Genomic DNA, 113,363 nt, shown 5'->3' on the forward strand with positions numbered 1-113,363 from the left:
GCCGTACGCGATCGCCGCGAGGATCAACGCCGGGAACCGGAAGGACATGATGATCATGTACTTGCGCACTCGGGCTTTGTGCTGTTCTTCGACGGACTTCTGCGCTTCGGTGATCAGTACGGGATTGTCGGGAGTCCCGGCCTCGTCGGACCTGCCGAACGCGCCATTTCGTGCCATGACTCCACTGTTCCACTCTCGGCCGACAATTGCACACGACCCGTAGGTCGCACCGCTGTGACGGAGACGGCATTATTGGAGGGGTGAGCACTCAAACCAAGGAACGTCCCGACGTCTCCACCGACGAAACGACCGACGACGACACCCCGAAGTTCTTCCACTACGTGAAGAAGAACAAGATCGCCGAGAGCGCCGTCATGGGCACCCATGTCGTCGCGCTTTGCGGTGAGGTGTTTCCCGTGACGAAGTCCGCCAAGCCCGGATCACCGGTGTGCCCGGACTGCAAGAAGATTTACGAAGGACTCCGTAAGGGCGACTGACCTCGGGTCACGCGAGCGGCAGTACTTCCAGAGCTCGGCGGATCGACAGCCTCGACGCAGTCGGACGCCGGGCTCTTCGCGTCTGTGTCCGGCTTACGGCAAGGATCTTGGTCGTTGCAGGAGTTCCGGCGCGACTCCGTTTGATTGCTCGCCGTTTGATTGCCCTCCGTTTGTCTGCTGCGCGGCCGTCCGTACGAGGGAACCGTGGCCGGATCCGCTTTGTCGCCCGAGATGCGGATCGGGCTGGTGGCCAGGTGCCAGGTCAGGTTGGCGACCGGGCCCGTGGCGTCGTCGGTGCTCTGAGAGGCGAGCCACTCTCGCATCTGCTCCATCCGGGTGGCACGAGCCGGCCAGAATTCCTGCACCGTCGCGTTGAACTCGGCGCCGAGCACGACGGCAAAACCGAGGAAGAAGGTGAAGAGCAGAAATGCGATCGGCGTTGCCAGCGCGCCGTACGTGTAGCCGGTGCTGGTGACAAATCCCAGGTACCAGCGCAATCCGGTGCTGGCGGCCATGAAGAACACACCGGCGACCAGCGCGCCGGCGAGGAGTCGATGCCACGGCAGCGACTTCGGCAGAGCGACCTTGTAGAGCGTCGTGAGGCCGATGATCACGAGCAGGCCGACCGCGGGGTAGTAGAAGGTGTCGACCAGATTCGATCCCACTTCGTACCAGGAGGCGGGCAGTGCTCGCCCCACGAGCGTCGGTCCGAGAGCTACCAACGGCAGGATGAACACCGCCATCACCAGGAACATGACGTAGAGCAGCAGAGCGAAGATGCGCTGCCAGATGGGATTGCGCGCATCTTGCTGACCGTGTGCTTCCACGATCGAGTCGACGAACGTACTGATCGCCGACGATCCCGCCCACAGGGAGAGCAGGAAGCCGACCGAGATGATTTCCGGTCGTCCGCGCTGCAGGACGTCGGTGACGGTCGGACGGATGATCTGGTCGACGACGCTTTCGCTGAAGATCGTCCCGCTGAACGTGACGATCTTGGATTCGATGATCTCGACGGTGTTCGGTCCGAACCATCCACCGATGTAGCCGATCATTCCGAGAAGGCCGAGCAGCAGGGGAGCCAGTGACAGCGTTTGCCAGAACGCGGCCGTAGCCGCCTTTCCGAAGATGGAATCGTCCCAGGCCTTGCTCAGCGTGCGACCGATCAACTGCCCGGTGCGGCGTAGCGGATGCCATCTGCGGTGGTGCAGATCACTTCCGCTCGACTTCTCGCCTCGCACTTCACTCATGATGTCTCCAGCATCCCTGACGACACACCCGGTTGCCCAACCATGGCGCCGACGTGTCGCACATTTCTGAGACAATTCGCGTGCAGGTCGGCAGGATGCGAGAGCAGTGAAAGCTCGCCGGCCGGAGTGAGAACGGCCATGAGTACGCGCTTCGAGTGCGGCTTTCGTCGGTGGCGGCGGCTAGGCTCGTCGCCGGACATTGATGAAAATTCGAGGAGCGCGAGACAACAGTGCGATTCCAGTGGAGGCGCGGCCTATGACGTCTGAGACCGTGGCAGCCGAACTCGGCAATTCGACCGAACCCGCCGGAGCCCAATCCGCGGGAACCCAGCCTGGCGCCCCTACCGGTTCCCTTCGTGCATGGCAGCGCCGTGCACTGACCAAATACCTTTCCAGCAGTCCCCGTGACTTCCTGGCGGTCGCAACGCCAGGAGCAGGTAAGACCACCTTCGCTCTGCGAGTAGCTTCGGAATTGCTCCGCGACCGGACGGTCGACCAGATCACCGTCGTCGCTCCGACCGAGCACCTCAAGCACCAGTGGGCCGAGTCCGCTCAGCGCTCCGGCCTGGCATTGGACTCGCGGTTCTCCAACTCGACCGGCCAGACCTCGCGTGACTATCACGGAGTCGTGCTGACCTACGCCCAGGTTGCTTCGCACCCGTCGAAGCACCGTGTGCGCACCGAAGGCCGCAAGACGCTGGTAATCCTCGACGAGATCCACCACGGCGGCGACGCGAAAAGCTGGGGCGACGCCATTCGTGAGGCTTTCGGCGACGCGACCAGGCGGCTCGCGCTGACCGGAACCCCGTTCCGCAGTGACGACAGCGCCATTCCTTTTGTCGAATACGAGCCGGACAAGGAAGGTCTGCTCCGCTCGAAAGCCGATCACTCCTACGGATATTCGGATGCGCTCAAGGATGGCGTGGTTCGACCCGTCGTGTTTCTCGCCTACTCGGGCGAAGCGCGGTGGCGCAACAACGCGGGTGAGGAATTCACCGCCAGGCTCGGCGAGCCGCTGAGCGCCGAGCAGACGACTCGGGCCTGGCGGACGGCCTTGGACCCTGCCGGGGACTGGATTCCTGCCGTGCTGCACGCAGCAGACACCCGTTTGGCGCAGCTGCGCAGTACCGGTATGCCCGATGCGGGTGGACTTGTCATCGCGACCGACCAGACAGTGGCCCGCGAGTATGCGAAGGCGCTCGCCGCGATCACCGGCGAACAGCCGGCCGTCGTGCTGTCCGACGACCCCACCGCTTCCAAGCGAATCGCCGAATTCGGTGCAAGCGACCAGAAATGGATGGTCGCGGTCCGGATGGTGTCCGAGGGCGTCGACGTTCCCCGACTGGCTGTCGGTGTGTACGCGACAAGCGCGTCGACCCCGCTGTACTTCGCTCAGGCGATCGGGCGCTTCGTGCGTTCGCGTCGCAAGGGCGAGACTGCCAGCGTCTTCCTGCCTTCGGTACCGGTGCTCCTCGACCTTGCCGCACAGCTCGAGGCTCAGCGGGATCACGTACTCGGGAAGCCGCATCGTGAGAAGGACGGCCTCGAAGACGACCTGCTCGCCGATGCGAACAAGCAGAAGGACGAACTGGGCGAGGAGGAGAAGGCGTTCACGTCCCTGGGTGCCGACGCCGAGCTCGACCAGGTGATCTACGACGGATCATCCTTCGGTACCGCGACATTCGCCGGAACTGACGAGGAAGCCGACTATCTCGGACTCCCCGGCCTACTCGACGCCGATCAGATGCGGGCGCTGCTGCGTCAACGTCAGCAGACGCAGGTCGAGGCCAACTCGGCCAAGGCCGCCGCCCCGCAACCCACTGCGGCAGTGGTATCCGATCGAGCGGCGACGGCAGATCAACTCGGTGCGCTCCGCAAGGAGTTGAACGGGTTGGTGGCGATGAACGTTCACCGCACCGGTAAGCCCCACGGCATCATTCACGCGGAACTGCGCCGGGTGTGCGGCGGCCCGCCGACGGCCATCGCGACCGTCGATCAGCTGACCGAGCGCATCGCGATCCTACGCAGCTGGTAGCAGCTGATACCGGCCCCAGAACGGCAGAACGGGCGATCACAGTGATTGTGATCGCCCGTTCTGGCGTTCATGGCGCGCCTCGTGAAGAGGCCACCCCCGGCTGACAGGTCAGATTGCGGGTTCGCTTTCGGAGACGACGGCATTCATCTCGCGAAGTCGATCCGCGTGTTCGGTTGCGTGGTGTCCGCAGAAGAGAAGCTCGCCGCCGGTGGGAAGCACGGCGCGTACGCGTGCTCCGGCACCGCACCGGTCGCACCGGTCGGCAGCGGTCAACTGTGGGCTGGTCAGTGTTCCGGGCATGACTCCTCCGTACTGGCTTTGCGGCATTCGGGCCGCGTGCCTGGGGCCTGGTCCGCCGCGTCGGAATGGCGCGGTAGATCCACTCTTACAGACGTTTGGGGTTTACGGGTTGTTCCCGAACCCGTTTCTTAGTGTTGTGTCTCACTGGAAATGCGCTGGGCAGGCATTCTTCGGTGAAGATTGTTCGCTGACAGCTGATTCGAATCGTCGACGTCAGCCCGATATTCTGGGCTGATGAACCCGGGACGCGAACCACGTATCGACGAGAGCGTCGAGTTGCTCCACATGTGCACGCGCGAGGAATGGGCGCGGGCACAACAGTTCGGTGAACGCATCCCCGACGGATTCGAGGCCGAGGGATTTGTTCACATGTCGACGCCGGCGCAGGTTCATCTCCCGGCGAATCGGATCTTCGCCGGCCGCGACGACATTGTCCTTCTCGCGATCGATCCGGCCTTGCTCGGTGGTCAGGTGAAGTACGAACCCGGTGTTCCCTCGGACCCGGAATCGATGCGTTTCCCGCATCTGTACGCCCCGATTCCGGTCGCTGCCGTCACCGCTGTCGTCGAGTATTTTCCGGACGAGAACGGCGTATTTCCGCCGGTTCGGTAGGTCACCGGTACGCCCGCCGCAAACGGCGCCAAGCGGATTACGGCCCTCACGCGATGCAGGTCGCCGATCGGCGCTACCGTTGGTATATGAACGTAGAAGTCACCCCACTACCGGGGATCGGGACGCGCAAGGATTTTGTTCTGTCTTCCGGTCGTCGCGTGGGTGTCGTCACCCATCGGGACGGTCATACCGATCTCATCGTGTCCAAGGCAGACGACCCTGACGCGTGTGCTGCCTCGCTGCCTCTGACCACCGAGGAAGCGGCAGCGCTCAGCAATCTCCTGGGTGCCCCACAGCTCGTTGCCCAGCTCGAAGAAGAGCACCGCGACCTTCCGGGAATTCGAACCAAACAGCTCTACATCAAGGACGGCTCGCGCTACGACGGGCAGACCCTCGGGGACACCGGCATGCGCACGCGTACCGGAGTCTCCATCGTCGCCGTCATGCGCGCAGGACAGGTGAGCCCGTCCCCGAACCCCGACTTCACCTTCACCGGGGGAGATCTTCTCGTCGCAGTCGGAACGCCGGACGGTTTGGCCGCAGCGGCAAAAATCTTGGCCAACGGCTGACTGGCGCGTGGACACAACCACCCTTGCACTGATCGAACTCGGCGCGGTCTTCTTCGCGCTCGGACTGCTCGGACGGCTGGCTGCTCGCGTCGGGATGTCGCCGATCCCGTTCTACCTGATCGGCGGCCTGTGCTTCGGGCAGGGCGGTTTCATCCAGCTCGGGGACATCGGCGAGTTCTCTCATCTGGCCAGTGAGATCGGGATCGTCCTGCTCTTGTTGCTGTTGGGGCTCGAATACACCGCGGCCGAACTCGTGACCGGTCTCAAACGCTCGCGAGTAGCGGGCATCGTCGACATCGTTCTCAACGCGACTCCCGGCGCGGTCGTCGGCTTGATTCTCGGCTGGGGCATTGTGGGGGCGACGGTCATGGCCGGCGTCACCTACATCTCGTCTTCGGGCATCATCGCCAAGGTGCTCAGCGACCTGGGGCGCCTCGGTAACCGCGAAACGCCGGTCGTCCTGTCGATTCTGGTGTTCGAAGATCTGGCAATGGCGCTGTACTTGCCGATTCTGACCGCAATGCTCGCGGGCGTCAGCTTCTTGGGTGGACTCGAAGCGGTCGGCATCTCGTTGTTGGTCATCACCGTGGTTCTGGTTGTGGCACTGCGATACGGAAGGTACGTTTCGGCGCTCCTCGACAGCCCGGACAGTGAGACGCTGCTGCTCAAACTGCTCGGTGCCGCGCTGTTGGTTGCCGGTATCAGCTCGGCGATGCAGGTGTCGGCCGCTGTGGGTGCGTTCCTCCTCGGAATCGCGATCTCCGGTTCGACCGCACACAACGCCAGTCGCGTGCTCGAGCCACTGCGGGATCTGTTCGCCGCGATGTTCTTCGTGGTGTTCGGTCTCAACACCGATCCCAGTTCCATTCCGCCGGTCCTCGGGTGGGCCGCGATCCTGGCCGTCGTCACCGCGATCACGAAGCTGATCACCGGGGCGTGGGCAGCCAGACGTCAGGGTGTCGCGCGAATGGGCCAGGCGCGCGCCGGTGCTGCTCTGATCGCCCGCGGTGAGTTCTCCATCATCATCGCCGGGCTCGCAGTGTCCGCCGGTGCGGTCGACGCCGAATTGGCGGCATTGGCAACGGCTTACGTACTCCTGATGGCGGTGATCGGTCCGGTGGCGGCAAGAGTTATCGAACCGGTTGCCTCGTTGTACATCAAGGTTCGTACGAAGTCCTGATTGCGGTCCTATTCTGTCCGGATGTCGAACAGAATTGCCCGCCCGGCCGCGACACTCCTGTGTGCGGCGATCCTCGCGTGTGTTCCGGTCCCGGCACTCGCCGGTGGAATTCCCGCACTCGAACAGGCCGGACCCGCAGCTGCGCAGGCTACCGCGGACCGATCGCTGCACCTCGAGGGAGCGTCGAACGCGCGGGACATCGGCGGCTACGTCACCGAGGACGGGCACACGGTTCGGTGGGGGAAAGTGTTTCGCTCGAACGCCCTCGACAAGCTGACACCGTCGGATCTGTCGTCGTTGAGCGAACGCGGAGTGGAATCGGTGGACGACTTCCGCACCGTCGTCGAACGTACGCTCTCGCAGGACCGCATTCCGGAGGGGGCACGAAGCAACTGGTTCGACGTCATCGGAACCAATCCGGCCAACCTCCCGGCTCTGGTGGACATGCCCACGATGTACGCGTTGATGGTGACCGATCCGGGGGCGAGCCGCGCATTCCGCGACGCTCTCGCGAACGTCGCGAACACCGACGGGGCAGTCCTCTACCACTGCTCGGCGGGCAAGGACCGGACCGGCTGGATGACCGCAGTACTCCTGACACTCCTCGGCGTGAGCCGCACGGACGTGAACGCCGACTACATGCTCAGCAACCAGTACCTCACCGGACCTCGAACGGGGAGCGCGTTCATCGACGGCGTCGAACAGTCTTGGCTGGACACGTCTTTCGCCACGGTGGATCGGGCGTACGGCAACTTCGACAACTACGTCCGGGACGGCTTGCACTTGAGTGAGGGCGATATCGCACAACTCAGGGACACACTCTTGGTCTGAGGCGGGGCGCGCAAAAGAGCCGTTCTCCGGAAACCCGGAGAACGGCTCTTTTCTCTTGACTGGTGTGACTAGTCGAGGTAGTCGCGCAGAACCTGCGAACGCGACGGGTGGCGCAGTTTCGACATCGTCTTCGATTCGATCTGGCGGATACGCTCACGCGTGACGCCGTAGACCTGTCCGATTTCGTCTAAAGTCCTCGGCTGACCGTCGGTGAGGCCGAAGCGCAGGCGAACCACGCCTGCTTCGCGCTCGGACAGCGTCTCGAGGACCGACTGCAGCTGATCCTGCAGCAAGGTGAACGAGACGGCGTCGACTGCGACAACAGCTTCGGAGTCTTCGATGAAGTCACCGAGTTGGCTGTCGCCCTCGTCGCCGATGGTCTGGTCGAGCGAGATGGGCTCACGCGCGTACTGCTGGATTTCCAGCACCTTCTCCGGCGTGATGTCCATTTCCTTGGCGAGTTCCTCGGGCGTGGGCTCGCGGCCCAGGTCCTGGAGCAGCTCACGCTGGATACGGCCGAGCTTGTTGATGACCTCGACCATGTGCACCGGGATACGGATGGTGCGGGCCTGGTCGGCCATGGCGCGGGTAATGGCCTGACGGATCCACCACGTGGCGTAGGTCGAGAACTTGTAGCCCTTGGTGTAGTCGAACTTCTCGACTGCACGGATCAGGCCCAGGTTGCCTTCCTGGATGAGGTCGAGGAAGGCCATGCCGCGGCCCGTGTATCGCTTTGCGAGCGAGACGACGAGTCGGAGGTTGGCTTCGAGGAGGTGGTTCTTGGCGCGGTTTCCGTCGCGGCAGATCCAGCTCATGTCACGTCGCTGAGCCGCAGGCAGCTTCTCGCCCTTGTCGGCAAGATCCTGCATGATCTGGACGGCGTAGAGGCCGGCCTCGATGCGCTTGGCCAGTTCGACTTCCTCTTCGGCGTTGAGGAGTGCGACCTTGCCGATCTGCTTGAGGTAGGCGCGAACCGAGTCGGCGGACGCCGTCAGTTCGGCGTCCTTGCGTGCCTGACGGAGGGCCTCGGACTCTTCTTCGTCCCAGACGAAGTCGCCGGAAGCCTTGTCCTTCTCGGACGGTTCCGCAGCGGTTTCTTCGTCTTCGCCGACTGCTACGACCTCGACGACATCGGACTCGACCTCGGCAAGGTCGCCGTCCGTGATGTCGATGTCTTCCAACTCGACATCGCCGTCTTCGGCGTCAGGATCGCCTGCCTTCTTGGGGCTGGCCTTCTTTGCTGCTGCCTTCTTGGCGGGAGCTTTCTTGGCCGGAGCCTTCTTTGCTGCTGCCTTCTTGGCGGGGGCCTTTTTCGCCGGAGCCTTCTTGGCTGCCGGAGCGGTGACGGTGGCCGCCTCCACGGCTGGAGATTGTGGCTCTGACTCTGATGGAGAATCAGCAGTCTGACGTGTATCGGTGGCTGCCACGTACGCCCTTTCGTGACGGTGTCGTGCGGCGTCACGCCAGAGTGGTGATCCGGCGGAGAGGTCAATGGTTGTTGGCCGGCGCGCAGCCGGACTTCACCATTGTAACGACTCTCAGGAAACTCTTACGTCACGGCGGGCCGTAACAGGTAGATTTTCCGCTTTTCACGTGCGGGTTTTCTCATCCGGCGACGGGCGCCGGCCTGGTCAGTCCGACCGACGCGAGCGCAGCTCCGGCAATTCCTGCAGTGTTGAGAAGCGTGGCAGGGACGACCTTCGTGCGGTTGGTCAGATGCGGAATCCACTTCTCGTGCTTGCGGCTGATACCGCCGCCGGCGATGAAGAGGTCGGGCCAGAGCAGGTTCTCGAAGGTGGTCAGAACTCGCGAGACCTCGACGGCCCACTCCTTGTAGCTCCAGTCCTTCTTTTCCTTCACCGACGACGCCGCTCGGTGCTCGGCTTCCTTGCCGTCGACTTCGAGGTGACCGAACTCCGTGTTGGGCAACAGAACTCCGTTGTGCAGCACGGCCGATCCGATTCCGGTACCGAAGGTCAACAAGATCACGACGCCGGAGGTATCCTTGCCCGCTCCGAACGAGTCCTCGGCGATTCCGGCAGCGTCGGCGTCGTTGAGGACGGTGACCTCGCGCCCACCCAGTGCCTTGCCGAAGAGTGCTGCCGCGTCTGTGTCGATCCACGACTTGTCGATGTTCGCGGCACTGCGCGCGACGCCGGCGGTCACAACCGCGGGCAAGGTGATGCCGACCGGACCGGTCCACTTGGCCTGCTCGACGATTTCGGCGACAGTGCCCGCGATCGCGTCGGGCGTCGAAGGCTGCGGGGTCAGGATCTTGATGCGGTCACCGATCATTTCCCCGGTGCTCAGGTCGATCGTGCCGCCCTTGACGCCGCTGCCGCCGACATCGATCCCGAAACCTGTGGTTGTCATCGTCCTGCGCTCCTGAGTGTCGAATTCGAGGTCACGATCTACCGCTGCAAACACTAACCCGAACGGGCACCCGGGCGCGTGCTCTCGAACCTGTCCGACTCGAGGCGTTCGAGTGGTGCCCCTCGGTGCAGATGTGTTGCGATGGTCCGGTGCGCCCTTCAGAAAGAACGTTGCCCGACTTTTCCGCCGATTCGCTGGACCCCGCACAATTGCGGGCAGTTGCCGTAGCCGTCGCCGAACGCGCGGCCGAACACGTCCGCTTGCGTCGGCCCGAGGTATTCGGCCTGGTGGGTTCCGGTGCCGCCGAAGGTGGTTCGGTTGCTGCGAAGAGCACGCCCACCGATCCCGTCACGGTGGTCGATACCGAAACCGAACAGGTGATTCGCGACCTTCTGGCGCAACTGCGGCCTGCAGATTCGATCTTAGGTGAGGAAGGTGGGGGAGACACCGACGATGCCGCGGGAGTTCGATGGGTTGTCGACCCCATCGACGGCACCGTGAATTTTCTCTACGGAATCCCCGCGTTCGCCATCTCGGTGGCCGTACAGATCGACGGGGTCTCGGTAGCCGGCGCTGTCGTCGACGTGTCGTTGGAAACCACGTACGCCGCGCATCGGGGCGGCGGCGCAAGCATGTCCACAGCCGACGGCGTCGTCAGTGAACTGCAGGCCAACGCGGTGACCGAACTGTCAATGGCGCTGTTGGCCACCGGCTTCGGATACGGAGCGGATCGCCGGAAGGTGCAGGGCACGTTGATCGGGCAGATCCTGCCGCAGGTCCGAGACATCCGACGTATCGGTTCGGCTGCGTTGGATCTGTGCATGGTTGCCACCGGCCGGGTCGACGCTCACTTCGAGCACGGACTGAGTCCGTGGGACTGGGCAGCGGGCTCTCTGATCGCTTCCGAAGCGGGCGCCGTGATCAGCGTCCCGTCGCCCAATTCCACTTCGGCCGACGGCTATGTCGTCTACGCCGTGGCTCCGGCGATCGCGGATCAGTTCGCGCAGATGCTCAGCGCGAGTGGCGCGGATCAGCCGATTCCGAGCTGAGGTCGAACCAAGATTTGTCAGCAGCGCGCGGTGCGGGCTGCTTTGAGCAGTGCGATGTCCATCGGGGCGACTTCGGCGTTCGCGGGCTGCTCGGCCAGAGCGTGCAGGATCGCGGTGGCGTCGGTGTTGGGCGTCAGGGCGCCCTTGTTGTAGGTGCCCAGAGCCAAGTCGACGGTGTCGTCGCCGCGGCCGTCCTGGACCAGTTCGGCACAGGGGGCGACCAGCCACACGGAACTGGCGGCCGCGAGGCCGTTCGCTCCGAAGCGGATCTGACCCTGGCACTCCATGTTCTGGTCGACGTAGACGGGGTCGTTTCCGACCTGGACGTCCGGCGCGCTGGCGAAGCCGAACTCGCTCAGTTGCGCTGCCACCTGGGCGGCCTGCCCGTGCTCACCGTTGGCGTTGAACACGCGAACCTTGGTGGCGGCCAGGGGAGCGGGATCGACGTCGAGCAGCTTCGACCGGTCCACGACGGTTCCCAGCGGTAGCGGCGCCGCTGCCGAAGGATCGGAGGAAGGCTGCGGAAGATTGCACGCCACGGTGTCACTGACTTCTGCCTCGGCGCTCAGGATTCGGACCCACAAGACACTGCCGATCAATGCGAGTACCGCGAACACGGCGATCACCGGCCACGCGCGCCGACGGCGGAACGGACGTCCCTGGTCGTCGGTAGAGCTGCCTTCGGTGATCAGAGAAACCACGGTATCCCTCGACTTTCTTGACGAAACTTGTACTTCGCCATCGGGCCGAGCGGCGCCGGCATGACGTTCGGTGCCTACCTTAGAGGGCGTGGGTGACGACACAGCCGAAGCGCGGCTCGACGCGTCGAGCTGTGGTCGACTACCGGGCTGTTTCTACCCGGATTCGGCCCGAAAACATCGCCGAAAGGTCACAGCTTGCTCTTGCCTTGGTGACAATTCGTAGTCATTTTTCGGAAATTTCCGATTCGGTTACTACTTTCGTGCTCGCGTCGGCTACTGTCTGGCGGCCCAGGTCGTTCAACTGGGCATCGGCAGGACGCCGAAATGACAACCAAATGAGGCGCAGATCACGTTCTCGGAAGGAACTTCCGGGCACTAATTCCAGTCCTGCAGCGTTATGCAGCGACAGGGAATGATCTGGATGCCACGGCGGTTTCCATGCGCATCAAGGATCTACCGGATTCTCGGCGCACACGGGACCGGGATACACGAAGAGGATGGGGTAGACGAGATGGCAACTGACTACGACGCACCGAGGCGTACAGAGTCCGACGAGGTTTCGGAGGACTCGCTCGAAGAGCTGAAGGCGCGACGCAACGAAGCGCAGTCAGCCGTCGTCGACATCGACGAGACGGACACCGCGGAGTCCTTCGAGCTGCCGGGTGCCGACCTTTCCGGCGAGGAACTCTCGGTTCGAGTGGTTCCGAAGCAGGCAGACGAGTTCACGTGTTCGAGCTGCTTCCTGGTCCATCACCGCAGCCGCCTGGCCAGTGATGCCAACGGACAGCTCGTATGCATGGACTGCGCTGCCTGATCTCCCTTCCCGGTGGTCGACCCGTCAGCTCGAGGGTCGACCAAGGGTCGGGGAGTACTGCTTTGCTGTGACCGCGCTGGTCAGCGATCCAGCGCAGCCAGCAGATCAGCGGGACGACGTGTGCTCACGAGCCAGTACGGCGTGGGATCCTCCGGGTCGTCGAGCACGATCAACACCATTGTCTTGACCCATGGGCGATGTTGGACGAACGCCGACGGATCGAGTTGGCGCCCCATCGCCGCGCTCTTCGCGGATGCCGGCACTGCTGCCGCCCGTGAAATCAGTTCGACCGGCAGGTGGGCTCTACCCACGTGCAGTTCTTTCACCCCTGCTGTCTCCACCACCTCGACGCGCATCCGGCTGAGCCAGAATGCCGCCCAGATCGGGATGGGGAGCAGTACGACGTACGCCAGGTACGAAAGAAGCCCTGGGCGGCCCATGTGGACTTCGGCCGCGAGGAGTCCGGCTACGGCCAGTCCGGCGATCCACCACCAGATCGGCACCCACAGGCGCTCGGAGTACAGCGTCGTGGACGGGGGCGTTGTGGTGGCGACGTCAGGTCGAGATGTTTCGGGCACCTGTCAAGGATAGTCCGTCGCTACGAGTAGTCTTGGCCCACGTGAGCGACCATCTCTCCATCGCCTTGAAGCGACTGGATCCAGACCTGCCCGTTCCACAGCGTGCGCATCCCGGAGATGCGGGTGTGGATCTGTGCTCCACCAGCGACGTCACCATCGAACCCGGCCACCGAACACTGGTCGGAACGGGGATTGCGATCGCTCTGCCGGTGGGCACCGTCGGGTTGATCCATCCGCGTTCCGGACTCGCCGCCAAATCGGGACTGTCGATCGTGAATGCGCCCGGAACCGTGGACGCGGGATACCGGGGCGAGCTCAAGGTCTGCTTGATCAATCTCGATCCGGCCACAGCCATCGACATCCGCCGCGGTGACCGAATCGCTCAGCTCGTAGTTCAACGAGTCGAACTCCCGATCTTCGAGGAAGTCGAGTCGCTGGACGACACGACCAGAGGGACCGGAGGCTACGGTTCCAGCGGCGGTCACGCGATACTCGATACCGATGCGCCTGGCGCGGTAGTCGGAGAGGGAGTCTGAATCATGTTCGGACGCAAGAAGAAGACAGACGTCGACGAGGAACCCACCAGCTTCTTCGGTGACGAGAACGACGAGTCGGTGGAGATCGACGAGGTCGAAGAAGACTTCGACGACGGCGCCGGTGACGAATTCGGCGAGGCCGCCGGTGACGAATTCGGCGACGAGTCCGAGGGCCCCTACGACATCACGGAGATCGATTCCGACGATCCGACGGCAGGCCGTGACGGTCAGCGTCTTGATCTCGGATCCGTTCTGGTGCCGATGCCGACCGGCGGACAGTTGCAGGTCGAGATGGCGCCGAACGGTTCGCCGCAGGCCGTACATCTGGTCACCGAGCACGGCCGCATCACCGTTGCCGCCTACGCCGCCCCGAAATCGCCCGGTCAGTGGCGTGAGGTCGTTGCCGAGCTCGCACAGTCGCTTCGCGACGACAATTCCGCGGTGAGCGTGGAGAACGGTCCGTGGGGCCGTGAACTGGCTGCCGTGACGGCCAACATGGACTTGCGGTTCATCGGCGTCGACGGTCCGCGGTGGATGGTGCGTTGCGTGGTCGCAGGTCCGAGTGGATCCACCGCCGCAAACGCCCCTTTGGTGGCAATCGCACGGGACATCTTGCGCGACACCGTCGTCAACCGAGGATCAGAGCCGCATCCGGTGCGGACACCACTGCCCGTCGTGCTCCCACAGGTACTTGCCGAGCAGTTGGCGGCCGCGCACGAGCAGCAGTTGGCGGCAGCGCAGCAGCAACAGGTCGCAGCCCAACAGCAGCAGTCAGCTCCTCCTGCTCCGCCGGCACCTCCGGCGCGGCCGACCCCGCCGCCGCGTAGCGGCGAATCCGGTTCTGCCATGCAGCAATTGGGTCAGTAACAGAGTTCTTCAGGGTTTCTGTCAAGCGCTCGCGGTGGTATCGGAATCGATCCCCGCGAGCGCTTTGATGCAGGTGGACCCGAGAACCGCAGGGTCGCGCCCGATCATGTCGAGCGTCGTCGCGGCGACTGCGCCGCGGGGGAGTGCATCCGCCCAGGCCTGCGCCACCGCCGCCGGATGAACCGGGTCGTCCACTGCCGAAGCGATGCCGACCGGAACGCTCACCGCCCGTAACGCGCTCTCGCTGAGCGAGTGGTACGATGCCGCCTCGTCGAGCGCGGCCGGGAGATCGGGCCACTGCGAGCGCCAGGAGCGCTCGAGTTCGGCTCCGAGCCACGCCGGACTCGACGCGAGCATCGCCGCGATCACCGCCTCCAGACCTTCGGACCGCAGTTGCCCTGCGGTGAACCTCGCGCTCGCCGCTGCGGGTGCGTCGTCCGCCGACCCGATCCAGGCCGGAAGCGCTGCCAACACACTCACTGTTCGATCGGGGTTGGCGGCGGCCCACTGGAGCGCCACGGCTGCCCCGATCGAGACGCCTCCGACGATGATTCGGCCGTGCGTGTCCGCGGCTCTGTCCATCGCGTCCAGATAGCCGTCCACGACACGCCGAGGGTCCGGTTCAATTGCGACGATGCGCACACCCAGAGCCGCTAGCGGCGCCCGGAATGCGCGGTCTGCGAAGTGGGCGTCAGAGCCTGTACCTGGGAGAACGACGGCCACGGTCGCCGATTCTGAGTTCTGCATCTTTTGATCTTGCCCGGTGCCCCCGAGGCGCGGACTGACCGGTGTGGTTACACGCTCGTAATGGGTCTACAGTGGCGATCACACAGCCCTTCACGTGACGCGAAACCCTTGCGTCACACATGTTCGCAGGAGCGCGCAATGGCACCCGCCGCCGCAGGATATTTTCGTCGACTGACCCAGCGTCTGACCGAGGACGTCGACCAGTTGGACGCCCAGGAAATGGCCGAGTCCAACAAGGCTTCCGGAGGTCAGAAGGCCTGCGATTGTCGTCGCGGTGAAGAGGTCACGATGGTGGGCCGACTCCGTAGCGTCGACGCGTGTCCCAAGTCGGGAAATGCCAGCATCGAGGCCGAGTTCTTCGACGGCACCGAAGTGATCAATCTCGTCTGGATCGGGCGTCGCCGGATCCCGGGAATCGAGACAGGTAAGACCCTGCTTATCCGCGGTCGTGTGGGTGAGCGTGACGGTCGCAAGGCGATCTTCAACCCTTACTACGAACTGCGCGGCGAATAGGCGCGTTTCCCGCATTTACCGTGCAACTCGGTGACTGTGGCACCCTCGACAGGTGACTGAAACACAACAGCGATCGGTAATCGACCAACTCGGCGGGCTGAGTGGTCTGATCTATTCGTCTTTGCCGATTCTGATTTTTGTCCCGGTCAACAGCATCTGGAACCTCACCGCGGCAATCTGGGCCGCGTTGGGTGTCGCCGTCGCGATCGCGGCCTGGCGCCTCTTTCGCAAGGATTCCCTCCAACCCGCCATTTCCGGGTTTCTCGGAGTCGGAGTTTCCGCGTTCATTGCCTATCGCACCGGCGACGCCAAAGGATATTTCCTCTTCGGTATCTACACGAGCCTCGCCTACGGCGCAGTCTTCCTGATTTCCATCCTCGTTCGCTGGCCCCTCGTCGGCATCATCTGGGGCTACCTCAACGGGCACGGCAACCTTTGGCGCAAGCATCGCTCTGCCGTCCGCCTCTACGACATCGCGACGGCTGCATGGGCTCTGGTCTTCGGTGCGCGCTATCTCGTTCAGTCACAGCTCTACGACACCGATCACACCGGATGGCTCGCAGTCGCCCGCATCGGCATGGGGTGGCCACTGACGGGTCTGGTCCTGCTGGTGACCATCTGGGCCGTGCGCAGGGCCGATCGGATCGTCGAGCCGGAACCGGTTGTGGGGCCTGAAAGCAACGAGCCCACCGCAACGGACACGGGGTCCGAAGAGGTGGGCTCGGTGAATCTGACGAAGCTACGCGAAGACCGCGATCTCAGCTGATCAGGTCCTGGTACTCAGGGTGCTTGTCGAGGAACTTCACGACGTACGGGCACACCGGGTGAACCGTGAGGCCGCGAGCTCGTAGGTCGTCCAGAGCCTGGCGAACGAGAACCCCGGCCAGCCCGAAACCTTCGAAGGCAGGGTAGATCTCGGTGTGGTTGAACGAGACGACGTCACCGGAGGTGGTGTAGTCCTCGATCCCGGCAAGGTCGCCGTCGGCATGGATCTCGTAACGGCTCTGGCCCGGATTGTCGGTGACTACGGTGTTTTCGGGTGCTTGTGCCATGTGATTCCCTTTCGTCGTCGGTGTGTTCTCGTCGGTTGTGTTCTCGTCGGTCAATTCTCCAGGCGGAGTGCAACGCGCAACTGATCCTCGGCGTCGACGGCCGCAACGAAGAGCAGTTCGTCCCCGCCTTCGATGGGATCGTCCATCTGCGGAACGATCACGCGGCCGCCACGCAAGATGGTGACCAGTGCGCAGTCTCGCGGTAATTCGAGTTTCTTGACGGCCTTACCGGCGAGAGGTGTGTTGTCGGGCAACGTGATCTCGACGAGGTTGGCCTGTCCCTGCCGCAGTGTCATCAGTTTGACCAGGTCACCGACGGAGACGGCCTCTTCGACGAGCGAAGCGAGCATCCGCGGTGTCGAGACGGCGACGTCGACGCCCCACGACTCGTCGAAGAGCCATTCGTTGCGGGGATCGTTGACGCGGGCGACAACTCGGCGAACTCCGAACTCGGTTTTCGCGAGCAGACTGAGGACCAGGTTTGCCTTGTCGTCTCCGGTCGCGGCAATCACGACCTCGTACGACTCCATCGACGCGTCCTCTAGTCGGCTGAGTTCGCAGGCGTCCGCGTGTACCCACTTCGCCTCGGGTACCGACTCCGGTTCGATGTGATCGAGTTTGCGTTCGATCAGCATGACGTCATGCGAGCTTCGAATCAGCTCTCGCGCAATGGAGCGGCCTACGGCGCCGGCTCCGGCGATGGCGACCTTCATCGAGAACTTCCAATCACGGTGTAGTGCAACACAGTCGCAGGTTTGTTGTGAGGGACGGCGTTCGGATCAGTCATCTGCAGCCTCCCTCAGTCGTCACTCGGCGGCGGGTTGCCGGCCAGTGCGATCGCCTCGGCGACGGTCCCCGACACGGCGGCGATGTAGACCTGATCGTCGGCCTGGATGACGGTCTTGCGGTCGGGGAGAATGCCGGTCCCGAAGCGGATGATGAAGGCGACTCTCGAACTGGTCGCGCCCTCGAGGAGTGCGATCGGCTTGCCCGCCCAATCCTCGTGCAGGGCAAGTTCGGTGATGGCAACAGTGCCCGAAGGATCGCGCCACTTCGCTGTCTGACTTTCCTTGGTCAGCGTGTGCAGGAAACGATCGGTCGACCACGGCACGGTGGCGACGGTGGGAATGCCGAGCCGCTCGTAGACGGCGGCACGCTTGGCATCGTAGATACGTGCGACGACGCGTTCGACGCCGAAAGTCTCGCGTGCGACGCGTGCTGCGATGATGTTGGAATTGTCTCCCGAGGACACCGCGGCAAAGGCGTCGGCGCGCTCGATGCCAGCCCGGACCAGCACGTCACGGTCGAACCCCATTCCCAGAACCTTGGTTCCCGGGAAGTCGAGATCGAGACGCAGAAACGCACTCTGATCGCGGTCGATGACGGCGACCTCGTGTCCGATCCTGGTCAGAGACGCGGCGAGGGACGAACCCACCCGACCGCACCCCATGATGACGACATACACGCCCTACTCCGTTCATGGACCCTCGTGGCGCGATTGCACGCCGAATCGAACGGTACAGCCCCTCACGGGAAGAGCAAGTAGAACGGTCGCCTGCGTGCCGGTTGTCACGACAAAAGGTGAAGTTGAGGCGCTGATGACTCCGAATCGGGTGCGACGGCTTACGCTTTGCACGTGTCTAAGCTCTCGACCGCTACCAAGCGGCTCCTGCTCGGTCGGCCGTTCCGAAGCGACAAACTCGGGCACACGCTGCTACCCAAGCGAATTGCACTACCGGTCTTCGCGTCCGACGCGATGTCGTCCGTCGCGTATGCCCCCGAAGAAATCTTCCTGGTCCTCTCCGTCGCCGGAATTTCCGCGTACGCGTACACGCCCTGGATCGGATTGTCCGTGGCCATCGTCATGGCTGTGGTGGTGGCGAGTTACCGCCAGAACGTGCACGCTTACCCGTCCGGTGGTGGCGACTACGAGGTCGCAACGGTCAACCTGGGCCCGACCGCCGGTCTGACCGTCGGTAGCGCGCTGATGGTCGACTACGTGCTTACGGTCGCGGTGTCGATTTCGTCTGCGGCGTCGAACATCGGCTCGGCTTTGCCGTTCGTCGCGCAGCACAAGGTGTTGTTCGCGGTCGCGGCGATCGTGTTGCTGACGGCGGTCAACCTTCGCGGTATCCGTGAATCCGGCACGGCGTTCGCAATTCCGACGTATGCATTCATCGTCGGTATGTTCCTGATGCTCGGGTGGGGATTCTTCCGGATCTACGTCCTCGGTGAGGATGTGCACGCGGAATCGTCGTCGTTCACGCTGAACGCCGAGGACTCGCATCTGTACGGAATTGCCTTCGCGTTCTTGATCGCCCGCGCATTTTCCTCTGGTTGTGCCGCACTGACCGGCGTCGAGGCCATCAGCAACGGCGTACCGGCGTTCCAGAAGCCGAAGTCGCGCAACGCTGCCACTACCTTGCTGCTGCTCGGGTCGATCGCCATCGTCTTGCTGATGGGCATCATCATCCTGGCTCAGAAGATCGGCATCGTCTACGCACACAATCCGCAGGAACAGCTGGTCGGAGCGCCCGAGGGGTACCACCAGAAGACCCTGATCGCGCAGATCGCCGAAGCCGTGTTCAGTGGTTTCCCGATCGGATTCTTCTTCATGGCGATCGTGACGGCACTGATCTTGGTTCTGGCCGCGAACACCGCCTTCAACGGATTCCCGGTACTCGGGTCGATCCTGGCGCAGGACCGGTACCTACCGCGCCAGCTGCACACACGCGGCGACCGACTGGCCTTCAGCAACGGAATCCTCTTCCTGTCCGGCGCCGCCATCGCATTCGTCGTGGTGTTCGGCGCCGAGGTCACCAAGCTCATCCAGCTGTACATCGTCGGCGTCTTCGTCTCGTTCGTGCTCAGTCAGACGGGCATGATCAAGCACTGGACTCGGCATCTGAAGTCCGAGACCGACAAGTCACAGCGGGCCCGCATGCAGCGCTCGCGAGTGATCAATTCGATCGGTCTGGCCATGACCGCCACCGTCTTGATCATCGTTCTGATCACCAAGTTCGCGGCCGGCGCGTGGATCGCCATCGTCGCGATGATTGCGATCTTCATCGTGATGAAGATGATCCGCAAGCACTACGACAGCGTCGCCGCCGAACTCGAGGAGCAGGAGTGGGACGGCGTGCTGCCCAGTCGCACGCACTCGATCGTGCTCGTCTCGAAGCTGCACATGCCGACCATGCGAGCTCTCGCCTACGCACGAGCCACGCGACCGGACACCCTCGAAGCCATCACGGTCAACGTGGACGAGCCCGACACGCGTGCACTCGTGCGTGAGTGGGAGAAGAGCGACGTGACGGTTCCGCTCAAGGTGATCGAGTCGCCGTACCGCGAAATCACCAAGCCGGTTCTCGACTACGTCAAGCGTGTACGACGCGATGCTCCGCGTGACGTCGTCACCGTGTTCATCCCCGAGTACGTCGTCGGACACTGGTGGGAGCAGATCCTGCACAACCAGAGTGCGCTCCGCCTCAAGAGTCGCCTGCTCTTCCAGCCCGGCGTGATGGTGACGAGCGTTCCGTGGCAGCTGAGTTCGTCGGCAAAGGCGAAGCCACTCGACATCGAGAAGACCGCAGGTGCGACGCGTCGCGGTTACGACACCGGCGAAAAATGATCGGCGGCGAAAAATGATCGGCAACATCGAAATGGCAGGCGTAGTTCGTTGAGTGAGAATTGGACCGGGCAGAGCTTCGAGGTCGATCTGGGCAACCCCGGCCACGGCGGGTTCGTCGTCGCCCGCCACGAGGGGCGCGTCGTCTTCGTCCGTCACGGTTTGCCGGGGGAGCGGGCGCTCGTCCGGGTGACCGAGGACAAAGGTGGATCCTTCTGCCGCGCCGACGCTATTTCCGTTCTCGACGCATCTCCGCATCGCATCGATCCGACCTGCCCGATCTCCGGGCCGGGCGGGGCAGGCTGCTGCGACTACTCGCATGCGGACCTGAGCGTCCAACGTGAGATGAAGACCTCGGTCGTGCGGGAACAGCTTCTGCGACTCGCTCGCGTCGAATCCGACGTCGAGGTGGAGGAGCTGCCCGGAACCGGAGACGGAACGGGCTGGCGCACGCGAGTCCGGTTGGCGGTGGACGGGCACGGTGTCGCGGGATACCACGCGTACCGCAGCAACCGGATCGTCACCGATCTGCAGTGCACCCAGATCGATCAGAGCGCGTACGACGGTCTGGGCGGCCCGCAATGGCAGCCGGGCAGTGAGCTGCAAGTCGTTCTCGACGCTGCCGGTGAGCGGCACGTCGTGGAAATCGCCGCTCCCGCGGTGTCCAAGACGGGTCGACGGACTCCTGGCCGCCGGGGGGCGATGGCACGCCGAGCGGCAAGCGGCGGTCCACGAAAGACCCGCGTCGCCATCGGGTCGGAGACGGTGATCGAGCGCGTCGGGAATCGCGAATGGGCGTTGTCTGCGACCGGTTTCTGGCAGGCACATCGCGGCGCTGCGGCCGCGTACTCACAGGTGGTCGGAGAGTGGGCCGGAGCCGCTGCCGACGACACGGCCTGGGATCTCTACGGCGGCGTCGGCGTCTTCGCAGCTGTGCTCGCCGACCTTGTCGGTCCGTCCGGGGTCGTGGAGTCAGTCGAATCTTCGGCGCGCGCGGTTGCTGACGGGCGGGCAGCGCTCTCGGATCTCGGTCAGGTCCGCTTCCACAGTGCCCGGGTCGAGAACGTTCTCGCGGATCTGGAGCGTTCGCCTGCCGTCATCGTGCTGGATCCACCACGGGCGGGGGCGGGCCGTCCGGTGGTGGAAGCGCTCGCCGCAACGGGCGTCGAACGGATCGTCCACATCGGGTGCGACCCGGCGTCGTTCGGCCGCGATATCGGTCTCTACCTGGAGCAGGGCTTCGCAGTCGGCGGACTTCGGGCGTTCGACGCCTTCCCACAGACTCACCACATGGAGTGCATCGCGCTGCTCGAACGCTGACGCGTGGCGAAATCTTTCCCTTTTTCGGTGTGACGCTTCTCGCGTTCCCAACAGTTGCTTGCATTACGCAACTAATCGTATAGTTTCGTTCTGCAAGTAGTTTTCCGTTTTCAAGTCAGGGCTCGTTCGGGCCACTCGAATTCAGGGGTAGGCAATGTCGGTACAGCCGGAGACGGCCCAGGCGCTCGTCGACACGATCTTCATGTTCGGGAGATCGCTACGAGCCGCGGTCACCACCGGTGCAGACAGCCTGCTGCCGCCCGCGCTGGTCAGCGTGTTGTTCATGCTGGCAGTGCGCGGGGAGTGCCGACAGAACGAATTGGCCGTCGATCTGTGTGTCAGTCAATCGTCGCTCAGTCGGCAAATGTCTGACCTGGTCGACGCGGGATATGTCGAGAGAAATCCCGATCCGGCTGACAAACGGGCGTTCCGAATCCGAGTATCGGAAGAGGGACACGACGTTTTACGGAAAACCACGCAGCGGCGTGCGGCGCGTTTGCGCAACATGCTCGAAGACTGGAGCCAGGAAGAGGCCATGGCCGCAGTGACATCGCTTCAACGTCTCAACGAGACGTTCGGCGCATCGAATCGGCAGGCCTCACCGGCAGCTTCGCACACGGGCGTAGAAAGTATTGGGAGATAAGGCACATGGCAGCAACAGTTGGAGAAACCCGGGCAAGTACCGGAGGTGACGGATCGCCCCGCGAAGCGGGCGCGATGACTCACCGCGAAATCCTCGAAGCACTCACCGGACTCATCGCAGCGCTGTTCACCGCGCTGCTCAGCAGCACCATCGTTTCGACCGCGCTTCCCACGATCATCGGCGAACTGCACGGAACGCAGACGCAGTACGCGTGGATCATCACCACGGCGCTGCTCGCCACTGCGGCATCGACGCCGATCTGGGGCAAGCTGGCCGACCTCTACAACAAGAAGGTCCTGGTCCAGACCGCGATCGTCATCTTCGTGATCGGCTCGGTCATCGCCGGCGCCGCACACAACGTTCCTTTGCTGCTCGGTGCTCGCGTCATCCAGGGCATCGGTATGGGCGGCCTGACCGCTCTCGTCGTAGCCATCATCGGCACGATCATCCCGCCGCGTGATCGCGGTCGTTACTCCGGATATATGGGTGCGGCCATGGCCGTCTCGATGTCCGGCGGACCGATCCTCGGCGGCGTCCTCGTGGACACTGCCGGCTGGCGCTGGTGCTTCTACGTGTGCGTTCCGTTGGCAGTCATCGCACTGTTCCTGCTTCAGCGCACCCTGCACGTCGAGACCGTGAAGAAGGACAACGTCTCCATCGACTGGATGGGCGCCACCCTGCTCACCGCCGGTGTCAGCGTCCTCCTGATCTGGGTTTCGTTTGCCGGCCAGGACGACTACTACGCCTGGTTCTCGAAAGAGTCGGCCTACTTCGTCATCGGTGGTCTGGCCCTGCTCGGCCTGACGATGTTCGTCGAATCCAAGGTCAAGGACCCCATTCTGCCGATCAAGATCATCACCGAGCGCACCACTGCTCTCGCGATCATCGCTTCGATTGCCGTGGGTGTCGGCCTCTTCGGTGCAACGACCTTCCTGACGCAGTACTTCCAGACCGCACGTGGATTCGATCCCACCGAAGCCGGATTGCTCACCATCCCGATGGTGGCAGGCATGCTCGTCGCGTCCGTCGGCTCGGGACAGCTGATCACGAAGTTCGGTCAGTGGAAGCCCTTCATCGTCGCCGGCGCTGTTCTCCTGCTGGTCGGGTTCGGTCTGCTGTCGACGATCGACCACGCCACCAGCCTCTGGACCATCGGAATCTTCATCGCCATCGTCGGTCTGGGAACCGGCATGTTGATGCAGAACATCGTGCTTGCGGTGCAGAACACGGTCAGCGTCGAGAACATCGGCGCGGCCAGCAGTATCGTGGCGTTCTTCCGAACCTTCGGCGGCGCGATCGGCGTTTCGGTGCTCGGTTCGATTCTCGCGACCCGCGTCAAGACACTGACAGTCGATTCGGTCTCCACCTTGCCGCCCGAGCAGCAGGCGGTAGCCGGAAAGAGCCTGCAGGACGGACTCGACCTGAGCAACATGCCTGACTTCGTCTCGCAGATCGTTCGGTTCGCTTACGGCGACGCAACAGGACGGATCTTCCTGGTCGCAGCCGTCGTCGCGGTGGTCACGCTCGTTTCGGTCATCTTCATCCCGAACCGTCCGCTACGCACCACGATCGACATCGCGACTCCCGATGCAGAGCAGAAGTTCGAGGAAGAGCGCGAAGAGAAGAACCTCACTCGCTGATCCTCACACCCGGCTGATCTTTCTTCAGGCCGCGTCTTCTGAAAGTTCGCTCACGCCATAGCCCATCGAACGCGGACCGAGATCGATTCCTCGATCTCTCCGCGTTCGACGGGTATCGGGGCCGAATCCGCTTTCATCGCCGCGACACGTCCGCGCATCGGCACGACCTGGTCGAAGTCCTCGAGCACCTCGAGGACTTCGACCAGATCTTTGTCTGCCAGGTCTGCGAACTGCCTCGCCTTCGATTCGGCTGCCGTCCATGCCAACTCGCGTGCCTTTGTCGCCAGGTCGCTGCGGTCGTCGAGATCGAACTCCAGTCCGTCGAGTCGGATGGCATCGCCGCCCGCGGATACACACGCCGCGATGACGGCGGCGGGGGAGTTCGCTGCGTCCGGTTCCAATTCACGCAGTACGACTCGAAAAGTTGTCGATGCGGTGAAACCTGTTGTCTCCTGCCGACCTCCGTCACTCCAATGGATTTGTGGATGCACGCTCAGTCCGGCGGTGGTGAGGTCTGCTCCGTGTACACCGCGCGCGTGCAGGGTCTCGGTCAGAGCAGTGGACAGGCGGGCGACGGCATCGAATGCGTCGGAAACGGCTGTCTGCGTCACCGATACTCCGATCGTCAACCGCACGATGTCGGGAACAGCTGTTGCAGTGGCGGTTCCGGTCACCGTGACAGTGGACGGCTCCGAGGTGAGGGCGGTGGTCGGCATGTGTACGTCCTATCCGATTCGTCCGGCGGAGATGACACTCCGCAACATCAGGTCCAATTGCTCGTAGGCACCCGCCGCAAGTCGTTCGAGAAGCGCAAGTTTCAGTTCGGGCGCCTGCGCGGTCAGTTCTGCATATCGCTCCGGTGTCAGTACGGCCACGGTGACCGTCGAATCGGCGCGAATGTCGTTGAGGAAGGGGGTGTCGAGGAACATCGTCATCTCGCCGAACGTCATTCCGGCCGAAAGCGTCGTGATGCGGTGCTCGACGCCGTGTGCGTCGGTGAACATGGTGCTGACCTGGCCGCTGAGAATCAGATAGAACCCCGAGGCCGAATTACCTCGGCGGGCGATCTTCTCGCCGCGGGCATAGGTTCGCGTCTCCAACTCTGCCGAGAATCCCTCGATCTGTGCCGCGGACAGAGCATCGAGAACGGGATGGTCCTCGATCGAGATCGTCGACGCCTGTCGATCGGCTTCGCAGTGCACCGCAAGCAACGTGTCTTCGCACCACTGCATCGCGGAATCGAGGTCCGCAAAAACGCGGCCACTTCTTCTGGCGGGGTCGACGCTCGAACTCCGTTGTCCCAGTAGTCCTTGCGGATCGACGACCGCCACCGCACAGGCTTGTTCGGCCAGTTGGACTTGCAGCGCAGTGATCATGCGCACCGCGACGTCGCTGGCGTCGTCGACGCGGCGCACGTCGATGACGACAACTTCGAGGCCCTCGTCCACCGAGCCGATTTCGCGCACCGCCGATTCGGCACCGGTGAAGAGGAGATCGCCGTGCAGTTCGTAGACCCGGCTGCGCTTGCCGACGTCGTCGAGCACGGCCTGTTCGGTGGGGGTGCGTCGCACTCGCGACGGCGCTTCGATGACGCTGTACCGGGCGCGGATCGAAGAGCGTGACGCCCGCGTCACGTGGAGGAAGTGCAGTTCGAGTTCCTTCGACAGCGCCCGGGCAGCGGCAACCCCGCGAACACTGTTTCCGTGAACGTCGAGTCTGGGGGAGTACACCGCGATGCCGATCTGGCCGGGCAGAACGGCCAGGACCCCGCCGCCGACGCCGCTCTTGGCCGGCAATCCGACCTCTACCAGCCACTTGCCGGCGCCGTCGTACATTCCGCAGGTAGCCATGACGCTGAGGACCTGCTCGACGCCAGCGGGAGCCAGCGCGCGCTCGTGGGTGAGCGGATTGACACCGTTGTTCGCCATCGTCGCAGCCATCAGACTCAGATCGCGGCAGGTCACGTCGATCGAGCACTGACGGAAGTACAGGTCGACGGCCTCGTCGGGATTGCCGGTGATGACGTCGAAGGATCGCAGCATGTGGCCGATGGCGCGATTGCGGTGGCCGGTACGGGCTTCCGAGGTGTACACCGATTCGTTGAAGGCCAGGTCGCGGCCTGCATATCGCGAGTACGCGGAGCGAATGCGTTCGAAGCGGGCCTCGGGATTCGGGCCGGCGACCAGTGACGCAGCGGTGATCGCTCCGGCATTGATCATGGGGTTTCGCGGACGTTCGGTGAGCGGGTCGAGGCTGATTTCGTTGAACGGCTCGCCGGACGGTTCGACGTCGATCTTTGCGGCAACCGTCTCACTCCCACGATCGGCGAGCGCCAGGGCGTAGGTGAACGGTTTCGAAATCGACTGAATGGTGAACGGGATTCGTGAGTCGCCGATCTCGTACACGTAGCCGTCGACTGTGGCGATGCAGATTCCGAACGAATCGGGGGCGACGGCCGCGAGTTCGGGGATGTAGTCGGCCAACTCGCCCTCGTCGAGTGATCGGACTTCGTCGAATACTCGCGCTATCAGGTCGTCGACCACAGTTCCCATACGTCGACCTTAAGCTGACATGGCGGTCGTTTTGTGGAACAAGAGTCGCCGAGTCGATTGCGACCGATCCCATTTGTCTGTGATTGCGATCACGAGCGATCCGCGGGATTTCGCTGTTACGCGAAGTCACACCGGAATCGGGCCGAGTCCGCGTGTCGGTTCGCCGGAACGCTCCGTAGACTGGCAGCACTGTCGCGAAGACAGCCGCGGCGCGCACCGGTGCAGCTGTGAAGCACGGAGGGAGCGATCTCGTTGGGTGTTCTTGCCCGCATTCAGGGTCCTGACGATCTACGTCAGTTGAGCCACGCCGAGATGACGGAGTTGGCCGACGAGATTCGTGAGTTCCTCGTGCTGAAGGTCGCTGCGTCTGGTGGTCACCTCGGGCCCAACTTGGGTGTCGTGGAATTGACCCTCGCATTGCACCGAATTTTCGACTCGCCGCAGGACGCGATCATTTTCGACACGGGCCATCAGGCCTATGTTCACAAGATCCTGACCGGTCGTCAGGATCAGTTCGACACGCTGCGCAAGCAGGGCGGACTGTCGGGATATCCGTGCCGCGCCGAGAGCGAACACGACTGGGTCGAGTCCTCTCATGCTTCCGCCGCGTTGTCCTATGCCGACGGCCTCGCGAAGGCCTTCGCGCTGACGGGTCAGAATCGCCACGTTGTTGCCGTCGTCGGTGACGGCGCCCTGACCGGCGGAATGTGTTGGGAAGCGCTCAACAACATCGCAGCCGGCAAAGATCGTTCGGTGGTGATCGTCGTCAACGACAACGGTCGCTCGTACGCACCGACCATCGGCGGCCTTGCCGACCATCTCTCGGCACTGCGCACCGCACCGAGTTACGAGCGCGCCCTCGACAGTGGCCGACGCATGGTCAAGAAGTTGCCCTGGGTCGGGCGTACTGCATACTCCGTCCTGCATGGGATGAAGGCCGGTCTCAAGGACGCGGTCAGTCCTCAGGTGATGTTCACCGATCTCGGTATCAAGTACCTCGGACCGGTCGACGGTCACGACGAAGCTGCCATGGAATCGGCGTTGCGCAGGGCGAAGGCCTACGGCGGACCCGTGATCGTTCACGCCGTCACCCGCAAGGGCAACGGTTACGCACACGCGGAAAACGACGTGGCCGATCAGATGCATGCCACCGGCGTCATCGATCCCGTCACCGGTCGCGGCACCAAGTCGTCAGCGCCGGACTGGACGTCGGTCTTCTCGGCCGCACTGATCGAGCAGGCTTCGCGTCGTGAGGACATCGTCGCCATCACTGCGGCCATGGCCGGCCCCACCGGGCTCGCGGCATTCGGTGAGAAGTTCCCCGACCGCATGTTCGACGTCGGAATCGCCGAGCAGCACGCGATGACCTCGGCCGCCGGCCTTGCATTGGGCGGACTGCACCCCGTGGTCGCTATCTACTCGACCTTCCTCAATCGAGCGTTCGACCAGTTGTTGATGGACGTCGCACTGCTCAAGCAACCGGTGACAATCGTGCTCGACCGCGCCGGTGTTACCGGAGTGGACGGCGCCAGCCACAACGGCGTCTGGGATCTTTCGCTGCTCGGAATCATCCCCGGGATTCGCGTCGCGGCACCGCGTGACGCCGACACACTGCGTGAAGAACTGGACGAAGCACTCCTCGTCGACGACGGACCAACTGTTGTTCGCTTCCCGAAGGGCGCTGTACCCGAAGCTATTCCGGCAGTGAAGCGACTCGACGGAATGGTCGACGTTCTCAAGGTCAGCGAGGGCGAGCGCGGCGACGTGCTGCTCGTCGCGGTGGGTCCGTTTGCCTCCTTGGCGCTCGAGATCGCCGATCGACTCGACAAGCAGGGCATCTCGGTTGCCGTCGTTGATCCGCGTTGGGTTCTGCCGGTCGCGGATTCGCTGGTGAAGATGGCGGACAAGTACGCGCTCGTTGTCACCATCGAGGACGGCGGCCTACACGGCGGTATCGGTTCGACGGTCTCCGCTGCGATGCGCGCCGCCGGAGTTCACACCTCGTGCCGCGACATGGGCGTTCCCCAGCAGTTCCTCGATCATGCCAGCCGCGAGGCCATCCACAAGGAGCTTGGCCTGACGGCTCAGGACCTCTCCCGCAAGATCACCGGCTGGGTGGCAGGAATGGGCAGTGTCGGAGTCCACGTCCAGGAGGACGCGTCTTCGGCCTCGGCTCAGGGGGAAGTCGCACAAGGCTGACAGGTCGTCTACCGACAAATCTCGAAAAGCGGTGGCCCTCGGATCAATCCGAGGGCCACCGCTTTTCGGTGTGAAGGTGTGAAACCGGGAGAGCGCTATTGCACGGATTCGAGTGTGCTGCCTCGCGTTTCCTTCACGAACCTCAGGACGACGAACAGCGACAGTAGCGCCATGACTGCGTATCCGGCGTATGTGTACGACAGATTCCAATCGGCGAGTGCCGGGAACGTCCAGGACACCAGGAAGTTCGCGACCCAGTTGGTGGCGGTGGCGATTCCGACTGCAGCGGCGCGTACCCGGTTCGGGAACATTTCGGAGATCAGTACCCACACCACGGGACCCCAGGACAAAGCGAAGAAGAAGACGAACGCGTTGGCTCCGATGAGTGCGATCGTGGCGTTGGCGCCGGAAAGCGTCGCTACGGATTCACCGATCTCGTTCTTCGTCACTGTTGCCGAATGGAAACAGAATGCTGCGGTGCCCAGCGAGATGGCCATACCGACAGAGCCGACCAGGAGCAGTGGCTTCCGCCCGACGCGATCGATGACGGCGATGGCGACAAACGTACCGACGATGTTGACCAAGGCGCTCACGACGCTGATGAGCAGCGAGCGATCGGCTCCGAAACCAACCGCCTGCCACAGGGTGCTCGAGTAGTAGAAGATCACGTTGATGCCGACCAGCTGCTGCAGTGCGGCGAGTGCGATGCCGACCCAGACCAGATGGGATACGCCGAGCCGCTTCGAGAAGAGCTGACGCACCGTGGTTTTGGCCTGTTTCTCCGTCAGTGATTCGCGGATCTCGTTCATGCGCACGGTGACGGCGTCGTGATCTCCACCTTCGAGATCGGAGATGATCTTGCGCGCACGATCGTCCTTGCCCTGCGCCACCAGGAATCGTGGAGACTCCGGAATCGTGGTTGTCATGATCAGGTACAGGACTGCGGGAACGGCCTCGAGCATCAGCATCCACTGCCAGGCTTCGAGACCCGCGATCTGATTGCGATCGCCACCGGCCGCGGCTTGAAGTGCGTAGTTGACCAACTGCGATACAGCGATTCCGAGAACGATCGCCAACTGGTACATCGAACCGAGGCGACCGCGTATCGCGGCGGGGGAGATCTCCGCGATGTACGCCGGGGCGATGACGGACGCGAAGCCCACTGCCAGGCCGCCAACCACTCGCCAGAAGGTGAGGTCGTAGACGCTGAACGGAATTGCGGAACCGACGGCGCCGATGATGAACAGCACCGCGGCTATCTGCATGACGCGGATGCGGCCGAGGCGATCTGCGAGTGTGCCTGCGATCCAGGCGCCGAGTGCTGCGCCGAGCAGGGTCAGTGAGACCGTGAGCCCGGTGCCCGAGGCGCCGATGTCGTACTTGTCTCGGATCGCACCGACTGCCCCGTTGATGACGGCGGTGTCGTATCCGAACAGAAAACCACCGAGCGCGGCGGCGCCGGCGAAGAGCACTGCATGTCCGACGTCGGCGCGAGTAGCGCCGGATCCACCGCCGGCGGCGGTTCCGCTGAATGCCATTCCTGCCCCCTCAAAAGGCCCTACGGTCGACACCCCGATGCGTCGATCCATCCGCGAGCACTCTGCACGCTACGCCCACCGGGGCAGATTTGGCGGGGACTCACGCGCCGTTATCCAGCTGAGTCCATTCCGTGGTCGAATCAACCGGTCGCAGAGATGAAGTATTGATTACAGTGGTCATGCAAACAATAAGATCGATGCAGGTGAGGGCGGTTTACTTGCCCGTGAGACGCTCGGCTTTTGTCGCGATGTCCTCGAGATCCTTGGCCATGAATTTCCGGGTCACCCGCGCGCCCAATCGACCGAATACTGCTGTGAAGATCTTCGAGATGCGTGAGGTGGATTCGGATTCACCGGAGAAATACATCTCGAGGATCGTGCCTGTGGCGTCAGGCTTCAGAGTGAACCCACTCGTGTAGTTCATGCCGTGGGAGTTGGCTTTGACGACCGTGCGGGTGAGAGCCTCGACCTCGGTGACCCACATGTCCTCGGTTGCTTCCTTGCCCATCATCTTCCGCGTTTCACGCCACTTGGTGCCGACGGCGTATCCCTCTCCGGCAAGACGTTCGATCCGGATCACGCCGGAAAGGGTGTCGGCAGCATTGTCGAGGTCCGTGAGGACCTGCCACACGGTATCGACCGGTGCGTTGACGTCTCTGGTCACGGAGATCGAAAGTTCAGCCATGCAGGTGAGCATAAAGACCGTGACCGACACTGCATCTTTTCTAGGCCGAGGCGCGCTTTGCGGCTTCGCTCAACGTCGGTGTGATCTGGCCGAGGACCCACGGCGTGCTGAGGACGTTGACGTTGCTCAGTCCGCCGATGACGCGGGTGTCGCTGAGGAAGGCGGTAGATCCGCGCTTGACCGCGTCGAGCCCGCCGACTGCAGGGATGCCGGAAGGATCGCCGGAGCCGTCGGTGAAGCCGACGATCACATCGGCGTCGATGTCGGCGATGTTCTCGTAGGAGATCGTCTTGAAGAAGGTTCCGCCTGCGTTGTCCGCCGCGAGCTTCTCGACGCCGGGCGCATTGACGAATCCGAGTTCCGTCAGCACCTGGACACGCGGATCGGTGGGCAGGTAGACGTTGATGTTGCTCGAATCGGTGTCGAAGTTGACCACTGCCAGCGTCTTTCCGGCGAACTCCGGGTGGGCTGCGGCGGTATCGGCGAGAGTTGCGTCGAGGCCGTCGACGAGCTTGTCGGCCTCTTCGCTCTTACCGACGGCCTTGCCGACGATTCGGGTCTGGTCCTGCCAGGTCGTCTGCCACGCTGCGCCGGGGTAGGCAGCCGTCGGTGCGATCTTGCTCAGCTGGTTGTAGACGGACTCCTCGAAGCCCTCGTACGGCGCCAGGATCGCGTCCGGTGTCAATGACGCAATGGTCTCGACCGGCGGCTCGCCGCTCGCCGGCATGTCGAAGAGTGCGGTCTTGTCCGCGTCGAAGTAGTCCTGCGCCCACGGCATGACGCCGTTGTCGTCCGCGCCGTAGGTGTACTTGGGCTGGCCGACCGGAGTGAGATCGAGTGCGTACAGGATGTCTTGTGCGTTCCAGCCGAGGGTGACGAGCCGTTCGGGCTTGGATTCGATCGTCGTCGTGCCGAAGGTGTTCGCGATACTGACGGGGAATCCGTCCGTACCTTGTGATGCTGTCGAGGTGTCCGAATCAGAGGAGCACGAGACGAGGGTGGTGACTGCAATCGCAGCTGCACCGAGGGCGGCGAGGCCCCGAACAGAAGTTTTCATGAAGGGCAGCCTAACCTACTGCTATTTGGCGGCCAAACGAAACCGTTCGTGCCGTTTATGTAGGTAGGACTCAGATGTGCACTGCGTTTCGTCGCCCGGAATTTCGGTGCGCGATACTTTCCTCGTGCGATCACAGCAGAAGATTCTCAGCGCCGCCCTAGGCCTGATCGAAGGCGGTGGGTTCGAAGCTGTGAATATCGCTGCGGTGGCCACGGCGGCGGGCGTCTCACGTCAGACCGTCTACTCGAACTTCGGAACGCGCGAAGAGGTTGTCTCCCAGGCGATGGGCGGCCTTGCGATCGAGGTCCTCGGGGAGATCACGGCGCAGGTGGAGTCGGTTGCCACTGCGTGTGAGTATGTCGTGGAATTCATCGTTGCCGCGCGCACAGCGGTTCGCGCCCACCCGGTTCTGGCGACGCTGCTGCTTGCCGAGCGGGGAAACCCCGTCTTCGACCTCGAAATGATGAGTCGAGCAATACCTTTCGCTCGTCAGATGCTCGCTCCCATGGTCGAGCGTGGTCTCGCCACGGAGGCAGAGTTGGACGAGACGGTGGAAATCGCCGTGCGCCTGGGGCTTTCGGTTGTTGCTTTCGACAGTGAATTCGTCCATTCCGACGACTCCCTGCGGGCCTTTCTCGGGCGATGGCTTGGACCCGCGATGCGGTCGACCTCGTAGATCGTCGTTGCCGTCAATACCTTGACACTTCATTGCAAGAGTGTCTAGTTTTGGCGTGCCCGGAATTCTCTGGCGACATTCTTCGAGGGAGCACCAGTCATGTCCGGAGTCAAACGTAGATCGTTCTTGGCCGGCACGGCCGCCGTGGGAGTTGCAATGATGGCGCCACGCACTGCCAAGGCCGCAACCGGGATTCCGCTGACACGTGAAGAGCACCGCGTCGTGGTAATCGGCTCAGGTTTCGGGGGCGGCGTGACGGCTCTTCGCTTGGCTGAGGCCGGAGTTCCGGTCACCCTGCTGGAGAGAGGGATTCGGTGGCAGACGGGGCCGAATGCCGAAACTTTTCCGCATCCCGCACGTCCGGACAAGCGCATCCTCTGGCATCAGTCCAACCCGACCCTGTTCGGTAGGCCGGCGATCTTCGAGCCCTATGCAGGTTTGCTGGAGACAGTGACCGGTGAGAACATGACAGCGATCTGCGCTGCCGGTGTGGGCGGCGGATCGCTTGTGTACCAAGGGATGACGCTGCAGCCGGAAGCAGCGGTGTTCAACGCGCATTTCCCGGAAGAACTCGACTATGCACGAATGGACCGCGTCCACTACCCGCGGGTGGCACGGATGCTGCAACTGGAAACTGCACCCGAAGAACTGATCTCCAGTCCGAACTACGAGGCGGCACGCGTCTTCGCGCGCAACGCAACGCGTTCCGGTCTTCCGGTGTCGAAAATTCCGATGCCGATCGACTGGAACTTCGCGTTGGCCGAACTTCGGGGTGAGATGAAGCCGTCGTACACCAACGGTGACGGCGCACTCGGGGTCAACAACGGTGGCAAGCATTCGGTGGACGTCACCTACATTGCCGCTGCCGAAGCGACCGGATTGGTGAACGTGGAGACCTTGCACCAGGTCACCGACGTCGAACGGGCAGCTGACGGGCGGTGGCGCGTGTACGTGGACCGGACCGATATTGCCGGCACGGTTCTCGAGAACAAGATCTTGACGACGGATGCGCTCGTGATGGCTGCCGGCAGCATGAACACCACCAAACTCCTGGTCCGCGCCGCGGCAACGGGGCGGATCACCGACCTGCCGGACGAGCTCGGCGCGGGGTGGGGGACCAATGCCGACCGGATCTACATCTGGTCGGATCTCGCCGAGAACTTCGGTGCCACCCAGGGCGGGCCTGTTGTCTACGGCAGCCGAAACTGGGAGGACCCGCACAACGCGTTCACCGTCATACAGGCGTCGTTCCCGCCGGTGGCGTTCGACGCTCGCAGTACGGTGATGGTCGGATTCGGTGTGAGCCGCGACCGCGGTCGGTTCGTGTACGACTCGGCGCGGGGTGAGGCGGTGCTCCGTTGGCCGAAGGACGGGGATTCGGCGATCCAGCAAGGCCACATCGGGCCGGCGGCCCACCGGATCGCGGCAGGCGGTCTACTCACTGACACGAACGCGATACTGCCGTCCACGTGGCATCCCCTCGGCGGTGCCTGCATGAACTCGGTGTGCGACCTCGACGGTCGAGTTCTCGGCCAGCGGGGGTTGTACGTGCTCGACGGTGCTCTGCTGCCGGGCAACTCCGCCGCGTGCAATCCATCGATGACCATCGCCGCAGTGGCGGAGCGCGCGCTCGAGAACATCGTGAAAGACGATGTGGGAAAACTCTTCTGAGCCTGCACAAACGTCACGGACGGCGTACCCGAGGGCACGCCGTCCGTGACGGGTCTATCGACTTTCTCAGACGCTGGCAACACCGGGCGCGAGGAAGCGCTTGCCGTTGACAGCCTCGGAGGTACCGGTGCGGTCCAGGTACGGCGTGATGCCGCCGTTCCAGAATCCGAATCCGCCGCCGAGCAGCAGGCAGAGGTCGATGTCCTCGGCCGCCGCTACGACGCCCTCGTCGAGCATGATCTGAATTTCCTCGGCGAACGCGCGACGTGTGCGCTCGAGGACCTCTTCCGAAGTGGACGCCTTGTCACCCTGCGGCCACAGTGCGGCGACCTCGGGGTCGACGGCCTGACCGTTCTCGCCCCAGGTCCACACGCCGGGCTTGCGGGCCTCGACGAGTGCTTCGAGTCCGGGTGAGCTCTTGAACCGGTCCGGGTACGACTCCTGCAGGGTCTCGCCGGTGTGCAGTGCCACGGCGGGTCCGACGAGGGCCAGCAGCGTGAACGGCGACATCGGCATACCGAGTTCGGCGATGGCATTGTCTGCGACGTCGAAGGGGGTGCCTTCGTCGACGGCGGACATGACCTCACCCAAGGTGCGGGTGACGAGGCGGTTGAAGACGAATCCGGCCTTGTCGCCGCAGAGGACGGCAGACTTCTTCAGCGACTTCGCGGTGGCGAAAGCCGTTGCGAGAGTAGCGTCGTCGGTCTTTTCGCCCTTGATGATCTCGAGGAGGGGAAGAACGGCCACCGGGTTGAAGAAGTGGAAGCCCACCACACGCTCGGGGTGCTCGAGCCCGGACGCCATCTCCGTGATGGAGAGCGAGGAGGTGTTGGTCGCGAGGATGGTCTCGGGAGCGATGAACTGCTCGAGTTCCGCGAAGACCTTCTTCTTGACGTCCATGTTCTCGAAGACGGCTTCGATGACGAAGTCGGTCTTGGCGAACGCGGCCTTGTCGAGCGAGCCGGAAACGAGTGCCTTGAGGCGGTTCGCGGCGTCGGGGGACAGGCGTCCCTTGCCCTGGAGCTTCTCGATCTCGGTGTGGACGTAGCCGACACCCTTGTCGATGCGCTCCTGGTCGATGTCGGTCAGGATGACCGGCACCTTGAGCTGGCGGACGAAGAGCAGCGCGAGCTGGCTGGCCATGAGGCCGGCACCGACGATGCCGACGCCGCTGACCTTACGAGCGAGTGAGCGATCGGGTGCTCCGGCGGGACGCTTGGCGCGCTTGTTCACCAGATCGAAGGCGTACAGACCAGCCCGGAGCTCGTCCGTCAGCAGAAGATCGGCAAGAGCCTCGTCCTCGGCCGCGAAGCCCTTGTCGAGCGAAGCGGCATCGGTGATGTCGGTGCTGCGAGCCAGTTCGAGCAGCTCGACGGCCTTGACGGCGCCGGGTGCATTGCCCTTGGTCTTGCCGTCGACGATCGCCTTCGCGCGGGCGATCGCGTCGTCCCAGCCCTGGCCACGATCGATCTCCGGGCGAGCGGGGGTGACGGTGCCGGCGAGGACCTGCGACGCCCAGGCGAGGGACTGCTCGATGAAGTCGGCGGAGTCGAGAACGACGTCGACGACGCCGAGTTCGAGTGCCTTCTTGGGGGAGAGCACCTTGTTCTGGTTCAGCGAGTTCTCGATCACCACGGTGACTGCGTTGGACGGGCCGACCAGGTTGGGGAGCAGCTGCGTTCCGCCCCAACCGGGGACCAGACCGAGGAATGCTTCCGGAAGCCCCAGCGCGCCCGCGTTGGCGGCAACCGTGCGGTAGTGGCTGTGCAGGCCTACTTCGAGGCCGCCGCCCAGGGCGACGCCGTTGATGAAGGCGAACGTGGGAACGGCGGACTCACGGAGGCGTCGGAACACCTTGTGGCCCAAGCGGCCCAGCTCGAGCCCCTGCTCACGCGAGGTGATCGCGGGAACACCCTTGAGGTCCGCGCCGGCGGCGAAGATGAAGGGCTTGCCGGTGACCGCGACGGCTACCGGGTTGGCGGCAAAGGCTTCGTCGAGGGCAGCGTCGAATGCTGCGAGTCCGCCGGGACCGAAGGACGACGGCTTGGTGTGGTCGAAGCCGTTGTCGAGGGTGATCAGTGCAAACGGGCCCTCGATACCGGGAACCGAGATGATCTTGGTGTAGGCGTTCGTGACGACCTCGTCGGCGAATGCTGTTGCAATATCAGACATTTAGTTGACTCCTGCCTGGTAGTCAGCGTGGTTCGGGTTCTCCCAGATGACGGTGCCGCCCATGCCGAGGCCGATGCACATGGTGGTCAAGCCGTAGCGCACGTCGGGGCGTGTCGCGAACTGGCGGGAGAGCTGCGTCATCAGGCGAACGCCCGAGGAAGCGAGGGGGTGGCCACACGCGATGGCGCCGCCCCACTGGTTGACGCGCGGGTCGTCGTCGGCGATTCCGTAGTGCTCGAGGAACGCGAGGACCTGAACGGCGAACGCCTCGTTGATCTCGAAGAGTCCGATGTCCTCGATCTTCAGGCCGGTACGGGCCAGGAGCTTCTCCGTGGCGGGAACCGGGCCGATGCCCATGACGGCGGGGTCGACGCCCTGGTAGGCGAACCCGACCATGCGCATGCCGACCGGCAGGCCGAGCTCTGCTGCGGTGTCCTCACCGGCGAGCAGGGCGGCGGTGGCGCCGTCGTTGAGTCCGGCGGCGTTACCGGCGGTGATGCGTCCGGCCGGGCGGAACGGCGTCTTGAGCTTCGCGAGATCTTCGACGGTGGTTCCGGGGCGCGGCGGCTCGTCCTCGGTGGCCAGACCCCAGCCCGCGGAACTGCGAGTGGCGACGGGGACCAAGGTGTCGGCGATGAAGCCGGCCTTCTTGGCAGCCTCGTACTTGTTCTGGCTGTTGACGGCGTAGGCATCCGTGCGTTCCTTGGTGATGGTCGGGAACCGGTCGTGCAGGTTCTCGGCAGTGTTACCCATCACGAGGGCGCTCGGATCGACCAGGCGGTCGGCGAGGAAACGCGGGTTGGGGTCTGCGCCCTCACCCATCGGGTGGTGACCCATGTGCTCGACTCCACCGGCGATCACGACGTCGTACTGGCCGAAGCCGATACCCGACGCGGTGGTGGTGACGGCCGTCATCGCGCCGGCACACATGCGGTCGATGGCGAATCCGGGAACGGTTTCGGGGAGACCGGCGAGGATCGCAGCGGTACGGCCGATGGTCAGGCCCTGGTCACCGGTCTGCGTCGTGGCTGCGACGGCCACTTCGTCGATCCGCGCGGGATCGAGCTGCGGGTTACGACGAAGCAGCTCACGAATCGCCTTGACGACGAGATCGTCTGCGCGCGTGTCGGCGTACATGCCTTTCGGGCCGGCCTTGCCGAACGGGGTGCGAATGCCGTCGACGAAGACGACGTTGCGTTGGTTGTTTGTGGATGGAGCCACGCGAATTCCTCCTGATGGAGCTGCCCACCGCACCGAAGGGCGGTGAGACGTTGGTTCGGCGATCACGGCCAGGCGTCCGGCCTCGTATCGAGCGTACTACTGCCCATTACTGACCGGTAACTTAACGTGCCGAATTGCTCCAACCTCACACCGGGGTCAGGTCAGGATTCAAGCTCTTCCACTTCGGGCTCGGCCGGGACCACGGAGTTCAGTGCCTCGGCGAGGACGGGAACCGTCAAAGTGCGTTGCCAGCCACGTGCGCCACCGGAAGTGAGCTTGGTCTCGATTGCACTCTCGACTTCGGCGATGTCCGAGTCGGGTTCCAATTTCCAGTCCCAGCACAGGCGCCTGACCAGGTCGGGTTGGAGCAGGTTTTCCACCGGTACCGAAACCTCTTTGCTCAGGTCCGACAGTGCTGCGCGCGCCGCCGTCAACCGGTCGGCAGCGGCTGGATCCTGTCGAGCCCAGCGACCGGCGGCGGGGGGCCCGACGATCGGCGGGGTCTTCGGCGGAAGCTCACTGTCGGGGAGCCTGCGCGCCGCTTCGAGTGCATCCATCCAAATACGCGAATAACGGCGTTGACGTGGTCCTCCGAAGACGGGAAGGGAGCGGAGCGCGTCCAACGACTGAGGGTCTTTGAGAGCGGCATCGATGATCGCGGAGTCGGGAAGTACCCGGCTCGGCGACACGTCGCGTTTGCGTGCGAGATCCTCACGGGCCTGCCACAGTGCCCGCACCGCCGCCAACTGACGGGTGGTCTTGAGTGAGGTGATGTGCGACGTACGACGCCAACGGTCGGGCTTGGGTTTGGGCGGGCCGGCCAGCCGGATGTACTCGAACTCTTCCTTCGCCCACTCGAGCTTGCCTTGGGATTCGAGTTCGGCCTCCATCGCGTCGCGCAGCTCGAGAAGCACTTCGACGTCGAGGGCGGCGTAGTTCAACCAGGCCTCCGGCAGTGGGCGCGTCGACCAGTCGGCAGCGCCGTGACCCTTGCGCAGTTCCACCCGCAGGGTTCGTTCGACTATCGCGGCCAGTCCGACTCGCTCGAAGCCCGCCAGTCGTCCGGCCAGTTCGGTGTCGAAGAGTTCTGCTGGTGTCAGGCCCAATTCGGCGAGGCCGGGGAGATCTTGATCCGCCGAGTGCAGAACCCATTGCAACGGGTTGATCGCCTCGGCCAACGGCTGTAGATCTTGCGCCGTCGGAATCGGATCGAGCAGGAACGATCCTGCGCCCTCGCGTCGGAGCTGGATCAGGTACGCCCGTGCCGAATAGCGGAATCCGGATGCCCGCTCGGCGTCGACGGCGAGCGGGCCGTGGCCGGAAGCCAGCGCGGCTGCGGCGGCTGCGACGCCGGCGGCAGTGGTGATGACTTCCGGAACTCCGTCACGAGGTACGAGCAGCGGAACTACGTCGGAGGTGGGCTCGGTCGCATCATCGGTGACTTCGGACATGGTCACTGACTCTACGTCGCAGTGGGGACAGTGGTTGTCACCTCAGCCTCGAACAGTTCGTCGAGAGCTGCCCCGAAACCTTGCGCGAGCTGGTCCAATTCGGGTGCCAGATCAGAGCAACTGACGATGCCGACGTCGAGTTTTCCGTCGAGCGACATCACCGTCACGTTGAGGCCCGCCCCGTGAAAGATCGGACCGAGCGGGAACATTCCTTTGATCTGCGCGCCCAGGAAATAGAGCGGGACCGGCGGCCCTGGCACGTTGGAGACCACCAGGTTGGACACGACGGGGTGACGTTCGGCAAGTTTGAGTGACGAGTACACGCGCATTGCAGCGCCGAACACTGCCGGCGATGCGAACTGCGACCAGTCTTGAAGCATGCTCGCCCCCAGTGCTTCGTTGTGGTTCTTCGAAGTGGCGTTGTAATCGCTGATCGCGTGCAGGCGTTCGACCGGATCGGCGATCTGGGTGCCGAGTTGCGTGAACATGCCCGAGATCTGGTTCGTACCCGGCCGATCGGATTTGCCGTGGACCGACACCGGCACCATGGCGACGAGGGAATCCTCCGGCAGCTCGTCCCGTTCTTCCAGATACTTACGCAACGCTCCGGCGCAGAGCGCGAGAACCACGTCGTTGACCTTCACGCCGTGACGGTCTTTGACGGCTTTGACCTTCGCGAGGTCGAGCTGGCTGAACGCGACGTTGCGGTGACCGGTGATAGCGCCGTTGAACGAGGTCCGCGGCGCGGTGAACGGCGCAGGCATGGCTTCACCCTTCCGTGCGCGCGTCACCCACTTGGGGAGCATGGCGATTCCGCCGGGAACCAATCGGGCAATTCGTGCGGGCCGTGCGATCACGGCCATGAGCCCACCGATCGCGATGTCCAGCGTTCCCGCGTCGCCCGCACCCTGAGCGTCGGGGTCCACCAGGGCCGGTGAATCCGGTTCGAGGCTGCACAGCTGAGCGAGGATGTTTGCGCCGGTTATGCCGTCAGCGGCGCTGTGATGGATCTTCGACATGACCGCGATCTGTCCGTCGGCGAGTCCCTCGATGACCCACATCTCCCACAGCGGACGCGACCGATCCAATGGCTGGCTGGCGATGTGCCCGGCAAGTTCCGCCAGTTCCGCGTGGGTGCCCGGCGCGGGGACCGAGGTCCGATGACAATGCCGCTCGATGTCGAAATCGTGATCGTCGACCCACACCGGGTAGTCGAGATTGAGGCGCGAATCCTTGAGTTTGCGCCGGAAGGTCGGCATGGTGGCCATCCGCGAGTCCAACTCGCGAAGCAGCTTCCGATAGTCGTAACCGCCCGGGATGGTCGTGGGGTCGAGCAGGACAAGTCCACAAACGTGCAATAGCTGGGTCGGTGTTTCCAAGTAGAGGAAGGTCGCGTCGAGTCCGCTGAGACGTTGCATGACTCATTTTAGAACAGGTTCTAGTATTTTTCCGGTGGAATGCTCAAACGAGTAGCGGAGTCAGTCGTTCTGCCGCGACAGCGTGGTTATCCCGGCGGGAGGAAGCCCCGCGGCATAGGCGAGAACTTCACAGAAAGCCTCGACGTGGTGAGCCAGTTCGGACGAAGTTGCAGTCCAGGACGCTCGTAGTTCGAGCTGATGGGCTCGGGGCGGCCCGGCAATGTCGCCGTAACGCACCGATGTCGTGGCCGTGACCGTACCGCCCAGGGCGACAAAAGGTTCCGGCCCCGCCTCCAATGCGTCCACCAGCCAACTCCAGGCTACTTCGGGAAGGAGTGGATCCGCGGCGACGGCTTCGTCGAGATCGGCCTGGATGTAGGCGACCAACCGCATGGTGCCGTTCCACGCCTCGTCGCCGTCCGGATCGAACAGCAGGATGAGGCGGCCGAAAGCGTCACCTTCGGATTGCTCTGCCACGACGTCGGAGTCCGGATGCAGTACCTCCGCCCCCACGGCGTGGCTGTACGGAGCGAGACGCTGCGGCGGACGGATGGGACCGACCTCTATCTCGGGCCGAACCCGCGCAGCGGTCATCGCCTCCACGGCGGCACGGAACTCGGCCGGGTCGGCTGTCGATCCGGATGTCGTCACAGGTCAGGACGTTAGTCGGGGATGCGGGCGGGTAGGTGGAGGCGCGCCGACCGAGTGTGGCTCGGGTGTGGGGGTGCTCACGAACCGCTCGGGTGTCCGATCCGGAGTGTGGGACATGGCAGCATTGAGTCGATCGAAGACACACGTTGGCGGAGAGCGCGAGGACTGATGAGCGGGTTGGACAACATGAATTCAGGCACCACCGGGTCGGCGGAATACAGCGCTCGGCGAGTTTTGCCCGACGCACCGTTGCTTGCCGCGGCGACCGGACGCACTCCGAGCCGACGGCCGGTGTGGTTCATGCGCCAGGCCGGGCGTTCGCTGCCGGAGTACCGCGAGATCCGCGCGGGGATCGGCATGTTGGAATCATGTTTCGATCCGGCGCTGGTCTGTGAGATCACGATGCAGCCGGTGCGCCGTCACGACGTGGACGCGGCAATCCTGTTCTCGGACATCGTTGTTCCGCTCAAAGCCGCGGGAATCGATCTCGACATCGTTGCCGGTGTCGGACCGGTGGTTGCCAATCCGGTTCGCTCCGTCGCCGACGTCGCAGCACTGCCGCGTCTGGTCCCCGAAGAGGTAGGCGCAATCGCGCAGGCCGTTCGGCTTCTCACCACCGAGTTGGGCTCGACTCCGCTGATCGGTTTTGCCGGAGCGCCGTTCACGTTGGCGTCGTATCTGGTCGAGGGCGGTCCGAGCCGGAACCACGAGAAGACCAAAGCGCTCATGCACTCCGACCCGAAGACCTGGCACGCGTTGCTCGGAAGCTTGGCAGACACCACGATCTGCTTCCTGCAAGCGCAGCTCAAGGCAGGTGTCGACGCGGTCCAGTTGTTCGACTCGTGGGCCGGCGCACTTTCGCTGGCCGACTACCGGGAATTTGTTCTCCCGCATTCCGAGCGCGTATTCGCCGAGGTTGCCGCTGCCGGCGTTCCGCGCATCCACTTCGGTGTCGGAACCGGTGAACTCCTCGGCGCGATGGGGGAGGCCGGCGCCGACGTCGTGGGTGTCGACTGGCGGATCCCGCTCGACGTCGCGGCAGGTCGTGTCGGTCCGGGCAAGGCACTGCAGGGCAACCTCGATCCCGCGGTCCTGTTCGCCGGACCCGAGGTGATCGATCGCGAAGTACGACGGATCGCCGCCGAAGGGGATCGCGCGATTGAAGCCGGTGCCATCGGCCACATCTTCAATCTCGGCCACGGAGTTCTTCCCGACACCGATCCCACGGCGATCACCGCGGCGGTGGAGCTGGTGCACTCGCTGTGACGACCACTCGGCCGTCGGTCGCGGTGATCGGAGGCGGAATCTCCGGTCTGGTTGCCGCGTACCGGCTTCGGCGCAGTCTGGGTTCCGATGCCGACATCACGGTCGTCGACGACTCACCGCGACTGGGCGGGAAGCTGCGAACAGTTGATCTGGGCGGCGGACCGATCGACATCGGTGCCGAGGCGTTCATCGCCCGTCGACCCGAGGTTCCCGCGCTTCTCGCCGAGCTGGGATTGACCGATCAGATCGTCTATCCCGCGGGGTTGAGCCCGTTGATCTGGTCTCAGGGATCACTGAATCGGTTGCCCACCGGAACCCTGATGGGAATTCCGGCGTCGGCGGAGTCGGTGCGAGATCTTGTCGACGAGCAGACTCTGGCGCGCATAGCGGCCGAGCCGGCTTTCCCGTTCGAGTGGACCCGCGGTTCCGATTGCAGTGTTGCCGAACTGGTTTCGCAGCGATTCGGTGATCAGGTGGTCAGCCGGTCGGTGGATCCGCTTCTGGGCGGGGTGTACTCGGGGCTGGCGGAGACCATCGGCGTCCGCGCAGCATTACCGACACTCGCTGCGGCGCTCGATGCCGGGGCTCAAAGCCTCACGGATGCAGTCGCGGCTGCGTTGCCGACCCCTGCACCCGGACCGGTGTTCGGAGCGCTCAGGGACGGTTACGGCGTCCTGCTCGATGCGCTACGGGAGGCCGCCGACGCGACTTTCGTCCGCGGAGAGGCCTCGGGGTTACGCCGGGACGGGACGGGTTGGAACGTCGATCCGCTCGGCAGCGTCGACGCGGTCATTCTGGCGGTCCCGGCGCCGCGTGCAGCGACGCTGTTGGCCGGAGTTGATCCGAAGATCGCGAGGATCACTGCGCGGATCGAACTGGCGTCGTCCGCGGTGGTGGCGCTCCGGCTGTCCAGGCAGGTCGATCTTCCGCAGAATTCGGGGATTCTTGTTGCCACCGACGCCGACCTGACCGCCAAGGCGTTCACGTTGTCGAGTCGAAAATGGACACACCTCGCTGATCGCGGCGAGCATCTCGTTCGGGTGTCGTTCGGCCGATTCGGTGCATCGGAGATCGTCGACCGGCCGGATGGGGAACTGATCGAACTCGCGCGGGCCGATCTCGGGGTCGTGACCGGAATCACCGAGGAGCCGGGAGCAAGCTTCGTCCAGCGGTGGCACGGCGGTCTTCCCCAGTACGCCCCAGGTCACACGGAAATCGTGGCTGAAATCGAGTCCGAGATGACACAGTTCGACGGTCTCGAAGTGGCCGGGTCATGGCTGCACGGCGTCGGGGTTCCGGCGTGTGTCGCAGTCGGCACGACGGCGGCTACACGGATATTCGAGCGAGTGGCACGATAGACCCATGGCACGCCTTGATTTCGACAAACTGAACTCTGAAATCCGTTACCTCATGTTCTCCGTGTTCCAGGTGGAACCCGGTGTGCTGGGCGATGATCGGGAAGCTGCGGTCAAGGACGCCCGCTTGTTCTTCGAGGGTCTCGAAGACAAGGGCGTCGTGGTTCGCGGCATCTACGACGTCGCCGGCTTGCGCGCCGACGCGGACTTCATGATCTGGACCCACGCGGCCAGCATCGAGGAGCTGCAGGCCGCGTACGCGGATTTCCGTCGCACCACGGTCCTCGGACAGGCGAGTGCCCCGATCTGGAGCAACTCGGCGGTGCACCGCCCCGCGGAGTTCAACAAGAGCCACGTGCCCTCCTTCATCGCGGGTGAGGATCCGGGCGACTACATCTGCGTCTACCCGTTCGTCCGCTCGTACGAGTGGTACCTGCTCCCCGACGAGGAGCGTCGCAAGATGCTCGCCGATCACGGTATGGCTGCTCGTTCGTACAAGGACGTTCGCGCCAACACGGTCCCGTCTTTCGCTCTGGGGGACTACGAGTGGATTCTTGCGTTCGAAGCGCCGGAGCTCATCCGTATCGTCGATCTGATGCGTGATCTGCGTGCCACCGAAGCTCGCTTGCACGTTCGCGAAGAGGTGCCGTTCTTCACCGGGCCGCGCGTGGACATCGAGAAGCTGGTCCTTTCCCTTCCCTGACCTACTTCGAAAGTAGTCTCCGTGACAACTGCACCGAACCGGCGTCGTCAACACATGTCCCATTGGGGAATGTTCACCGCCGAGTCGGTCGCCGGCGAGGTGACCGCAGTACATCCGTACGAGGGTGATTCAAATCCTTCGCCGATGCTCGGGAACCTCGCCGGTTCGGTGCGCAGTCGAGCTCGCGTTGCGGGCCCGGCGGTGCGCCGAGGTTGGCTCGAGAACGGGCCGGGTCCCAGCGACCAACGTGGAGCCGACGAATTCGTCTCGGTCTCCTGGGACGAGCTGACAGAACTGCTCTCGCGCGAGTTGCGTCGTGTGGTCGACACACATGGAAACAACGCGATCTTCGGTGGCTCGTACGGTTGGGCCAGCGCCGGTCGATTCCATCACGCGCAGAGCCAAGTTCACCGATTTCTGAATCAGCTGGGCGGATACACCAAGTCGGTCCACAGCTACTCGCTCGGCGCCACCGGCGTCATCATGCCGCGTGTGGTCGGAACGCACTGGAAGTTGTTCGCGCGCTCCACGTCGTGGGACGTCATCGCGGAGCATTCCGATCTCCTCGTCTCGTTCGGGGGAGTGCCGATCAAGAACACCGGCGTCAATGCCGGTGGTACGAGCGATCATCCGACGCTCGGGGCGCTCAACGCATTTCGGGCCCGCGGCGGAAAGATCGTCTCGTTCAGTCCGTTGCGTGACGACGTCGATGGCGACTGCGAGTGGATCGCACCCGTTCCGGGCACCGACGTGGCGATCATGCTCGCACTGGCATTTGTTCTGGCGTCGGAGAACCTTCACGATCGCGAATTCCTGAACCGCTTCTGCGTCGGCTACGAACGCTTCGAGGACTATCTGCTCGGACGGACGGACGGAGTCCCGAAGGATCCCCGCTGGGCGCAGGAGATCTCCGGAGTTTCTGCCGAGTTCATCACCGACCTAGCTCGGAGAATGGCGTCGGGCCGGACGCTGGTGACCGTCACGTGGTCGTTGCAACGCATCAAACATGGTGAGCAGGCCCCGTGGATGGGCGTGACACTTGCAGCGATGCTCGGCCAGTTCGGGCTCCCGGGTGGCGGTTTCGGGCACGGCTACGGTTCGATGAACGAGCCCGGTCTGGCCCCGGTCCCGTATCCGTTGCCGACATTTTCCCAAGGTCTGAATCCGGTGTCGGATTTCATACCGGTAGCCGCGATTTCCGATCTGCTGCTCTCGCCCGGGGAGGAGTTCGACTACGACGGCCGACGCCTGATCTATCCCGACATCCGGTTGGTCTACTGGGCCGGTGGCAATCCCTTCCATCACCATCAGGATCTCCCGCGGCTGCGACGCGCGTTTGCACGGCCGGACACGATCGTCGTTCACGATCCGTACTGGACGCCGATGGCTCGCAGCGCCGACATCGTTGTCCCGTCGACCACCTCGCTCGAACGAAATGACCTGAGCTGCACTCGAAACGACCCGCTTCTGGTCGCGATGCAGCAGGTCGTTCCACCTTTCGAGAACTCGCGTGACGATTACGACACGTTTGCCGATCTGGCTTCTGCGCTCGGATTCGGGAAACAGTTCACCGAGGGGCGATCCTCGCAGGAGTGGATCGAGCATCTGTACGGTCAATGGCGGCCGTTTGTCGATGCAGACGGCGGCAACACACCGACGTTCGAGGATTTCTGGGCAGACGGGCACTACCGGATGCGAACCGAAGACAACCTCGTGCTCTTCGGCGACTTCCGTGAGGATCCCGAGAAGTATCCGCTCTCGACTCCCAGTGGGAAGATCGAGATCTTCTCCGAGACCATCGAGTCCTTCGGCTACGACGACTGCGCCGGCCATCCACGCTGGTACGAGCCCGACGAGTGGTTGGGTGGCCCGCGTGCCTCGCAGTTCCCGCTTCACCTGATCGCCAACCAGCCCAAGTCGCGGCTGCACAGCCAACTCGATCACGGCGCTGCGAGCCAGGCGTCGAAGATTCAGGGACGCGAGCCGATTCGTATGCACCCCGATGCAGCGGCAGCGCGCGGCGTGTCGGGTGGTGACGTGGTGCGCGTGTTCAACGATCGCGGGGCGTGCCTTGCTGGTGTGATCGTCGATTCGGATTTGCGGAGCGATGTCGTCCAGCTGTCCACCGGTGCGTGGTACGACCCGCTCGATCCTGCCGATCCCGACGCCATGTGTGTGCACGGAAATCCCAACGTTCTGACACCGGACATCGGTACGTCCTCGCTCTCGCACGGCTGCACCGGCCAGCACGTTCTGGTGCAGATCGAGAAATTCGACGGGGCCCTGCCGCCGGTCAAGGCGTTCGATCCGCCGGTGCTTCGTTCGCGCTGACGGAACCGATCGGCCACCTCTCGCGTCGAACCTCGTGAGCGCCTGAATCAGGTGTCACGATCTATCGAAGGTGGGGGCCATCGTGAGTGCAGCGGATGTTGGTTCGATGCGGGGGCAAGTCGAAGTTCTTCGGGCCCAGATCGATTCGATGCAGGACGTTCTGTTGGAGCGAACGCGATCGCTGGCGGACTTGCAGGAGAGGATCGCTCGATCCAGGGCGAGCGCGCGTTCGAGTGACGGCTGCGTGGAAATCGTCGTGGACGCTTCGGGGGCAATTGTGGGAGTTACCCTCTCTGGGAGTTCTTACGGCAAGCATTCGCCGGCAGCGTTGGGGAATCTGATCCTGGCTACGGCCACCTCTGCGGCAGAAGACATGCGCCGACAGGTTGCCGAGATGACGAAGCCGTTCACGGATGCGGCCAGAATCGACTTGCCGGACCTGGTCCCGGGTGTGCTCGGATTGCGCGAGATTCTCGAGCCTCGCCCGAGTTCCACACCGGTCACCGGCGACGAACACTGGGACCGCACCGTTCTGAGGAGCTCCGGCAATGTCTGAACTGGGTGTGGACGTGGCCGCGATGAAGAGTGCTGCACCAGCCTTCGCAGTGGTCGCTGCCGATCTCGACGAGGCTCGGAGCGCTCTCGACGCAGTGGTCGCCGCCGAAGAGGGTTGCTGGGGAGGTGACCAGTTCGGAACCACATTCTCGGGCGCATATCTTCCCGGTTCGGCGTCAGCGGTTGGTGGGATGTCGCTGGTCGCGGGCGCGATGCGCGAATTGACCGCCACGCTGATCGAGATCGCCGATCGTTTCGAATCGATCGACTCCTCGCTCGCCGACGACATGGCGGGTGGGCTCTGATGGGACTCGAGATTCCGGGCTGGTTACAGGCGGTTGCGTCGGTCGCGGTAGGCAGCGACTGGCCGCAAGGAGACGAAACGGCACTGTGGCGATTAGGTGATGCCTGGTCAGGTGCGGCTGATCAAATCGAGGCTTCGGCTGCTGCCGGTGGTTACGGATTGCAGGCCGTACTGGCATCGATCGACGGTCAAGCCGGCGACTCGTTGTCTCGGTATTGGTCGGAGGCCGGCGGAGTTGCGGAGGTCTTCGAGCGGTTGTCCTCTGCTGCAGCCGAACTGGGCCAGTCGTGCACCGATACAGGCACGGACATCGAGTACACCAAACTGTCGATCCTCGCGGCGCTGAGCGCACTGGCGCTCGAGATTGCCGCCATGGTGGCGGCCGCTGTCCCGACGTTGGGTGTCAGTACCGCCGGGGTCGTGGCGGCTGAGGTGGCAACAACCCTCACGGTCCGGATGTTGTTGCAGCAATTGTTGATACGAGTGATCGAGGCTGCGGCAGTGGAAGCTGCGGCAGCCGTCTTCTCCGGTCTCGCCATTCAACTGGGCCAGATGTCGATGGATCACCGCCAGTCGATCGACGGTGGCAAGGTCGTGACCGAAGGGCGCGACGGCTTCATCAAGGGGCTCGCGAACGCAGGATTGAAGACGACGCCGGATCGTGTCGGGCCGGACCCGAACCCGCTTCCGACCGGTTCGAGGTTGCAGGAGATCGCGCGAGGCGCCTTCGACGACGCGGTCTCGGGAGCGTCCGCTGCGATCGTGACGAAGGAGGTCACGGGCGGCGACGCCTCACTGACGGACATCACTTCCGGCGCGATCGGGGGTGGGATCGGTTCCGTCAAAGACGGTCTTGTCGCTCGCAACGAGGACCTGAATGCGGCCGGTCTGAGCCCGACTGCGCTGAACTGGGACTTCTGAGTGAGCGCGCGCGACGCCTTGGTCATCGCGACGGTTGTCATCGGTGCCTGCGTCGGTTCAGCGGTCCTGCTCTTGTTGTACTCACACGGCGTGCTTCTGAGTGTGGTGAACATCGTCGGCGCGGTTTTGGTGCTCGGATCGATCGGACTCTTGATTCTCGTCCTCGGTGCAAAGGGAAAAGAGGGTTAGAGCTATCGAGGTCTGACCTGGTCCGTCCACACGCGGCCGTCGAACCAGCGAACGAAACGTGGGTCCATCGCGTCGGGATACCAACCCTGCACGATTTGTTCGGCGGCCGGTGTAGTCCTCGCGCTCGACGAACGCACCAAGACCAGGACCAACGCCACTATTCCGACGGCGACCACGATGAACACGAAGAATACGATTAGCCAGTGCATCGGCTGCATAGCTCCCATGGGCTCAGTATCGCGCCAACTCACCGATTCGTTGCATGTCGAGTGGCACAACACGACTCACGGGAGCTTTCGACCTGGCTACTGAGCGGGCTTGAGAACCAGCGAGATCGAGTTGATGCAGTATCGCTGATCGGTCGGCGTCGGGTATCCCTCACCCTCGAATACGTGGCCCAGGTGGCTGTGGCACTTCTTGCAGATGACCTCGACGCGGCGCATCCCGAGTGAGCTGTCTTCCTTCAGGATCACGGCATCCGAATCCGCCGGATCGAAGAAGGACGGCCACCCGCAGTGTGATTCGAACTTCTCGGTGCTGCGGAACAGTTCGGCTCCGCACGCCCGGCAGGAGTAAACACCTTCCGTCGTGGTGTCGGTGTACTCGCCGACGAAGGGGCGTTCGGTGCCGGCTTGGCGCAGAACCGCGAACTCCTCCGGACTCAGCTTTTCACGCCACTCGCTCTCGGTGTACGTGACCTCAGGTGTGCTGTCGATGCCATCGTGTGAAGAACTCATGCCTCCACGCTAATGCTTTGTCACCGTTTCGGCTTCGCCGGCAGGTGAGACGGCTGGGAGCGGGGGATCGAGGAGGTAGGCGGGATCGATTCCGCGATCCAAGCGGCCTTCGCGACGCGCGACCAGATACCGGTAGCCGAGGACACAGAAGATCACGATCAGCAGAAGGCTCCAGCCGAGGGTGCTCTTGGTGTATTCGGCGGCCCGGCCGAAGGTCGGCCAGCGGTTCGACCACCAGCTGTCGAAAGTCATGAAGCCGTAGACGGCGAGCCAGGCCGGCCAGTTCCGCATGACCGAGTTCTTGAGCACCACGGACATCAGGAGCGGGAGCAGCATCATCGAGTAGTACATCTGGCCGAGTGAGGGCAGCAGGAACGATGCGGTCATGATCACACCGGTTGCGGTGGTGAGGAAGAAGAGTTCGTCGTTGCGGTAGTAGCGGTACAGAAGCCACAGAGAGACGGCGACCATGGCGGCCAACACGACGCGCAGCAGCAGGATCAACCATTCAGGCAGACCGAAGTAGGCGCCGTTTCCGACAATCGAACTGTTGAAGTAGTCACGCGATTCGAGAAGGTACGGCACGGTGCGGCGGACGAAGTCCATCGGATCCGACGCCAGTGGCCACGCCACGACGGTGAGAATGAACGGGATGCCCAGGGCGGTGACGAACACCTTCCACTGGCCGCGAACGAGTGGCAGCAGGAGCAGCGGCGCGAGAGTGGGTTTCACTGCGATGGTGAGTCCGATCGCGGCGCCGGCCCACAGATCCTTCTTGCGCATCAGCAGCAGGAGGAAAGCAATTTCGCCGAGCAGCACGAGCCCGTTGATGTTGGTGAACACCAATGTGTTGGTGACCGTCTCCGACATGAAAGCGCCGAGCACGAGAATCGGCGCGGCAATGGAACTGATCGTCAGGTCGAACAGGCGCAAGAGCAGGTAGAGGGCCACGAGGACGGCGACGGCATTGACACCGATGAACAGCCACCGCGAACGCTCGGGATCGAGGATGGCCAGGGGCGCCATCAACAACGAACCCGATGGTGGGTACAGGTAATGGGGGTCTACCGAGTTGAAATCTGCGGTGTAGACGTCACGCCCGTTCCAGAACGCCAGCGCGGCGTTGTAGACCGGTCGGAAGTCATCGGTGATGGCGCCGTTGACTGCTGTGACGATGACACGATTGAGCACTGTCATCACGGCGATCGGCCACAAAACGAAGTTGACGACTTGTTGGGTTGTCCGCCCGGTACGCGGCTCGAGCTGTCGAAGGAACACTTCGGCACGGTACACCGGAGCAGGGTGTGATCGGGGGATGCACCCCTTTTCGGTCGTGGTGGACAAGCGCCCGAGTCAGGCCGGGCACACGCTTCCGTTGCTGGGCAGGGAAGCGTCGCTGAGGTAGAGGCGCATCGCCTGTTGAGCGCACGTGGATTGCGCCGCAGGATGACCCGCACCCTGCCAGTCCAGGGTTGCGAAGCGCGACCCTGCATTGGTCACGACGCCGGTAACGGTCGAGAGTCCGGAGTTCCCGACGGCCGGGTCGCCCTGACCGCTCAGCACGAGGACTGGGGGCTTCACCTGGTTGGGCAGGGGAGAGTTGGCGGTCGACGGCCAGCTGGCGCATGCGAGCAAACCGAGCGCGGCTTCTCGACCGAATACCGGATAGTTGGTGCCCCACGTGTCCGCCAGTTCGCGGACACGCCCGATCCCCGGCCACTGCATACCGTCGGTGCACCGTCCGATGAACTGACCGTCGCCGTCCACCTCGTTCTCCGCCCGGGCGGCGCGCTCTCGAATCGGCGAAGCATTTCCGGTACCGAGCGCGGTCAGAGCGTCGGCGAGTGAGCGGGTCTCTTGCTCACGATTGGTTCCGGCGGTCCACAGACTCGCCGAAATCGCATTCGACACTGCTGCGGCGGACAGTGGTTGGAATTCGTCGGCCCGAGCGCGTTCCATCAAGTCGGTGACCGCTTTTTTCGGATCCGGTCCGAGCGAGCACCCCAGCGCCACGCATCGCTGAGCGAACGCGGTCAATGCCGCTTCCTCGCCCTGCACGCGGCTCTCGGCTTCGGTGGCAGCGTCAGTGGCCACAGGAGCGGGAGAATCGAGGATCAATCTCGCGAGGTTGTTCGGGTGGGCTGCCGCATAGCTCAGCGCGATGTCCGAGCCGGACCCTGCCGACCACAGAGCGATGGTCTCGACGCCCCACCGTGTGCGCAAGGCGTCGATGTCCTCGGCTGCGGAGTCGGCGCCGAACTTCAGTTCTTGGGGGTCGAGGTAGTCCGTGCAGGCAATGGTTGCGTCGTGACCGAGGGCCGCGACCGCATCGGCGGCGTCACCGGTGGTGTCCGAGTCGAATTGGCCCAGATCGTGAAGTCCGCGCCGAATCTCCGGCGTCATGCAGTCGATTGCGGTGGACCTGTCGATTCCGCGGCGATCGAGGGCAACCACGGGATGTTCGGCGAGAACCGTGGTCAAGCCGGATGCGGCGAGCATGGCGAGCGAGTTTCCCGACGAACGATCGGTGCCGGACGTGAATACGATCGGGTATGCGTCGGCAGGCGTCGACGACGTACGAGCGCGGGTCAACCCGGCCGTGAAGTTGCCGTCGATGGCGCCGGTCACATCGATGGGGGCACTGAATTCTGCGCATTCGAGGATGACTCCGGCGCTCGACGCTGCGAGAGCCTGGTCGGCGAGTGACGTGCCGGTGCAGTCTCGCCACGGTAGGTCGTCGGTCGGGACGCCAGGGACAGCCGGCGGCGCATCGGGCGACGGGCCCTCGCTCTGCGCAGGGCTGCCGTCGGTGCGGCCTTCGACTGCCACGGCGGGCCGAAGCGACGGTCCGGCGCCGCACGCACAACACGTCGCGAGGACGACGGCCATCAAAGCAACTCTGCGCATGCCGACCAGAGTGCCAGGTTCACCGACGTGGCTGCTGACGAACCCATCGAGTGAGGATCGTGCCGTCCGAATCGCCGAGAATGTGCGCGGGACGCATGGCTGTGGGCATTGCGTTGGGGGAGAGTGAGATTCGGCCGACTTTGCTGCCCACCAGTTGAGGCGACGTGGTGATGCAGAGTTCGTCGACGGCATTGTCCTCGATCAACTGCCCGAAAAGTGACGGTCCGCCCTCGCACAGCACGCGACGGAGCTTGCGAACCGACAAGGCCCTGTCGATGTCGCCGCTGCTGACGTTCGGCGAGTCCGTCACCTCCACCTGCGCTCCGGCAGATCTCAGCGCCGAAACTGCCGCGGAGTCCGCGTCGCGACCGACAACAAGGATCGGTGGAACTTCGGTATCGCGAAGGAGTCGGCTTTCGGGGTCGATCGACGCGTGCGCCGAGACGACCAGGATCGGTGGCACCGGAGCAAGGCCGCCGGCCGTGCGTCGGGCCCGGGCTGCGTCCGAGATCTGCACACCGCCGTAGTTCTCGGCTCGCGCTGTGCCTGCGCCGACCACGACGACGTCACAGAGTTCGCGCAGGATCCCGAATACCGACTTGTCTGCAGGTGTGCCCAGTCCGCCGCTCACTCCGTCGACGGAGACACACCCGTCGATGCTGGAAACGAAGTTCACACGTATCCAGGGTTGCGAGAGATTCTCCGGATAGGCGTACAGGCTGCGGAGTTCGTCTTCGTGGCCTGGTGTGAAGTAGGTCGCAATATCCATACGGTGCACATGAGAGATCACATCACGTAGATACCCTTGACGGATGCATGAACGTCTTGTCGATCGCAGCCCGGTGGTACCCGCCGATCAACTGGTAGCTCAAATGGTGCCTCCCGCAATGTTCGACGAGGTGAGTTTTGCGTCCTACATTCCTGATCCGAAGGAACCGAGCCAGGCAGCTGCCGTTGCCAAGGCCGAGGAATTCTCCAAGCGCGTCACCAAGATCCGTAGTGGTGGACGCCGTGGATTGTTCGGCAAGAAGACCCAGGCGACCGGCGCCGGCCTGTACCTCGACGGTGGATTCGGTGTCGGTAAGACGCACTTGCTGGCATCGATCTTCCACAGCGTTCCGTCGCCGAAGGCGTTCGGAACCTTCGTCGAGCTGACACACGTCGTCGGCGCTCTCGGCTTCAACAAGGCAGTCGAAGCGCTCGCCGACCACAGCGTTCTCTGCATCGACGAATTCGAGCTCGACGATCCGGGCGACACCATGCTCGTCTCCCGCCTCCTCTCGGAGCTTTCCGCGCGCGGCGTGTCCATCGTCGCGACGTCGAACACGCTTCCCGGCCAGCTCGGTGAGGGTCGCTTCGCCGCGCAGGACTTCCTGCGCGAGATCAAGAAGCTCGGCTCGATCTTCGAGACGATTCGCGTCGACGGCCCCGATTACCGTCACCGTGACCTTCCGCCCGCGCCGGAGCCCATCTCGTCGGAGGAATTGGTTTCTCGGGCCGACGCCATCGACGGTGCCACGCTCGACAACTTCGACGAGCTGTGCAAGCACCTCAGCACCCTGCACCCGTCGCGGTACAACAAGCTGGTCGAGGGCGTGAAGGCCGTCTTCATCGACGGCGTCCACCCCGCAACGGATCAGTCGGTTGCACTGCGCATCGTGGTTCTCGCCGACCGCTTGTACGACGCGAGTATCCCGGTCACCGTCTCCGGCGCACGCCTCGACGAGATCTTCACTCCCGAGATGCTCGCCGGTGGGTACAAGAAGAAGTACCTGCGCGCGACCTCGCGTCTGCTCGCACTTTCTCGTTTCGAGGTCGCGGCCGGCTGATCGGCACGCCCGTCAGCTGACGGGGCGCTCCATCACGAAATCGTGGTGGAGTTGTGCGCCCACGAGGAAAGTCTTCGTGCCGACCTGGGTGAAACCGTGCTTGGCGTAGAACTTCTGGGCACGCAGATTCTCCTGATTGACACCAAGCCAGATCCCGGCACTTCCGCTGCGTCGTGCGTGGTCGACGACGGCGTCCATCAAGGATGCTGCCGCGCCGGTCCCGTGGTTACCCGGAAGCACGTACAACTTGCTCAGTTCTGTCGTCGGGCGAAGAGTCACAGCAGCTTTGACGTCCGGGTCGGAGGGCTCGTCGTCGACAAGCATCGCGTAGCCGACGATCGAACCGTCGCGAATGACCTTGAGAACGGTTCGCGTCGGATCGGTCAGGTACTCGGAGAACTTGTCGACGGAGAGAACGTTGTCGATGAAGGCGCTGATGTCGTCGTCCGACGCGTCCGGCGGACACGCCAATGGAAATGTCACCGCTGCCACGTCGGCGATTGCTTCGGAATCCCAGATTCCGGCCCGGTCAACGGTGATCGTCACGTCAGCTTCTACCTCTCGCGCACACAATTCGGTCGATCAAGTACACCACTTTCCAGGGGCGCACTGCTCAAGCGGCGTTCTCGGTGACCGGACTCGTGGCTCGTTTCGGCGCGAACGCGGGAGCAAGAACTATCAAGATCGCGCAGAACGCCAGCGGAATCAGGAACCCGATCCGAAGGTCACTGAAGGCAGCGACTGCGCCGACGATGCCACCACCGACCACGGTGCCGACGTAGTTGAAGAGGTTGATGCGTGCGATCACCGCGTCGACCTGATCCGGGGGCGCCATCCGGCCGGCGGCGCTGAAGCAGATCGGAGCGATCACCGGTACCCCGAGCCCGACGATGAGGAAACCGGCGATGGCAACGGCGGGAGATTGCGCGAGCACAACGACTGTCATACCGACTACGCCGATGAGAGAGCCGATCCGCACGACGGTGGTCTCACCGAACTTCCCGACCCAGTAGTCGCCGGTCAGTCGTGCGATCAGTGCGGCGATTTGGTACGCCGCCACGGACAGGGCAGCGGTCCCGGCGTCGGCGAGCAGTTCGTCCTTGACATAGAGAGTCGACCAGTTTCCGACGCTGAAGTCGACCGCGTAGAACAAAGCCATCGCGACGCCGAGGAGGATGAAGGCGCGGGTAGGGACGGTGAACTTCGCGGTGCTCGTGATGTTGGCATCGGCAACCGGAGACTCGGACCGATCCAGCAGTTGCGGGCCGAAGGCCAGAAGCATCAGTCCGACAACAACTCCCGCGATCACCTGCGTCACGCGGATCGAAACATCGAGACCTGCGGTTGCCGAGATGAAGAGAGCGCCGACAATCGCTCCGACGCTCCAGGAAGCATGGAACGAGGAGAGGATGAACCGGCCCTTGGCGTGTTGGATCGAGACCGCCTGCATGTTGGCGGCCGCGTCGACCATGCCGAGTCCGATGCCGTAGATCGCCAGGAAGACGAAGAACATGGCCGCGTTGGGCGCAATACCCGTTGCCCCGCCGAAGACTGCGATGACGGCGAGTCCGGTTCGCAGAGTCATCTTGCTCGACGTCCGTACCGCCAGCATCTCGGCGAGCACGCTGCCGAGGCCGGCGATGACGGACACAGTGACAACCGCAACTACCACCAGCGTCTCGCTCAGCTCGAACAAGTCCTTGTACTGCGGAAGCTGCGTCAGAATGGCGGCGAGCAGAAATCCTTGAAGTCCGAAGGCCACAGAAGTGGCGATCCGGGCCCTCGTCAGGGTGCGGGTGTTATCCGTCATCAAGCAGGGCCTTTGTCTCGTTCGTTCGGTTGGGCCGAACGGTACTGGATCTTGATACTGGTCGAGTGTCCAACAAAGCTGCGTGTTTTGCACGGTTCTTTGATTAACTGACCGACATGACTCGGCAGCCGACACCAGAATTTCCGTCTTCCTTCGTCTGGGGAACCGCTACTGCGGCCTATCAAATCGAAGGAGCTGTGGCCGAAGACGGTCGCGGACCGTCGATCTGGGACGAGTTCTGTGACCGTCCCGGTGTAGTCGTCGGGGGCGACACCGGGACGGTCGCTGCCGATCATTATCACCGCTGGGAATCGGACATCGAACTGATGACACAGCTCGGGCTCGACGCCTATCGGCTCTCGCTGTCCTGGTCGCGAATACTCCCCACCGGATCGGGGACCGTGAATGCGAAAGGGCTCGACTTCTACGACCGACTGATCGATCGACTGTGTTCGGTCGGAATTACCCCCGCTGTCACGCTCTTCCACTGGGATCTGCCCCTCGCCTTGCAGGAGCAGGGCGGCTGGATGAACCGCGACACCTCGTATCGACTGGGGGAGTACGCGCAGGTCGTCGGTGAGCGACTGTCGGATCGCGTCGGAATGTGGATGCCGCTCAACGAACCGGTAGTGCACACGCTCTACGGCCATGCCCTGGGAGTTCATGCCCCGGGACTGGCCTTGGGGTTCGAGGCATTCCAGGCCGCGCATCACCAACTGCTCGGGCACGGCCTCGCTGTCGAAGCGCTTCGGTCAACCGGGTGCACGAACATCGGAATCGCCTCCAATCATGCTCCGGTGCGGGCAGCTTCGGATTCCCCGGAAGACGTGATGGCTGCCGACATCTACGACCACGTTGTCAATTGGATGTTCGCCGACCCGGTCTTGGTCGGAAAGTACCCCGCAGACGAATTTGCACAGCTGCTCAGCGGCCCTGTCGACGAGGACTTGAAAATCATCGGGGCGCCGCTCGACTGGTACGGGATCAATTACTACGAGCCGACGATGATTGCCGCCCCAGTGGAAGGCCAGGGGACCGAGGGCGTGCTCGAGGTCGACCTACCGCCAGGTCTGCCCTTTGCTCCTGTCGCGATAACCGGTTATCCCACAACCGATTTCGGGTGGCCGATCGTTCCGGAAGGACTAGGCGAGATCTTGCGGACGTTCCACGCGCGTTTCGGTGACGCACTGCCGCCGATCTACATCACGGAAAGCGGATGTTCATTCCACGACTCGCCGGATGCCGCGGGGATCGTCGAGGACGAAGCACGAATCGATTATCACGATGCGCACCTTCGCGCCCTCCGGTCGGTCATCGACGACGGCGTCGACGTCCGCGGTTATTTTGTGTGGTCACTTCTCGACAACTTCGAATGGGCCGCGGGATACAAGGAGCGATTCGGCTTGGTACACGTCGATTTCGACACTCAGAAGCGCACACCGAAGACCTCGTTCGAGTGGTACCGCGCGTTGATCGCCGACCACAAGGCGGCTCAGGTCTGACCTGTGTGGAAGCGGTCTGACTCTGGAGCGGAAGCGGTCTGGGTTGCTTTATGGAACCAGGCCGCCTAGCCTCTTCTCTCATGAAGCGAATTCTCGTAGTAAGCCGCCGTAGCGGGGTCTGAATCGGACCGACCCCTCGCTGCGGGTCGTCTTGCTACCAGTTGGTCCTCCACTTCATTCAGGAAGACCACGATCATGACTCACAACTTCGCCTTCGCTTCTGATTCCTCTTCTACGGCTGCTGATCCTTTCGCGGCGCGCCACGGAAAATCTCTGCCTGCCGGCCTGCGTGCCGAATGCTCGGCGATGTCCTGGACCGAGTTCGAGTCCACGTACGCGGCAATGAGCGGCCCGATCCGTCTGGGCGCGTGGTCATCCGAAAAGATTGCACCGGGTCGGTGGACCTTCGAAGCGACTCTCGGTCTGGGGGAGCGCATCCAGAAAGCGTCCGCCACCTCGACCGGCGCGATCTCGGCTATGACCTCGATGCTGCACGACGCGGGAATCTCGCTCGAGATCCTGTCTTTCCACCAGCACCAGATCGGTCACCGCACCGCGACGTTCATCTTCACCGAGTGCGACGGACGTCGGAGCTGGGCGATGGGTATTGCGGAGTCGTCCACGGAGTCCTCGTTGCGCGCGATGACCTCGGCAGCGAACCGCTTCTCTCACTGATCAGCTCCATCACCCTGATCAGCTACATCAAACGCAGTACTGACGCGGATTCCCCAGGGGGCTTGCGTCAGCACTGCGGTTGATGTGTTCGGCGCTCGAACGCAAAAAGCCGGAACCCTGAGGTTCCGGCTTCTTGCATTCTCAAATGGTGCGCGATACTGGGATTGAACCAGTGACCTCTTCCGTGTCAGGGAAGCGCTCTCCCGCTGAGCTAATCGCGCGGGTTCTGGAGAAAAATGGAGCGGACGACGGGATTCGAACCCGCGACCCCAACCTTGGCAAGGTTGTGCGCTACCAGCTGCGCCACGTCCGCATGAGCAATGAACTCCGTTACCGGAACTCAGTACTTTTCTAACTTATCAGACCTGCAAGCAGGCCTTGACCATCAGGCCCGAAGGCCTGACGTGGTGCGCGATACTGGGATTGAACCAGTGACCTCTTCCGTGTCAGGGAAGCGCTCTCCCGCTGAGCTAATCGCGCGAGGTGGAGACGGGAATCGAACCCGTGTGCACGGCTTTGCAGGCCGTTGCCTCACCACTCGGCCACTCCACCGTAAAAGGTTGAGTCACACCTCTCGAGCGGACGACGGGATTCGAACCCGCGACCCCAACCTTGGCAAGGTTGTGCGCTACCAGCTGCGCCACGTCCGCATCGCACCGTGTTGCTTGGGGAGCTGCTCGCTCTCCTCGGTGCGTTGGAAACATTAGCCGACCGTGTCGGATACACACAAATCACCAGCTCAGTGGCGTGTTCGGAGTCGAATCGGCCCGTCGCGCGCGTTGCAACTGTCCGTCTCGGCGATGAATACGGTCTGAAATCAGCTCGAATTCGTAGATTTCGGGGTCGCCTGGAGCAAAACGAATGCCAACCTGGTGATTCGTATTCATCGCGCAGCCGTGTTAATGTTCCAACTCGTTCGAGCGCATGCGTTCGGATGACTTACGGTCCCGTGGCTCAGTGGGAGAGCGTCCGCTTCACACGCGGAAGGTCGCTGGTTCGATCCCAGCCGGGACCACAATAAGAAACCGCCTGTTAACAGGCGGTTTCTTGCGTTCTAGGCAGACCGGATTCTTGGGTGCGTGGGCCCTACGTGGGCCCTACGGATTTGTTGGTCTCGGCGGGCACTGCTGGTTATGTGACGGCTTGGCTCGGTAGCGGCAGGCTCTGACGCAGCTCTGGTATGTTCGGTGTCATACGGCCCCCGTTGGTAGGCGAACACCTGCCGAGAGCAGTGATCGGGCGGTTTCATCGCCGCCTGTAGCGAAAAGGAATCTCGGGGATAACAGCAGGCCACTCACATGACGCCAGCCGCAGAAAGTCACCTGCCGTGCGGAACAGCCAGTAATTCTGGAGTTCCGTCGTGTCTTCTGCAACTACCCTTCCTGAGCTTCGCGCCTTTTCAGTGCCCGAGGTCTCCGAACGCCTGCAAATCAGCCAACGCGCCGTCTGGCGCTTGCTTGCCGATGGTCAGCTGAAAACCCTCTTTGCCCGTAAGCCGGGCGTACCGGTGCGCATTCCGGCAGAAAGCCTGCGCGCACTGCTGGCAAATGGCCACCGTGACGGCATTGGTGGCGATGCCTGATGCCGCACACACAAAACCCCGCCAGCAGCGCTGACGGGGGCTTGAAGAAGACTGGGGAGTCTTCGGACAACGAAATGCCACGGCCGTCGCATACGGCCGTCTCTGTCAGTCCATCGCGGACACGGGTCGTATCGACCGGATCGTCGTGCCCGTGACGGCCGGCACGCTGAACCCCGTCGAGCTCGGAGAGGTCGTGGCCACCCGCGACAAGCTAATGGTCCCTATCTAGACGGCCCGGCACCCGAGATTGGCTGTGCGCTTTTTCCAAGCAAGGGGCCGTGGGTAAAACACATGGAGAGAGTCCTGCGAGCGTGCCAACGACGCGGAGAAGCCTTCCTGATGGCCACCACGATTGTGTGCCTGGACCGGGACGGGCAATGGTGTCGGCAAGCCGTATGGCTCGCCTGCGGATGCTTGGGATGCTCGACGACGCCATCCGTGAGCACGCAGTGGACATCATCGACCGTATGCACTGGGTGGTCAACGCTGCAAGAGCGTGTTTGAGACGCTGAGCGGCATTCTGCGGGGCCTTGAAGCAGCCCCGCCCCGCCTTGCTCATCATCGATTCGTTCGTCAAGGCAATCGCGCGATGGGATAGCGAGAACGATGCCCTCGGATGCCAACCGTTGCTCGGCCTCGCAGAGGGGCTGCGGATCCGCTGCTCGGTGGTGGTGATCAACCACGAAGGTCAAGACCACGAGCCGGCCGCGTGGTGCGGCGGTGAAGGTAGACACCCCGACTCGGTCGTGATGCTGCGCCCCGTGAGGACGCAGACGCCGATGTGGTCGCGGCACCTCGCCGGCTCCGGTGACCTCATGGCCTCGGGGAGTCGCCTCCGTGTAGCGCGAGGGTGGTGGTGCAGTTTCACACCAAGCCAGCGAGGTCGTTCTGGGCATGCCGCCGGTACCCGACTCTGCGATGCAGCGCTCGACTTCGGCCCGCCGCTGCGAGTTCGGGTCGGTACTGGTGGTGCGAGCGGCCGAGATGGCCGTCTCAGCAGCTTCTTTCGCAGCCTTCGCTGTCAGCAGATCGACCGAGTACGGCTCACCGCGCCGCACTCGGACTACCTGGCGCCGACGCCTACGAGGGTGCGCTGGACTTATCCGACCGACTCGGTGAGGGCGAGGTTACGCGGTTGGTAAAACGCATTCTGCGGAATTTCCCCCTGGTTGGCGGGCCGCCGTCAGGTCAGCACATGGCCGTGGTCCATGCGGGTATGGCGCACCTGGCGCTGATAGGGCTGCGGCGCGGCGAGCTGGCCGGGCTGCGTTGGAACGCAATTGATTTGGACGCCGAACGCATCCCCGTGGTCGAGCGGACCCGGGATCGCGTCACAGGCTGAACCATCGATCAGAATACCTGCAAGACCACCCGCGCGCGGCGATCACTGAAACTGCCGGCCTAGATGCTGGCCGTTCTGCGGGGCTGCAGGAACGACAGCGTATCGCCAGCAAGTGAGCTGGTGAACCATGGGTCGGAGTACGAAATCGTCACGTGCTCAAGCACTGTGACGGCCGCGCAGTAGCGCCGCGGACTCTCAATGACTGGCGAAAGGAGGCGGTGCGGTACGCGGAATCCCAATCTCGCTCACTTCGATGGTGGTTTGAAGATTTTCCAGCCAAGGTCGTCGACCCTTGCAGCACATACGCGACCTGGGAAGTTTTGCAGGCAACCGATTAGTGCTGTGGTAGGTCAGTGCCAGTCAGGATTCGGCCATCTCATCCGGTGGCGGCCCCGGCAGTGAGATACGACTGCGATAGTGCAGTGTGTATCTGCACGCAGTTTTCGAGGGGGACGCGGTCAGCCCCCTTCATCTCACACAGTTCGAGTCCCGCGACGAGCCCAACTTGAGCTGCGAACAACCCGTATCCCTGGGCGTTCTGTGCATGGAAGGCTGCGCCAACATTCGCGCTGTGAACTGTTCCTAGTAGCTGAACCAGGTTTCCGTGCGCAACGCGAGACAGGTCTTCATAAGCATCAGCTCCGTTGGTAGGCAGCATTTTCGCCACCAGATTTGCAATCTTTGGAACCTTTGCCTTTGGCAGGTGAGGTTGCCTGCTACGCCAAGTATTAAATTGTCTTCCCACTTCAATGCTGTCCGGCACTGAACCGAGGCTCGACTTCATTTCCTGGTACGACTGGTTGAACAAGGCCGACATCCGTGAAATCCTCAGTTCCGGCAGGTCTGCGACGCTAAGCCACCAACTCCGGCTTGCATACTCAACTGCTGAGCGTGCCAGCACCGCGGGCGATGTCAGCATTGGGCCCTCGAGCGAAAAAAGTTTGCCAACGCTGTAGATGAAGTCTCCGGCCCCAAGGAGAAATGCGGAACTGCATTGGTGTGCGGTCTTGAGTGGATCAGGCATCAGGTCGTCGCCGTGTTCGCGATCGTATTCGTCTATTTGAATACCAGGCTCGCTGAACGGAATTTTCGCCACGTCATTGATTGCCAAGGCAGTGGCGTTACACAACAGATACAGGTTCTCCCAACTAACTTCCAATTCGGCAGGCATTTTTACAGATTATCTGCATGCTCCGGATACTTGGGGTTCGGCGGCGTGCACGAGTCGATCGGAAAGATCGGCTGTAGGCCGCAACGGAGAGTTCATGGACGTGCTGGATCGCGCTGCTGCCGACTTCGTTCGTTCGGTCGCCGGGATGCCGGGCAGAAGTTCGATTGACTTATTGCCTTATTGCGCCCGCCGTTGAAAGTATGCGCTTCCTTGAGAAACTCCACACGTACCCCGCGCTCGTTGAGCCAGCGGACGGTGCGTAACAGGTCTTGGTGTTGCGGTCGAGCGGTTCATCGAGTGCGCCACCCTATGCGTCGCCGTCGCGCTCAACAGGCTCGGCTTCGCCGCGTACCTCGATGAGGTATCCGCACAGTTTGTGCCAGTGGTACCTCGCCGAGTGTGATTCAGCTGGCCACCGGTCGACGTTCGCTGGTGCTTTTGAGCTCGGCGGGTTTCTCGATGTGAGGCTTCGGCGTCCTCTTCAGCTTGTTATCGATGATGAGTTTGGTCCGTGCCGCATTGATCTGCGCGTCAGTGGCATGCCCAGCTAGAACCCGATGGACGGTATCTACCGAGACACCGACACCGGCAGCGATCTCGCGAATGGACTCATCGCGATCGCGGCGGGCGAGGATGGCCGCGCACTTGTCGCCATCGACGACCGTGGGGCGTCCCCCGACTTTGCCGCGCCTGCGGGCGGCCTCGAGGCCGTTGCGGGTCTTGCGCACAATGTCGCGGCGCCGGCCTCGGCTAAAGCGAGTGCGAGGTCGAGGACTTGTGACCGCTCGGTGTGCTCGCCGACCGCGATGCCGCGCTCGAACAGGTCCGTCAAGACCAGCAGCCCTTCGACGAGGATGCGGCCGAGACGGTCGACCTCCTGGACAGTGAGCAGATCATCGGGACGGAGGTAGTGGAGGGCGGCCTGCAGCCCGGGGCGCTTGTCGACGCTGAGTGCGCCCGAGACTTTCTCCTCGAACACTTTGATGCAAATCGGGTCGAGCGCGTCGCGCTGGCGCTGCGCCTCCTGTTTGTCGGTGCTCACGCGCACCAGTCCGACGAGCGTCACGGCGATTCACCGCTCAGAAAAGGCGTTCATCTTGTGTTCTCGATGGTACTAATTGTCGAACGGGTTTTTGAACATTGGCGACGGTCATTCGGTATCGATCTGAGCAGCGTTCCACCTGTTCAGCCAACGACCGTTTGTTGAACTACTGGTAAGCAGTATTGATCCTCCGGGGACCTCCCGGTTCGACTCACTTCGCAAAATCTATAAGGGTGATGGTACCTTTGTGAGGCGCCACCACAGGTCCGAGCCGCAACTCCGCGGACGGCAAGATGGGCGGCGCACCCCAGGAAGGAGTCAGCCATGCTGCTGACCACCACTCAGGCCGCTGATGAGATCGCGACCGGTTTGCGCCACGGAGCCGACGAGCCCAGCGTCTTCCCCGACAAGGTCGTCTCACTCGCGCATGCCCACCGCCTCACGAACAAGGGCAGCGGAGCGCGCTACATGTTCGACCAGGCCGAGGTTGAGGCGTTCGTCACGGACACCCGCTTCGTCCCCGACCTTGACGAGGTGCGCCAGCTGCACCCCGCGGGGGAGGTATACCGCGTCTCAGTCAAGCCACGCGAAACGCGCAGCAGCCCGTTCACGGTTCGCGGGAGTGTCTACAAGTGGATCGGTGTCGACTTTGCCGACGACCCCTCATGTGACGACGAACTCGGCGGATGGAGTGGAGTGTGGCCGGTTAATCACAACGTCGTTAGGGATCTGGTCGCCAACGAGGCGCTCGTCTATGCAAGCATGCGCGACTATATCGGCAGGGGCCACATGCGCACGATCGTTGACGTCGAGCCGGTCGGCGACCGCTACTTCTTCGTGACTCGGCCCGCGTCGGAGGAAGTATGCGACTGGCTCGGGGCGGGTGCATGGATCAAGACCCCGGGTGGCCCGATCTCCGCGCTACTGTAGCGGCCAACGACTAACCAGCCCCGTCACGGCTCGTTCTGTGACGGGGACTCGGCTCGCGTTGGTGCCGTTGTTCTGCCTCTCGGCCGGCACCCGTATGCAGCGCGTCTTTCGCAGAGGTCTAGACCCCGGTGTGAGTTGTTCCAATCAAGCGAATGCGGACCCTTATCTTGACGCATGATCCGACGAACAGTTCTGGCTGACCAGGGTGTACCCCAGAGCGACGCAGTTTGGGCGGTGTGGTTGTCGCCGGGTGTTCGTATGCTCACTGGATGATTAATGAGGACTTCCCCCATACGCTCGTAGGAATCCGCGAGTTCGCAAGCCAGGCCACAAGGTGGGGAAACGTAGTGGCCCAATTCGGGCTGGCGGCGGCGAATTTCTCGCCGCTCTACCGAGAGCCCGGGATCGTCTCAATCGACGCGATAGACGCCGAGGTGGGTAGCAAGATCGATGTGGAGGGGCCGCTGCTGACTGCTCATCGTCTCGCGAAGTTCTATGTGATCTCCTGCGGCGACGCTCTGTCGTCCTGCTGCGAACTGATCGGCAAGGACCACCCGATGCACATAGGCTCCGCAGCGCTAGCGCGCACAGCTGCCGAGCACGCGTCGAAGGCAATGTTCTTGGCGGACCCCGCGATCGACTGGAAGCAGCGAGTCCTGCGCACGCACGAACTGTTCAAGTCCAGCCTCCAGGAGTACAAGTCGTCCAACGACGTCGGCGCGACGAACCTGATCAACGACTGGCAGAAGTGGCGCGCAAGGACGGGGGCATCTTTTTCTGGCGTCTCACGCCAAACCGTCGGCAACAACCGCGCTCTCATTGAGAAGTACTTCGACCATGCCCTCGCCTACGACGAACTGAGTAGGCCCACACACGGGAACGCGACTTGGTTGACGCTGGCGGTGATCCAGGAACAAAAAGGCACGAATTACACCTGGTGCGCGACGCTGCGGAACTTCTGCTTCGCGATGGACGTGTGCATTGCGGCAAGCAATCGGCTCTGCGAACTCTGGGGACTGGACCGAGATGAGGTGCTTCGCGCAATGGCCGAACGCAACTCAGTCGACCCGATCTCGTGGGAAGACTTCGGCGGAATGTGCGAGTGGGTCCGCGTAGGAGTCGACCACTTGACAGACAACGTCGTCGTGGACTGGAGGGAAGATCCGCAGCCCTGTCGATGATCGATGAGCCGTCGGGAACGAGTACCGTTCGACGTTCCTTTTGCAGGGACACTCACCGAGCGGGTCTTACGGACACGTATTCTCCCTGACGAGGTGTCCGGGGCCGAGCGTCCGCTCACCGACCGGCTTACGGACACAGGCGGTCAAGGTCGGGTTACCAGTCGCTGACGGATCTACGAACGCTTTGGGCGACGATCGTCCGGGGCGCGTCGTTTGAGATGTTCGACTAACGACCTTGGTCTCAACAGACCGAGACCGTTTGCTGAACGAGCCAGAAGTTGTCACCCGTATTCTGGACCAGCAGCGTAGATGGCGGCCACCACGGTTTCGAGCATGTCAACATGTTCCACTGGCAGCTTGATGGGATCGCCTTCGGAGTGGGGAGAATCTATGCCCAAACACTGAACGTACTGCGCCACGAATGTCGTTGTGGTCGAGGCTGGTACTGGAACGAGGTGCAGGGGATAGCGGTCGTCGCCCGCTTCCGAGACGTGTTTCTTAGCGGTTTTTCGAGCATCGCAGATCAGTTTGAGGGTCGGACGGACGTCGGTGGGTCAGTGGGGGGCAGTGATGGTGAGATGGCTGTCCGGGGTGCGGGTGGTGATTGACCGGCTCACGGACGGAATACGGCGCGAGCATCGCGGGCGCAGGAAGGCAAGATGGGTCCATGCCACTGTTGATGCCGAGTGAGACGCAACGCGGCCAATCGTGGCTGACGAACTTTGCCGAAAGTGAACGCCCAGTTGCCACGCTCCTTCTCGACAGCTTGCAGATTGCAAGCCCAGAAGACATCTATCACGGACTCAAGTCCCGAATCGGGGCACTTGCTCCTGAGCTTAATGGGCGTGCTGTAGTCATCCCGGTGCTGAGTATCGAAGATATTGAGAGAGCCTCCAGCGAAAATCAACGAGAGCAAGTGGCTGCCCGTCACGTCGCGTACGAAACGTTCGCACCGGGTATGCGCGGCGCGGTGACTCCAGGCAGCGAAGCCACCGTCGGAAACGTGATCCGCGAATTCACCGGTGAAGCACCGGGCAAGGAAAACGGACCATGGTTGCACCCGTCGTCGAGCATCGACGATCTTCGTGCGCGCAACTGCCAGGCGATCGTCCTGGTGACTGATTACACGAGCTCGGGTCGTCAGGTGATCGATTTCGCCGCCACCTTTCCACGTAACGCTCAGTTGCGAAGCTGGCGGTCGTTCGATCGATTGGAAATCATCGTGGTGACCCACACGGCGTCAGCTTTTGCGGTTGCATCGATCGAGAATGCGCCGACCATTGATCATATTCGGCCGCATACTCCTGCTGCATCTTTTGACGACGCCGAATGGTCTGCACAAGAGCGTTCTGCTATCGAAGAGCTATGTAATCGCTATACGCCCCCGGGGGAGCGGAAACAGGCACTGGGTTACAAGGCCAGCGGTGGTCTTTTTCTAACCATGACCAGCGTGCCGAATAACCTTCCATTCATACTGCGACGCAAATCGCACGGGTGGAAACCATTTCTCGATGGCCGCACGATGCCGTCGGACCTTGTCAGGGAATTGAGCGGCTATGAGGCGCGCAATCGGGATCTGAGTGAGGTAATCCGCGGTGCTAACCAGAGAAGAGTCGCAAATGCCATCGATTCAGGCAGGCTCCGTACGCAGTCGGAGAGGCTAGTTGCGACCCTGGCACTCGTCGCACACAGCGCTCAGACGTCGACGTCTCTCGCGCACCGTCTTGCCATACCGGTTGAAGAGGTGGATGCGTTGATCGGTTTTCTAGTCAAGGTGGGCTTCATCACCAAGGACTTCGAAATCACCCTGGTTGGCCGGAACGAGCTGCGGCATGCCAAAAGACTAGACCGCGTCGCGACAAGCCATCGAAGCAACAACCCTAATCCCTACTACCCTAAGATGTTGCGATGAGGAGTCGAGGTGGTGAACCTAGGACGCCGGTGCCTCGCACCGGCACATCGAGTCGAACGGCTCGAAGGTCACGGCTGACCGTGATCGTTGGACTATCCCTCGCTACGCGTGCTCGGGCGAACGTGACATTTCCCGACGCGAGCTGGGGCCACGTCCGCCCGACCTGTCGGGATAACACCAAAAGTAGATGAACCCCTCGACTCTTCACCAGTACGTCGAAGCTGGCAAGTCCGCGGGCGTACCGTTAGATATCCTCCGGGCCAGCGTCGCACAAGCGTCGGCCACTCGCTCGCGAGGAGCTGGTCCGATCTTGAGTCTGGGACACCTTGCGCACCTCACCGGCGCTCCCTACTTGTACCTACGGGAGATCGTCCAGCGTAAGAGAGACCCTTACGATGACGTGATCTTGTCCAAACGCTCCGGTGGAACCAGGTCGATTTCTGCCCCCGAGCCCATTCTGATGGACGTGCATCGTACGGTTCTGCACCGAGCGCTTTGTAATCTTCCCCTCCACCCGTTCAGTTATGCCTACACGGCGGGGCGCAGCGTCCAGCAGTGCGCCGAGCAGCATCTCGGTGCTCGATGGATGATCAAGTTCGACTTGCATGACTTCTTCGGTCAGATTCAAGAGCGCGATGTCTTCCGTGTATTCGAAGGCCGCGGCTACTCCCGATTGGTGTCACTTGAGTTAGCGCGGTTATGTACGCGGTCGACGGTATTCGATCGATCTGAGCGGGGGAGCGGACGTTACGCAGCCATTCCGAGTTACGAGGCGCAGGTTTCCGGGCGTCTGCCGCAAGGCGCACCCACAAGCGGTGCACTATCGAACATGGTTGCCACACCGCTCGACTACGACATGGCGGGGTTTGCCGCCCGTAGCGGTTTCACGTACACCCGTTATTCGGACGACATGGTTTTGTCAACAACACTCAACGCATTTGACCGAACACAGGCGAAGTCAATCATCCGTGAGGTCAGCGAAATAATAGGCTCTAACCGCTTCCAACTGCATCGAAAGAAGACAAAGGTGGTACCTCCAGGCGCACGACACATCGTGCTCGGGTTGCTGGTTGATGGCGACCGCCTGCGACTTACGCCGGAATTCCGTCGCAAAGTCGAGGTCCACATACGTGGTGTCAGTGAATTTGGGATTGCGGACCATGCCACACATCGCCGATTCGATTCGCTGCTTTCGTTCGTTAGCCATGTCGACGGGTGCATTGCCTATGCACGTTCCGTGCAGCCCGACTGGGCAGATGCACGACAGCACGAGTGGTTGGTGGCACTGCGAAAGCACGGATTCCCTATCTGAGTTCACTTCCGGAGTGTGATCCACGCCATGCGACTGCTTGATCAAGACATCCCGACCATTGCGTCGCGCTTTATCTACGGATAAGACATCCCGTCAGCAACGAAAATCGCCTCGATCAAGTTCTGGTTGGTCGCCCCCGCGATGCGCTCGTCAATTCCTGTAGTCGTAAGGTCGAGCGCCCGGAGAGAATCACCCACCTTGGCGATCGCGAGGCAGCGGCGGACCCGGTCAGGGTGGTCCTGGGCGTAGCGCGACAGCGCTGACCACTTCGCCGAGGTGTCGGCGAGGTCGAACCGGTGGGGGTCGACGATATCCATGACGTACTCGCCGTCACCGTCGTCGTGCCAGAACAGGAAGTCGGGGTGCATCAGCTGATGCTTGTCGCCGAACACGTAAGGCACAGCCAGTGCGTGCCGGCCCGAGGAGGGATTCCGATACCAGCCAACGAGTGTTTCGGCGGCAAGCTCGAAGTCGAGGACCTGCGCTTCCCATGATGAACGAGACGTGTCCACCGGAAACCCGCCCGCGTTGGGTTTGCCCACAGGGATGACGTACAGGTGCGATGAACGCGTGGGTATCGGTTCGGTGGACTTGTCCCGGATCTTCTCTGTCGCAGCTGGATACACGTCACGTACCTCAACCGTCGTGGGCAGCATCGGTGATCCGCCCAGGTGCCACAGAGGCTCGATCTGGTCCCGGACGTGCCGCGGGCGCGCCGACACTTTCGCGCGGTGCTGTTCGCGCCAATCGCCGATCAGAACGGCCGACTGTTCCTCGATCACAGTCTTAAAGCCGAGATCGGCCATCGCGGCCAAGCGCGCCGAGGCGTCGACCTCCTCTTCCCCCGCGTCACACAGTTCTTTGAAATACCAGTTCGCCGATCCGTCCGGGAGCAGGCGCCTGGCCTTCTGGAAGTAGCCTTCTAAGTCGCGCTCGTTGATGGTGGTGTCAGACTTGCCGACGCTCTGCAGGATCGTTTCGCCGTAGGCAACCATCGTCGTGCTGATCGTCAGCGATGTGATGTCGGCGACCTTCGCGTCGATCTCATAGCTACGCTGGCCATCGCTTGCGCGCATCTGATCGACGATCCACTGCTTGGCCTTCGCTGATCCCTGAGTGATGAAGCCGTGCTCAGTGAGCGCGACGGCCAGGTGCATCAACTGGGCGGTGTGCGAGCTGAACGACGCTTTCTGGCGCGTGTACGACGGGAGCGTGTCGAGTAGGTCAAACAGTTCTGCGGGCACGTCAGAGGACTTGTCGCACACGACCGGCGCCACAACAATGTCGACCTCGACGGTTTCGTCCTCGGTCAGGGCGTTCACGACCCGGGCGACGTGCTCCGTGCGGAAACCCGGCAGGTACGCGGCCACCTCGTTGAGCCGGTCGTCGCCGCTGTCGGCACGTTTGGCCAGCGGGGTGCGGACGAGCCGGCCGATCAGCTGGGCGATCTCGGTGAAGCTGTCCTTGTTCTGGAAGGAGATCATGACCTCGGCGCGTGGGCAGTCCCATCCGGTGGTCAATGCGGATTTGAACAGCACTACCCGAGCCTGGTCGTCGCCGGAGATGGCCTCGGGAGGCAGGTAGCGAATAGCCCTGTCTCCCACCTTCTTCGGTCCGTGGGGGTCACCAAATGCGTGGGCGACCGCGTAATCGGACAATGCTGGCCAGGTCGACTCCATCACGGACAGGATCTCTGCGAGTCGGGCTTCCTCCTTCGCAGGCGTCATGCCCTGCTCGACCTGGACAACCAGCAGCGGCTCGACGAGCCGGTCGCCGGTGGTCTCATGGTGAATACGCCACGCCTCATCTGCGGACTTCAGATCCTCGACAGCGAGGGCCAGCATCGTGTTGTCGGCCGATTGGGACTCGCCGATACTGCGCAACAGGATTCGATCCTTGAGTAGGCCTGACTCGCGGACATCGCCGGCCTTCACCTCTACTAGACGCATGGTGCGGTCCGCTGCTTGCATAGCGGTTTGGAACCGATCGGGGGTCGCCGAGATCCCGAGGACCACCGGGGCCGGCGGCTGCGTCGTGCCGATGTTGGTTGTGCCGCCGCCGACTATGGTCCCGGCGATCGATTTGCGGTCGGTATTCTTCGTACCGGAGCCGCGGTGTGCCTCGTCCCAGATCACCAGGAAATCCTCACCGCGCTCGCGCACGGTGTTGGCGATCATGTCCCAGGCTCCGTGGGTCCGGTTATCGTTGTGGCTGCCGTCGGGCCTTATCGAATGCAGCGTCGAGTTCTTTTGCAGCGCCTGGATATGAACGAAGTAGATCACCCCGGGTTCGAGGGTGCGATGGTCGTCGTCGCCGACGTAGCGGATGCGGGTGATGTCAATTACACCGCCCGACGCCTGGGTGATCTTGTTGATGGTCTGGGCGTTGAGTGACCGATCGTCAGTGATCCACAAAACCGTCATCTTCGGATTCGGCTGGCGTGTCGGGGTGCCCTTGTAGATGCCTTCGAGCACGGCCGTGGCGACCACGGTCTTTCCCGCACCTGTGGGCGCGGTTAGGCCGACTGCTGTGCGTTCACGGTCTTCGAGGTAGCCAGCACGTGCCTTCGCGAGATTCGTCAGGACCGACTCGACCGCAGTGCTCTGGTAAGACTCCAGCGTGAACTTCATCGCGCACCACCAGCGATGTTGATGGTGTAGTTCGACAGGTAGTCCTCGTAGAGCTGGACGGTCTCAATGCCTACGGGGAGCCGCTCGACTGCATGCTGATATTCGGCTTCGGAGTCAGTGATGATGAACACCACAGCAGCCGGTTTCCCACTGGTGGCTGCGTCAGTGGCAGCAGCAGCGAACGCACTCAGCACGTCGATGTCGAACAAGACGCCGTACGTGTCGGTGAGCGCCCAACCCTCATCGGGCACCTCACCTATTCGAGGGCCGCGCGCGCCGCCTTCTAGCCACATCAGTGGAGCGACCGACTCGAACTCATGCCCACGGCGGACTAGGCCGGGGTCCAGATATGTCAGGTCGAACATCTCGACATTCGCAGGGAGACCTTCGGAGTACATCGAACCGTCGGGACGCGTGCCGGTGACAACGGTGGAGATCCGTGGCCGGCATACGTTCTCGAATACACCTCGTGCCTCCCAGTCAGGATCACCGTGGTGGACACCGAGCGAACGCAACATGCTCGCCTCGCTGATTGCCACCTCATTGTTCGTGACCAGGATGGACTGGCGGCTACCGCCGTCTTCTCGATTGAGGCGCATAACCGCCTCGGTCGTGGTGCCAGAACCACCGAAGAAGTCAACGATGATGCTGTCAGGCGCGTTGTTCGCCCAGCGTATCAGCTGTTCGACCAGCCTTCGGGGCTTCTTCCCGTTGTTGAACGGAACGCCCCCCTCTTGATCGACCCGCGCCATGTCCTTGAAAAAGCCCTTCCACAGGTCACCTCGGATCACGGTCCGGCCATATCGTGACTTATGGTCATCGCTCCAGCGATAGTTCATGGCCAGCGGCATCACCTGCACCTCTGTGCCGCTGGGCAGTGTCGTGAGTATGTAGCTCCGATTCTCAGCCTGAAAGGTGATGTATTTGCCTACAGGAGGGCATTGGCCACGACAGCTGACGGGAAGGCGATCTGTTCGCGCAATCCGGTCAACATTCTCTTCAATGAATCTCTGCGCAGCATCAGACACCGCGAGGAGCTTGTCCATGCTCTTCATGCTGAAGCCCCTGCGCGTCAGTAGGCCGTACCTCTCGATATCAATGCGCACGTCTTCAGCCCCGAGTAGCTCGTCGGAAAGGGCTCCGACAGAACCGTCTGGATACAGCCACATTGTGTAGTTAGGTGCCCAACCATCAACACTGTCCAGTAGCGGCGTGTGGGGTACACGATCGAACTCATCGCTCTTGCGATAGATCACGACATACTCGACGTTTTTCACGATCGTGCCCTGCTGCGCGTTAACCGTTTTCGGACCTGAGGTCGTCGACATCTCTACGGTGATCACGTTTACACAGTTTTCAGCGCCGAAAACCTGGTCCATCAGCATGCGGAGGCGGTGCTGTTCGTCGTCGCCAATCGACACCATGATCGCCCCGGATGGCTTGAGCAGGTGCCATGCAACATTGAGTCGGCGCTCCATGAATGAAAGCCACTTTGACGACCTTGCACGGTCACTGCTGTCGACGAATCGGTCGTTATAAAGCCACGATCGTTTCCCGCCGGTGTTGTACGGCGGGTCAATATAGATCAGATCGACCTTCTCGTGATGCGTAGACCGGAGAGCCTGCAGGGCATGGAAGTTCTCGCCGTTGATCACGACGTGCCACGGCGCGTCCGCGTGGCCGTTCTCGATCCGCTCGAGCGATCGCAGTCCGGGATAGATCCGCTCCCCGAACTCCCGGACAACGACCAGCTCGGAGATATGGTGCTCGCCCCCCTCGCCGCTGAGAACTGCTACCTCGCGAGTCCGGTCTGTGAACCTGTCCACTATCCATGTCTCGGTGGACGACTCATCGCGTAGCGCCACTCGGATGCCCTTGCGGATTGGATGCTCGGGAAGGCGGACCGACTCGGGCAAGTGCCTGTCGAATACCAGCCCGAAACGTCGAGAGCCGCGCAAGAGGTCAACCTCCTGGGCCAGTCGTGCTCGCAGCGTCTCATCGTCGATCCGCGAAATCAGCTGGTCAAGGACGTTGGATTCGTTAGGCAATTCGTCCCCTTGTGTGCGTACGGCTCAACTGCAATCGACTGAGAAGCCTATGTTGCGCTAACCGAAGGTTGGTCGGTGGGGGCAGCGACAGTGAGGCGCAGCCACCCGTAATGTCATCTTGATGCGGCATCGGGTCTGATCGATCAAAAGCGGCGGTTGTCGCGTCAAGCTTCCCGACGAACGGGACCGCAAGCTCGGCCTTGGCGATGGCATGTATTAGGTAGCAGACGGGCTGTGTCGCCCGAACTCGGCGCCGGCTTGTGGAGGTCGCGGTGGCCGATTTCCCCGGCAAGGCCGGCGCGCAGTAGTTTTCGGGCCGCGGTGCAGCACTGCGCGACGGGAGGTCTTTGAGCGAGAGGGAGGGGTGTGCCCTTATGAACAATCCAGGCGGGCAGTCGGTTGATCCCGGCCGGGGTGCGGTGGCGGCTGTAGGACGCGGACGGTGTGATTTGCGCGCGTAGCGGCTGGGCACGACGAACCACCCGTCGTCAGTGGAGAAACCCCCTCGCACTGACGTGGTGCGGGGTGGTAGCCGGTGTTACCGACGTGAAGCGCGCCTGGCGAGTTCGTCGTCACGAGTACCGGCATGCTGGTAGCGCATTGCGGCCTTGACGCTGCTGTGTCCCAATCTCGCCATAGTCTCGGCCACGGTCGCGCCGGTTTGCGCGTAGCGAGTTCCTGCATAGTGGCGTAAAGAGTGAAACGCAAGGTCAGAGCGCCCTGCTGCTGCCCTTGCCTTCCGCCAGTGGTTATTCACGGTGCTTTGTGACACGTAGCCACCGTTACGGTCTGTCCACAGCAATGCACCCGGTTTCACGGACTCGACGTGGGCGGCCACTATCCGGGCGTCGTGGCCGAAAATAGCGATGATTCGTCGCCCTGCGGCGCTCTTCGGAGGCCCGGCTACCTTGGCGATGCCGTTGCCTTCGACGATGCTGCGCACTACAGCGATCCGCACCGCGTCCACCTCGCCGTCGCCGTCGCACTCAACGGCCACATCGTCGCTGGTCAACCCGATTACCTCGCCGAATCGCAGGCCACCGGCGGCGGCGATGATCACGAATGGTTTGTACTTCGGCACGATCTTTTCGATGACGATGTCCAGCTCGACCTCGGTCGGAGGCGTTGTGGACTTCCCCGTGGTAGTAAGCGAGCCACCCTTGATTTTGCAAGGGTTTGCGCTGATCAGGCCATCTTCTACGGCTGTTTTCAATATCGATTTCATTAAGTCGTAGGCCCTCGCTGTGGCCGTGGCCTTGCCCGTTGCGAGTAGTTCAGATCGCCACTCGCGGACTGCGTCGGGGCGTATTTCGTTGATGGGTGTTGCCGACCAATGGAATAGCGATCCGGTTGTGCCAAGCATCCGCTCGTATTCCTTGCGGGTGCGGGGGCGTAGCGGCTCGCCCTTGCTATTGGTCCTGGTGGCGACCCATTTCTTGGCGTACACACCGAACGCGACAGCTTTACGTGCCTTCTCGGCCTGAGTGGCCTGCTGTGCCACGGCAGCGTCATCTGGGTGCACCCAGGTTCCCCTGGCGATTGCGTCCTGCTGCGTGTTCAGCCAGGTCTGTGCCGCACCTTTCGTGCTGAACGTGCTGGGTGCAGGGATACGTTCCGCGCTCCCCGGAGTGGGGTCGGGGTGGCGGGCTCGGTACCGGCCTGACGGCAACTTTTCAATGCCTCCGAAGACTTTTCTGGCCATTCAGCTGTTTTCCTTGATTTTGTGGGCCCTACGTGGGCCCTAGAGTGTCAGAAGTTGGCATTTCTTGGCACGGTGTGGCACTCCTTGGTGCCTCTGACCATATAGTTAGCTGCTCCGAGCAGGTATATCACATCTGGTTCGATCCCAGCCGGGACCACAGAAACATTGAAGGCGTTCCCGATCATCGGGGACGCCTTCAGTCGTTCGAGAGCACAGATGTTCGAGAGCACAGTTATTTCGACATGCAGAACGTCGTCGCAGGTCGCCGGTCGACGATTTCGGTAGCCTGGTCGAAGAGACATTTCGCGACGGAAAAGGTGACCGACTTGAGTACCGAAAAGGTCGATTCTCCCGTCGACGATTCAGACCTGTCCGTCTTCCAAGACGCAGAGTCCCGCTGGGAGCGGTGGCGCGCTGGAATCGCCGCGCGGCCCACCCTCAATCTTGCGTACCGCATCGGCGTCGGAGTCGTAGGCGTGATCGTGCTCGCCGCAGGTGTCATAGCTATTCCGTACCCCGGCCCCGGATGGCTCATCGTGTTCGCCGGCCTGGGCATCCTGGCGTCGGAGTTCGCCTGGGCTCATCGACTCCTTCATTTTGCGAAGGCTCGATACGACAGGTTCATGGAATGGTTCGGCAAGCAGTCGCTGTTCGTCAAAGGGTTGGGCGTTCTGTTCACCACAGTGTTCGTCCTGGCGACTTTGTGGGTGCTCGGCACCTTCGGCCTGATCGGGACATGGGTAGGACTGGACTACTCGTGGCTCGAGTCGCCACTGTGAGCTGAACGAGGTCGGTTTCCTTCACTCGGTTGTCTCGACATGTCGGTAGGGCCGATAACATGATCGTGCGCGTGCTCGCAGTGGGTACGACGCCTGCCTTAACTTGTCGCAATACCTTAGGAGCACATCGCCGTGACCAGTCCCGCGCCAGAGCACTCAGCCGCCCCACTTCGGGTGCCCGCGGGGACGACCGCCGGGACTGCAGTGCGCGAAGCCGGATACCCCACGAAGGGGCCCGACGTGATCGTCGTCGTGCGGGACGGCGAGGGAACGCTCAAGGATCTGTCGTGGACTCCTGAGGTCGATGTCGACGTCGAGCCGGTCGCGGCATCCACCGAAGACGGTCGCAGCGTCATCCGACACTCCGCGGCCCACGTCCTCGCTCAGGCGGTCCAGAAGGAATTCCCCGAAGCGAAGCTGGGCATCGGGCCGCCGATCAAAGACGGCTTCTACTACGACTTCGCGGTGGATCGTCCGTTCACTCCGGAAGATCTGACCAAGCTCGAAAAGCGCATGAAGCAGATCATCAAAGGATCGCAGCGCTTCTCGCGTCGAGTGGTCGATTCGATCGAGGACGCCCGGGTCGAGTTGGCCGGCGAGCCTTTCAAGCTCGAACTCATCGACGACAAGTCCGGAATCGACGATCCCGAGATCATGGAGGTGGGCGGCAACGAGCTGACCATCTACGACAATGTCGATCCCCGTACCGGCGACAAGATCTGGTCCGATCTGTGCCGCGGTCCGCATATTCCGACCACCAAGCACATCCCGGCGTTCAAGCTGACGCGTAGCTCCGCCGCGTACTGGCGCGGAAATCAGGACAACGCCGATCTTCAGCGTGTCTACGGCACCGCGTGGGAGTCCACCGAGGCTCAGGACGAGTACCTCGAGTTGCTCGCCGAGGCCGAGCGTCGCGATCACCGCAAGCTCGGTACCGAACTGGACCTCTTCAGCTTCCCCGACGAACTCGGCTCCGGTCTGCCGGTCTTCCATCCCAAGGGCGGCATCATCCGCACCGAGATGGAGAATTACTCCCGCAGCCGCCACATCGAGGCCGGCTACGAGTTCGTCAACACCCCGCACATCACCAAGGGCCATCTGTACGAGGTCTCCGGTCACCTCGACTGGTACCGCGACGGCATGTTCCCGGCGATGCACGTCGACGAGGAACTCAACGAGGACGGCACCGTGCGTAAGCCGGGCCAGGACTACTACCTCAAGCCGATGAACTGCCCGATGCACAACCTGATCTTCCGTGCTCGCGGACGTTCGTACCGTGAATTGCCCTTGCGGCTCTTCGAGTTCGGCTCGGTCTACCGCTACGAGAAGTCCGGCGTCATCCACGGTTTGACCCGTGTGCGCGGCATGACGCAGGACGACGCTCACATCTACTGCACCCGTGAGCAGATGCGAGACGAGCTGACCACCACGCTGCAGTTCGTGCTGAACCTGCTCAAGGATTACGGCCTCGACGACTTCTACCTCGAGCTGTCGACCAAGAACCCCGACAAGTTCGTCGGTAGCGACGACGTCTGGGAAGAGGCGACCGCAACGCTCGCCGAGGTCGGCGAAGCTTCCGGCCTGACTCTGGTGCCGGACCCGGGCGGAGCCGCGTTCTACGGTCCCAAGATCTCCGTTCAGGTCAAGGACGCACTCGGCCGTACCTGGCAGATGTCGACCATTCAGCTCGACTTCAACCTGCCCGAGCGGTTCGAACTCGAGTACACCGGCAACGACGGCGTCAAGACTCGTCCGGTCATGATCCACCGCGCTCTGTTCGGCTCGATCGAACGGTTCTTCGGCGTTCTGACCGAGCACTACGCCGGCGCTTTCCCGGCGTGGCTGGCGCCGGTGCAGGTCGTCGGAATCCCGGTGGCGGAGGCATTCGCCGATCACCTGTTCGACGTCACGAAGAAGCTCAAGGCTGCCGGTGTGCGCGCCGAGGTGGACTTCAGTGACGACCGCATGCAGAAGAAGATCCGTAACCACACCACGCAGAAGGTCCCGTTCATGCTCCTGGCGGGCGAGCGTGACGTGGAAGCCGGCGCGGTCAGTTTCCGCTTCCGCGACGGAACCCAGATCAATGGAATTCCCGTCGACGACGCCGTCCGGATCATCACCGAGTGGATCAGCCGTCGCGAGAACGCCTCGCCGACAGCCGAACTGGTGCAGCCAAGCGTGGCGCAGTGAGCGCCCCCGGTGACGAGGGACCAGGTTCGCTGATCGACCACGGCGTCGGCGACCCTGACCATTTGCAGCGCATTTGGTCGCCGCATCGGATGTCGTACATCACCGAGGCGCCCAACACCCCGGGTACGACGGGTGAGCCGTTTATCGACATCCCGAAGATGTCGGACGAAGAAGGGCTCATCGTTGCCCGCGGTGAGCATGTCTATGCGGTTCTGAACCTGTACCCGTACAACCCCGGGCATCTCATGGTGGTTCCGTATCGCAAGGTCGCGGCTCTCGAAGATCTGACGCCGGAGGAGAGCGCCGAGCTGATGGCGTTCACCCAGCGTGCGCTGCGGGTGATCAAGAGTGTGTCGAATCCTCACGGATTCAATGTCGGCCTGAATCTCGGTGCCGCTGCGGGCGGTTCGTTGTCCGAGCACCTTCATCAACACGTAGTGCCCCGCTGGGGTGGCGACGCCAACTTCATCACCGTGCTCGGCGGGGTGAAGGTGATGCCGCAACTGCTGCGGGAGACCAGGGGACTACTCGCCGGTGCCTGGCAACAATAGATCGATGCGTCCGGCTTCATGGCAGGATGCTGTGCTGCGACGAGTTCCAATCCGGAACTCACGAGGGGGAGGTTTCCTGCGGTGTTGAGCTTCTTCGGACGCGAGTCGGTGTCCAAGGTGACGGCACCTATGGGGAAGGCGCTGGTCAAGACAGGTCTGACGCCAGACGCGGTGACGGTGATCGGCACGGTGGCGAGTGTCGCGGGGGCGGTGACGCTGTTTCCGTCCGGACACCTGTTCTGGGGGACCATCTTCATTTGGTTCTTCGTCATGTTCGACATGCTCGACGGCGCCATGGCCCGTGCTCGCGGCGGCGGAACGCGTTACGGGGCCGTCCTGGACGCCACCTGTGATCGCGTGGCCGACGGTGCGATTTTTGCCGGCCTTGCGTGGTGGGCGGTCTACCACGAGAACAGCAAGTGGCTTCTCGTGGCGACGCTCATCTGCCTCGTCACCTCGCAGGTCATCTCGTACGCGAAGGCACGTGCCGAGGCGAGCGGGCTGACTGCCGACGGTGGTTGGATCGAGCGTCCGGACCGGCTGATCATCGTGTTGGTCGGATCGGGCCTTACGGGCATGGGTCTACCGTGGGCAATCCACATCGCGATGTGGGTACTTGCCGCCGGAAGTATCGTCACTGTCTTCCAGCGAGTGCTCGCGGTCCGCAATTCACCTGGCGCCCGGGAACTTCTGCCGATCGCCCCGGCCGCATCGACGGTCGAAGGTGAGTCGAGCACCGACGGCGAGCCCGAATCAGATGGTGGGCCCCAGACGGAAGGCGAGGCAGAGCAATGAGTTTTGCCGAGCGTGCAACTGATCTGGGATACGCCGCGGGTTGGCGGTTGGTGCGAAGCCTGCCGGAATCGGTGGCAGTCAAGCTGTTCGACGCCGGAGCGGATTTCGCGGTACGCAAGGGCGGACCCGAACAACTCAGGAAGAATCTCGCGAGAGTTCTGGGGACGACACCGGAGGAAGTCCCGGATCAGCTGATCAAGGATTCGATGCGCTCGTATGCCCGGTACTGGCGTGAGGCGTTCCGTCTACCGTCGATGGACCTGGTCGCCACCGGTAAGGCGTTGCATGCGCTGGTCGAGGGCCAGGAACATCTGGAAAAAGCGATGGCGGCAGGTCATGGCGCAGTGCTGGCGCTGCCCCACAGTGGCAACTGGGACATGGCCGGCGTGTGGTGCGTTCAGCAGTGGGGTGGATTGACCTCGGTGGCCGAGCGGCTCAAACCCGAATCCCTGTACGAACGGTTCGTCGACTATCGCGAGAGTCTCGGCTTCGAGATCTTCCCGCTCAGCGGCGGAGAGCATCCTCCGTTCGTCGAACTCTCCAAGCATCTGCGTGAGAACAAGATCGTGTGCCTGCTGGGGGAGCGCGATCTGGCGAAGAAGGGTGTTCCCGTCACGTTCTTCGGAGAACCCACACGCATGCCCGCAGGCCCGGCGAAGCTCGCGATCGACACCGGAGCGCCGCTTCTACCGGTCCACTGCTGGTTCACTCCCGACGGGTGGGGTTTCAAGATCGACCCGCCGATCGACGTTTCCGGCGGCGTTGGCCCGGCCACACAGGCACTGGCCGACCGGTTCGCGGTCAACATCGCAGAGCACCCCGCTGACTGGCACATGCTTCAGCCGCTGTGGCGCTCGGATCTCTCCGAATCGCGGCTCGCCCGCATGGAGGGTGAATGAAAATCGGCATGATCTGCCCGTACTCCTTCGACGTCCCCGGCGGGGTGCAGGCGCACGTGGTGGATCTGGCCGAGGTGCTGATCGAACGCGGCCACAAGGTGAGCGTGCTTGCGCCGTCGTCCGACGATGACGAGTTGCCGGATTTTGTGGTCTCCGCGGGTAAAGCCGTCGCGATTCCTTACAACGGTTCGGTTGCACGATTGTCCTTCGGCCCGACGGCGAATGCCCGCCTCCGCAAGTTCATCGCGGAAGGTGACTTCGACGTTCTGCACATCCACGAACCCAATGCGCCGAGTCTGTCCATGCTCGCGTTGCGTATCGCGGAAGGCCCGATCGTGGCCACCTTCCACACGTCGACCACGAAGTCGTTGGTGCTGAGCACTTTTCAGGGTGTCCTGGCTCCGTATCTCGAGAAGATCAGTGGCCGGATCGCTGTCTCGGAGTTGGCGCGTCGTTGGCAGGTCGAGTCCCTCGGATCCGACGCGGTCGAAATACCCAACGGCGTCGACGTCGCCGCGTTTGCCGAGGCCGACATGTTGCCCGGCTATCCGCGCGAGGGTGGAACCATTCTGTTCCTCGGCCGCTACGACGAACCGCGCAAGGGGATGGCCGTCCTCCTCGGTGCACTGCCGGAGTTGGTCGAGCGTCATCCTGATCTCGAAGTGATCGTGGTCGGGCGCGGCGACGAGGAAAAACTCCGCAAAGAGGCGGGCAAGTACTTCAAGCATCTCCGACTGCTCGGGCAGGTCAGCGACGAGGAGAAAGCGTCGGCACTTCGCAGTGTGGACGTCTACTGCGCGCCCAATCTCGGCGGTGAGAGCTTCGGGATCGTGCTTGTCGAGGCCATGGCGGCCGGTACCGCCGTCGTCGCGAGTGAGTTGGACGCCTTCCGCCGTGTTCTTCGCGACGGCCAGGCCGGCTTGCTGGTCCCCATCGGGAACTCCGATGCCCTGGCCGAGGCAATCGATTCCGTTCTCGGCGATCCGGACCGACGCCGTGCTCTGGTCAACACCGCGACAAGTGTTGTCGCCGAGTACGACTGGCCGGTGGTTGCCGAGCAGATCCTGCGTGTCTACGAGACCGTCACGGTCGGCGGAACCGGCGTTCGTGTGGTGGGGTCATGACCTTTTCCGCTTTGACGATCTTCATTCTCGGACTTGTCGCCGCCGTCGTCCTGGTCGTCGGGCTGTGGGCCTATGGGACGGCGAATCGACTCGATCGGCTGCATGTGCGTTCTGATCAGTCCTGGTTGGCGCTCGATGCGGCGCTGTCCCGCCGTGCAGCGGTGGTCCGCGCGGCGGCCGTGGACATGAGCGCCGACGACGCCCGCAGATTCGTCACCTTGGCGGACGCCGCTGAACGGGCAGACCGGCAAGACCGAGAACTCGCGGAGAACCGGTTGTCCAACGCTCTAGCCGCCTACGGCACGACGTCGCTGCGACCTCAACTGGTGGCCGAGCTGGCCGACGCCGAAGCGCGGGTTCTGATCGCCAGACGGTTCCACAACGACGCGGTGCGAGACACCCTTGCACTCCGTACGCGTCGACTTGTTCGCTGGCTTCACCTCGGCGGAACGGCGCCGCTACCTCAGTATTTCGAGATCTCCGAGCGCACCACCGCGGCCGCGGTGCCCGAGGGCATCACCGTCGATACGTCGCGGACCTCCGCGCGCGTGGTGATGCTGGACGAGGACGATCGGGTGCTGCTGCTGCGCGGGCACGATCCTCAGATCCCGAACACGTACTTCTGGTTCACCGTCGGCGGCGGGCTCGAACGCGGTGAACATCTGCGGGCCGCTGCCGTTCGTGAGATCGAGGAGGAGACCGGATTCGTCGTGGCTCCGGAGAATCTGCGAGGTCCGCTCTGGCGTCGTGTGGCGATTTTCCCGTTCGATGGTGAGCTGATCCGTTCGGAAGAGCTGTTCTTCGCAACGCGCACTCACGGCTTCGAGCCGGTCTTCCAAGGCCATACGGAATTGGAGCAGCGCGCGATTACGGGCCATCGCTGGTGCAGTGCCGACGAGATCCGCCGACTAGCCAAGTCCGGTGAGCCCGTCTACCCGTTGGACCTGGCAAACCTCCTGGTGGAAGCGGCGACGATCGCGGACGGTACCGAGGATCCTGAAGTGCGTTCCATCCGCTGATCCATTCGGCAGATCAGGTGCCGCGGCCATTTAAGGCCAGCAATGGCAAATTGGATACGGAATCGAAGGCCGGTTGGTCCTAGAGTTCTGGCCAGAGGCCTCCGTGCGAATGAACTCGTGTGTTCGCCGTGCCTCGTTTCTTTTGTCACGCCACTACTGCAGGAGTTTGCTGTGAGCACCCCCGACTCTGCCCCCACCACCGCCATCGGCACCGCACGCGTCAAGCGCGGCATGGCTGAAATGCTCAAGGGCGGTGTGATCATGGACGTGGTCACCGCTGAGCAGGCCAAGATCGCCGAAGACGCAGGCGCCGTCGCCGTCATGGCACTCGAGCGGGTCCCCGCAGACATTCGCGCACAGGGCGGCGTCTCGCGCATGAGCGACCCGGACATGATCGACAGCATCATCTCCACCGTCAGCATCCCCGTCATGGCAAAGGCACGCATCGGTCACTTCGTCGAAGCGCAGATCCTGCAGAGCCTCGGCGTGGACTACATCGACGAGTCCGAGGTCCTGACCCCGGCCGACTACGCCAACCACATCGACAAGTGGAAGTTCACCGCTCCCTTCGTCTGTGGCGCCACCAACCTCGGCGAAGCGCTGCGTCGCATCAACGAAGGTGCCGCCATGATCCGCTCGAAGGGTGAAGCCGGCACCGGAGACGTCTCCAACGCCACCACCCACATGCGCACCATCCGCGGCGAGATCCGCCGGTTGACGTCGCTGAGCGAAGACGAACTGTACGTCGCTGCCAAGGAACTGCAGGCCCCGTACGAGCTGGTCGTCGAGGTCGCCAAGGCCGGCAAGCTGCCTGTCACCATGTTCACCGCCGGCGGCATCGCCACCCCGGCAGACGCTGCCATGATGATGCAGCTCGGCGCCGAGGGCGTGTTCGTCGGATCGGGCATCTTCAAGTCCGGCAACCCGAAGCAGCGCGCCGAGGCCATCGTCAAGGCCACCACGTTCTACGACGACCCGGACGTGCTCGCCAAGGTCTCGCGCGGACTCGGCGAGGCAATGGTCGGCATCAACGTCGACGACCTGCCGGTTGGACACCGCCTCGCAGAGCGCGGCTGGTGACACCAGGTTTGACGACCGGGCCCAGTGCCTGAAGGTTTTCGACACCGAAGGGGCGCCGGGTTGCAGAAGCAACCCGCCGCCCCTTTCTCGTGTGGGGGTCGGACCGTCAGATGCTGTCGGAGACCTCGAACACGAATTCCACCTCGACGGCACTGTTGCGGGGGAGTTCTGCGACGCCGATCGCGGAGCGTGCGTGTTGTCCTGCGGTACCGAAGATCTCGGCCAGCAGGTCGGACGCACCGTTGATCACCTGGGGTTGCTGGGAGAATCCGGATCCGGAAGCAACAAATCCAACGACCTTGACGACGCGAACGATGCGGTCGAGCCCGACCAAGGCGTCGACGGCCGCGAGTCCGTTGAGAGTGCACAATCGCGCAGCCTGGGCGGCGTCTTCGACGGATACGCCTTCACCTAGCTTGCCGATGCACGTCGTGGTGCCGTCGACGAGCGGCAATTGCCCCGACGTGTAGACGTATGCCCCCGTCCGAACGGCGGGGAGGTAGGAGCCTGCCGGGGTAGCGACCGGCGGAAGCGCCAGGTCGAGTGCGGCGAGTCGTGCGGTCCAGGTACTGGCGTCGTTCATCGAGGTCCTCAATGGATTCTTTTGTCTGGGAATGATGTTCGAGTCTGTCATCGGGAGTCTCGGCAAGTCCAAGTCGTATTTGCGCCCACCCCATCACTTTTGGTGATACTCACTGTCGTCGGATTCAAAATGGTGCTCGAGTTGGCCACCTAAACTGTGTCGTATGTCGTCAATTCGCAACATCTCACTGGGGATACCTGTCCGTTCCGGTCACGTACTCATGCTCGACGGCACGGACTCTGTCACGGGGGAGAACTTCCATCGATTGATCGGTGGCGGTATCGAGTTCGGTGAGACGGCCGAGGCAGCGCTGCGACGCGAGTTCGCGGAGGAACTAGGCGTCACGCTGGGAAGCGTCGAGTTGCTCGAGGTCGTCGAGAATATCTTCGAGTTCGAGGGGCGACTTGGGCATGAGATTGTCCATGTCTTTGCAGTCGACTCAGCTGACATCGATGCGTTTCCGCTCGACGTGCAACTCCGAGTCCTCGACGAAGGTAGTCCAGTCCATTGGGTATCGACGGGTAGGTCCGACCGCCCCATCTACCCGGCCGAAGTCTCCCGCATTGTCAACGCTCTGGTTCAGTAGGGAATCCGTCGCTGGAACAAGAGTGGCCGCAAGGGTTGCTCCGCAACAATTTTCGGTCAAACGGGATTCTTCGGACTGATTTCTGGAAACTGTAGAAGTTCGAACATAGTTTCGAATATTGTGGAGGAATGTTTGATGACGGAGTAGGAAGTTCGGGTACCGCAGCGCAGCTGTTCGGTGCTGAATCCGACTGCGCCCTCATCGATCTCATTGCCGAACTGCATGCGCGCGAGTCGATGCTCGTGGAACGGAAACTCGCTGCCATTGCCGAGTTTTTCGAGCGTCGCAGCGCTGAACACTCCGATGTCGGCGCGTGGTCGTCCACCGCGTATGAACTAGCTGAGGCCGAGCTCGGCGCAGCGTTGACCATGGGCCGTGCCGCGGCGGGAAAGTTGATCGGCCTCGGCTTTTCGCTGAAGACTCGACTCCATCGCACACGTGCCGCTATGGCACGCGGAGAACTGGACTTGTATCGAGTCGGATTGATCGACTCCGCTACAGCCAACGTCGATGACGAATTGATAGACGAGGTGGAACGGCAACTCCTCGAGAAGATTTCAGCACCACCGATACATGGCGGTACCGGCCTGACCGGCCGCCGATTGACGGCGGTCATCGACCGAATCGTCGCCGTGGTGGATCCGGAGGGGATGCGGGAGCGTCGACGCCGTGCCCTGGCTGATCGATTCGTGGGTGTGAGCGCTGCCGAAGATGGAATGGCGCGGATCTTGGGGAGTATTCCGGCGGAGGACGCACGGGCTTTCGACGGTCGGTTGCGGGAGTTGGCGATGTCGGTGTGTCGACACGATTCCCGTAAATACGAGCAGCGACGAGCCGACGCCTTGGGAGCGTTGGTAGCTGGGTCGACAATTCTGCCGTGCGATTGCGACCGGGCCGACTGCCCACAAGACCGCAGCGGGATTGTTGTGGTGCGTCGGCCATTAGTGCACGTGGTCATGGTGGAATCCGCACTCCAGGGCGGTGACTCACCAGGTGCAGACGAACCGGCTCACCTCGACGGTTACGGAGTGATCAGTGCAGAGCATGCGCGTGACATCGCCGCGGGTGCGTTGATTCGGAAGGTGAAGGTACCAGCCGACGTGGCGCTCGAGTCTGCCGGTGAGGGCGAGCCAGTACCCTCGCCTGTAGTTCCTTCGGCGCTGGTGTACCGCCCGGGCGCTGTCCTCGACACCTGGGTGAGGGTGATCTCGGGTAGCTGTCAGTGGCTGCACTGCGATGTCGCGGCATGGAATTCCGATCTCGATCACATTGAACCTTTCGATCATCGCGATCCAGCACGTGGTGGAAAGACCGTGGCCTCGAACTTGAGTGCCTATTGTCGAAATCATCACCGCCTCAAGCATTCCGGTCAGTGGGTGCACACCTCGAATCCGGACCGGAGTGTCACGCTGACCTCGGCGACCGGACATTGTTACCGAACTCGGCCGTCAGGTCTGCTCGCAGGAATGCTCGAGCCTGTACTGCCCGAGGGTGGTCGGCGTCGACGTTCACGTTTGGAGAACAAGGCGGCCCGCGTGCGGGGGGAACGCCGGCGCCAGCGGATACGAATGCACCTGCGGATGAAGAAGAAGGTCCAGAGGAGGACCGTCGATCGAGGAGACGATCCACCGCCGTTCTGAGTAGATGCGCCCCGTCGCTCAGTGTTTTCGGATGCCCAGTTTTCGGATGCCCACTTTGGTGGCCGGGGCTGCATCAGGCATTGTGTGAAGGTCGGTAGACGTCGGTACACGGGAAGATGTGGAGCATCGATGGCGAGGATCGAAGAAATTCTGGAGTTGGAACGCCTCGAGCGTGACATCTTTCGAGGAATCATCGCGGAGACCACCCTGACCCGTACTTTCGGCGGCCAGGTCGCCGGCCAGGCATTGGTGTCGGCAGTACGAACGGTCGATCCGGCCTACTCAGTTCATTCGTTGCACGGATACTTCCTGCGTCCGGGAAATCCGATGGAACCGACCGTCTTTCTGGTGGATCGTGTTCGCGACGGACGATCGTTCGCGACTCGCCTGGTCACCGGAATCCAAGACGGACAAGCCATTTTCACGATGTCGGCATCCTTCCACGTCCAGGACGAAGGCATCGAGCACCAGGACGAGATGCCGCCCGTCCCTGACCCCGAGACCTTGGCCATCGCCCAGGATTCGGAAGACCCCGAGACCGCGTGGTTGGCTCGCGAGTGGTCCGACTGGGACCTGCGAATGGTGCCGAAGGCCGACATCAACAAACGTCCGGGCGCTGCCGCACAGCAGCAAGTGTGGTTCCGTTCCCGCGAGGCGCTCCCGGACGACCCGGTATTTCACGTCTGCACGCTCGCATACATGAGCGACATGACGTTGCTCGGCTCTTCTCGCGGCCCCCACATGGATGTCGCCATGCAAAGCGCGTCGCTCGATCACGCGATGTGGTTCCTGCGGCCGTTCCGGGCCGACGAGTGGCTGTTGTACGACCAGACGTCGCCGTCGGCGGGCTTTGGCCGGGCACTGACGCAGGGGCGCATCTTCGACAGCCGAGGAAACATGGTTGCCGCGGTCGTCCAGGAAGGCCTGACCAGGCTCTATCGCCCGAAGTGAGATCAACCGCTGTGAAATTAACCGCTGTGAAATCAAACGCGGCGAGAGCGCACTGCAGGCCGGGCCGGATGGTCGTACCTGACCTCGAAATCGACCTCCTCGGACACCGCTGAGCGGTGCTCGAGGAGTGCGTCGACTGTCCACAGATCCGCCTGCGGTGTGTGCCTCCGCATGGCAGCTTCGCTCATGTCCAGGCGGACGGTGACGTCGAACTCGAGTCCGCGCCCGAGCAACATCGGACCGGCGATCACGATGACCGCGCGCTCGTGGACAGCGATACGGATCGAGCGAGCCGAGCGATCAGTGGTCTCGTCCCAGAGTTTCGGCAACAGCGTTCGTTTGGTGCGGGCCGCGGTGATCACTTCACGATCGAGAGCCGGGTAATCGAACCAGATGGTGCGGTAACTCAGCGCATCCTCGTGGCCGAACTCGTATCGCAGCGACGCCGGCCGCACGTAGTCGTGCAGTGACACAACGGCACTCGGCCTGCTGTGCGACTCGACTGCAACCCCGACCAGTTCCGCGAGCCGCGACGGGTGCGCACAATCCGGTCCGTCGATCGCTACTACCGCCATCGATGGAAATGATCCGCTCAGTGTTGCGATCTGCTCGGCCAGAGCGAGGGGAGTGGACGGGATGAATGTACTCACGCCCACCATGGTGCCGTGCCCGCTCGCCAAGGCGATATTGTGAACCGTCATCGCGCCTAGTGCGGCGGTCTGTGTATGCGGTCAATCTTTCCGGAGGACTCATGGTTGGTATCGAGGAGATCCTCGCGCTCGAACACCTGGAGAAGGACATCTTCCGTGGTGCGGTCCATCCCACTGCACTTCAACGGACGTTCGGCGGGCAGGTTGCCGGGCAGTCGTTGGTTTCTGCCGTGAGCACCGTCGACGAGAGCTACCACGTGCATTCGCTGCACGGATACTTCCTGCGCCCGGGCAACCCGAAGATTCCGACGGTCTACCTGGTCGACCGGATTCGCGACGGTCGTTCGTTCTGCACGCGTCGGGTCAATGCAGTCCAGGACGGTAAGACGATCTTCACGATGTCGGCTTCGTTCCACGTCGACGACGACGGTATCGAGCACCAGGATCGGATGCCCTCCGTTCCGGCGCCGGAGGACTTGCCGGATGCGCAGACCGTTCCCAAGTTGGCGGAATCCCAGTTCTACCAGGAATGGAAGAACTGGGACATCCGAATTGTGCCGGCCGAGCAGAGTGCGTCAGCGCCGGATCTGGCCGCCCAGCAGCGTGTGTGGATGCGCTACCGCGAGGCTCTGCCGGATCGTCCGCTGCTGCACATCTGCACCCTCGCGTACCTCAGTGACATGACTTTGCTCGGAACGTCCAAAGTCCCGCACCGGGGCGTGAAAACGCAAACGGCTTCGCTCGATCACGCGATGTGGTTCCTGCGGCCCTTCCGAGCCGACGAGTGGTTGCTCTACGACCAGACATCACCGTCGGCAGGTTTCGGTCGCGCGCTCACTCAGGGGCGTATCTACGATCGCGATGGCAACATGGTGGCAGCGGTGGTTCAGGAGGGTTTGACGCGCCTGGAACGCGAACCCGACAGCAGTGAGAACGCGAACAGCAGTGCGAACAAGGACAGCCGTGAGAACAAGACAGGAACTCTGTGATGACTCGTCCGTTGATCGGTGTTCTCGCCCTGCAAGGTGATGTTCGCGAACACCTTGCCGCACTCGATGATTCGGGAGCGGACGCGGTCGGCATCCGGCGACCCGAGGAACTCGACAAGGTCGACGGAATCGTGATCCCGGGTGGCGAATCCACCACCATGAGCCGGCTTCTGCAGGTTTTCGAGCTGCTGGAACCGCTTCGTGATCGACTCCGCGGCGGGCTGCCGGCTTACGGATCTTGTGCCGGCATGATTCTGCTCGCCAGCGAGGTACTCGACACCCGGCCGGACGCCGAACATCTCGGCGCCATCGACATGACGGTGCGCCGCAACGCTTTCGGTCGTCAGGTCGATTCCTTCGAGTCCGACCTGGAGTTCGAGGGAATCATCGGTGACCCTATCCGCGCAGTCTTCATCCGCGCACCGTGGGTCGAGCGGGTCGGTCCGGGTGTGGAGGTGCTCGCGCAGGTTCCCGCCGCGGCGGGGGAGGCCGCGGGTCGCATCGTCGCGGTTCGGCAGGGCTCGGTGATCGCCACTTCGTTCCATCCCGAGGTCACCGGGGACCGTCGAGTCCACGAGATGTTCGTCGATCTGGTGCGCGGCTAGGGCGCTAGTTCACTTCGGCTGAACTACAGCTCCAGTTCGCGGGCAAGGATCGCCGCCTGGACGCGTGAGGTGAGGTGCAGCTTCGACAGAACTCGCGACACATGCGACTTCACCGTCGGAGCACCGACTCCGAGTTCACGCGACAGTTCGGCGTTGGACAGACCCATACCCAATAGAACGAGCACTTCACGTTCGCGATCGGTGAGCTCGCTCAGGCCGAGCGGCTCGGCGGGCTTGGGAGTGCGCTGAACGAACTCGCCGATCAGTGCGCGGGCGGCTCGGGGAGCAAGCACCGCATCGCCGCCCGCGACATTGCGGATGGCGCTGGTCAGTTCGTCCGCTGTCGCGGTCTTGAGCAGGAAGCCCGACGCACCGGCGCGCAGAGCTGCGAAGACGTATTCGTCGAGGTCGAAGGTGGTCAACACCAGAACGCGGCTGCGGGTCGTAGCGATGATCTGACGGGTCGCTTCGATGCCGTCGGTGCCCGGCATCCGGATGTCCATCAGCACGACGTCGGGTTGATGCGTGCGAGTCACGGTGATCGCCGACGCGCCGTCTCCCGCTTCTGCAACGACATCGATGTCGTCATGCTGCCGCAGGATCATCGACAGGCCGGAGCGGATCGCGGCGTGGTCGTCGACCAGGGCGACGGTGATCACCGATCCGTGCCGTTCGGTGTGTGGACCGGTAGCTGCGCACATACCGTCCATTCTCCGTCGACCGGAACTGCCTCGAGTGAACCGCCCAGCAGCTCGGCGCGATGACGCATGTTTGCAAGTCCGCGCGTTACTTCCCGCGGACTGGATATGTCGGGACCGACCGGGTTTCGGATCTCGATCTGTAATGCATTGTGCTGCAGAGAGATCGACATCGAGATCGGCGCACCAGGCGCATGCTTGAGCGCATTGGTCAACGCCTCTTGAGTGATCCGATACGCCGTGTGATCGACCACACTCGGCAGGTCGGCGGCATCGACGTCGATCGCTACATCCACTGTGCTGCCGGCGGCCCGAGCTGCGTCCAGGACGACGGGCAACTCGGTCAGCCTCGGAGGAGAGGAACGCGGGTCAGGCGTCTCGCCGTCCCCGGCCTGGAGCAGTTCGATCATCGACCGCATCTCGGAAAGGCCCGCGAGACTGCTCGATCTGATCGCTCCGATGATCTCCCGCAAGCCATTTTGTCGTTCATTGTCTGGTTCACCCCGTTCAGCGGAGAGAGCTGTGGTGGAGAGTGCAGCTTCGGAGTGGATTGCGATGGCAGAGAGGTGGCTTGCGATCACGTCATGCAGATCCCGCGCCATGGTTGCGCGTTCGTGAGCGACAGCGGCCTCGCGGTCCAGAGCGGCGAGTGCTTCGTGGACTCTGGAACGCTCGCGTTCCGCCTCGGTCAGTTCCACTTGTCGACGGATGACCAGTGCCCACCACACCGGCGTACCGAAGAACAGAGCGGTCACGACGCCCGCCCCAGCCGCAGCGCGAACGTCCCTGGTGGACAGGTAAACGAGTGCGGTGAGCGCGGCAACCGTCACCGCGGTCAGAGAACACACCACTCGGCCCAGTCGCGCCGTCCCGTACAGAACTGCGGCGTAGGTGAGATCCGAGAGGACGAGCCACATCGGCAGAGTGGGGCCAAGGGCGGCGTCGACCGCGACGATGACGGCCCCCGCCGCCAAGGCCGTTGCCGGGCGCACCCGGCGGAACGAGTCGAACGCACACAGCAGAGCCAGCATCCCGATCCGAACCCCGACGGGAACGTCGGCGACACCTCCGACATCGGTCCACATTTTGTACAGGCCGACGAGGTAGAGAAGTACCCCGATCGCGAACAGACCGATGGCGATGAGCGGATCGTTCCACTTGCCGACGCTCCGACTTCTGGTCACCACAGACTTATCAGAGCACATCGGGGCGCCTGACTTGTCATACCAAATGATGAGGTCGGCGTTGTTCCGACGGCTGATGTGCGGATCCGAGCGAGACGACACGCTCGAGGTATGAAAATTCGTTTCGAGTTGATGATCGGCATTCTCCTCGTCGTCGGTGGCGCCTGTCTCTGGCTGTTCGCACGCGACGCCGAGTTCTTCTGGTTTCGCGGCGGGTCACTCGGGGTGATTTTGGCGATCATCGGTGCTTTCGACATCGTGAACGCAGTCCGGACGAGGGACACGGTGACACCCGAGCGCCGACACGACTGACGTGGAACTCGTCCTTCTCACGACCCTGGGCGGCCTCGCCTTGCTGGACAGTACGAGCATCGGAACGTTGGTCGTCCCGGTGTGGATGTTGTTGAAACCGGGACGGCCGCAGGTTCGCAGTCTGCTGACCTACCTGGTAGTCATCACGACGTTCTATTTTGTTGTCGGGGTAACCGTCTGGACGACGGCCCACGTGGGCATGCCGGTTGTCGCCCCGCTTCTCGACACTCCGGTAGCTCGCGGGGCGCAGCTGATTCTCGGTATCGCGTTGTTCGCGTCGAGTTTTCGATTCGACTCCGAAAAGCGGCGCACATCCGGTCAGGCCGATCGAACGCACGCCTGGCGGGAGCGGGTACTCGATTCGAGTCGTTCGGCGAGAAGCGTCGTACTTCTGGCCATTGCAGCCGGAACCGCCGAATTGGTGACGATGCTGCCCTACTTGGCGGCGATCGCGATGATCACAGCTGCTGGGCTGTCCTCAGTCATATCGGCGTCGATACTTGCCGGTTACTGCCTGATCATGGCCGCACCGGCAGTCATTCTTCTGTGCGGTCGGCTCGTGGCCGGGAACTGCCTGGACAAGCCGCTGCGCCAGGTGGACTCGTTGATGTCTCGCTACGGCGACAGTGCGATCGGATGGGTGTTCGGCATTGCCGGCTTCTACCTCGCCGGCAATGCCGCTGCCGTGTTGTTCGTGAATCAGCCAGCCTGAACCAACGAATTGATCAGCTTCACACCGTCTTCGGGGTGATCGACGGTCACGGCGAACAGTCGTCCGTTCTCGAGAGTGACCACGATCGCCTCACCCGAGCGGAGAGTGACGGCCGTTCCGCGCGGTGTGATCCGGTAACCCCATCCACCCCATTCGGCCGGACGTATCGAATCGACCGATGCGGACTTCACCGTCGAGATGGGGATTTTCTTCCATCGAACGCCCCAGGAACTGATGCCGAGACCGTGACGGTCCACGCGCACGGTGACCGAAGCGAAAGCCGTGATCGCGAGGGTCGACACACCCAGAACCACGGCAACCCACCAATCCGAATACGCGGCAGTGGCGATCACGAGTACTACGAGGCCGGCGGTGAGGATCCACGGCCAGATGCTGCGGACCTGCCCGACCCACACTGCACGTTCGGAGGCCGCGAGCGGCGTGTCCAGCGTCGGGGTCGGAAGTGGTGACTCAGGGTCGTCGCGTTGCTGCTCAGGCAGTGCATACGCCAGAACTCCGACGAGCACGGCCGCGATCGGCGCAAGAATCCACCAACCGATACGTGCGTCTTCCGGTGCTCCGGCGTCGATTGTGAGGGCGACGCTCAGAATCCAGATCGTCGCCAACGTCGCACTAGAGATCGAGGTGAGGGCCAGAAACAGGGGAGCGTTGGCGCTCGAACGTGCCACGACGACACACGCGAAAACGACTGCCACCAGTGAAAGCGCCAGCGCAATGGCGAAGAACGTCGTTGTGGTGCTGAACCCGTCCGGGGCCGATCCGGACCAATGGCTCGCGACGGTCTGGGGTAGCCGGTCGCCCCACGCGAAGCGCGCGAGAACCAGGATCAGGGTCGGGATCAGAGTCAGTGAGGCTGCTGTCCAGAGTCGGATCTTGCTGGTCGTCATTGTGTGCTGGTCTCCTTGATGAGGTCGAGCATGTGCGCGGTGTCGAGTCCCAGATTTCGGGCCTGTCGAACGAACTCGCGTGCAGATTCGTTGAGAGCCGTTCTTCCCGAGTCGAATTCGGCGCGAATGACGGCGCCACGTCCGCGCCGGAGGTCGATCAGGCCTTCGTCGCGAAGTGTTGCGTACGCACGAAGGACCGTATGGAGATTGACGTCGATCGACTCGGCGAGAGCGCGAGCGGACGGCAGTCGATCGCCCGGGCCGATTTCGCCGCGGATGACCGAGCCACGAACCCCGGCGGCAATCTGTTCCGCGAGTGGAGTTGTGGAGGCGTGATCTATTCGCACCAACATGTTTGCATTCTATGCAAACAATGCTGTGTTTAGTCAATTCGTGTCGGGGGATGCAGCGAGTTGTGACGTGGGACGGGTAACATCGGCAGAGCTGAAAGACGCGCATTCGGCGTGCGCAACGCAGCAGGAAAGGGGCTTGAATCGCATGAGCGGCCACTCAAAATGGGCCACCACCAAGCACAAGAAGGCTGTGATCGACGCACGTCGTGGCAAATCCTTCGCGAAGCTGATCAAGAACATCGAGGTGGCGGCACGAACCGGCGGTGGCGATCCCACGGGCAACCCCACCTTGTTCGACGCCATCCAGAAGGCGAAGAAGACGTCAGTTCCCAATGACAACATCGAGCGTGCGCGCAAGCGCGGCGCCGGTGAAGAAGCGGGCGGCGCAGACTGGCAGACCATCATGTACGAGGGCTACGGACCCAACGGCGTCGCCGTTCTGATCGAGTGCCTCACCGACAACCGCAACCGCGCAGCCGGTGAAGTTCGCACCGCGATGACCCGCAACGGTGGCAACCTCGCTGACCCGGGTTCGGTCTCCTACCTGTTCGCTCGCAAGGGCGTCGTCACGCTGGAGAAGAACGGCCAGTCGGAGGACGACGTCCTGATGGCTGTGCTCGACGCCGGCGCCGAAGAGGTCACCGATCTCGGTGAAAGCTTCGAAATCGTCAGTGAGCCACAGGATCTGGTTGCCGTACGTTCGGCACTGCAGGAAGCCGGCATCGACTACGACTCGGCCGAAGCCGATTTCCGCGCTTCCGTCGAGGTTCCCCTGGATGTCGACGGCGCACGCAAGATCTTCAAGCTCGTCGACGCACTCGAAGACTCGGACGACGTGCAGAACGTCTACACCAACATCGATCTGTCCGACGAGGTTCTCGCGGCCCTCGAAGACTGATTGCCTTTCAACTCAACCCGGCCCTGACGTCCTCGTCACGGCCGGGTTGCGTGTTGATGCGGGGCAGTAGTCCCGCGCACCGCTAAGCTATCGAACAGCTGTTCGGTATGGAGAGGTGTGACAAAGTGCGCGTGCTCGGAGTGGACCCAGGCTTGACTCGCTGCGGGTTGGGTGTGGTCGACGGGAGCAACGGCAGGAAAGTGCGCCCCATTGCCGTCGACGTGGTGCGGACCCCGGCAGAGATGGATCTCGGATCTCGGCTCCTACGGATTTCCGATGCGGCTGAACTGTGGATCGAGCAGTACAAGCCGGAGGTTGTCGCGATCGAGCGTGTGTTCGCGCAGCACAACGTCAGTACCGCGATGGGGACGGCGCAAGCAGGCGGAGTTGTGGCGCTCGCTGCCGCCAGACGCGGAATCCCGGTGTGTTTCCACACGCCCAGCGAGGTGAAGGCCGCCGTCACCGGTAGCGGTAACGCAGACAAGGCGCAGGTCACCGCGATGGTGACTCGAATCCTGAATCTGAAGACGGCGCCGAAACCGGCCGACGCCGCCGACGCTCTGGCGCTGGCGATCTGTCACTGCTGGCGAGCGCCCATGATCGAGCGAATGGCCCGCGCCGAGGCGATGGCCGCCGAACAAATGCGTAAGTATCAGGCAAAATTGGCCGAGACGAAGAAGGCAGGTTCACGATGATCGCGTCGGTACGCGGCGAGGTACTCGATATTGCGCTCGACCATGCGGTCATCGAAGCGTCGGGTGTCGGCTATCGGGTCAACGCCACCCCCGTGACGCTCGGTGCGCTCCATCGCGGAAGCGAAGCACGCCTGTTCACGACGATGATCGTTCGCGAAGACTCGATGACGCTCTACGGATTTTCCGACACCGAGTCGAAGGACCTGTTCAGCCTCTTGCAGACGGTCTCGGGAGTCGGGCCGCGCCTGGCGATGGCAACTCTCGCAGTTCTCGAACCCGACGCATTACGGCGCGCACTGTCGGAAGGCAACCTGACGGCGTTGACGAGGGTCCCCGGCATCGGCAAACGTGGTGCCGAGCGCATGGTCGTCGAATTGCGCGACAAGGTCGACGCGGTTGCGACGACGGCCGGCGCGGCCTCCGGTGTCGTCGCCGGTAGTTCGATCCGCGATCAGATCGTCGAAGCTCTCGAAGGTTTGGGTTTCCCGATCAAGCAGGCCGAGCAGGCCACGGATTCGGTTCTGGCGGAATCGCCCGAGGCCACTACGTCGGTAGCACTGCGTTCTGCCCTGTCGCTGCTCGGTAAGACTCGATGAACTTCGATCCGATCGACGATTTCGACGACGAATCGCAGGTCTCTGCCGAATTGGTGGCGGGAGACGGCGACGTCGAAGCAAGTTTGCGCCCCAAGAGTCTCGACGACTTCATCGGGCAGCCCCGGGTCCGCGAGCAATTGCAGCTCGTGCTCACCGGAGCAAAACTTCGTGGCAGCACGCCTGACCACATCCTGATGTCCGGTCCGCCCGGACTCGGAAAGACGTCGATGGCGATGATCATCGCGGGGGAGTTGGGCTCCTCCCTGCGGCTGACGTCCGGGCCGGCGCTCGAACGCGCCGGCGACTTGGCGGCGATGCTGAGCAATCTCGTCGAGGGCGACGTGTTGTTCATCGACGAGATTCACCGAATCGCTCGTCCGGCCGAGGAGATGTTGTACCTGGCGATGGAGGACTTCCGCGTCGACGTCGTCGTCGGTAAGGGGCCCGGCGCCACGTCGATTCCTCTGGAGGTCGCACCATTCACGTTGGTCGGTGCGACAACCCGATCCGGTGCGCTCACCGGCCCGTTGCGCGACCGCTTCGGATTCACCGCGCACATGGACTTCTACGAACCCGAAGAGCTGCAACAGATTCTGATGCGCTCGGCGGGAATTCTGGGAGTCAATCTCGAAGTTGACGCCGGCGCCGAAATCGCGAGACGCTCGCGGGGGACGCCGCGTATCGCGAACCGATTGCTGCGACGGGTTCGTGACTTCGCGGAGGTTCGCGCCGACGGAATCGTCACCATGGACGTCGCTCAGGCCGCCTTGGCTGTCTACGACGTGGACCAGTTGGGCTTGGACCGACTCGACCGATCCGTCCTGAGTGCGCTGGTGCGTTCATTCGGCGGCGGGCCCGTCGGCGTGTCGACGCTGGCCGTCGCTGTGGGCGAGGAACCGTCGACGGTGGAAGAAGTGTGCGAGCCCTTCCTGGTCCGTGCCGGGATGATCGCCCGGACGCCGCGAGGTCGTGTGGCCACCGCCGCTGCCTGGACTCAACTGGGAATGACGCCACCGCCGGATGCCGCCGCGGGCGGTATCGAGGTTCGCGTCAACGAACCGCAGGCCACGTTGTTCGATCCGAACGGAGCGTGAATTTCGACCGGAAAGGCCTCATTGGTCGGCCGATCTGTCAGGAATCCTCAGCAACTAATGGCACACTGGTGTATTGCGTAGGTCCATCCGGGGCCATCGCGGTGTAAAACGTGCAACACAACCGAGGTTGATCAACACATGTCGAGTTTGCTTTTCCCCCTCTTGATCCTCGCACTGCTCGTGCCCATGTTCCTGGGCATGCGTAAGCAGAAGAAGGCCTTGGCCGCGACTTCCGAGATGCAGGACTCGCTGCAGGTCGGCGATCGGGTGCAGACCACAGCCGGGCTCTACGCCACGATCGCTTCGCTAGGCGACGACACCGTTGACCTCGAGATCGCCGACGGTGTCATCACCACCTGGTCGCGTCTGGTCATCCGTGAGCGCGTCGTCGAGACGACCGAGACCGACGAGTACGACGACGACTCGATTTCCGAGATCGAAGAGTCTGCTACCGACACCGAAATCCGGCTCACCAAGGAGTCCTGACTTCGTCGACCTGGCACGTGTTCTAGAGTTGTGAACTCGGACACACGTCCAGATCGGTTTGTCTGTTCTTTCACCAGCAGCTCAGTTCAACCCGTTGATCAATCGTTGCAGTTCGAACGCCGCAGCTCAGGTGGTCGTCGACCACCTGAGCCGTGCACTTACTGAAGCACTGCACTTACTGAAGCACTGCACTTTCTGAAGCACTGCACTTACTGAAGCACTGCACCTACTGAGGAGACTTAAAGATCGTGGCACCTTCCACCGGAACGGTGCATCCGGTCCGCTACCTGGCCCTATTCGGGGTCTTGGTGGTGGCACTGTATGCCCTGGTGTTCTTCACTGGAGACAAGTCGGCCACGCCGAAACTCGGCATCGATCTGCAGGGTGGAACGCGCGTCACGTTGACCGCTCGTACCCCGGACGGCAGTGCTCCGAGTCAGGACAGTCTCAAGCAGGCGCAGGAGATCATCGAGACCCGCGTCAACGGTCTCGGTGTTTCCGGCTCCGAGGTCGTCATCGACGGTGACAACCTCGTCATCACGGTTCCCGGAGACGACAGCGCACAGGCCCGCTCGCTCGGTCAGACCGCCCGCCTTTACATCCGGCCGGTGACCGGTTCGATCGATGTCGCCACCCGTGACGCGAGTCGGACGGCGACACCCGAGACACCAGCGGCCGAAACTCCGGCCACTGATGCACCGACCCCCGAAGCACCCGCTGACGGGACCCAGACTCCACAGAACCGTCCGTTCCTGGCTCAGGACCCGACAACTCCGGAGGCAACCCCTGCGCCGGAGACGACGACTCCGGCCCCCACCGGGGACGCGCCGAGCGACGGCACCGACGAAGGCGACGCAGCAGCCGCGGAAATCGCCGCAGCGCGCGCCCTCCGACAGAGCAGCGATCCGACCGTCCAGCAGCAAGCAGTGGCGAACCTCGACTGCTCCGTCGCAGATCCGCTTCGTGGAAACGACGACCCCACGCTGCCGCTGGTCGCGTGCTCGCAAGACGGACTGAACATCTATCTCCTCGGTCCCTCGATCATCGACGGCCAGGAGATTGCCGACGCGTCTTCGGTCTTCAACTCACAGCAGTCGCGCCACGAGATCAGCCTCTCGTTCAAGACGACCGGCAGCAACACCTGGGCCGAGTTCACCTCAGCCAACATCGGCAAGCAGGCAGCGTTCACGCTCGACTCGAAGGTCGTCAGCGCTCCCACGATTCAAGGCGCAACGCCCGCGGGTAGCGCCACCTCGATCACCGGCAGCTTCACCGCGGACAGCGCCAAGGAATTGGCCAACACGCTCAAGTACGGTTCGCTTCCGCTCTCGTTCGCGGCCTCGGAAGCCGAGACGGTCTCGGCCACGCTCGGCCTGGCCTCACTGCAGGCGGCACTGATCGCCGGCGCGGTGGGTCTTGTGCTCGTTCTGCTGTACTGCCTCGTCTACTACCGCATGCTCGGCGTCCTGACGGCATTGTCGCTGATTCTCTCGGGAGTCATGGTTTACGCAATCATGGTTCTGCTCGGTAGATACATCGGCTTCACACTCGACCTGGCCGGTATGGCTGGTCTGATCATCGGTATCGGTATGACCGCCGACTCGTTCGTCGTGTTCTTCGAACGCATCAAGGACGAAATGCGTGAGGGCCGTAGCTTCCGCTCGGCGGTGCCACGCGGTTGGGCGCGAGCGCGTCGGACCATTCTTTCCGGCAACGCGGTGAGCTTCATCGCCGCTGCAGTTCTGTACGTGCTGGCGGTCGGTCAGGTGCGAGGTTTCGCCTTCACCTTGGGCCTGACAACCATCCTCGACGTGATTGTCGTGTTCCTCGTGACGTGGCCGCTGGTCAGCATGGCGTCCCGTTCGGCGTTCTGGTCCAAGCCCAGCGTCAACGGTCTCGGCGCAGTGCAAGAGGTTGCCCGCGAACGTAAGGTTGCCGCCGCTGCGTCGGCTAAGGAGACACGAGCATGAGCGAGTCCAACAACAACGCCTCGGTGGGGTCCTCCAACAGTTCCTCGGCGGAGTCTGCAGACGCCGCAGCCCGATCGGAGATCACCGACTCGGGCGTCGATCAGGGTGCGATGCCCAAGCACAGCTGGCTCTCACGGCTTTACACCGGAACGGGTGCGTTCGAGGTCGTCGGCAAGCGTCGCTTCTACTACGGACTGACCGGCGCTCTGGTCGCGATCGCCCTGCTGAGCATCATCCTGCGAGGATTCACCTTCGGTATCGACTTCGAGGGTGGATCGCGCATTCAATTCCCGGCCGAGGGTGGAGTCGAGACGTCGGCGGTGGAAACCGTCTACTCCGACACGCTCGGATTCGAGCCGGTCACCGTGCAGACGGTCGGCTCGGGCGCCAGTGCCACCGTGCAGATTCGTTCGGAGACGCTGAACGCGACGCAGATCAACGAACTGCAGTCGGCTCTCTTCGACGAGTTCCAGCCCAAGGACAAGAACGGGAACCCGTCGGCGCAAGCCATCAGTTTTGCGGACGTGAGTGAGACCTGGGGCGGCCAGATCACCAAGAAGGCGCTGATCGCGCTGATCGTGTTCCTGGTGATCGTGAGTATCTACATCGCCATTCGCTTCGAGAGAGACATGGCGGTAGCCGCGATCGTCGCGTTGTTCTTCGACATCATCGTCACCGCCGGCGTCTACTCGCTCGTCGGTTTCGAGGTGACGCCCGCGACGGTGATCGGTTTGCTCACCATTCTCGGCTTCTCGCTGTACGACACGGTGGTCGTGTTCGACAAGGTCGAAGAGAACACCCGCGGTGTACTGCACCTGACGCGCCGGACGTACGGCGAGCAGGCCAACCTCGCGGTGAATCAGACCTTGATGCGTTCGATCAACACGACCGTCATCAGTGTGCTTCCCGTGATCGCACTGATGGTGGTCGCGGTCTGGATGCTCGGCGTCGGCACACTCAAGGACCTTGCACTCGTTCAGCTCGTCGGAATCGTCGTGGGTGCGTACTCCTCGATCTTCTTCGCGACGCCGCTACTGGTGTCGATGAAGGAACGCTGGGGACCCGTTGCCGCGCACACTCGTAAGGTGCTCTCGCGCCGGGCTACGCTGGCCGAGAAGGGTACGCAGGCGGTTGCCGTCGGCGCACCAGTTGCACGTCGTGCGCCGGTTGCTCCGCAGCCGGGTGCGCGGCCGACCGGAAAGCGAAACAAGAAGGGGCACTGAACATGCTCCCCAGAACACGCACACTGGTTCGATCGATGACGTTCGTTGCAGCCACCGCGGTGGCTGCGGGTTCGTTGGCGGCCTGCTCGGAAAGCGCCGAGCAGGTTCCGTCCATCGGATACGCCATCGACAACTCCATCACCACGTACAACGCCAACACGACAGCTGGGTCGGTGTCCGGAGCGATGGCCGCGTTCGGCCGGGTGCTCCCCGGTTTCACGTTCACCGGTCCGGCGGGGGCGCCCGTGTCGGACACCGACATCGGAACGGCGTCGGAGTTGCCCGGTGACGTGCTCACCGTCTCGTACAAGCTCAATCCGGCTTCCGTGTACTCCGACGGGATTCCGATGTCCTGTGACGATCTGGTCCTCACCTGGGCGGCGTCGAGTGGCAAGTTCACCGAAGACGTCGACGGTTCCGTGAAGCCCATGTTCGACACGGCAAACAACCTCGGTTACGCGGACATCGACCGGATCGACTGCCAGAGCGGGTCGAAGGACGCGACGGTGTTCTTCAAACCCGGGCGATCGTTCACCGATTGGCGGTCGTTGTTCGGTGCGACTGCGTTGATGCCTTCACACGTCGTGACGCAGCGCACGGGTGTCAGCGACGTGGTGAGCGCGGTGAATGCCGGTGACACCGAAGCATTGTCGAAGATCGCGGACTTCTGGAACACCGGGTGGAACCTGACTCCAGGTCAGGTGGACACGTCGGTACTGCCTTCCGCCGGACCGTATCGAATCGACTCGTACAGTGCCGACGACGGTCTGGTGCTGGTCGCGAACGAGCGGTGGTGGGGTAACCAGCCGGCGACCGATCGCATCGTCGTCTGGCCACGTGGGGTGAATCTGAACGAGGATCTCGACAAGAACTCGATCGAGGTCGTCGACGTCGCTTCAGGGTCGGCAGGCGAGCTCGGTACTCCGTCCGGTTTCGACGTCCAGCAGATTCCGTCGCGGTCGATCGAGCAGTTCGTTCTCGCGACGTCTGGATCTCTGGGCGAGGAAGCCGCGCGCCGGGCGTTCGCGCATTGTGTTCCGCGGACAGCGTTGTTCGAGAAGTTCGGTCAGACGGAGAACGCGCCGCAGGCCGGTCTGGGCTCCGGCGTGGTCGATTCGCGACTGATGGCGCCGGATTCACTGGTCTACAGCGACGCCGCTGCGGTCGACGGTGATCGGTACGCCAATTCCGACGTCGAGGCTGCGAAGACCTCGTTGTCGGAAGCGGACCTCGACCAGTTGACCGTCCGAGTCGGGTACCTGGCGCCGGACCCGGTGCGGGCGCAGATCGTCTCCGAAGCAAAATCAGCGTGCGCTCCGGCGGGAATCACGATCGAGGACGCGAGCAGCGACAGCTTCGACCCTGCGAGTCTGCAGTCCGGGGGAGTCGACGCTGTGCTTTCCGGCATGGCCGGCAAAGTCGGTGCGGGCGGAACAGCGAGCATGATCGACGCGCGCGGAGCGTTGCGAGCGGGCAACGGCGCAAACCTCGGCAATTACGGAAACGCGAGGATCGATCAGATCATCGATCAGCTGAACGTGGATGCGAGCACGAGTGCGCAATTGGGACTCTCGGTGGAGGCGGAGAACATCCTCTGGACTCAGGTGCCTACGATTCCACTGTTCAATCAACTACGAACTGTCGCTGTAGCTCCAGGCATGTCGGCAGTCTTGGTCAATCCGACGCGGGCCGCTACCGGCTGGAACATGGACAGATGGGTACTACGCAGATGACCGTCTCGAATGGCGTTGCCTTGCACACGCCAGAAGAATTGATCGCAATCCACCGGGCTGCCGGAGACGCCGTTGTTCGGCTGACCCGCTGGGCAGACAACTTCCCGGGCCCTGGAGTGCGGTTCGCCGATCTGACTCCGGTGTTCGCCGACGCAGAGGGGTTCGGCGCCGTGCTCGACGCCCTTGTCGCCTGTGCCCCGGACGCCGACACGATCGCAGCCGTGGATGCCCGCGGGTTCCTGCTCGGTGCCGGCGCAGCCGCGAAGATGGGTGCTGGGGTGGTGGCCGTGCGTAAGGTCGGCAAACTGCCGCCGCCGGTGCTCTCTCGCTCGTACAGCCTCGAGTACGGATCGTCGACTCTCGAGATCCCGGCGAACGGCTTCGATCTCACCGGGCGGAATGTTCTGGTTATCGACGACGTTCTGGCTACCGGAGGGACACTCGAGGCGGCTGTACAGTTGGTTGAGTTGGGTGGAGCGAACGTCGTCGGCGTCGCAGTAGTGCTCGAGATCGAGGAATTGCGCGGTCGAGATCGCTTCTTGAAGTACCCACTGACATCCCTGGTGAAGGTCTGAGTATTAAAGTTGTCTCCTGGGGGTCGAGTTAGACCTCCAGGGCAATTACCCGATGCAGGGCGGTTGCCTCATCCAACTCGGTGGTAGGAGGTGGCGACATGACGTCGAATCTTGATCGATCACAGAACTCGGGTGCAGTGTCGCAGGAGACGGATGCAGTTCCGTCTCCGGAGACGACACCATCGAAGTCCGCGGCGCCCGACGATTCGGGATCTGCGCAAACTACCGGCAATCGGGGTGGGCAGAACCTGGCCGTGCCCGCCTCCGCCTCCCGTAGGGTGCGCGCTCGGCTTGCTCGGCGCATCACCGGTCAGCGCAACGCCACCATCCGCCCGGTGCTCGAGCCGTTGGTCAGCCTCCACCGTGAGCTGTATCCGAAGGCCGACCTCGCGCTGCTCCAGCGTGCGTACGACGTCGCCGAGGACAGACATTCGAGCCAGCGGCGCAAGTCCGGCGATCCGTACATCACGCATCCGTTGGCCGTCGCAAGCATTCTGGCCGAGTTGGGAATGGACACCACCACCCTCGTCGCAGCCCTTCTGCACGACACCGTCGAGGACACCGGTTACTCACTCGAGGAGTTGACCAAGGACTTCGGTGACGAGGTCGCTCACCTCGTCGACGGCGTCACCAAACTCGACAAGGTCGTTCTCGGCACCGCCGCCGAGGGCGAAACCATCCGCAAGATGATCATCGCGATGGCGCGGGACCCGCGCGTGCTCGTGATCAAGGTTGCGGATCGTCTGCACAACATGCGCACGATGCGATTCCTGCCGCCCGAAAAGCAGGCGCGCAAGGCGCGAGAGACCCTCGAAGTCATTGCGCCACTTGCACATCGACTCGGTATGGCTACCGTCAAGTGGGAACTCGAAGACCTCTCGTTCGCGATCCTTCACCCGAAGAAGTACGACGAGATCGTTCGACTGGTCGCAGATCGCGCGCCCTCTCGTGACACCTATCTGGCCAAGGTTCGGGCCGAGATCAACTCGACTCTGTCCGCCTCACGGATCAACGCCATCGTCGAGGGCCGGCCCAAGCACTACTGGTCGATCTATCAGAAGATGATCGTCAAGGGCCGCGACTTCGACGACATCCACGATCTGGTCGGCGTCCGCATTCTGTGCGAAGAAGTGCGTGACTGTTACGCCGCGGTCGGCGTTGTCCACTCGCTATGGCAGCCGATGGCCGGTCGCTTCAAGGACTACATCGCACAGCCGCGCTACGGCGTCTACCAGTCGCTGCACACCACCGTCGTGGGACCGGAAGGCAAGCCACTGGAGGTCCAGATCCGGACCCAGGACATGCACCGGACCGCGGAGTTCGGTATCGCCGCGCACTGGCGGTACAAGGAGACCAAGGGCAAGCACGCGGGTGACATCGCCGAGGTCGACGACATGGCGTGGATGCGTCAGCTACTCGACTGGCAACGTGAAGCGGCCGATCCGGGGGAGTTCCTCGAATCGCTGCGTTACGACCTCGCGGTCAAGGAGATCTTCGTCTTCACGCCCAAGGGTGACGTCATCACGTTGCCTGCCGGATCGACTCCCGTCGATTTTGCATACGCCGTGCACACCGAGGTCGGGCACCGATGCATCGGTGCCAGGGTCAACGGCCGATTGGTCGCGCTGGAACGAACTCTCGAAAACGGCGAAGTGGTGGAGGTCTTCACGTCGAAGGCCGCAACCGCCGGGCCGAGTCGCGATTGGCAGACGTTTGTCGTCTCCCCGCGCGCCAAGGCGAAGATCCGACAGTGGTTCGCGAAGGAACGGCGCGAGGAGGCGCTCGAGTCCGGTAAGGATCAGATCGCGAAGGAAGTCCGCCGCGTGGGACTTCCGTTGCAGCGGTTGATGAATGCCGAATCGATGAGCACGATCGCGCACGAGCTTCGTTATCCCGATGTCTCCGCGCTGTACACGGCCGTAGGCGAGAGTCAGGTGTCGGCGCACCACGTCGTGCAGCGTCTGGTTGCTCATCTGGGCGGGGTCGGCGCCGTCGAGGAGGAACTGGCCGAGCGTTCGACGCCGTCGACCATGCCGGTGCGCACACGCAGCACGGGCGACTCCGGAATCCTGGTTCCCGGGGCTCCCGGCACGGTGGCAAAACTTGCGAAGTGTTGCACGCCGGTTCCAGGCGATTCGATTCTGGGCTTCGTCACGCGCGGCGGAGCAGTCAGCGTGCACCGTACCGACTGCACCAACGCCAACTCGCTCCACGATCAGTCGGAGCGAATCATCGACGTCGAATGGGCGCCGTCAGCAACCTCGGTGTTCCTGGTCGCGATCCAGATCGAGGCGCTCGATCGTCATCGGTTGCTCTCCGACGTCACCAAGGCGTTGGCCGACGAGAAGGTGAACATTCTGTCCGCCTCGGTCACCACCTCCGGCGACCGAGTGGCGATCAGCAAGTTCACCTTCGAGATGGGCGACCCGAAGCACCTGGGTCATGTGCTCAACGTGGTTCGCAACGTGGAAGGCGTCTACGACGTCTACCGCGTGACTTCGGCCTCGTAAACTGCTGTGCGCCTTTATTAACCGCGGGCGGTTAATAAAGGCGCACAGGGGGTCAGGCGACTACTGCAGTCTCGATGGTGATCGGGGTGTTGGGTGCACCGCCACCGGTTGCGCCCATGCCACCGTCGTCGCCGTCGGCTGCGATCTTCTCGATGGTCGCCAGGCCGGCGTCGTCGATGGTGCCGAAAACCGTGTAGTCAGGCGGCAGCATCGAATCCTCGTAGACGAGGAAGAACTGGCTGCCGTTGCTGTCAGGTACGGACGAATGAGCCATCGCCAGAGTGCCACGCGGGTAGACGACCGGCAGCGAGAGCGCCGGGTCGTTCCCAGCGTATGTGGTCGTGGGGTACTCGTTTGCAAACTGGTACCCCGGTCCACCGGTGCCCTTACCCGACGGGTCGCCGCATTGGAGAATCTGCAGACCCGGCATCGTCGAGAGTCGGTGGCACGGGGTGTCGTCGAAGAATTTCTGCTCGGTCAGGCTCACGATGCTGTTGACGGTGCAGGGGGCTGCTGCGCGATTCAGTTGCATCCCGATCGGGCCGGCCGTCGTCGTCAAGGCCACGGTGACGGTGCCTTCCGTGGATACGCCGGTGGCGCTCGGCGGATTGACGGTCTTTGCTGCGCCCGCCGCGCTCGGATACGAGCAGTCGACGGTTGCAGCGGCCGGCGCCGGGACAGGCGGGAGTGCCTCGAACTGTGACATGTCGAGTGGTGGCATAGCGGCCGTTGTCGTTTTCGCCTTGGAGGTGCTGGACGGCGAGTCCGAGCTACCGGAATCACCGGAACAACCAGCCAGAAGCAGCGCCGCGGCGCCTATAGCGGCAATAACTACAGGAAAGCGCATCACAGGATTACGTCGCATCAGTCGAGCCTTACTGTCTTGATGTCGGTGGTCAGATTCGGCTTGCCGTCACCTTCGGGAGTCGATCCGCCGGCCGCGACCTTGTCCAAAGTGGCGAGACCGGTCTCGTCGATCGTGCCGAAAACCGTGTACTGCGGCGGAAGCTGCGAGTCGCCGTAGACGAGGAAGAACTGGCTGCCGTTGCTACCGGGTGCCCCGGTGTTTGCCATTGCAATCGTGCCGCGCGCGTAGGTGACTGCCTCTTGCGCTGCCGGGTCGGTGGTGGCGTACGCCGTGGTGGGGAATTCGTTGTCGAATCCGTATCCCGGGCCGCCGGTGCCGGTGCCGGAGGGATCACCGCACTGCAGAACCTGGAGCGAGGGGCTCGTCGTCATGCGGTGGCAGGTCGTGTCGTTGAAGTAGTCCTGCTGCGCCAAGCTCACGAAGCTGTTGACCGCGCACGGAGACTTCGTTCCGTCGAGCGTGAGCCCGATGTTCCCCTGTGACGTCTCGACGCTGATGCTCGGCGTCGCGTCCGGGGCGGTGGTGGGAATCCCGTCGGTACGAGGCGGGTTGTTGGCCTTGGACGCAGTAGCACCGTCCGCCGGGTACGAGCAGGAAACCGTGTCGGCCAGTGGCGTCGACAGACCTGCCGGCATCGCACCCGCAGTTTGCGGCGTGAGGCTCGAGTCGTCGGCTGCAGTGTTGGTGGTGTTCGCGTCGTCGTCGCTGCGGTTGCTCAGCCAGATGAGGCAGCCGACGACACCGACTACGACAACCACGCCGAGCGCAGTTCCGGCTATCGTCATCTGCTTGCGCTTGCGGGCACGTTCTGCGCGACGTTCGAGCTGACGCTCGAGCTTGCGTTTCGCCGCCTCGCGGCGTTGCTCGTTACTCGGCACTGCTGTAGTCCTCCGTATCGCGGGTGGATCGTGGTCGGCCGGCCGAGCGACACCCTGGGGTCGGCTTCGGCAAGCGGCTCTACTCGTCGTCAGAGTCTCCCATTGCAACCTGAGAACTTACTGGCGGGGCAGCAGCTTAGGCTGTAACCGACACCGTGTTGTTCGTTTCCGCCCTTCGAAGAGGAGTTGCCCCCGTGCTCGTCACTGGTTTTCCGGCCGGGATGTTCCAAACCAACTGCTACATACTCGCCCAGGACGACGCGTGCGAATGCGTAGTCGTCGACCCGGGTCAGGATGCGGCCGAGCCGCTCTTCGAATATCTCGATTCGAAGGACATGACGGTCAACGCGGTACTCCTGACACACGGTCATCTCGATCACGTGTGGTCGGCCCGCGAGGTCTGTGAGCGGTATTCCGTACCCGCGTACATCCATCCCGAGGATCGCTACATGCTCAGCGATCCGGCACGGGGGATCGGCCCGACGATGAAGGAATTCATTCAAGGCATGACGTTCGTGGAGCCGGACGAGGTGATCGAACTGGCCGACGGCGACAAGATCACCGAGGCCGGAATGACGTTCGTCGTCGACCACACACCCGGGCACACCCAGGGATCCGTGGTGTTCCGAACCCAGGCGAACACCGAGGACGGACCCGTGGACTTGGCGTTCACCGGTGACACCCTGTTCCAGGGTTCCATCGGGCGCAGCGACCTGCCCGGCGGAAATCACGAGCAGTTGCTCGCCTCGATCGCCCGCAAGCTACTGGGACTCGGTGACGAGACAGTGGTCCTGCCCGGGCACGGCGGCAACAGTTCGATCGGCGCCGAGCGAAGCTCGAACCCGTTTCTCGTTGGACTCAGCGCACAAGAATAAGGAAAAGTACCTCTCGTGAGTAAAGCCAGCACCTTCTCTGCACCCAAGGGCATTCCGGACTACGTTCCGCCGCAGTCAGCCGAATTCGTCGCCGTTCGTGACGGTTTGACGCGCGCCGCCAGGTTGGCCGGGTACGGCCACATCGAATTGCCGATCTTCGAAGACACCGGCCTGTTCGCGCGCGGCGTCGGCGAGTCCACCGACGTCGTCAGCAAAGAGATGTACACGTTCGCAGACCGTGGTGATCGTTCGGTGACGTTGCGTCCCGAGGGAACCGCAGGAGTCATGCGTGCTGTCATCGAGCACAGCCTCGATCGTGGACAGTTGCCGGTCAAGGTCAGCTACGCGGGCCCGTTCTTCCGCTACGAGCGCCCGCAGGCCGGTCGCTACCGCCAGTTGCAGCAGGTCGGCGTCGAGGCCATCGGGATCGACGACCCCGCACTCGACGCTGAGGTCATCGCGATCGCCGACGCCGGATTCCGGTCGTTGGGGCTCGACGGCTTCCGCCTCGAAATCACCTCTCTCGGCGACGACACCTGCCGACCGCAGTACCGCGAACTGCTGCAGGAGTTTCTCTTTGCACTTCCGCTCGACGAGGACACGCGTCGACGCGCGGAGATCAACCCGCTCCGGGTGCTCGACGACAAGCGCCCGGATGTACGTGAGATGACTGCGGGCGCACCGCTCATGCTCGATCACCTGTCGGAGAGCTGCAAGGCCCACTTCGACGAGGTGCTCGCGCACTTGGACGCCTTGGGCGTTCCCTATGTCGTCAACCCGCGCATGGTTCGCGGCCTCGATTACTACACCAAGACGACCTTCGAATTCGTGCACGACGGACTGGGCGCGCAGTCCGGAATCGGCGGCGGTGGTCGTTACGACGGTCTGATGGAACAACTGGGCGGACAGCCGCTCTCGGGGATCGGGTTCGGAATCGGCGTCGACCGCACGGTTCTCGCTCTCGAAGCCGAGGGAAAGTCGGTTGCACCACCGGCACGTGTCGATGTCTTCTGTGTGCCGATGGGCGCCGAGGCGAAGGCGGCACTGGTGAAGATCGCATATCAGTTGCGTGCCAACGGAATTCGTGTCGACCTGGCGTACGGAAATCGTGGCGTGAAGGGCTCGATGAAAGCAGCTGATCGTTCGGGTGCCGCAATCGCATTGGTCCTCGGCGAGCGTGAGCTCGAAGAGGGCGTTGTCGTTGTCAAACAGTTGGCAACAGGTGAGCAGGAGACGGTGGCGCTCGACCAGGTTGTCGACAAGCTCGGGGATCTCGTTGAGCACTGAGGCCGAACCGGTTTCACTCGATCTGGTTCCCGTGGCGTTGATCGCGCCGCGGCTGAAGAAGTTCGCCGTTGTTGTCGTGGTGTTCGGTGTGGTCGTCGGGTTGATCGTCAGTGTGTTCTCGACGGCGACCGTTGGAGTGATCGTCGGTGCCGTCATCGCGGTGCCGACGTCACTGGCGATCCTGATGACGCTGCGCCGACACATCACGTTGTACGGCAACAGGGTTCGTGCGCAAGCTGGTTTTCGAACCAACGACGTCGACGTGGCCGAGGTACTCACGGCGGCGTTGACGGTGCGATCCGGCCGGATCAGCGAGGTCAGCCTGACACTCGGCGACGGACGGTCCACCGTGCGGGTACCGCTCGCGCTGTACACGGCAGGAGGCGGGCGCGAGTTGGAGATCCTTGCACTCCGCAAGCTCGCCGACGCCCTCGCTGCCAGCGAGTTGGTACCGGCTGCCGCGTTGTCCTCGGTGCTGATCGAACAGTTGCGTGCCGAAGCCCGCGGCGCCGGACTGGCCGAGCGTCCGCTGTATCGCGCCGTCGAACTCGTGACGGCGGAGGGACGAGTGCCGAGAACCACACTGACAGACCACGAAGTGGCCGGATTACTCGACTAGCGTGGAAACCGTTCTTACAGCGTTGTAGAACGGACAGTCGTGAAAGCGGCAGGTGAGGAGTCGGCAATGAGTATTGCGCCCGTAACCGTCACGGTGACCGGAGCGTCGGGTCAGATCGCATACGGCATGCTTTTCCGCATAGCTGCGGGGGAGATGCTCGGCGCGGACGTCCCGATCAAACTTCGACTGCTCGAGATTCCCGCCGCTGTTTCCGCTGCCGAAGGCGTTGCGATGGAACTCGAGGACGGCGCATTTCCCTTGCTGAGCTCCATCGACATCACCGACGATCCCGACGTCGCCTTCTCCGGCGCGAACATCGGCATGCTGGTCGGTGCGCGTCCGCGGAGCAAGGGGATGGAGCGCGCCGACTTGCTGAGCGCGAACGGCGCGATTTTCACAGCGCACGGGAAGGCGATCAACAACAACGCAGCCTCGGACGTCAAGGTGCTGGTCGTGGGAAACCCGGCCAATACCAACGCACTTATCGCGATGAACAACGCACCGGATGTACCGAACACTCGGTTCAGTGCACTGACGCGTCTCGACCACAACCGAGCGATCGCGCAGGTGGTGAAGAAAACCGGCGTTCGTGCGTCATCGGTCCGCAAAGTATCCGTCTGGGGAAACCATTCGGCGACGCAGTACCCAGATCTGTCCCATGCGACCGTCGCGGGTAAGCCTGCGCTCGCGGTGATCGACGATCGCGACTGGGTGGAGAACGATTTCATCCCTACGGTTCAGGTGCGAGGCACAGCCATCATCGCTGCGCGTGGATCGTCCTCTGCGGCAAGCGCAGCCAGTGCGTCGATCGACCACGTCCGCGACTGGGTGATCGGTACGGCCGAGGATGATTGGGTATCGATGGCCGTGTGTTCGGACGGTTCCTACGGAGTGCCCGAAGGATTGATCTCGTCCTTCCCGGTGACCTGTGCCGGTGGTGAATTCGCCATAGTTCAGGACCTCTCGATCGACGACTTCTCACGCGAACGGATCGACCTGTCTGTCAGCGAATTGGAGCAGGAGCGTGCGTCGGTACGGGAGCTGGGCTTCGTCTGAGCTGAGCTTTGTCTGGGGTTGAACCGCCGCCCCGGCCGGTGACACCCGGCCGGGGAGTCCCGATCAGAGATCTCGGAACAGGTACTGATCGGGATCCTCGGCGCCGAGCACGGGCGGCGACACCATCGGTAAATCGTCGACCATCGAATTTTCGTCGCCGGCATTGACGAGATACCCCGGAGTGGTGCGTGACGACTCGTCGTCCCGCGATCCGCGAGGTCCGCCGCCCATCATTCCCCCGGGCGTCATATTTCCGCTGCCGACCGCCGAAGATGTTGCACCCAGGCCGGGCGTTGCTACCGGAACCGGTTGAACTGCAGCAACTCCCGCTGCGCCTCTCATCGTCCCACCGCTCGCGCCGTTCCCGCCCACCCACGCCCCGCCGGAGCTCGCTGTCGCACCGGGTGACGGCGACCCACCGGCTGCGAGTGACGCCGACGAATTGCCTGCGCCCCACAGCTTCTCGACGCCGGTCGGAAGTCCGGCGCCTGCCTGCGCTGCCGAGGTCCGAACTGCATCGGCGCCTGGGTGAGTGGAGTACGGTGCGTCGCCGGCGTTGATTGATGCCGGTGACTGTGGGGCGGATGCAGCCGATGCCGACAGAGGCTGGGCGATCTGGTGGGCGGCGTCGGCGAACGCCTCCGGAGCGGCAAGGTTGGCGAGCGCCTCACTGATCGGTGGAGTCGGAACGGGGATCGACCCGGCCAGGGCGTTCATGGCAGCGGTGTGCCCGAGCATTTCGCCGCGAGTCTGCGTCACCGCCGCGACCGCTGCCTGCATGTGTTCAGCTGCGGAGGCAAGCAACATCGCCTGCCCGGGTGGTGTCCACGCGATCGGTGCAGCAGCCGCAACCGTGGCGGCGAAGGACTGGGCGATCGCCGCGAGATTTGCATTGCCTCGCTGCACCGATTCCGCTGCGGCAGCAGTGGTTTTCGATATCGCAGTTCCGCGTTCGCTCAATTCTGCGCCGCTGTTCTGTGCGGATCGCGACAGTTCGGTCGCGGCGTCACTGCCGGTGCTGTTCCATGTCTGCCCAACCTCGGCGACCGCGCTTTCGGACAGTCCCATGGCTTGGTCGATCAGAGTGGACGCCTGGTTGAAGATGCCGACGGGATCGATGCCGGCAAAAGTGCCTGTGCCGAGACTCTTCCCGAGTTCGATCAGGGGCGCGAACAGATCTTCGATTCCGGGGAGCGCCGGAACCGGTATGCCGGCGAGCATCGAGTCGACCGCGTTGTTCGGCAGTGCCGGGGCCTGTGGACTGCCGAGGAAGCTCGGCATCGACGGCAGGGTCGGAAGTGACGCGAGCAGGTCCGAGAGATCCCCGAGCGCATCCAAGGCCATTGCTGGGTCCGGCATACCACCTTGAAGGAGGTCGAGGACCGTCGTCGAGTCGTCTTCGGTGTTGACGCGATCGGTGTTGACGCGACCTGTATTGACGCGATCGGTGTTGACGCGATCGGTGTTCACGCTGTCACGCTCGTCGATCCAGCCGCGCCGGTCAGATCTGACGCGATTGCATGATCTGTCGTGTCGTAGGCCTGCGCGGCTGCACCGGCAGTTGCGGCATTACCGGCGTAGAACGTAGCGAGTGCTGCAACGTCTTTGGTGTGTGTGGCCTGAGCGCGCGCGAATGCTTCGAGAAATTCGATCCCGACGGGGCCAACGGCTGGTGCGACGGCCGCGATGTTGGCCCCCAGATCGACGACGGCGGCCTGCGCGATGTGTCCTGCCGCTTCGGCAGACGTCGAGCCGTACTTACGGATGCCGTCAGTGACGACAGTCAATTCGCTCATCATTACCCCCCAGTTGGTAAGCGTCGTGAGAACTGTATCGGACCACAGTCCGCCCTTGCAGGGAGAGAACGCGAGTTCGCCAGCGCATCCAGACAACTTGGACGAAGTGGCGGAGATTACATTCGGATCCGGTGTTGGTATTGCGGGTGCGATCGATTTGGCACACTCGAACCATGCGAACCGCTGCGGACGTCATCCTCCGACTCACGTCCGATCCAGCTCGCTGTGGACTGGTGATGGATTTCGACGGTGTGCTTGCACCCATCGTCGATGATCCGTCGGCGAGTGCACTCCTGCCCGGCGCCGAGGACGTGCTCGCGACTCTGACGAAACACCTCGGTGTAGTCGGCCTGCTTTCGGGGCGGCCGGTGTCGTTTCTGCGAGAACGGCTGAGTCTGGATTCGGTTGTACTCATGGGTTCCTACGGTGTCGAGACCTGGACGGACAACGGAATCGAGGTGCTTCCGGCCGTCGCGGCGTTCAGTGATGCCGTCGCTGAAGCAGAAGCCGACCTGCGCCGCTTGTTCGATTCTCAGGCAGTTCCTGGCATCCATGTCGAGAGCAAAGGCCTTGCGGTGGCCGTGCATTGGCGTCGGGCTGCAGATCGAGCGGCCGCGCAGCGCCTGGTGGAAGC

The 113,363-nt window shown here is 62.9% G+C and carries 110 protein-coding genes, 6 tRNA genes and 1 pseudogene (2 of these 117 only partly in view); 68 read left to right on the top strand and 49 right to left on the bottom strand.

What is annotated here, in order from left to right; translation table 11 throughout:
• On the bottom strand, positions 1-177 hold the start of the coding sequence (locus tag ACFT1A_RS03235) for a DUF3099 domain-containing protein (RefSeq protein ID WP_019748237.1). 183 nt of this gene lie to the left of the window's left edge; only the first 177 of its 360 coding nucleotides appear in the window; its start codon is at positions 175-177; its stop codon lies beyond the left edge, outside the window.
• An 83-nt stretch (positions 178-260) separates the two neighbouring features.
• On the opposite strand from ACFT1A_RS03235, the gene ACFT1A_RS03240 reads away from it, so the two are divergent.
• Complete coding sequence (locus ACFT1A_RS03240) at positions 261-497, top strand: DUF3039 domain-containing protein (protein ID WP_003942602.1); 237 nt, start codon at positions 261-263, stop codon at positions 495-497.
• Here the strand turns inward: ACFT1A_RS03240 and ACFT1A_RS03245 are convergent.
• On the bottom strand, positions 470-1,747 hold the full coding sequence (locus tag ACFT1A_RS03245; RefSeq protein WP_378445815.1) for a YihY/virulence factor BrkB family protein: 1,278 nt from the start codon (positions 1,745-1,747) through the stop codon (positions 470-472). The two genes, ACFT1A_RS03240 and ACFT1A_RS03245, sit on opposite strands and share 28 nt — an antisense overlap.
• 256 nt (positions 1,748-2,003) lie before the next feature.
• Between ACFT1A_RS03245 and ACFT1A_RS03250 the strand changes: the two genes are divergently transcribed.
• Positions 2,004-3,782 carry a DEAD/DEAH box helicase gene (locus tag ACFT1A_RS03250; RefSeq protein WP_378445816.1) on the top strand — a complete coding sequence of 593 codons (1,779 nt, stop codon included), beginning with the start codon at positions 2,004-2,006 and terminating at the stop codon, positions 3,780-3,782.
• Positions 3,783-3,890: 108 nt separating this feature from the next.
• On the opposite strand, the gene ACFT1A_RS03255 is transcribed toward ACFT1A_RS03250, so the two are convergent.
• Positions 3,891-4,082 (bottom strand): hypothetical protein, encoded by a 192-nt coding sequence (locus ACFT1A_RS03255; RefSeq protein ID WP_003942643.1) that lies wholly within the window; start codon positions 4,080-4,082, stop codon positions 3,891-3,893.
• A gap of 234 nt (positions 4,083-4,316) precedes the next feature.
• Here ACFT1A_RS03255 and ACFT1A_RS03260 point away from each other — a divergent pair, with 234 nt between their 5' ends.
• The 4 genes from ACFT1A_RS03260 to ACFT1A_RS03275 all read left to right on the top strand — a co-directional run bounded on the left by ACFT1A_RS03260 (position 4,317) and on the right by ACFT1A_RS03275 (position 7,274).
• Positions 4,317-4,694: a DUF952 domain-containing protein gene (locus ACFT1A_RS03260; RefSeq protein ID WP_378445817.1), complete on the top strand. Its 378-nt coding sequence runs from the start codon at positions 4,317-4,319 to the stop codon at positions 4,692-4,694.
• An 86-nt stretch (positions 4,695-4,780) separates the two neighbouring features.
• Complete coding sequence (locus ACFT1A_RS03265) at positions 4,781-5,263, top strand: cation:proton antiporter regulatory subunit (RefSeq protein WP_021344116.1); 483 nt, start codon at positions 4,781-4,783, stop codon at positions 5,261-5,263.
• A 7-nt stretch (positions 5,264-5,270) separates the two neighbouring features.
• Positions 5,271-6,443: a cation:proton antiporter gene (locus tag ACFT1A_RS03270; protein ID WP_378445818.1), complete on the top strand. Its 1,173-nt coding sequence runs from the start codon at positions 5,271-5,273 to the stop codon at positions 6,441-6,443.
• Positions 6,444-6,464: 21 nt separating this feature from the next.
• Positions 6,465-7,274 carry a tyrosine-protein phosphatase gene (locus ACFT1A_RS03275; RefSeq protein WP_378445819.1) on the top strand — a complete coding sequence of 270 codons (810 nt, stop codon included), beginning with the start codon at positions 6,465-6,467 and terminating at the stop codon, positions 7,272-7,274.
• Positions 7,275-7,342: 68 nt separating this feature from the next.
• Here the strand turns inward: ACFT1A_RS03275 and ACFT1A_RS03280 are convergent, their stop codons facing one another.
• A complete protein-coding gene (locus tag ACFT1A_RS03280) occupies positions 7,343-8,767 on the bottom strand; it encodes an RNA polymerase sigma factor (RefSeq protein WP_370333980.1) in 1,425 nt (474 codons plus the stop codon).
• A 112-nt stretch (positions 8,768-8,879) separates the two neighbouring features.
• Positions 8,880-9,647: a polyphosphate--glucose phosphotransferase gene (ppgK, locus tag ACFT1A_RS03285; RefSeq protein ID WP_378445820.1), complete on the bottom strand. Its 768-nt coding sequence runs from the start codon at positions 9,645-9,647 to the stop codon at positions 8,880-8,882.
• Positions 9,648-9,817: 170 nt separating this feature from the next.
• Here ppgK and ACFT1A_RS03290 point away from each other — a divergent pair, with 170 nt between their 5' ends.
• Positions 9,818-10,696, top strand: a complete 879-nt coding sequence (locus ACFT1A_RS03290) for an inositol monophosphatase family protein (protein WP_378445821.1) — start codon at positions 9,818-9,820, stop codon at positions 10,694-10,696.
• A 17-nt stretch (positions 10,697-10,713) separates the two neighbouring features.
• Here the strand turns inward: ACFT1A_RS03290 and cei are convergent, their stop codons facing one another.
• Positions 10,714-11,397 (bottom strand): envelope integrity protein Cei, encoded by a 684-nt coding sequence (gene cei, locus ACFT1A_RS03295; protein WP_378445822.1) that lies wholly within the window; start codon positions 11,395-11,397, stop codon positions 10,714-10,716.
• Positions 11,398-11,908: 511 nt separating this feature from the next.
• On the opposite strand from cei, the gene ACFT1A_RS03300 reads away from it, so the two are divergent.
• Positions 11,909-12,211, top strand: coding sequence for a DUF4193 domain-containing protein (locus ACFT1A_RS03300; protein ID WP_003942593.1), 303 nt, complete (start codon positions 11,909-11,911; stop codon positions 12,209-12,211).
• 80 nt (positions 12,212-12,291) lie between these two features.
• Here ACFT1A_RS03300 and ACFT1A_RS03305 read toward each other — a convergent pair whose 3' ends face one another.
• Positions 12,292-12,789, bottom strand: coding sequence for a DUF3093 domain-containing protein (locus ACFT1A_RS03305; protein WP_075833062.1), 498 nt, complete (start codon positions 12,787-12,789; stop codon positions 12,292-12,294).
• A gap of 41 nt (positions 12,790-12,830) precedes the next feature.
• Between ACFT1A_RS03305 and dut the strand changes: the two genes are divergently transcribed.
• Together dut and ACFT1A_RS03315 are read left to right on the top strand one after the other, a co-directional pair.
• Positions 12,831-13,325 (top strand): dUTP diphosphatase, encoded by a 495-nt coding sequence (gene dut / locus ACFT1A_RS03310; RefSeq protein ID WP_317553041.1) that lies wholly within the window; start codon positions 12,831-12,833, stop codon positions 13,323-13,325.
• A gap of 3 nt (positions 13,326-13,328) precedes the next feature.
• The gene (locus ACFT1A_RS03315) at positions 13,329-14,192 is read left to right on the top strand and encodes a DUF3710 domain-containing protein (RefSeq protein WP_378445823.1); all 864 of its coding nucleotides are present in this window, start codon (positions 13,329-13,331) and stop codon (positions 14,190-14,192) included.
• Positions 14,193-14,213: 21 nt separating this feature from the next.
• On the opposite strand, the gene ACFT1A_RS03320 is transcribed toward ACFT1A_RS03315, so the two are convergent.
• Entirely contained in the window at positions 14,214-14,939 is a 726-nt protein-coding gene (locus ACFT1A_RS03320; RefSeq protein ID WP_378445824.1) for an alpha/beta hydrolase, read from the bottom strand.
• A gap of 138 nt (positions 14,940-15,077) precedes the next feature.
• Here ACFT1A_RS03320 and ACFT1A_RS03325 point away from each other — a divergent pair, with 138 nt between their 5' ends.
• Positions 15,078-15,452, top strand: a complete 375-nt coding sequence (locus tag ACFT1A_RS03325) for an OB-fold nucleic acid binding domain-containing protein (protein WP_003942613.1) — start codon at positions 15,078-15,080, stop codon at positions 15,450-15,452.
• A 52-nt stretch (positions 15,453-15,504) separates the two neighbouring features.
• A complete protein-coding gene (locus ACFT1A_RS03330) occupies positions 15,505-16,218 on the top strand; it encodes a DUF3159 domain-containing protein (RefSeq protein ID WP_378445825.1) in 714 nt (237 codons plus the stop codon).
• On the opposite strand, the gene ACFT1A_RS03335 is transcribed toward ACFT1A_RS03330, so the two are convergent.
• The 3 genes from ACFT1A_RS03335 to ACFT1A_RS03345 form a co-directional block, all read right to left on the bottom strand.
• The gene (locus ACFT1A_RS03335) at positions 16,211-16,504 is read right to left on the bottom strand and encodes a GNAT family N-acetyltransferase (protein WP_378445826.1); all 294 of its coding nucleotides are present in this window, start codon (positions 16,502-16,504) and stop codon (positions 16,211-16,213) included. The genes ACFT1A_RS03330 and ACFT1A_RS03335 overlap by 8 nt on opposite strands.
• A 50-nt stretch (positions 16,505-16,554) precedes the next feature.
• On the bottom strand, positions 16,555-17,217 hold the full coding sequence (locus ACFT1A_RS03340) for a TrkA family potassium uptake protein (RefSeq protein ID WP_003942632.1): 663 nt from the start codon (positions 17,215-17,217) through the stop codon (positions 16,555-16,557).
• Positions 17,218-17,303: 86 nt separating this feature from the next.
• Entirely contained in the window at positions 17,304-17,969 is a 666-nt protein-coding gene (locus ACFT1A_RS03345) for a TrkA family potassium uptake protein (RefSeq protein ID WP_283304515.1), read from the bottom strand.
• 171 nt (positions 17,970-18,140) lie between these two features.
• Between ACFT1A_RS03345 and ACFT1A_RS03350 the strand changes: the two genes are divergently transcribed.
• The 4 genes from ACFT1A_RS03350 to ACFT1A_RS03365 all read left to right on the top strand — a co-directional run bounded on the left by ACFT1A_RS03350 (position 18,141) and on the right by ACFT1A_RS03365 (position 23,735).
• The gene (locus ACFT1A_RS03350) at positions 18,141-20,135 is read left to right on the top strand and encodes an APC family permease (protein ID WP_378445827.1); all 1,995 of its coding nucleotides are present in this window, start codon (positions 18,141-18,143) and stop codon (positions 20,133-20,135) included.
• Positions 20,136-20,183: 48 nt separating this feature from the next.
• The gene (locus ACFT1A_RS03355) at positions 20,184-21,452 is read left to right on the top strand and encodes a class I SAM-dependent RNA methyltransferase (RefSeq protein ID WP_378445828.1); all 1,269 of its coding nucleotides are present in this window, start codon (positions 20,184-20,186) and stop codon (positions 21,450-21,452) included.
• Positions 21,453-21,606: 154 nt separating this feature from the next.
• Positions 21,607-22,095: a MarR family winged helix-turn-helix transcriptional regulator gene (locus ACFT1A_RS03360; protein WP_378445829.1), complete on the top strand. Its 489-nt coding sequence runs from the start codon at positions 21,607-21,609 to the stop codon at positions 22,093-22,095.
• 5 nt (positions 22,096-22,100) lie between these two features.
• Entirely contained in the window at positions 22,101-23,735 is a 1,635-nt protein-coding gene (locus tag ACFT1A_RS03365) for an MDR family MFS transporter (RefSeq protein ID WP_378445830.1), read from the top strand.
• 50 nt (positions 23,736-23,785) lie between these two features.
• Here ACFT1A_RS03365 and ACFT1A_RS03370 read toward each other — a convergent pair whose 3' ends face one another.
• Both ACFT1A_RS03370 and glsA read right to left on the bottom strand, forming a co-directional pair.
• Positions 23,786-24,451, bottom strand: coding sequence for an SIMPL domain-containing protein (locus ACFT1A_RS03370; RefSeq protein WP_378445831.1), 666 nt, complete (start codon positions 24,449-24,451; stop codon positions 23,786-23,788).
• A 9-nt stretch (positions 24,452-24,460) separates the two neighbouring features.
• On the bottom strand, positions 24,461-26,287 hold the full coding sequence (glsA, locus tag ACFT1A_RS03375; RefSeq protein ID WP_378445832.1) for a glutaminase A: 1,827 nt from the start codon (positions 26,285-26,287) through the stop codon (positions 24,461-24,463).
• 252 nt (positions 26,288-26,539) lie between these two features.
• On the opposite strand from glsA, the gene dxs reads away from it, so the two are divergent.
• Positions 26,540-28,486: a 1-deoxy-D-xylulose-5-phosphate synthase gene (gene dxs, locus ACFT1A_RS03380; protein WP_378445833.1), complete on the top strand. Its 1,947-nt coding sequence runs from the start codon at positions 26,540-26,542 to the stop codon at positions 28,484-28,486.
• A 95-nt stretch (positions 28,487-28,581) separates the two neighbouring features.
• On the opposite strand, the gene ACFT1A_RS03385 is transcribed toward dxs, so the two are convergent.
• From ACFT1A_RS03385 to ACFT1A_RS03395, 3 genes are all read right to left on the bottom strand, one after another.
• Complete coding sequence (locus tag ACFT1A_RS03385; protein ID WP_378445834.1) at positions 28,582-30,024, bottom strand: sugar porter family MFS transporter; 1,443 nt, start codon at positions 30,022-30,024, stop codon at positions 28,582-28,584.
• A gap of 214 nt (positions 30,025-30,238) precedes the next feature.
• Positions 30,239-30,709, bottom strand: a complete 471-nt coding sequence (locus tag ACFT1A_RS03390; RefSeq protein ID WP_378445835.1) for an SRPBCC family protein — start codon at positions 30,707-30,709, stop codon at positions 30,239-30,241.
• A gap of 40 nt (positions 30,710-30,749) precedes the next feature.
• On the bottom strand, positions 30,750-31,766 hold the full coding sequence (locus ACFT1A_RS03395) for an iron-siderophore ABC transporter substrate-binding protein (protein WP_378445836.1): 1,017 nt from the start codon (positions 31,764-31,766) through the stop codon (positions 30,750-30,752).
• Between the two features lie 124 nt (positions 31,767-31,890).
• Here ACFT1A_RS03395 and ACFT1A_RS03400 point away from each other — a divergent pair, with 124 nt between their 5' ends.
• Positions 31,891-32,442, top strand: a complete 552-nt coding sequence (locus ACFT1A_RS03400) for a TetR/AcrR family transcriptional regulator (RefSeq protein ID WP_378445837.1) — start codon at positions 31,891-31,893, stop codon at positions 32,440-32,442.
• Between the two features lie 99 nt (positions 32,443-32,541).
• Entirely contained in the window at positions 32,542-34,113 is a 1,572-nt protein-coding gene (locus tag ACFT1A_RS03405; RefSeq protein ID WP_378445838.1) for a GMC oxidoreductase, read from the top strand.
• Positions 34,114-34,179: 66 nt separating this feature from the next.
• Here ACFT1A_RS03405 and ACFT1A_RS03410 read toward each other — a convergent pair whose 3' ends face one another.
• From ACFT1A_RS03410 to ACFT1A_RS03430, 5 genes are all read right to left on the bottom strand, one after another.
• The gene (locus ACFT1A_RS03410) at positions 34,180-36,285 is read right to left on the bottom strand and encodes a 3-hydroxyacyl-CoA dehydrogenase NAD-binding domain-containing protein (RefSeq protein ID WP_378445839.1); all 2,106 of its coding nucleotides are present in this window, start codon (positions 36,283-36,285) and stop codon (positions 34,180-34,182) included.
• Positions 36,286-37,506, bottom strand: coding sequence for a thiolase family protein (locus tag ACFT1A_RS03415; RefSeq protein WP_317553025.1), 1,221 nt, complete (start codon positions 37,504-37,506; stop codon positions 36,286-36,288).
• A 161-nt stretch (positions 37,507-37,667) separates the two neighbouring features.
• Complete coding sequence (locus tag ACFT1A_RS03420) at positions 37,668-38,957, bottom strand: HRDC domain-containing protein (protein WP_378445840.1); 1,290 nt, start codon at positions 38,955-38,957, stop codon at positions 37,668-37,670.
• 11 nt (positions 38,958-38,968) lie between these two features.
• Positions 38,969-40,375, bottom strand: a complete 1,407-nt coding sequence (locus tag ACFT1A_RS03425) for a wax ester/triacylglycerol synthase family O-acyltransferase (RefSeq protein WP_378445841.1) — start codon at positions 40,373-40,375, stop codon at positions 38,969-38,971.
• Positions 40,376-40,435: 60 nt separating this feature from the next.
• Positions 40,436-41,026 carry a DUF3000 domain-containing protein gene (locus ACFT1A_RS03430; protein WP_003942604.1) on the bottom strand — a complete coding sequence of 197 codons (591 nt, stop codon included), beginning with the start codon at positions 41,024-41,026 and terminating at the stop codon, positions 40,436-40,438.
• Positions 41,027-41,194: 168 nt separating this feature from the next.
• Between ACFT1A_RS03430 and hemE the strand changes: the two genes are divergently transcribed.
• The 8 genes from hemE (at position 41,195) to ACFT1A_RS03470 (ending at position 48,650) form a co-directional block, all read left to right on the top strand.
• On the top strand, positions 41,195-42,292 hold the full coding sequence (hemE, locus tag ACFT1A_RS03435) for a uroporphyrinogen decarboxylase (protein WP_378445842.1): 1,098 nt from the start codon (positions 41,195-41,197) through the stop codon (positions 42,290-42,292).
• Complete coding sequence (locus ACFT1A_RS03440) at positions 42,289-43,650, top strand: protoporphyrinogen oxidase (RefSeq protein WP_378445843.1); 1,362 nt, start codon at positions 42,289-42,291, stop codon at positions 43,648-43,650. The genes hemE and ACFT1A_RS03440 overlap by 4 nt, the downstream gene beginning before the upstream one ends.
• Before the next feature lie 4 nt (positions 43,651-43,654).
• Positions 43,655-44,350: a hydrogen peroxide-dependent heme synthase gene (gene hemQ / locus ACFT1A_RS03445; protein WP_378445844.1), complete on the top strand. Its 696-nt coding sequence runs from the start codon at positions 43,655-43,657 to the stop codon at positions 44,348-44,350.
• Positions 44,351-44,404: 54 nt separating this feature from the next.
• The gene (locus ACFT1A_RS03450) at positions 44,405-46,681 is read left to right on the top strand and encodes a molybdopterin guanine dinucleotide-containing S/N-oxide reductase (RefSeq protein WP_378446113.1); all 2,277 of its coding nucleotides are present in this window, start codon (positions 44,405-44,407) and stop codon (positions 46,679-46,681) included.
• An 82-nt stretch (positions 46,682-46,763) separates the two neighbouring features.
• Entirely contained in the window at positions 46,764-47,237 is a 474-nt protein-coding gene (locus ACFT1A_RS03455) for a YbaB/EbfC family nucleoid-associated protein (protein ID WP_378445845.1), read from the top strand.
• Positions 47,230-47,541 (top strand): hypothetical protein, encoded by a 312-nt coding sequence (locus tag ACFT1A_RS03460; RefSeq protein WP_378445846.1) that lies wholly within the window; start codon positions 47,230-47,232, stop codon positions 47,539-47,541. Before ACFT1A_RS03455 ends, ACFT1A_RS03460 begins: the two co-directional genes overlap by 8 nt.
• Positions 47,541-48,461, top strand: a complete 921-nt coding sequence (locus tag ACFT1A_RS03465) for a hypothetical protein (RefSeq protein ID WP_378445847.1) — start codon at positions 47,541-47,543, stop codon at positions 48,459-48,461. The genes ACFT1A_RS03460 and ACFT1A_RS03465 overlap by 1 nt, the downstream gene beginning before the upstream one ends.
• Positions 48,462-48,650 (top strand): hypothetical protein, encoded by a 189-nt coding sequence (locus ACFT1A_RS03470; RefSeq protein WP_378445848.1) that lies wholly within the window; start codon positions 48,462-48,464, stop codon positions 48,648-48,650.
• Positions 48,651-48,652: 2 nt separating this feature from the next.
• Here ACFT1A_RS03470 and ACFT1A_RS03475 read toward each other — a convergent pair whose 3' ends face one another.
• The 5 genes from ACFT1A_RS03475 to ACFT1A_RS03495 all read right to left on the bottom strand — a co-directional run bounded on the left by ACFT1A_RS03475 (position 48,653) and on the right by ACFT1A_RS03495 (position 53,063).
• On the bottom strand, positions 48,653-48,859 hold the full coding sequence (locus ACFT1A_RS03475; RefSeq protein ID WP_378445849.1) for a DUF2510 domain-containing protein: 207 nt from the start codon (positions 48,857-48,859) through the stop codon (positions 48,653-48,655).
• Between the two features lie 96 nt (positions 48,860-48,955).
• A complete protein-coding gene (gene msrB / locus ACFT1A_RS03480) occupies positions 48,956-49,387 on the bottom strand; it encodes a peptide-methionine (R)-S-oxide reductase MsrB (protein ID WP_283304535.1) in 432 nt (143 codons plus the stop codon).
• 9 nt (positions 49,388-49,396) lie between these two features.
• Positions 49,397-50,680 (bottom strand): glycosyltransferase family 87 protein, encoded by a 1,284-nt coding sequence (locus tag ACFT1A_RS03485; RefSeq protein WP_378445850.1) that lies wholly within the window; start codon positions 50,678-50,680, stop codon positions 49,397-49,399.
• A gap of 60 nt (positions 50,681-50,740) precedes the next feature.
• A complete protein-coding gene (locus ACFT1A_RS03490; protein WP_378445851.1) occupies positions 50,741-52,294 on the bottom strand; it encodes an alpha/beta fold hydrolase in 1,554 nt (517 codons plus the stop codon).
• Positions 52,295-52,313: 19 nt separating this feature from the next.
• Positions 52,314-53,063 (bottom strand): pyrimidine reductase family protein, encoded by a 750-nt coding sequence (locus ACFT1A_RS03495; protein ID WP_378445852.1) that lies wholly within the window; start codon positions 53,061-53,063, stop codon positions 52,314-52,316.
• A 43-nt stretch (positions 53,064-53,106) separates the two neighbouring features.
• Between ACFT1A_RS03495 and zapE the strand changes: the two genes are divergently transcribed.
• The gene (zapE, locus tag ACFT1A_RS03500; RefSeq protein ID WP_003942629.1) at positions 53,107-54,123 is read left to right on the top strand and encodes a cell division protein ZapE; all 1,017 of its coding nucleotides are present in this window, start codon (positions 53,107-53,109) and stop codon (positions 54,121-54,123) included.
• A gap of 12 nt (positions 54,124-54,135) precedes the next feature.
• Here zapE and ACFT1A_RS03505 read toward each other — a convergent pair whose 3' ends face one another.
• Entirely contained in the window at positions 54,136-54,669 is a 534-nt protein-coding gene (locus ACFT1A_RS03505; RefSeq protein WP_007732909.1) for an N-acetyltransferase, read from the bottom strand.
• Positions 54,670-54,736: 67 nt separating this feature from the next.
• Complete coding sequence (locus tag ACFT1A_RS03510; RefSeq protein ID WP_378445853.1) at positions 54,737-55,933, bottom strand: MFS transporter; 1,197 nt, start codon at positions 55,931-55,933, stop codon at positions 54,737-54,739.
• A gap of 116 nt (positions 55,934-56,049) precedes the next feature.
• On the opposite strand from ACFT1A_RS03510, the gene ACFT1A_RS03515 reads away from it, so the two are divergent.
• The gene (locus ACFT1A_RS03515) at positions 56,050-57,435 is read left to right on the top strand and encodes a GH1 family beta-glucosidase (protein WP_378445854.1); all 1,386 of its coding nucleotides are present in this window, start codon (positions 56,050-56,052) and stop codon (positions 57,433-57,435) included.
• Positions 57,436-57,630: 195 nt separating this feature from the next.
• The gene (locus ACFT1A_RS03520) at positions 57,631-58,110 is read left to right on the top strand and encodes an alpha-isopropylmalate synthase regulatory domain-containing protein (RefSeq protein WP_378445855.1); all 480 of its coding nucleotides are present in this window, start codon (positions 57,631-57,633) and stop codon (positions 58,108-58,110) included.
• Positions 58,111-58,256: 146 nt separating this feature from the next.
• On the opposite strand, the gene ACFT1A_RS03525 is transcribed toward ACFT1A_RS03520, so the two are convergent.
• From ACFT1A_RS03525 to ACFT1A_RS03545, 5 genes are all read right to left on the bottom strand, one after another.
• A tRNA-Val gene (locus tag ACFT1A_RS03525) sits at positions 58,257-58,331 on the bottom strand.
• A 16-nt stretch (positions 58,332-58,347) separates the two neighbouring features.
• Positions 58,348-58,423, bottom strand: a tRNA-Gly gene (locus ACFT1A_RS03530).
• Between the two features lie 92 nt (positions 58,424-58,515).
• Positions 58,516-58,590 (bottom strand) — tRNA-Val (locus tag ACFT1A_RS03535).
• Position 58,591: 1 nt separating this feature from the next.
• Positions 58,592-58,662, bottom strand: a tRNA-Cys gene (locus ACFT1A_RS03540).
• Between the two features lie 25 nt (positions 58,663-58,687).
• A tRNA-Gly gene (locus ACFT1A_RS03545) sits at positions 58,688-58,760 on the bottom strand.
• 293 nt (positions 58,761-59,053) lie between these two features.
• On the opposite strand from ACFT1A_RS03545, the gene ACFT1A_RS03550 reads away from it, so the two are divergent.
• The 4 genes from ACFT1A_RS03550 (at position 59,054) to ACFT1A_RS03565 (ending at position 61,034) form a co-directional block, all read left to right on the top strand.
• A tRNA-Val gene (locus ACFT1A_RS03550) sits at positions 59,054-59,125 on the top strand.
• Between the two features lie 345 nt (positions 59,126-59,470).
• Positions 59,471-59,692 (top strand): helix-turn-helix domain-containing protein, encoded by a 222-nt coding sequence (locus tag ACFT1A_RS03555; RefSeq protein WP_081329098.1) that lies wholly within the window; start codon positions 59,471-59,473, stop codon positions 59,690-59,692.
• 377 nt (positions 59,693-60,069) lie between these two features.
• Complete coding sequence (locus ACFT1A_RS03560) at positions 60,070-60,204, top strand: hypothetical protein (RefSeq protein ID WP_378445856.1); 135 nt, start codon at positions 60,070-60,072, stop codon at positions 60,202-60,204.
• Between the two features lie 683 nt (positions 60,205-60,887).
• On the top strand, positions 60,888-61,034 hold the full coding sequence (locus ACFT1A_RS03565; protein ID WP_378445857.1) for a hypothetical protein: 147 nt from the start codon (positions 60,888-60,890) through the stop codon (positions 61,032-61,034).
• Between the two features lie 376 nt (positions 61,035-61,410).
• Here ACFT1A_RS03565 and ACFT1A_RS03570 read toward each other — a convergent pair whose 3' ends face one another.
• From ACFT1A_RS03570 to ACFT1A_RS03580, 3 genes and pseudogenes are all read right to left on the bottom strand, one after another.
• Positions 61,411-62,205, bottom strand: a complete 795-nt coding sequence (locus ACFT1A_RS03570; RefSeq protein WP_256065658.1) for a hypothetical protein — start codon at positions 62,203-62,205, stop codon at positions 61,411-61,413.
• Between the two features lie 404 nt (positions 62,206-62,609).
• A complete protein-coding gene (locus ACFT1A_RS03575) occupies positions 62,610-62,933 on the bottom strand; it encodes a hypothetical protein (protein ID WP_256065676.1) in 324 nt (107 codons plus the stop codon).
• 116 nt (positions 62,934-63,049) lie between these two features.
• A pseudogene (locus ACFT1A_RS03580) lies at positions 63,050-63,271 on the bottom strand (recombinase family protein); the annotation flags it as partial.
• A gap of 300 nt (positions 63,272-63,571) precedes the next feature.
• Here ACFT1A_RS03580 and ACFT1A_RS03585 point away from each other — a divergent pair.
• The 4 genes from ACFT1A_RS03585 to ACFT1A_RS03600 all read left to right on the top strand — a co-directional run bounded on the left by ACFT1A_RS03585 (position 63,572) and on the right by ACFT1A_RS03600 (position 68,582).
• A complete protein-coding gene (locus tag ACFT1A_RS03585) occupies positions 63,572-64,177 on the top strand; it encodes a hypothetical protein (RefSeq protein WP_378445858.1) in 606 nt (201 codons plus the stop codon).
• A gap of 347 nt (positions 64,178-64,524) precedes the next feature.
• Positions 64,525-65,358: a hypothetical protein gene (locus tag ACFT1A_RS03590; protein ID WP_378445859.1), complete on the top strand. Its 834-nt coding sequence runs from the start codon at positions 64,525-64,527 to the stop codon at positions 65,356-65,358.
• A gap of 667 nt (positions 65,359-66,025) precedes the next feature.
• The gene (locus ACFT1A_RS03595) at positions 66,026-67,270 is read left to right on the top strand and encodes a hypothetical protein (protein WP_256065655.1); all 1,245 of its coding nucleotides are present in this window, start codon (positions 66,026-66,028) and stop codon (positions 67,268-67,270) included.
• Between the two features lie 187 nt (positions 67,271-67,457).
• On the top strand, positions 67,458-68,582 hold the full coding sequence (locus ACFT1A_RS03600) for a reverse transcriptase family protein (protein ID WP_378445860.1): 1,125 nt from the start codon (positions 67,458-67,460) through the stop codon (positions 68,580-68,582).
• Positions 68,583-68,656: 74 nt separating this feature from the next.
• Here the strand turns inward: ACFT1A_RS03600 and ACFT1A_RS03605 are convergent, their stop codons facing one another.
• The 3 genes from ACFT1A_RS03605 to ACFT1A_RS03615 all read right to left on the bottom strand — a co-directional run bounded on the left by ACFT1A_RS03605 (position 68,657) and on the right by ACFT1A_RS03615 (position 74,962).
• The gene (locus ACFT1A_RS03605; protein ID WP_256065653.1) at positions 68,657-71,212 is read right to left on the bottom strand and encodes a DEAD/DEAH box helicase; all 2,556 of its coding nucleotides are present in this window, start codon (positions 71,210-71,212) and stop codon (positions 68,657-68,659) included.
• The gene (locus tag ACFT1A_RS03610) at positions 71,209-73,260 is read right to left on the bottom strand and encodes a site-specific DNA-methyltransferase (protein ID WP_378445861.1); all 2,052 of its coding nucleotides are present in this window, start codon (positions 73,258-73,260) and stop codon (positions 71,209-71,211) included. The genes ACFT1A_RS03605 and ACFT1A_RS03610 overlap by 4 nt, the downstream gene beginning before the upstream one ends.
• A gap of 538 nt (positions 73,261-73,798) precedes the next feature.
• Positions 73,799-74,962, bottom strand: coding sequence for a tyrosine-type recombinase/integrase (locus ACFT1A_RS03615; protein ID WP_378445862.1), 1,164 nt, complete (start codon positions 74,960-74,962; stop codon positions 73,799-73,801).
• A gap of 368 nt (positions 74,963-75,330) precedes the next feature.
• On the opposite strand from ACFT1A_RS03615, the gene ACFT1A_RS03620 reads away from it, so the two are divergent.
• The 8 genes from ACFT1A_RS03620 (at position 75,331) to pdxS (ending at position 83,399) form a co-directional block, all read left to right on the top strand.
• Positions 75,331-75,741 carry a TIGR02611 family protein gene (locus ACFT1A_RS03620; RefSeq protein WP_378446114.1) on the top strand — a complete coding sequence of 137 codons (411 nt, stop codon included), beginning with the start codon at positions 75,331-75,333 and terminating at the stop codon, positions 75,739-75,741.
• 132 nt (positions 75,742-75,873) lie between these two features.
• The gene (gene thrS, locus ACFT1A_RS03625; protein ID WP_378445863.1) at positions 75,874-77,931 is read left to right on the top strand and encodes a threonine--tRNA ligase; all 2,058 of its coding nucleotides are present in this window, start codon (positions 75,874-75,876) and stop codon (positions 77,929-77,931) included.
• On the top strand, positions 77,928-78,482 hold the full coding sequence (locus ACFT1A_RS03630; protein ID WP_264614478.1) for an HIT domain-containing protein: 555 nt from the start codon (positions 77,928-77,930) through the stop codon (positions 78,480-78,482). Before thrS ends, ACFT1A_RS03630 begins: the two co-directional genes overlap by 4 nt.
• Before the next feature lie 81 nt (positions 78,483-78,563).
• A complete protein-coding gene (pgsA, locus tag ACFT1A_RS03635) occupies positions 78,564-79,277 on the top strand; it encodes a phosphatidylinositol phosphate synthase (RefSeq protein ID WP_378445864.1) in 714 nt (237 codons plus the stop codon).
• Positions 79,274-80,176, top strand: coding sequence for a phosphatidylinositol mannoside acyltransferase (locus ACFT1A_RS03640; protein WP_378445865.1), 903 nt, complete (start codon positions 79,274-79,276; stop codon positions 80,174-80,176). Before pgsA ends, ACFT1A_RS03640 begins: the two co-directional genes overlap by 4 nt.
• Positions 80,173-81,300, top strand: a complete 1,128-nt coding sequence (locus ACFT1A_RS03645; RefSeq protein ID WP_378445866.1) for a glycosyltransferase family 4 protein — start codon at positions 80,173-80,175, stop codon at positions 81,298-81,300. The genes ACFT1A_RS03640 and ACFT1A_RS03645 overlap by 4 nt, the downstream gene beginning before the upstream one ends.
• Complete coding sequence (locus ACFT1A_RS03650) at positions 81,297-82,319, top strand: NUDIX domain-containing protein (protein ID WP_378445867.1); 1,023 nt, start codon at positions 81,297-81,299, stop codon at positions 82,317-82,319. Before ACFT1A_RS03645 ends, ACFT1A_RS03650 begins: the two co-directional genes overlap by 4 nt.
• A gap of 171 nt (positions 82,320-82,490) precedes the next feature.
• Positions 82,491-83,399, top strand: a complete 909-nt coding sequence (gene pdxS, locus ACFT1A_RS03655) for a pyridoxal 5'-phosphate synthase lyase subunit PdxS (protein ID WP_003943338.1) — start codon at positions 82,491-82,493, stop codon at positions 83,397-83,399.
• A gap of 106 nt (positions 83,400-83,505) precedes the next feature.
• Here pdxS and ACFT1A_RS03660 read toward each other — a convergent pair whose 3' ends face one another.
• Entirely contained in the window at positions 83,506-83,982 is a 477-nt protein-coding gene (locus ACFT1A_RS03660) for a RidA family protein (protein WP_378445868.1), read from the bottom strand.
• Between the two features lie 163 nt (positions 83,983-84,145).
• Here ACFT1A_RS03660 and ACFT1A_RS03665 point away from each other — a divergent pair, with 163 nt between their 5' ends.
• The 3 genes from ACFT1A_RS03665 to ACFT1A_RS03675 all read left to right on the top strand — a co-directional run bounded on the left by ACFT1A_RS03665 (position 84,146) and on the right by ACFT1A_RS03675 (position 87,159).
• The gene (locus ACFT1A_RS03665; protein ID WP_378445869.1) at positions 84,146-84,568 is read left to right on the top strand and encodes an NUDIX domain-containing protein; all 423 of its coding nucleotides are present in this window, start codon (positions 84,146-84,148) and stop codon (positions 84,566-84,568) included.
• A 128-nt stretch (positions 84,569-84,696) separates the two neighbouring features.
• Positions 84,697-86,208, top strand: a complete 1,512-nt coding sequence (locus ACFT1A_RS03670) for a DUF222 domain-containing protein (RefSeq protein ID WP_378445870.1) — start codon at positions 84,697-84,699, stop codon at positions 86,206-86,208.
• 129 nt (positions 86,209-86,337) lie between these two features.
• Positions 86,338-87,159, top strand: a complete 822-nt coding sequence (locus ACFT1A_RS03675) for an acyl-CoA thioesterase II (protein WP_019748291.1) — start codon at positions 86,338-86,340, stop codon at positions 87,157-87,159.
• Between the two features lie 32 nt (positions 87,160-87,191).
• On the opposite strand, the gene ACFT1A_RS03680 is transcribed toward ACFT1A_RS03675, so the two are convergent.
• A complete protein-coding gene (locus tag ACFT1A_RS03680; RefSeq protein ID WP_378445871.1) occupies positions 87,192-87,860 on the bottom strand; it encodes a hypothetical protein in 669 nt (222 codons plus the stop codon).
• A gap of 50 nt (positions 87,861-87,910) precedes the next feature.
• Here ACFT1A_RS03680 and tesB point away from each other — a divergent pair, with 50 nt between their 5' ends.
• Both tesB and pdxT read left to right on the top strand, forming a co-directional pair.
• Positions 87,911-88,798, top strand: a complete 888-nt coding sequence (tesB, locus tag ACFT1A_RS03685; RefSeq protein ID WP_378445872.1) for an acyl-CoA thioesterase II — start codon at positions 87,911-87,913, stop codon at positions 88,796-88,798.
• Positions 88,798-89,403: a pyridoxal 5'-phosphate synthase glutaminase subunit PdxT gene (gene pdxT / locus ACFT1A_RS03690; protein WP_317552997.1), complete on the top strand. Its 606-nt coding sequence runs from the start codon at positions 88,798-88,800 to the stop codon at positions 89,401-89,403. Before tesB ends, pdxT begins: the two co-directional genes overlap by 1 nt.
• Positions 89,404-89,426: 23 nt before the next feature.
• Here the strand turns inward: pdxT and ACFT1A_RS03695 are convergent, their stop codons facing one another.
• Both ACFT1A_RS03695 and ACFT1A_RS03700 read right to left on the bottom strand, forming a co-directional pair.
• The gene (locus ACFT1A_RS03695) at positions 89,427-90,104 is read right to left on the bottom strand and encodes a response regulator (RefSeq protein ID WP_378445873.1); all 678 of its coding nucleotides are present in this window, start codon (positions 90,102-90,104) and stop codon (positions 89,427-89,429) included.
• On the bottom strand, positions 90,059-91,285 hold the full coding sequence (locus ACFT1A_RS03700) for a sensor histidine kinase (protein WP_378445874.1): 1,227 nt from the start codon (positions 91,283-91,285) through the stop codon (positions 90,059-90,061). The genes ACFT1A_RS03695 and ACFT1A_RS03700 overlap by 46 nt, the downstream gene beginning before the upstream one ends.
• A gap of 111 nt (positions 91,286-91,396) precedes the next feature.
• On the opposite strand from ACFT1A_RS03700, the gene ACFT1A_RS03705 reads away from it, so the two are divergent.
• Together ACFT1A_RS03705 and ACFT1A_RS03710 are read left to right on the top strand one after the other, a co-directional pair.
• Positions 91,397-91,597 carry a hypothetical protein gene (locus tag ACFT1A_RS03705; protein WP_378445875.1) on the top strand — a complete coding sequence of 67 codons (201 nt, stop codon included), beginning with the start codon at positions 91,397-91,399 and terminating at the stop codon, positions 91,595-91,597.
• 1 nt (position 91,598) lies between these two features.
• Positions 91,599-92,309 carry a GAP family protein gene (locus ACFT1A_RS03710; protein WP_378445876.1) on the top strand — a complete coding sequence of 237 codons (711 nt, stop codon included), beginning with the start codon at positions 91,599-91,601 and terminating at the stop codon, positions 92,307-92,309.
• Here the strand turns inward: ACFT1A_RS03710 and ACFT1A_RS03715 are convergent.
• On the bottom strand, positions 92,297-93,217 hold the full coding sequence (locus ACFT1A_RS03715; RefSeq protein ID WP_378445877.1) for a hypothetical protein: 921 nt from the start codon (positions 93,215-93,217) through the stop codon (positions 92,297-92,299). The genes ACFT1A_RS03710 and ACFT1A_RS03715 overlap by 13 nt on opposite strands.
• Entirely contained in the window at positions 93,214-93,570 is a 357-nt protein-coding gene (locus tag ACFT1A_RS03720) for a GntR family transcriptional regulator (protein WP_003943322.1), read from the bottom strand. Before ACFT1A_RS03720 ends, ACFT1A_RS03715 begins: the two co-directional genes overlap by 4 nt.
• Before the next feature lie 145 nt (positions 93,571-93,715).
• Between ACFT1A_RS03720 and ACFT1A_RS03725 the strand changes: the two genes are divergently transcribed.
• The 10 genes from ACFT1A_RS03725 to ACFT1A_RS03770 all read left to right on the top strand — a co-directional run bounded on the left by ACFT1A_RS03725 (position 93,716) and on the right by ACFT1A_RS03770 (position 105,350).
• Positions 93,716-94,468 (top strand): YebC/PmpR family DNA-binding transcriptional regulator, encoded by a 753-nt coding sequence (locus ACFT1A_RS03725; RefSeq protein ID WP_378445878.1) that lies wholly within the window; start codon positions 93,716-93,718, stop codon positions 94,466-94,468.
• A gap of 125 nt (positions 94,469-94,593) precedes the next feature.
• Entirely contained in the window at positions 94,594-95,163 is a 570-nt protein-coding gene (ruvC, locus tag ACFT1A_RS03730; protein WP_003943325.1) for a crossover junction endodeoxyribonuclease RuvC, read from the top strand.
• Positions 95,160-95,759, top strand: a complete 600-nt coding sequence (gene ruvA / locus ACFT1A_RS03735) for a Holliday junction branch migration protein RuvA (protein ID WP_003943318.1) — start codon at positions 95,160-95,162, stop codon at positions 95,757-95,759. The genes ruvC and ruvA overlap by 4 nt, the downstream gene beginning before the upstream one ends.
• Positions 95,756-96,853, top strand: coding sequence for a Holliday junction branch migration DNA helicase RuvB (gene ruvB / locus ACFT1A_RS03740; protein WP_378445879.1), 1,098 nt, complete (start codon positions 95,756-95,758; stop codon positions 96,851-96,853). The genes ruvA and ruvB overlap by 4 nt, the downstream gene beginning before the upstream one ends.
• Before the next feature lie 138 nt (positions 96,854-96,991).
• Positions 96,992-97,339 carry a preprotein translocase subunit YajC gene (gene yajC, locus ACFT1A_RS03745; protein WP_230817254.1) on the top strand — a complete coding sequence of 116 codons (348 nt, stop codon included), beginning with the start codon at positions 96,992-96,994 and terminating at the stop codon, positions 97,337-97,339.
• A 248-nt stretch (positions 97,340-97,587) separates the two neighbouring features.
• Complete coding sequence (secD, locus tag ACFT1A_RS03750; protein ID WP_378445880.1) at positions 97,588-99,309, top strand: protein translocase subunit SecD; 1,722 nt, start codon at positions 97,588-97,590, stop codon at positions 99,307-99,309.
• Positions 99,306-100,532, top strand: coding sequence for a protein translocase subunit SecF (gene secF / locus ACFT1A_RS03755; RefSeq protein WP_378445881.1), 1,227 nt, complete (start codon positions 99,306-99,308; stop codon positions 100,530-100,532). The genes secD and secF overlap by 4 nt, the downstream gene beginning before the upstream one ends.
• Positions 100,533-100,534: 2 nt before the next feature.
• Positions 100,535-102,265: an ABC transporter substrate-binding protein gene (locus ACFT1A_RS03760; protein WP_378445882.1), complete on the top strand. Its 1,731-nt coding sequence runs from the start codon at positions 100,535-100,537 to the stop codon at positions 102,263-102,265.
• The gene (locus ACFT1A_RS03765) at positions 102,262-102,840 is read left to right on the top strand and encodes an adenine phosphoribosyltransferase (RefSeq protein ID WP_251012150.1); all 579 of its coding nucleotides are present in this window, start codon (positions 102,262-102,264) and stop codon (positions 102,838-102,840) included. The genes ACFT1A_RS03760 and ACFT1A_RS03765 overlap by 4 nt, the downstream gene beginning before the upstream one ends.
• Before the next feature lie 98 nt (positions 102,841-102,938).
• The gene (locus tag ACFT1A_RS03770) at positions 102,939-105,350 is read left to right on the top strand and encodes a RelA/SpoT family protein (protein ID WP_378445883.1); all 2,412 of its coding nucleotides are present in this window, start codon (positions 102,939-102,941) and stop codon (positions 105,348-105,350) included.
• A gap of 52 nt (positions 105,351-105,402) precedes the next feature.
• On the opposite strand, the gene ACFT1A_RS03775 is transcribed toward ACFT1A_RS03770, so the two are convergent.
• Together ACFT1A_RS03775 and ACFT1A_RS03780 are read right to left on the bottom strand one after the other, a co-directional pair.
• Positions 105,403-106,215 (bottom strand): peptidylprolyl isomerase, encoded by an 813-nt coding sequence (locus ACFT1A_RS03775; protein WP_378445884.1) that lies wholly within the window; start codon positions 106,213-106,215, stop codon positions 105,403-105,405.
• Entirely contained in the window at positions 106,215-107,096 is an 882-nt protein-coding gene (locus ACFT1A_RS03780; RefSeq protein WP_378445885.1) for a peptidylprolyl isomerase, read from the bottom strand. Before ACFT1A_RS03780 ends, ACFT1A_RS03775 begins: the two co-directional genes overlap by 1 nt.
• Before the next feature lie 194 nt (positions 107,097-107,290).
• On the opposite strand from ACFT1A_RS03780, the gene ACFT1A_RS03785 reads away from it, so the two are divergent.
• From ACFT1A_RS03785 to ACFT1A_RS03800, 4 genes are all read left to right on the top strand, one after another.
• Positions 107,291-107,971, top strand: coding sequence for an MBL fold metallo-hydrolase (locus ACFT1A_RS03785; protein WP_378445886.1), 681 nt, complete (start codon positions 107,291-107,293; stop codon positions 107,969-107,971).
• Between the two features lie 15 nt (positions 107,972-107,986).
• Positions 107,987-109,258, top strand: coding sequence for a histidine--tRNA ligase (gene hisS / locus ACFT1A_RS03790; protein ID WP_378445887.1), 1,272 nt, complete (start codon positions 107,987-107,989; stop codon positions 109,256-109,258).
• The gene (locus ACFT1A_RS03795) at positions 109,248-109,877 is read left to right on the top strand and encodes a hypothetical protein (RefSeq protein WP_378445888.1); all 630 of its coding nucleotides are present in this window, start codon (positions 109,248-109,250) and stop codon (positions 109,875-109,877) included. Before hisS ends, ACFT1A_RS03795 begins: the two co-directional genes overlap by 11 nt.
• A 66-nt stretch (positions 109,878-109,943) precedes the next feature.
• Complete coding sequence (locus tag ACFT1A_RS03800; RefSeq protein WP_378445889.1) at positions 109,944-110,933, top strand: malate dehydrogenase; 990 nt, start codon at positions 109,944-109,946, stop codon at positions 110,931-110,933.
• Positions 110,934-110,996: 63 nt separating this feature from the next.
• Here ACFT1A_RS03800 and ACFT1A_RS03805 read toward each other — a convergent pair whose 3' ends face one another.
• Positions 110,997-112,403 (bottom strand): hypothetical protein, encoded by a 1,407-nt coding sequence (locus tag ACFT1A_RS03805; RefSeq protein WP_378445890.1) that lies wholly within the window; start codon positions 112,401-112,403, stop codon positions 110,997-110,999.
• The gene (locus ACFT1A_RS03810; protein ID WP_378445891.1) at positions 112,400-112,729 is read right to left on the bottom strand and encodes a type VII secretion target; all 330 of its coding nucleotides are present in this window, start codon (positions 112,727-112,729) and stop codon (positions 112,400-112,402) included. Before ACFT1A_RS03810 ends, ACFT1A_RS03805 begins: the two co-directional genes overlap by 4 nt.
• A gap of 173 nt (positions 112,730-112,902) precedes the next feature.
• Here ACFT1A_RS03810 and otsB point away from each other — a divergent pair, with 173 nt between their 5' ends.
• Positions 112,903-113,363 carry the 5' portion of a trehalose-phosphatase gene (otsB, locus tag ACFT1A_RS03815; RefSeq protein WP_378445892.1) on the top strand. The gene runs 328 nt beyond the window's last position, so only the first 461 of its 789 coding nucleotides appear in the window; it begins with the start codon at positions 112,903-112,905; its stop codon lies beyond the right edge, outside the window.

Source organism: Rhodococcus sp. NPDC057135 (assembly GCF_042670865.1).
Lineage (GTDB): Bacteria > Actinomycetota > Actinomycetes > Mycobacteriales > Mycobacteriaceae > Rhodococcus_F.

What these genes read in the sequence shown, in the direction of transcription:
- ACFT1A_RS03675 (WP_019748291.1), top strand. Translation starts at nt 86,338, where the DNA reads ATGGCGAGGATCGAAGAAATTCTGGAGTTGGAACGCCTCGAGCGTGAC.
- ACFT1A_RS03365 (WP_378445830.1), top strand. Translation starts at nt 22,101, where the DNA reads ATGGCAGCAACAGTTGGAGAAACCCGGGCAAGTACCGGAGGTGACGGA.
- ACFT1A_RS03360 (WP_378445829.1), top strand. Translation starts at nt 21,607, where the DNA reads ATGTCGGTACAGCCGGAGACGGCCCAGGCGCTCGTCGACACGATCTTC.
- ACFT1A_RS03800 (WP_378445889.1), top strand. Translation starts at nt 109,944, where the DNA reads ATGAGTATTGCGCCCGTAACCGTCACGGTGACCGGAGCGTCGGGTCAG.
- ACFT1A_RS03450 (WP_378446113.1), top strand. Translation starts at nt 44,405, where the DNA reads ATGTCCCATTGGGGAATGTTCACCGCCGAGTCGGTCGCCGGCGAGGTG.
- zapE (WP_003942629.1), top strand. Translation starts at nt 53,107, where the DNA reads ATGCATGAACGTCTTGTCGATCGCAGCCCGGTGGTACCCGCCGATCAA.
- ACFT1A_RS03340 (WP_003942632.1), bottom strand. Translation starts at nt 17,217, where the DNA reads ATGAAGGTCGCCATCGCCGGAGCCGGCGCCGTAGGCCGCTCCATTGCG.
- pdxT (WP_317552997.1), top strand. Translation starts at nt 88,798, where the DNA reads ATGACTCGTCCGTTGATCGGTGTTCTCGCCCTGCAAGGTGATGTTCGC.
- ACFT1A_RS03725 (WP_378445878.1), top strand. Translation starts at nt 93,716, where the DNA reads ATGAGCGGCCACTCAAAATGGGCCACCACCAAGCACAAGAAGGCTGTG.
- ACFT1A_RS03810 (WP_378445891.1), bottom strand. Translation starts at nt 112,729, where the DNA reads ATGAGCGAATTGACTGTCGTCACTGACGGCATCCGTAAGTACGGCTCG.
- ACFT1A_RS03300 (WP_003942593.1), top strand. Translation starts at nt 11,909, where the DNA reads ATGGCAACTGACTACGACGCACCGAGGCGTACAGAGTCCGACGAGGTT.
- ACFT1A_RS03565 (WP_378445857.1), top strand. Translation starts at nt 60,888, where the DNA reads ATGGCCGTGGTCCATGCGGGTATGGCGCACCTGGCGCTGATAGGGCTG.
- secF (WP_378445881.1), top strand. Translation starts at nt 99,306, where the DNA reads ATGAGCGAGTCCAACAACAACGCCTCGGTGGGGTCCTCCAACAGTTCC.
- ACFT1A_RS03395 (WP_378445836.1), bottom strand. Translation starts at nt 31,766, where the DNA reads ATGAAAACTTCTGTTCGGGGCCTCGCCGCCCTCGGTGCAGCTGCGATT.
- ACFT1A_RS03425 (WP_378445841.1), bottom strand. Translation starts at nt 40,375, where the DNA reads ATGCAACGTCTCAGCGGACTCGACGCGACCTTCCTCTACTTGGAAACA.
- ACFT1A_RS03370 (WP_378445831.1), bottom strand. Translation starts at nt 24,451, where the DNA reads ATGCCGACCACCGCCCTCACCTCGGAGCCGTCCACTGTCACGGTGACC.
- ACFT1A_RS03255 (WP_003942643.1), bottom strand. Translation starts at nt 4,082, where the DNA reads ATGCCCGGAACACTGACCAGCCCACAGTTGACCGCTGCCGACCGGTGC.
- ACFT1A_RS03410 (WP_378445839.1), bottom strand. Translation starts at nt 36,285, where the DNA reads ATGTCTGATATTGCAACAGCATTCGCCGACGAGGTCGTCACGAACGCC.
- ppgK (WP_378445820.1), bottom strand. Translation starts at nt 9,647, where the DNA reads ATGACAACCACAGGTTTCGGGATCGATGTCGGCGGCAGCGGCGTCAAG.
- ACFT1A_RS03695 (WP_378445873.1), bottom strand. Translation starts at nt 90,104, where the DNA reads ATGTGCGCAGCTACCGGTCCACACACCGAACGGCACGGATCGGTGATC.
- ACFT1A_RS03245 (WP_378445815.1), bottom strand. Translation starts at nt 1,747, where the DNA reads ATGAGTGAAGTGCGAGGCGAGAAGTCGAGCGGAAGTGATCTGCACCAC.
- ACFT1A_RS03775 (WP_378445884.1), bottom strand. Translation starts at nt 106,215, where the DNA reads ATGCGACGTAATCCTGTGATGCGCTTTCCTGTAGTTATTGCCGCTATA.
- ACFT1A_RS03585 (WP_378445858.1), top strand. Translation starts at nt 63,572, where the DNA reads ATGCTGCTGACCACCACTCAGGCCGCTGATGAGATCGCGACCGGTTTG.
- ACFT1A_RS03265 (WP_021344116.1), top strand. Translation starts at nt 4,781, where the DNA reads ATGAACGTAGAAGTCACCCCACTACCGGGGATCGGGACGCGCAAGGAT.
- ACFT1A_RS03645 (WP_378445866.1), top strand. Translation starts at nt 80,173, where the DNA reads ATGAAAATCGGCATGATCTGCCCGTACTCCTTCGACGTCCCCGGCGGG.
- ruvB (WP_378445879.1), top strand. Translation starts at nt 95,756, where the DNA reads ATGAACTTCGATCCGATCGACGATTTCGACGACGAATCGCAGGTCTCT.
- ruvA (WP_003943318.1), top strand. Translation starts at nt 95,160, where the DNA reads ATGATCGCGTCGGTACGCGGCGAGGTACTCGATATTGCGCTCGACCAT.
- ACFT1A_RS03495 (WP_378445852.1), bottom strand. Translation starts at nt 53,063, where the DNA reads ATGGATATTGCGACCTACTTCACACCAGGCCACGAAGACGAACTCCGC.
- ACFT1A_RS03615 (WP_378445862.1), bottom strand. Translation starts at nt 74,962, where the DNA reads ATGGCCAGAAAAGTCTTCGGAGGCATTGAAAAGTTGCCGTCAGGCCGG.
- ACFT1A_RS03475 (WP_378445849.1), bottom strand. Translation starts at nt 48,859, where the DNA reads ATGCACTGGCTAATCGTATTCTTCGTGTTCATCGTGGTCGCCGTCGGA.
- ACFT1A_RS03570 (WP_256065658.1), bottom strand. Translation starts at nt 62,205, where the DNA reads ATGCCTGCCGAATTGGAAGTTAGTTGGGAGAACCTGTATCTGTTGTGT.
- ACFT1A_RS03720 (WP_003943322.1), bottom strand. Translation starts at nt 93,570, where the DNA reads ATGTTGGTGCGAATAGATCACGCCTCCACAACTCCACTCGCGGAACAG.
- ACFT1A_RS03595 (WP_256065655.1), top strand. Translation starts at nt 66,026, where the DNA reads ATGCCACTGTTGATGCCGAGTGAGACGCAACGCGGCCAATCGTGGCTG.
- glsA (WP_378445832.1), bottom strand. Translation starts at nt 26,287, where the DNA reads ATGGGAACTGTGGTCGACGACCTGATAGCGCGAGTATTCGACGAAGTC.
- ACFT1A_RS03680 (WP_378445871.1), bottom strand. Translation starts at nt 87,860, where the DNA reads ATGACGGTTCACAATATCGCCTTGGCGAGCGGGCACGGCACCATGGTG.
- ACFT1A_RS03640 (WP_378445865.1), top strand. Translation starts at nt 79,274, where the DNA reads ATGAGTTTTGCCGAGCGTGCAACTGATCTGGGATACGCCGCGGGTTGG.
- ACFT1A_RS03765 (WP_251012150.1), top strand. Translation starts at nt 102,262, where the DNA reads ATGACCGTCTCGAATGGCGTTGCCTTGCACACGCCAGAAGAATTGATC.
- ACFT1A_RS03335 (WP_378445826.1), bottom strand. Translation starts at nt 16,504, where the DNA reads ATGGCACAAGCACCCGAAAACACCGTAGTCACCGACAATCCGGGCCAG.
- ACFT1A_RS03650 (WP_378445867.1), top strand. Translation starts at nt 81,297, where the DNA reads ATGACCTTTTCCGCTTTGACGATCTTCATTCTCGGACTTGTCGCCGCC.
- ACFT1A_RS03515 (WP_378445854.1), top strand. Translation starts at nt 56,050, where the DNA reads ATGACTCGGCAGCCGACACCAGAATTTCCGTCTTCCTTCGTCTGGGGA.
- ACFT1A_RS03605 (WP_256065653.1), bottom strand. Translation starts at nt 71,212, where the DNA reads ATGAAGTTCACGCTGGAGTCTTACCAGAGCACTGCGGTCGAGTCGGTC.
- ACFT1A_RS03705 (WP_378445875.1), top strand. Translation starts at nt 91,397, where the DNA reads ATGAAAATTCGTTTCGAGTTGATGATCGGCATTCTCCTCGTCGTCGGT.
- ACFT1A_RS03325 (WP_003942613.1), top strand. Translation starts at nt 15,078, where the DNA reads ATGGCACCCGCCGCCGCAGGATATTTTCGTCGACTGACCCAGCGTCTG.
- ACFT1A_RS03315 (WP_378445823.1), top strand. Translation starts at nt 13,329, where the DNA reads ATGTTCGGACGCAAGAAGAAGACAGACGTCGACGAGGAACCCACCAGC.
- ACFT1A_RS03460 (WP_378445846.1), top strand. Translation starts at nt 47,230, where the DNA reads ATGTCTGAACTGGGTGTGGACGTGGCCGCGATGAAGAGTGCTGCACCA.
- ACFT1A_RS03405 (WP_378445838.1), top strand. Translation starts at nt 32,542, where the DNA reads ATGTCCGGAGTCAAACGTAGATCGTTCTTGGCCGGCACGGCCGCCGTG.
- hemQ (WP_378445844.1), top strand. Translation starts at nt 43,655, where the DNA reads ATGGCACGCCTTGATTTCGACAAACTGAACTCTGAAATCCGTTACCTC.
- ACFT1A_RS03520 (WP_378445855.1), top strand. Translation starts at nt 57,631, where the DNA reads ATGACTCACAACTTCGCCTTCGCTTCTGATTCCTCTTCTACGGCTGCT.
- ACFT1A_RS03250 (WP_378445816.1), top strand. Translation starts at nt 2,004, where the DNA reads ATGACGTCTGAGACCGTGGCAGCCGAACTCGGCAATTCGACCGAACCC.
- ACFT1A_RS03420 (WP_378445840.1), bottom strand. Translation starts at nt 38,957, where the DNA reads ATGTCCGAAGTCACCGATGATGCGACCGAGCCCACCTCCGACGTAGTT.
- ACFT1A_RS03275 (WP_378445819.1), top strand. Translation starts at nt 6,465, where the DNA reads ATGTCGAACAGAATTGCCCGCCCGGCCGCGACACTCCTGTGTGCGGCG.
- ACFT1A_RS03490 (WP_378445851.1), bottom strand. Translation starts at nt 52,294, where the DNA reads ATGCGCAGAGTTGCTTTGATGGCCGTCGTCCTCGCGACGTGTTGTGCG.
- ACFT1A_RS03385 (WP_378445834.1), bottom strand. Translation starts at nt 30,024, where the DNA reads ATGGCATTCAGCGGAACCGCCGCCGGCGGTGGATCCGGCGCTACTCGC.
- ACFT1A_RS03390 (WP_378445835.1), bottom strand. Translation starts at nt 30,709, where the DNA reads ATGGCTGAACTTTCGATCTCCGTGACCAGAGACGTCAACGCACCGGTC.
- msrB (WP_283304535.1), bottom strand. Translation starts at nt 49,387, where the DNA reads ATGAGTTCTTCACACGATGGCATCGACAGCACACCTGAGGTCACGTAC.
- ACFT1A_RS03510 (WP_378445853.1), bottom strand. Translation starts at nt 55,933, where the DNA reads ATGACGGATAACACCCGCACCCTGACGAGGGCCCGGATCGCCACTTCT.
- ACFT1A_RS03465 (WP_378445847.1), top strand. Translation starts at nt 47,541, where the DNA reads ATGGGACTCGAGATTCCGGGCTGGTTACAGGCGGTTGCGTCGGTCGCG.
- ACFT1A_RS03665 (WP_378445869.1), top strand. Translation starts at nt 84,146, where the DNA reads ATGTCGTCAATTCGCAACATCTCACTGGGGATACCTGTCCGTTCCGGT.
- ACFT1A_RS03715 (WP_378445877.1), bottom strand. Translation starts at nt 93,217, where the DNA reads ATGACGACCAGCAAGATCCGACTCTGGACAGCAGCCTCACTGACTCTG.
- ACFT1A_RS03760 (WP_378445882.1), top strand. Translation starts at nt 100,535, where the DNA reads ATGCTCCCCAGAACACGCACACTGGTTCGATCGATGACGTTCGTTGCA.
- yajC (WP_230817254.1), top strand. Translation starts at nt 96,992, where the DNA reads ATGTCGAGTTTGCTTTTCCCCCTCTTGATCCTCGCACTGCTCGTGCCC.
- ACFT1A_RS03260 (WP_378445817.1), top strand. Translation starts at nt 4,317, where the DNA reads ATGAACCCGGGACGCGAACCACGTATCGACGAGAGCGTCGAGTTGCTC.
- ACFT1A_RS03600 (WP_378445860.1), top strand. Translation starts at nt 67,458, where the DNA reads ATGAACCCCTCGACTCTTCACCAGTACGTCGAAGCTGGCAAGTCCGCG.
- ACFT1A_RS03770 (WP_378445883.1), top strand. Translation starts at nt 102,939, where the DNA reads ATGACGTCGAATCTTGATCGATCACAGAACTCGGGTGCAGTGTCGCAG.
- tesB (WP_378445872.1), top strand. Translation starts at nt 87,911, where the DNA reads ATGGTTGGTATCGAGGAGATCCTCGCGCTCGAACACCTGGAGAAGGAC.
- ACFT1A_RS03660 (WP_378445868.1), bottom strand. Translation starts at nt 83,982, where the DNA reads ATGAACGACGCCAGTACCTGGACCGCACGACTCGCCGCACTCGACCTG.
- ACFT1A_RS03560 (WP_378445856.1), top strand. Translation starts at nt 60,070, where the DNA reads ATGGTGTCGGCAAGCCGTATGGCTCGCCTGCGGATGCTTGGGATGCTC.
- ACFT1A_RS03670 (WP_378445870.1), top strand. Translation starts at nt 84,697, where the DNA reads ATGTTTGATGACGGAGTAGGAAGTTCGGGTACCGCAGCGCAGCTGTTC.
- hemE (WP_378445842.1), top strand. Translation starts at nt 41,195, where the DNA reads ATGAGCGGGTTGGACAACATGAATTCAGGCACCACCGGGTCGGCGGAA.
- ACFT1A_RS03320 (WP_378445824.1), bottom strand. Translation starts at nt 14,939, where the DNA reads ATGCAGAACTCAGAATCGGCGACCGTGGCCGTCGTTCTCCCAGGTACA.